The 112359-nt window shown below is 58.7% G+C and carries 115 protein-coding genes, 3 tRNA genes, 1 other RNA gene and 1 pseudogene (1 of these 120 only partly in view); 60 read left to right on the forward strand and 60 right to left on the reverse strand.

Features of this window, described 5'->3' with window-relative positions:
• Window positions 1–363: 363 nt before the first annotated feature.
• From GV827_RS00005 to GV827_RS00090, 18 genes are all read right to left on the reverse strand, one after another.
• Window positions 364–1068: an IS6 family transposase gene (locus tag GV827_RS00005; RefSeq protein WP_164351653.1), complete on the reverse strand. Its 705-nt coding sequence runs from the start codon at window positions 1066–1068 to the stop codon at window positions 364–366.
• A 411-nt stretch (window positions 1069–1479) separates the two neighbouring features.
• Window positions 1480–1569: transfer RNA gene (locus GV827_RS00010), tRNA-Ser, on the reverse strand.
• 114 nt (window positions 1570–1683) lie between these two features.
• Entirely contained in the window at window positions 1684–2403 is a 720-nt protein-coding gene (locus GV827_RS00015) for an alanyl-tRNA editing protein (RefSeq protein WP_164351654.1), read from the reverse strand.
• Window positions 2400–4766: a DUF3772 domain-containing protein gene (locus GV827_RS00020; RefSeq protein WP_204325654.1), complete on the reverse strand. Its 2367-nt coding sequence runs from the start codon at window positions 4764–4766 to the stop codon at window positions 2400–2402. Before GV827_RS00020 ends, GV827_RS00015 begins: the two co-directional genes overlap by 4 nt.
• Window positions 4766–5800 (reverse strand): cysteine synthase A, encoded by a 1035-nt coding sequence (locus GV827_RS00025; RefSeq protein ID WP_164351655.1) that lies wholly within the window; start codon window positions 5798–5800, stop codon window positions 4766–4768. Before GV827_RS00025 ends, GV827_RS00020 begins: the two co-directional genes overlap by 1 nt.
• Before the next feature lie 25 nt (window positions 5801–5825).
• Window positions 5826–6959: an NUDIX domain-containing protein gene (locus GV827_RS00030; RefSeq protein ID WP_164351656.1), complete on the reverse strand. Its 1134-nt coding sequence runs from the start codon at window positions 6957–6959 to the stop codon at window positions 5826–5828.
• 4 nt (window positions 6960–6963) lie between these two features.
• Window positions 6964–7404, reverse strand: coding sequence for a TrgA family protein (locus tag GV827_RS00035; protein ID WP_164351657.1), 441 nt, complete (start codon window positions 7402–7404; stop codon window positions 6964–6966).
• Between the two features lie 25 nt (window positions 7405–7429).
• The gene (locus GV827_RS00040) at window positions 7430–8641 is read right to left on the reverse strand and encodes an SAM-dependent methyltransferase (protein WP_164351658.1); all 1212 of its coding nucleotides are present in this window, start codon (window positions 8639–8641) and stop codon (window positions 7430–7432) included.
• Between the two features lie 57 nt (window positions 8642–8698).
• On the reverse strand, window positions 8699–10120 hold the full coding sequence (locus GV827_RS00045) for a cryptochrome/photolyase family protein (protein WP_164351659.1): 1422 nt from the start codon (window positions 10118–10120) through the stop codon (window positions 8699–8701).
• A 66-nt stretch (window positions 10121–10186) separates the two neighbouring features.
• Window positions 10187–11410, reverse strand: a complete 1224-nt coding sequence (locus GV827_RS00050; protein WP_164351660.1) for an aminotransferase class V-fold PLP-dependent enzyme — start codon at window positions 11408–11410, stop codon at window positions 10187–10189.
• Window positions 11411–11505: 95 nt separating this feature from the next.
• Window positions 11506–13182: a BCCT family transporter gene (locus GV827_RS00055; RefSeq protein ID WP_164351661.1), complete on the reverse strand. Its 1677-nt coding sequence runs from the start codon at window positions 13180–13182 to the stop codon at window positions 11506–11508.
• 194 nt (window positions 13183–13376) lie between these two features.
• A complete protein-coding gene (locus GV827_RS00060; RefSeq protein ID WP_164351662.1) occupies window positions 13377–13793 on the reverse strand; it encodes an HIT family protein in 417 nt (138 codons plus the stop codon).
• A 60-nt stretch (window positions 13794–13853) separates the two neighbouring features.
• A complete protein-coding gene (locus tag GV827_RS00065) occupies window positions 13854–14345 on the reverse strand; it encodes a hypothetical protein (protein ID WP_204325655.1) in 492 nt (163 codons plus the stop codon).
• Entirely contained in the window at window positions 14342–15325 is a 984-nt protein-coding gene (acuI, locus tag GV827_RS00070) for an acryloyl-CoA reductase (protein WP_164351663.1), read from the reverse strand. Before acuI ends, GV827_RS00065 begins: the two co-directional genes overlap by 4 nt.
• A 95-nt stretch (window positions 15326–15420) precedes the next feature.
• Window positions 15421–16524, reverse strand: a complete 1104-nt coding sequence (locus GV827_RS00075) for a dimethylsulfoniopropionate demethylase (RefSeq protein WP_164351664.1) — start codon at window positions 16522–16524, stop codon at window positions 15421–15423.
• On the reverse strand, window positions 16524–17033 hold the full coding sequence (locus tag GV827_RS00080; RefSeq protein WP_164351665.1) for a DinB family protein: 510 nt from the start codon (window positions 17031–17033) through the stop codon (window positions 16524–16526). The genes GV827_RS00075 and GV827_RS00080 overlap by 1 nt, the downstream gene beginning before the upstream one ends.
• Entirely contained in the window at window positions 17030–17737 is a 708-nt protein-coding gene (locus GV827_RS00085) for a DUF1326 domain-containing protein (protein WP_164351666.1), read from the reverse strand. Before GV827_RS00085 ends, GV827_RS00080 begins: the two co-directional genes overlap by 4 nt.
• Before the next feature lies 1 nt (window position 17738).
• On the reverse strand, window positions 17739–18527 hold the full coding sequence (locus GV827_RS00090; protein ID WP_164351667.1) for a DUF2182 domain-containing protein: 789 nt from the start codon (window positions 18525–18527) through the stop codon (window positions 17739–17741).
• Window positions 18528–18608: 81 nt separating this feature from the next.
• Here GV827_RS00090 and GV827_RS00095 point away from each other — a divergent pair, with 81 nt between their 5' ends.
• The 10 genes from GV827_RS00095 (at window position 18609) to GV827_RS00140 (ending at window position 27136) form a co-directional block, all read left to right on the forward strand.
• Window positions 18609–19355, forward strand: coding sequence for a FadR/GntR family transcriptional regulator (locus GV827_RS00095; RefSeq protein WP_164351668.1), 747 nt, complete (start codon window positions 18609–18611; stop codon window positions 19353–19355).
• A gap of 149 nt (window positions 19356–19504) precedes the next feature.
• Complete coding sequence (locus tag GV827_RS00100) at window positions 19505–19771, forward strand: DUF4345 family protein (RefSeq protein ID WP_235929989.1); 267 nt, start codon at window positions 19505–19507, stop codon at window positions 19769–19771.
• 7 nt (window positions 19772–19778) lie between these two features.
• Window positions 19779–20129, forward strand: a transfer-messenger RNA (tmRNA) gene (gene ssrA, locus GV827_RS00105).
• A 272-nt stretch (window positions 20130–20401) separates the two neighbouring features.
• Window positions 20402–22522, forward strand: coding sequence for a sensor histidine kinase (locus GV827_RS00110; protein ID WP_164351669.1), 2121 nt, complete (start codon window positions 20402–20404; stop codon window positions 22520–22522).
• A 128-nt stretch (window positions 22523–22650) separates the two neighbouring features.
• A complete protein-coding gene (locus GV827_RS00115; RefSeq protein WP_164351670.1) occupies window positions 22651–23463 on the forward strand; it encodes a chromate resistance protein ChrB domain-containing protein in 813 nt (270 codons plus the stop codon).
• Window positions 23460–24707 (forward strand): chromate efflux transporter, encoded by a 1248-nt coding sequence (gene chrA / locus GV827_RS00120; RefSeq protein WP_164351671.1) that lies wholly within the window; start codon window positions 23460–23462, stop codon window positions 24705–24707. The genes GV827_RS00115 and chrA overlap by 4 nt, the downstream gene beginning before the upstream one ends.
• 72 nt (window positions 24708–24779) lie before the next feature.
• Window positions 24780–25262 carry an SspB family protein gene (locus GV827_RS00125; RefSeq protein ID WP_164351672.1) on the forward strand — a complete coding sequence of 161 codons (483 nt, stop codon included), beginning with the start codon at window positions 24780–24782 and terminating at the stop codon, window positions 25260–25262.
• Window positions 25263–25350: 88 nt separating this feature from the next.
• Window positions 25351–26742, forward strand: a complete 1392-nt coding sequence (fumC, locus tag GV827_RS00130; protein WP_164351673.1) for a class II fumarate hydratase — start codon at window positions 25351–25353, stop codon at window positions 26740–26742.
• Window positions 26739–26915, forward strand: coding sequence for a DUF4169 family protein (locus GV827_RS00135; RefSeq protein WP_164351674.1), 177 nt, complete (start codon window positions 26739–26741; stop codon window positions 26913–26915). The genes fumC and GV827_RS00135 overlap by 4 nt, the downstream gene beginning before the upstream one ends.
• Window positions 26912–27136 carry a ribbon-helix-helix domain-containing protein gene (locus GV827_RS00140; protein ID WP_164351675.1) on the forward strand — a complete coding sequence of 75 codons (225 nt, stop codon included), beginning with the start codon at window positions 26912–26914 and terminating at the stop codon, window positions 27134–27136. The genes GV827_RS00135 and GV827_RS00140 overlap by 4 nt, the downstream gene beginning before the upstream one ends.
• 217 nt (window positions 27137–27353) lie before the next feature.
• Here GV827_RS00140 and GV827_RS00145 read toward each other — a convergent pair whose 3' ends face one another.
• From GV827_RS00145 to GV827_RS00160, 4 genes are all read right to left on the reverse strand, one after another.
• Window positions 27354–28241 (reverse strand): fructose bisphosphate aldolase, encoded by an 888-nt coding sequence (locus GV827_RS00145; RefSeq protein WP_164351676.1) that lies wholly within the window; start codon window positions 28239–28241, stop codon window positions 27354–27356.
• Between the two features lie 68 nt (window positions 28242–28309).
• Window positions 28310–29662 (reverse strand): cytochrome P450, encoded by a 1353-nt coding sequence (locus GV827_RS00150; protein WP_164351677.1) that lies wholly within the window; start codon window positions 29660–29662, stop codon window positions 28310–28312.
• Window positions 29659–30924, reverse strand: a complete 1266-nt coding sequence (locus tag GV827_RS00155; protein ID WP_164351678.1) for a hypothetical protein — start codon at window positions 30922–30924, stop codon at window positions 29659–29661. The genes GV827_RS00150 and GV827_RS00155 overlap by 4 nt, the downstream gene beginning before the upstream one ends.
• A 62-nt stretch (window positions 30925–30986) precedes the next feature.
• Window positions 30987–31739, reverse strand: a complete 753-nt coding sequence (locus tag GV827_RS00160; RefSeq protein WP_164351679.1) for a cytochrome c biogenesis CcdA family protein — start codon at window positions 31737–31739, stop codon at window positions 30987–30989.
• A 65-nt stretch (window positions 31740–31804) separates the two neighbouring features.
• Here GV827_RS00160 and GV827_RS00165 point away from each other — a divergent pair, with 65 nt between their 5' ends.
• Window positions 31805–32059, forward strand: a complete 255-nt coding sequence (locus tag GV827_RS00165) for a sulfurtransferase TusA family protein (protein WP_235929990.1) — start codon at window positions 31805–31807, stop codon at window positions 32057–32059.
• Between the two features lie 54 nt (window positions 32060–32113).
• On the opposite strand, the gene GV827_RS00170 is transcribed toward GV827_RS00165, so the two are convergent.
• Window positions 32114–34924: an Rne/Rng family ribonuclease gene (locus GV827_RS00170; RefSeq protein WP_164351680.1), complete on the reverse strand. Its 2811-nt coding sequence runs from the start codon at window positions 34922–34924 to the stop codon at window positions 32114–32116.
• 542 nt (window positions 34925–35466) lie between these two features.
• On the opposite strand from GV827_RS00170, the gene GV827_RS00175 reads away from it, so the two are divergent.
• A complete protein-coding gene (locus GV827_RS00175; RefSeq protein WP_164351681.1) occupies window positions 35467–35757 on the forward strand; it encodes a hypothetical protein in 291 nt (96 codons plus the stop codon).
• Window positions 35758–35808: 51 nt separating this feature from the next.
• Here GV827_RS00175 and GV827_RS00180 read toward each other — a convergent pair whose 3' ends face one another.
• Genes GV827_RS00180 through purC form a run of 5 tightly spaced genes read right to left on the reverse strand, consistent with a single transcriptional unit; the run spans window position 35809 to window position 40654 of the window.
• Window positions 35809–37143 carry a sigma-54-dependent transcriptional regulator gene (locus GV827_RS00180; RefSeq protein ID WP_164351682.1) on the reverse strand — a complete coding sequence of 445 codons (1335 nt, stop codon included), beginning with the start codon at window positions 37141–37143 and terminating at the stop codon, window positions 35809–35811.
• Window positions 37144–37147: 4 nt separating this feature from the next.
• A complete protein-coding gene (locus GV827_RS00185) occupies window positions 37148–38905 on the reverse strand; it encodes a sensor histidine kinase (RefSeq protein ID WP_164351683.1) in 1758 nt (585 codons plus the stop codon).
• Window positions 38906–38941: 36 nt separating this feature from the next.
• Window positions 38942–39610, reverse strand: coding sequence for a phosphoribosylformylglycinamidine synthase subunit PurQ (purQ, locus tag GV827_RS00190; RefSeq protein WP_164351684.1), 669 nt, complete (start codon window positions 39608–39610; stop codon window positions 38942–38944).
• A complete protein-coding gene (gene purS / locus GV827_RS00195) occupies window positions 39610–39840 on the reverse strand; it encodes a phosphoribosylformylglycinamidine synthase subunit PurS (RefSeq protein ID WP_164351685.1) in 231 nt (76 codons plus the stop codon). The genes purQ and purS overlap by 1 nt, the downstream gene beginning before the upstream one ends.
• Before the next feature lie 52 nt (window positions 39841–39892).
• Window positions 39893–40654, reverse strand: a complete 762-nt coding sequence (purC, locus tag GV827_RS00200) for a phosphoribosylaminoimidazolesuccinocarboxamide synthase (RefSeq protein ID WP_164351686.1) — start codon at window positions 40652–40654, stop codon at window positions 39893–39895.
• Between the two features lie 158 nt (window positions 40655–40812).
• Here purC and GV827_RS00205 point away from each other — a divergent pair, with 158 nt between their 5' ends.
• The 4 genes from GV827_RS00205 (at window position 40813) to bmt (ending at window position 44172) form a co-directional block, all read left to right on the forward strand.
• Window positions 40813–41130, forward strand: a complete 318-nt coding sequence (locus GV827_RS00205; RefSeq protein ID WP_164351687.1) for a DUF1476 domain-containing protein — start codon at window positions 40813–40815, stop codon at window positions 41128–41130.
• A 145-nt stretch (window positions 41131–41275) separates the two neighbouring features.
• The gene (locus GV827_RS00210) at window positions 41276–41473 is read left to right on the forward strand and encodes a hypothetical protein (protein WP_164351688.1); all 198 of its coding nucleotides are present in this window, start codon (window positions 41276–41278) and stop codon (window positions 41471–41473) included.
• A 48-nt stretch (window positions 41474–41521) separates the two neighbouring features.
• Entirely contained in the window at window positions 41522–42946 is a 1425-nt protein-coding gene (locus tag GV827_RS23950) for a phosphatidylglycerol lysyltransferase domain-containing protein (RefSeq protein ID WP_164351689.1), read from the forward strand.
• Between the two features lie 212 nt (window positions 42947–43158).
• Window positions 43159–44172, forward strand: coding sequence for a betaine--homocysteine S-methyltransferase (gene bmt / locus GV827_RS00220; protein ID WP_164351690.1), 1014 nt, complete (start codon window positions 43159–43161; stop codon window positions 44170–44172).
• A 19-nt stretch (window positions 44173–44191) separates the two neighbouring features.
• Here bmt and GV827_RS00225 read toward each other — a convergent pair whose 3' ends face one another.
• Complete coding sequence (locus tag GV827_RS00225; RefSeq protein WP_164351691.1) at window positions 44192–45541, reverse strand: aminotransferase class III-fold pyridoxal phosphate-dependent enzyme; 1350 nt, start codon at window positions 45539–45541, stop codon at window positions 44192–44194.
• The gene (locus GV827_RS00230; RefSeq protein ID WP_164351692.1) at window positions 45538–46347 is read right to left on the reverse strand and encodes an IclR family transcriptional regulator; all 810 of its coding nucleotides are present in this window, start codon (window positions 46345–46347) and stop codon (window positions 45538–45540) included. The genes GV827_RS00225 and GV827_RS00230 overlap by 4 nt, the downstream gene beginning before the upstream one ends.
• 113 nt (window positions 46348–46460) lie before the next feature.
• On the opposite strand from GV827_RS00230, the gene GV827_RS00235 reads away from it, so the two are divergent.
• From GV827_RS00235 to GV827_RS00255, 5 genes are all read left to right on the forward strand, one after another.
• A complete protein-coding gene (locus GV827_RS00235; protein ID WP_164351693.1) occupies window positions 46461–47405 on the forward strand; it encodes a tripartite tricarboxylate transporter substrate-binding protein in 945 nt (314 codons plus the stop codon).
• 63 nt (window positions 47406–47468) lie between these two features.
• The gene (locus GV827_RS00240; protein WP_164351694.1) at window positions 47469–48008 is read left to right on the forward strand and encodes a tripartite tricarboxylate transporter TctB family protein; all 540 of its coding nucleotides are present in this window, start codon (window positions 47469–47471) and stop codon (window positions 48006–48008) included.
• A 12-nt stretch (window positions 48009–48020) separates the two neighbouring features.
• On the forward strand, window positions 48021–49538 hold the full coding sequence (locus tag GV827_RS00245; RefSeq protein ID WP_164351695.1) for a tripartite tricarboxylate transporter permease: 1518 nt from the start codon (window positions 48021–48023) through the stop codon (window positions 49536–49538).
• A gap of 5 nt (window positions 49539–49543) precedes the next feature.
• Window positions 49544–51028 carry an aldehyde dehydrogenase family protein gene (locus tag GV827_RS00250; RefSeq protein WP_164351696.1) on the forward strand — a complete coding sequence of 495 codons (1485 nt, stop codon included), beginning with the start codon at window positions 49544–49546 and terminating at the stop codon, window positions 51026–51028.
• A gap of 16 nt (window positions 51029–51044) precedes the next feature.
• A complete protein-coding gene (locus GV827_RS00255) occupies window positions 51045–52277 on the forward strand; it encodes a Tm-1-like ATP-binding domain-containing protein (RefSeq protein ID WP_164351697.1) in 1233 nt (410 codons plus the stop codon).
• A gap of 12 nt (window positions 52278–52289) precedes the next feature.
• Here the strand turns inward: GV827_RS00255 and GV827_RS00260 are convergent.
• Window positions 52290–53366: pseudogene (locus GV827_RS00260) on the reverse strand (PA0069 family radical SAM protein).
• Between the two features lie 218 nt (window positions 53367–53584).
• On the opposite strand from GV827_RS00260, the gene GV827_RS00265 reads away from it, so the two are divergent.
• From GV827_RS00265 to GV827_RS23520, 3 genes are all read left to right on the forward strand, one after another.
• A complete protein-coding gene (locus GV827_RS00265) occupies window positions 53585–54286 on the forward strand; it encodes a corrinoid protein (protein WP_164351698.1) in 702 nt (233 codons plus the stop codon).
• A 95-nt stretch (window positions 54287–54381) separates the two neighbouring features.
• The gene (locus tag GV827_RS23515; protein WP_235929991.1) at window positions 54382–54534 is read left to right on the forward strand and encodes a hypothetical protein; all 153 of its coding nucleotides are present in this window, start codon (window positions 54382–54384) and stop codon (window positions 54532–54534) included.
• On the forward strand, window positions 54531–55169 hold the full coding sequence (locus GV827_RS23520; protein ID WP_328823087.1) for a DUF1638 domain-containing protein: 639 nt from the start codon (window positions 54531–54533) through the stop codon (window positions 55167–55169). Before GV827_RS23515 ends, GV827_RS23520 begins: the two co-directional genes overlap by 4 nt.
• Before the next feature lie 142 nt (window positions 55170–55311).
• Here the strand turns inward: GV827_RS23520 and GV827_RS23525 are convergent, their stop codons facing one another.
• The gene (locus GV827_RS23525) at window positions 55312–55428 is read right to left on the reverse strand and encodes a hypothetical protein (protein WP_328823101.1); all 117 of its coding nucleotides are present in this window, start codon (window positions 55426–55428) and stop codon (window positions 55312–55314) included.
• Window positions 55380–56315: a GlxA family transcriptional regulator gene (locus GV827_RS23955; protein ID WP_328823088.1), complete on the reverse strand. Its 936-nt coding sequence runs from the start codon at window positions 56313–56315 to the stop codon at window positions 55380–55382. The genes GV827_RS23525 and GV827_RS23955 overlap by 49 nt, the downstream gene beginning before the upstream one ends.
• A gap of 63 nt (window positions 56316–56378) precedes the next feature.
• Between GV827_RS23955 and GV827_RS00280 the strand changes: the two genes are divergently transcribed.
• The 3 genes from GV827_RS00280 to GV827_RS23540 are packed head-to-tail and all read left to right on the forward strand — an operon-like array spanning window position 56379 to window position 57260.
• Window positions 56379–56633 carry a DUF1272 domain-containing protein gene (locus GV827_RS00280; RefSeq protein ID WP_164351700.1) on the forward strand — a complete coding sequence of 85 codons (255 nt, stop codon included), beginning with the start codon at window positions 56379–56381 and terminating at the stop codon, window positions 56631–56633.
• Window positions 56634–56651: 18 nt separating this feature from the next.
• The gene (locus GV827_RS23535; RefSeq protein ID WP_235929993.1) at window positions 56652–56960 is read left to right on the forward strand and encodes a DJ-1/PfpI family protein; all 309 of its coding nucleotides are present in this window, start codon (window positions 56652–56654) and stop codon (window positions 56958–56960) included.
• A 15-nt stretch (window positions 56961–56975) separates the two neighbouring features.
• Entirely contained in the window at window positions 56976–57260 is a 285-nt protein-coding gene (locus GV827_RS23540) for a type 1 glutamine amidotransferase family protein (RefSeq protein WP_235929994.1), read from the forward strand.
• Window positions 57261–57340: 80 nt separating this feature from the next.
• On the opposite strand, the gene GV827_RS00290 is transcribed toward GV827_RS23540, so the two are convergent.
• Window positions 57341–57748 carry a SufE family protein gene (locus tag GV827_RS00290; protein ID WP_164351701.1) on the reverse strand — a complete coding sequence of 136 codons (408 nt, stop codon included), beginning with the start codon at window positions 57746–57748 and terminating at the stop codon, window positions 57341–57343.
• Between the two features lie 131 nt (window positions 57749–57879).
• Here GV827_RS00290 and GV827_RS00295 point away from each other — a divergent pair, with 131 nt between their 5' ends.
• A complete protein-coding gene (locus GV827_RS00295) occupies window positions 57880–58398 on the forward strand; it encodes a hypothetical protein (RefSeq protein ID WP_164351702.1) in 519 nt (172 codons plus the stop codon).
• Between the two features lie 156 nt (window positions 58399–58554).
• Here the strand turns inward: GV827_RS00295 and GV827_RS00300 are convergent, their stop codons facing one another.
• The 4 genes from GV827_RS00300 to purM form a co-directional block, all read right to left on the reverse strand.
• Window positions 58555–58902 (reverse strand): RidA family protein, encoded by a 348-nt coding sequence (locus GV827_RS00300; protein ID WP_164351703.1) that lies wholly within the window; start codon window positions 58900–58902, stop codon window positions 58555–58557.
• A gap of 33 nt (window positions 58903–58935) precedes the next feature.
• A complete protein-coding gene (gene rnd, locus GV827_RS00305; protein WP_164351704.1) occupies window positions 58936–60093 on the reverse strand; it encodes a ribonuclease D in 1158 nt (385 codons plus the stop codon).
• A gap of 73 nt (window positions 60094–60166) precedes the next feature.
• On the reverse strand, window positions 60167–60763 hold the full coding sequence (gene purN, locus GV827_RS00310) for a phosphoribosylglycinamide formyltransferase (protein ID WP_164351705.1): 597 nt from the start codon (window positions 60761–60763) through the stop codon (window positions 60167–60169).
• A complete protein-coding gene (purM, locus tag GV827_RS00315; protein ID WP_164351706.1) occupies window positions 60760–61806 on the reverse strand; it encodes a phosphoribosylformylglycinamidine cyclo-ligase in 1047 nt (348 codons plus the stop codon). The genes purN and purM overlap by 4 nt, the downstream gene beginning before the upstream one ends.
• 115 nt (window positions 61807–61921) lie before the next feature.
• Between purM and GV827_RS00320 the strand changes: the two genes are divergently transcribed.
• Window positions 61922–61997: transfer RNA gene (locus tag GV827_RS00320), tRNA-Ile, on the forward strand.
• An 8-nt stretch (window positions 61998–62005) separates the two neighbouring features.
• Here the strand turns inward: GV827_RS00320 and GV827_RS00325 are convergent.
• Both GV827_RS00325 and GV827_RS00330 read right to left on the reverse strand, forming a co-directional pair.
• A complete protein-coding gene (locus tag GV827_RS00325) occupies window positions 62006–62455 on the reverse strand; it encodes a DUF4442 domain-containing protein (protein ID WP_164351707.1) in 450 nt (149 codons plus the stop codon).
• Between the two features lie 90 nt (window positions 62456–62545).
• Window positions 62546–63871, reverse strand: coding sequence for an ATP-binding protein (locus GV827_RS00330; protein WP_164351708.1), 1326 nt, complete (start codon window positions 63869–63871; stop codon window positions 62546–62548).
• Between the two features lie 45 nt (window positions 63872–63916).
• Between GV827_RS00330 and GV827_RS00335 the strand changes: the two genes are divergently transcribed.
• Together GV827_RS00335 and GV827_RS00340 are read left to right on the forward strand one after the other, a co-directional pair.
• Window positions 63917–64834, forward strand: a complete 918-nt coding sequence (locus GV827_RS00335; RefSeq protein WP_164351709.1) for an MBL fold metallo-hydrolase — start codon at window positions 63917–63919, stop codon at window positions 64832–64834.
• 75 nt (window positions 64835–64909) lie between these two features.
• Window positions 64910–64984, forward strand: a tRNA-Asn gene (locus tag GV827_RS00340).
• 90 nt (window positions 64985–65074) lie between these two features.
• On the opposite strand, the gene GV827_RS00345 is transcribed toward GV827_RS00340, so the two are convergent.
• Together GV827_RS00345 and GV827_RS00350 are read right to left on the reverse strand one after the other, a co-directional pair.
• The gene (locus GV827_RS00345) at window positions 65075–67930 is read right to left on the reverse strand and encodes a putative bifunctional diguanylate cyclase/phosphodiesterase (RefSeq protein ID WP_164351710.1); all 2856 of its coding nucleotides are present in this window, start codon (window positions 67928–67930) and stop codon (window positions 65075–65077) included.
• A gap of 14 nt (window positions 67931–67944) precedes the next feature.
• The gene (locus tag GV827_RS00350) at window positions 67945–68385 is read right to left on the reverse strand and encodes a hypothetical protein (protein WP_164351711.1); all 441 of its coding nucleotides are present in this window, start codon (window positions 68383–68385) and stop codon (window positions 67945–67947) included.
• A gap of 363 nt (window positions 68386–68748) precedes the next feature.
• Here GV827_RS00350 and GV827_RS00355 point away from each other — a divergent pair, with 363 nt between their 5' ends.
• The 3 genes from GV827_RS00355 (at window position 68749) to GV827_RS00365 (ending at window position 70753) form a co-directional block, all read left to right on the forward strand.
• Window positions 68749–69714 carry an aldose epimerase family protein gene (locus GV827_RS00355; protein WP_164351712.1) on the forward strand — a complete coding sequence of 322 codons (966 nt, stop codon included), beginning with the start codon at window positions 68749–68751 and terminating at the stop codon, window positions 69712–69714.
• A 271-nt stretch (window positions 69715–69985) separates the two neighbouring features.
• Window positions 69986–70312, forward strand: a complete 327-nt coding sequence (locus GV827_RS00360; RefSeq protein WP_164351713.1) for a TfoX/Sxy family DNA transformation protein — start codon at window positions 69986–69988, stop codon at window positions 70310–70312.
• 63 nt (window positions 70313–70375) lie between these two features.
• Complete coding sequence (locus tag GV827_RS00365; protein WP_164351714.1) at window positions 70376–70753, forward strand: DUF4112 domain-containing protein; 378 nt, start codon at window positions 70376–70378, stop codon at window positions 70751–70753.
• A 51-nt stretch (window positions 70754–70804) separates the two neighbouring features.
• Here the strand turns inward: GV827_RS00365 and ndk are convergent, their stop codons facing one another.
• Window positions 70805–71227, reverse strand: coding sequence for a nucleoside-diphosphate kinase (ndk, locus tag GV827_RS00370; RefSeq protein ID WP_164351715.1), 423 nt, complete (start codon window positions 71225–71227; stop codon window positions 70805–70807).
• 106 nt (window positions 71228–71333) lie between these two features.
• On the opposite strand from ndk, the gene GV827_RS00375 reads away from it, so the two are divergent.
• From GV827_RS00375 to GV827_RS00385, 3 genes are all read left to right on the forward strand, one after another.
• Window positions 71334–73193 (forward strand): ABC-F family ATP-binding cassette domain-containing protein, encoded by a 1860-nt coding sequence (locus tag GV827_RS00375; RefSeq protein ID WP_164351716.1) that lies wholly within the window; start codon window positions 71334–71336, stop codon window positions 73191–73193.
• A gap of 110 nt (window positions 73194–73303) precedes the next feature.
• On the forward strand, window positions 73304–73936 hold the full coding sequence (locus tag GV827_RS00380; RefSeq protein ID WP_164351717.1) for a MarC family protein: 633 nt from the start codon (window positions 73304–73306) through the stop codon (window positions 73934–73936).
• 51 nt (window positions 73937–73987) lie between these two features.
• Complete coding sequence (locus GV827_RS00385; protein WP_164351718.1) at window positions 73988–74569, forward strand: retropepsin-like aspartic protease family protein; 582 nt, start codon at window positions 73988–73990, stop codon at window positions 74567–74569.
• A 76-nt stretch (window positions 74570–74645) separates the two neighbouring features.
• Here GV827_RS00385 and GV827_RS00390 read toward each other — a convergent pair whose 3' ends face one another.
• Both GV827_RS00390 and GV827_RS00395 read right to left on the reverse strand, forming a co-directional pair.
• On the reverse strand, window positions 74646–75104 hold the full coding sequence (locus tag GV827_RS00390; protein WP_164351719.1) for a DNA polymerase III subunit chi: 459 nt from the start codon (window positions 75102–75104) through the stop codon (window positions 74646–74648).
• Between the two features lie 6 nt (window positions 75105–75110).
• A complete protein-coding gene (locus GV827_RS00395; protein ID WP_164351720.1) occupies window positions 75111–76583 on the reverse strand; it encodes a leucyl aminopeptidase in 1473 nt (490 codons plus the stop codon).
• 138 nt (window positions 76584–76721) lie between these two features.
• Between GV827_RS00395 and lptF the strand changes: the two genes are divergently transcribed.
• Genes lptF through GV827_RS00430 form a run of 7 tightly spaced genes read left to right on the forward strand, consistent with a single transcriptional unit; the run spans window position 76722 to window position 84709 of the window.
• The gene (lptF, locus tag GV827_RS00400; protein WP_164351721.1) at window positions 76722–77843 is read left to right on the forward strand and encodes an LPS export ABC transporter permease LptF; all 1122 of its coding nucleotides are present in this window, start codon (window positions 76722–76724) and stop codon (window positions 77841–77843) included.
• Window positions 77840–78937 carry an LPS export ABC transporter permease LptG gene (gene lptG / locus GV827_RS00405; RefSeq protein WP_164351722.1) on the forward strand — a complete coding sequence of 366 codons (1098 nt, stop codon included), beginning with the start codon at window positions 77840–77842 and terminating at the stop codon, window positions 78935–78937. The genes lptF and lptG overlap by 4 nt, the downstream gene beginning before the upstream one ends.
• Window position 78938: 1 nt before the next feature.
• Window positions 78939–81089: an LPS-assembly protein LptD gene (locus GV827_RS00410; protein WP_328823089.1), complete on the forward strand. Its 2151-nt coding sequence runs from the start codon at window positions 78939–78941 to the stop codon at window positions 81087–81089.
• 5 nt (window positions 81090–81094) lie between these two features.
• Complete coding sequence (locus GV827_RS00415; RefSeq protein ID WP_164351724.1) at window positions 81095–82318, forward strand: peptidylprolyl isomerase; 1224 nt, start codon at window positions 81095–81097, stop codon at window positions 82316–82318.
• Window positions 82315–83289: a 4-hydroxythreonine-4-phosphate dehydrogenase PdxA gene (gene pdxA, locus GV827_RS00420; RefSeq protein WP_164351725.1), complete on the forward strand. Its 975-nt coding sequence runs from the start codon at window positions 82315–82317 to the stop codon at window positions 83287–83289. The genes GV827_RS00415 and pdxA overlap by 4 nt, the downstream gene beginning before the upstream one ends.
• Window positions 83286–84128 (forward strand): 16S rRNA (adenine(1518)-N(6)/adenine(1519)-N(6))-dimethyltransferase RsmA, encoded by an 843-nt coding sequence (gene rsmA / locus GV827_RS00425; RefSeq protein ID WP_164351726.1) that lies wholly within the window; start codon window positions 83286–83288, stop codon window positions 84126–84128. The genes pdxA and rsmA overlap by 4 nt, the downstream gene beginning before the upstream one ends.
• Window positions 84125–84709, forward strand: a complete 585-nt coding sequence (locus GV827_RS00430) for a hypothetical protein (protein WP_328823090.1) — start codon at window positions 84125–84127, stop codon at window positions 84707–84709. Before rsmA ends, GV827_RS00430 begins: the two co-directional genes overlap by 4 nt.
• Window positions 84710–84715: 6 nt before the next feature.
• Here GV827_RS00430 and GV827_RS00435 read toward each other — a convergent pair whose 3' ends face one another.
• The 4 genes from GV827_RS00435 to prfA form a co-directional block, all read right to left on the reverse strand.
• On the reverse strand, window positions 84716–85114 hold the full coding sequence (locus tag GV827_RS00435; RefSeq protein ID WP_164352167.1) for a GFA family protein: 399 nt from the start codon (window positions 85112–85114) through the stop codon (window positions 84716–84718).
• A 48-nt stretch (window positions 85115–85162) separates the two neighbouring features.
• Entirely contained in the window at window positions 85163–85717 is a 555-nt protein-coding gene (locus GV827_RS00440) for a DUF4167 domain-containing protein (protein WP_164351727.1), read from the reverse strand.
• Window positions 85718–85930: 213 nt separating this feature from the next.
• A complete protein-coding gene (prmC, locus tag GV827_RS00445; protein ID WP_164352168.1) occupies window positions 85931–86746 on the reverse strand; it encodes a peptide chain release factor N(5)-glutamine methyltransferase in 816 nt (271 codons plus the stop codon).
• A 17-nt stretch (window positions 86747–86763) separates the two neighbouring features.
• Window positions 86764–87819, reverse strand: coding sequence for a peptide chain release factor 1 (gene prfA, locus GV827_RS00450; protein ID WP_164351728.1), 1056 nt, complete (start codon window positions 87817–87819; stop codon window positions 86764–86766).
• A gap of 63 nt (window positions 87820–87882) precedes the next feature.
• Here prfA and GV827_RS00455 point away from each other — a divergent pair, with 63 nt between their 5' ends.
• Entirely contained in the window at window positions 87883–88170 is a 288-nt protein-coding gene (locus GV827_RS00455) for a hypothetical protein (RefSeq protein ID WP_164351729.1), read from the forward strand.
• Here the strand turns inward: GV827_RS00455 and GV827_RS00460 are convergent.
• From GV827_RS00460 to GV827_RS00475, 4 genes are read right to left on the reverse strand one after another with little or no spacing between them, the layout of a single operon-like run.
• On the reverse strand, window positions 88111–88539 hold the full coding sequence (locus GV827_RS00460; protein ID WP_328823091.1) for a DUF1499 domain-containing protein: 429 nt from the start codon (window positions 88537–88539) through the stop codon (window positions 88111–88113). The genes GV827_RS00455 and GV827_RS00460 overlap by 60 nt on opposite strands.
• 41 nt (window positions 88540–88580) lie before the next feature.
• The gene (gene speB / locus GV827_RS00465; protein WP_164351731.1) at window positions 88581–89528 is read right to left on the reverse strand and encodes an agmatinase; all 948 of its coding nucleotides are present in this window, start codon (window positions 89526–89528) and stop codon (window positions 88581–88583) included.
• Window positions 89525–90490 (reverse strand): agmatinase, encoded by a 966-nt coding sequence (speB, locus tag GV827_RS00470; protein WP_164351732.1) that lies wholly within the window; start codon window positions 90488–90490, stop codon window positions 89525–89527. The genes speB (GV827_RS00465) and speB (GV827_RS00470) overlap by 4 nt, the downstream gene beginning before the upstream one ends.
• 3 nt (window positions 90491–90493) lie before the next feature.
• A complete protein-coding gene (locus tag GV827_RS00475; RefSeq protein WP_164351733.1) occupies window positions 90494–91663 on the reverse strand; it encodes a M20 aminoacylase family protein in 1170 nt (389 codons plus the stop codon).
• 63 nt (window positions 91664–91726) lie between these two features.
• On the opposite strand from GV827_RS00475, the gene mazG reads away from it, so the two are divergent.
• From mazG to GV827_RS00495, 4 genes are read left to right on the forward strand one after another with little or no spacing between them, the layout of a single operon-like run.
• Window positions 91727–92554 carry a nucleoside triphosphate pyrophosphohydrolase gene (gene mazG / locus GV827_RS00480; RefSeq protein ID WP_164351734.1) on the forward strand — a complete coding sequence of 276 codons (828 nt, stop codon included), beginning with the start codon at window positions 91727–91729 and terminating at the stop codon, window positions 92552–92554.
• A 56-nt stretch (window positions 92555–92610) separates the two neighbouring features.
• A complete protein-coding gene (locus GV827_RS00485; RefSeq protein ID WP_164351735.1) occupies window positions 92611–93552 on the forward strand; it encodes a nucleoside hydrolase in 942 nt (313 codons plus the stop codon).
• Entirely contained in the window at window positions 93549–93998 is a 450-nt protein-coding gene (locus GV827_RS00490; RefSeq protein ID WP_164351736.1) for a GNAT family N-acetyltransferase, read from the forward strand. Before GV827_RS00485 ends, GV827_RS00490 begins: the two co-directional genes overlap by 4 nt.
• A 4-nt stretch (window positions 93999–94002) precedes the next feature.
• The gene (locus tag GV827_RS00495) at window positions 94003–95412 is read left to right on the forward strand and encodes a protein adenylyltransferase SelO (protein WP_164351737.1); all 1410 of its coding nucleotides are present in this window, start codon (window positions 94003–94005) and stop codon (window positions 95410–95412) included.
• A gap of 3 nt (window positions 95413–95415) precedes the next feature.
• On the opposite strand, the gene GV827_RS00500 is transcribed toward GV827_RS00495, so the two are convergent.
• Entirely contained in the window at window positions 95416–96306 is an 891-nt protein-coding gene (locus tag GV827_RS00500; protein ID WP_164351738.1) for a DMT family transporter, read from the reverse strand.
• Between the two features lie 138 nt (window positions 96307–96444).
• On the opposite strand from GV827_RS00500, the gene GV827_RS00505 reads away from it, so the two are divergent.
• Entirely contained in the window at window positions 96445–97284 is an 840-nt protein-coding gene (locus GV827_RS00505; protein ID WP_164351739.1) for a tellurite resistance TerB family protein, read from the forward strand.
• Between the two features lie 78 nt (window positions 97285–97362).
• Here the strand turns inward: GV827_RS00505 and GV827_RS00510 are convergent, their stop codons facing one another.
• Window positions 97363–98679 carry a DEAD/DEAH box helicase gene (locus GV827_RS00510; protein WP_164351740.1) on the reverse strand — a complete coding sequence of 439 codons (1317 nt, stop codon included), beginning with the start codon at window positions 98677–98679 and terminating at the stop codon, window positions 97363–97365.
• Window positions 98680–99023: 344 nt separating this feature from the next.
• Between GV827_RS00510 and GV827_RS00515 the strand changes: the two genes are divergently transcribed.
• The gene (locus GV827_RS00515) at window positions 99024–99437 is read left to right on the forward strand and encodes a Fur family transcriptional regulator (RefSeq protein ID WP_164351741.1); all 414 of its coding nucleotides are present in this window, start codon (window positions 99024–99026) and stop codon (window positions 99435–99437) included.
• A gap of 29 nt (window positions 99438–99466) precedes the next feature.
• Here the strand turns inward: GV827_RS00515 and GV827_RS00520 are convergent, their stop codons facing one another.
• On the reverse strand, window positions 99467–100510 hold the full coding sequence (locus GV827_RS00520) for an AbrB family transcriptional regulator (protein ID WP_164351742.1): 1044 nt from the start codon (window positions 100508–100510) through the stop codon (window positions 99467–99469).
• Between the two features lie 81 nt (window positions 100511–100591).
• Between GV827_RS00520 and GV827_RS00525 the strand changes: the two genes are divergently transcribed.
• From GV827_RS00525 to GV827_RS00540, 4 genes are all read left to right on the forward strand, one after another.
• A complete protein-coding gene (locus tag GV827_RS00525; RefSeq protein WP_164351743.1) occupies window positions 100592–101461 on the forward strand; it encodes a DMT family transporter in 870 nt (289 codons plus the stop codon).
• 86 nt (window positions 101462–101547) lie between these two features.
• Window positions 101548–102822, forward strand: coding sequence for a phosphopyruvate hydratase (gene eno / locus GV827_RS00530; protein ID WP_164351744.1), 1275 nt, complete (start codon window positions 101548–101550; stop codon window positions 102820–102822).
• 25 nt (window positions 102823–102847) lie between these two features.
• On the forward strand, window positions 102848–103363 hold the full coding sequence (locus tag GV827_RS00535; RefSeq protein WP_164351745.1) for a GNAT family N-acetyltransferase: 516 nt from the start codon (window positions 102848–102850) through the stop codon (window positions 103361–103363).
• The gene (locus GV827_RS00540; protein ID WP_164351746.1) at window positions 103360–103776 is read left to right on the forward strand and encodes a cupin domain-containing protein; all 417 of its coding nucleotides are present in this window, start codon (window positions 103360–103362) and stop codon (window positions 103774–103776) included. Before GV827_RS00535 ends, GV827_RS00540 begins: the two co-directional genes overlap by 4 nt.
• 245 nt (window positions 103777–104021) lie before the next feature.
• Here GV827_RS00540 and GV827_RS00545 read toward each other — a convergent pair whose 3' ends face one another.
• Window positions 104022–105140 (reverse strand): anhydro-N-acetylmuramic acid kinase, encoded by a 1119-nt coding sequence (locus tag GV827_RS00545; RefSeq protein WP_164351747.1) that lies wholly within the window; start codon window positions 105138–105140, stop codon window positions 104022–104024.
• Between the two features lie 86 nt (window positions 105141–105226).
• On the opposite strand from GV827_RS00545, the gene tyrS reads away from it, so the two are divergent.
• Both tyrS and GV827_RS00555 read left to right on the forward strand, forming a co-directional pair.
• Window positions 105227–106477 (forward strand): tyrosine--tRNA ligase, encoded by a 1251-nt coding sequence (gene tyrS, locus GV827_RS00550; RefSeq protein WP_164351748.1) that lies wholly within the window; start codon window positions 105227–105229, stop codon window positions 106475–106477.
• A 45-nt stretch (window positions 106478–106522) separates the two neighbouring features.
• Window positions 106523–107350, forward strand: a complete 828-nt coding sequence (locus GV827_RS00555) for a GNAT family N-acetyltransferase (RefSeq protein WP_204325657.1) — start codon at window positions 106523–106525, stop codon at window positions 107348–107350.
• On the opposite strand, the gene GV827_RS00560 is transcribed toward GV827_RS00555, so the two are convergent.
• Genes GV827_RS00560 through GV827_RS00570 form a run of 3 tightly spaced genes read right to left on the reverse strand, consistent with a single transcriptional unit; the run spans window position 107347 to window position 110457 of the window.
• A complete protein-coding gene (locus GV827_RS00560) occupies window positions 107347–109158 on the reverse strand; it encodes an ABC-F family ATP-binding cassette domain-containing protein (RefSeq protein WP_164351750.1) in 1812 nt (603 codons plus the stop codon). The genes GV827_RS00555 and GV827_RS00560 overlap by 4 nt on opposite strands.
• A 45-nt stretch (window positions 109159–109203) precedes the next feature.
• The gene (locus GV827_RS00565) at window positions 109204–109944 is read right to left on the reverse strand and encodes a GNAT family N-acetyltransferase (protein ID WP_164351751.1); all 741 of its coding nucleotides are present in this window, start codon (window positions 109942–109944) and stop codon (window positions 109204–109206) included.
• Between the two features lie 48 nt (window positions 109945–109992).
• Window positions 109993–110457: an outer membrane protein assembly factor BamE gene (locus GV827_RS00570; protein WP_164351752.1), complete on the reverse strand. Its 465-nt coding sequence runs from the start codon at window positions 110455–110457 to the stop codon at window positions 109993–109995.
• A gap of 91 nt (window positions 110458–110548) precedes the next feature.
• Between GV827_RS00570 and GV827_RS00575 the strand changes: the two genes are divergently transcribed.
• The 3 genes from GV827_RS00575 to plsX all read left to right on the forward strand — a co-directional run.
• Window positions 110549–111100 carry a YceD family protein gene (locus GV827_RS00575; RefSeq protein WP_204325658.1) on the forward strand — a complete coding sequence of 184 codons (552 nt, stop codon included), beginning with the start codon at window positions 110549–110551 and terminating at the stop codon, window positions 111098–111100.
• A gap of 195 nt (window positions 111101–111295) precedes the next feature.
• A complete protein-coding gene (gene rpmF / locus GV827_RS00580; protein WP_164351753.1) occupies window positions 111296–111502 on the forward strand; it encodes a 50S ribosomal protein L32 in 207 nt (68 codons plus the stop codon).
• A gap of 45 nt (window positions 111503–111547) precedes the next feature.
• Window positions 111548–112359 carry the 5' portion of a phosphate acyltransferase PlsX gene (gene plsX, locus GV827_RS00585; RefSeq protein WP_164351754.1) on the forward strand. Its footprint extends 280 nt past the window's final position, so 812 of the gene's 1092 nt are visible here — the first part of the coding sequence; it begins with the start codon at window positions 111548–111550; the stop codon falls past the right edge of the window.

Below are 112359 nucleotides of genomic sequence, written 5' to 3' on the forward strand. Positions count from 1 at the left end.
ACATCATGACAGCCAGCCGGATAATTTCAGGGCTACTGTGAAAGTACTTGAAAGGGTCGCGCTTTGTCATGAGCAAAGGCTACGAGACCGCCCTGCCCAGCTCAATCAGAATCCTTCTGACAAGACCGACCCACGCAGTGGCTGCCGGTGTCGTATTGCATGTCCTTACCCTCTGGAAAATGAGCCTTCGACCCGGCTGCGGCTCATTTTCCAGAGGGTAAGGACATCCGCTTCTCGATTCACACTGCGAAACCGACTGGAAGTCGGTGGGTTTGCTCCACGGCGTGGATACTAAATAATCTTGCCGCAAGGTGCTGTCAGACCGTTTCGAACCGGTCTCAGTTTCCCGCAGACAGCCTGAACTTACCCGGAACAAAGCTTCCGCCACTCGGCAAGAGCGGCGCTTCGGTTCAGCTTAAAGTTTTCTCGTGAGTATAGGTGGCGTTCCTGATTGAAATGGTTGTGCACTGAGGAATGAACTGAGGCGAATTTCTGCAAACTTCGCATGCGCCTGAAGCGGAGCATCGCACGCTCTCTTCGTCGGAACGGCAGGTGCGAATTCTCTGCCCTGTTGTTCAGCCAGCGACCGGTTTCCTGACGATCCGCCACCCCGATTTCCTTCAGCGCGACCCCATATGAACGCAACTTGTCCGTGACGAATACGTGTGGACGGCCATGCCGCTTCATTAATTTCCTGAGGAATTTCAATGCCGCTTTCTTGTCGCGCTTCTTGGTAACGAAGCTTTCGAGCACCTCGCCTTCGTGATCTACGGCCCGCCACAGGTAGTGGCGTTCGCCATTGATCTTCACGAACATTTCGTCGAGATGCCATCTCCATCGACTGGATCGCAGTCCCTCAATCCGGCGCTTGCGGATCTCCGAGGCAAACATCGGGCCGAAACGGCGCCACCAAAACCGAACCGTTTCATGGCTGATTTCGACGCCGCGTTCGTGCAACAGATCCTCAACATTGCGGAGAGACAGCGGGAACCGAATGTACAACATCACCGCCAGGCGAATGATTTCCGGGCTGCTTTGAAAGCCCTTGAAAGGGTTAGGTTTGGTCATCTTCAGACGCTACGAGGCCGCCCTGCCCGCCTCAACCGGAATCTTTCTGACAAGACCTATTGGATAGTTTAATCCCTGTTATCAGCGAGCGGCTTCCCTGTTACCTGCGACTTAATTCCCTGTTAAATCAGAACAGGGAAATCAAGCCTAACCTATTGCAAATAGGTATAAATACAGGGCCACATCGGCTCAAAACACTGCCAAAAATCACTATTTCCCTGTAAATTCCCTGTTTCCAGGGAAAACACGCAAAAACCGAACCCCGCGCATCACCCCTCATAGACACCTGGCAGAAATGGCGTTGATGCTGGCCACGGCACCCGTCTCTGGCCAGCGAACGCACCGCTAACCCGCGGAATCACGGCAGAAATTACAACTAAATGGGGGAAGCCTCACAGAGGCAGGGGTCGGTGGCGGAGCGACAGGGATTCGAACCCTGGAGACGGTCTCCCGCCTACACACTTTCCAGGCGTGCGCCTTCGACCACTCGGCCACCGCTCCGTTGTGGCGGGGTGTAGCGTGGGGTGTGTGCAAGTTGCAAGAGGGAAATCGTCTGTTTTCCAAGCAATCTACGCATGTGACAAGCGGGCTGCCGCAGGACGCCGAAACCCATCCCTAGTTGTCGAGGTGAACGTAGACGCGGCGGTTCAGCCGACCCTTTTTCTCGATCTTGCCAAGCCGCAACGCACCGATCTCACCAGTGCGCGCCACATGCGTGCCGCCGCAAGGCTGCAGGTCAATCCAGTCCCCTTCCTCACCGATCCGGACAAGACGAATATCACCCGCGCCCTTCGGGGGCTGTACCGCCATTGTCTTGACCAGATGAGGATTTGCCTCCAGTTCAGGCCCGGTGATCCAATCTTCGCTGACCCGCGCATCGCTGGTTACCAGCTCGTTGAGCGCTGCTTCGATCTCATCACGGTTCTGCGGTGCGTCTGGCATGTCGAAATCGAGCCGCCCGTGCGTGGCTGAAATCTGGCCGCCGGTCACACCAAAGGGGATCACCACGGACAACAGATGTAATGCCGTGTGCACGCGCATGTGCTTGTGCCTGCGATCCCAGTCCAGCTTTTGGGTCACTCTGGCCCCCACCGGCGGAAGACTGGCAGCTTCTGCCGGGACCAGCGCAATCGCGTCGCCCTGGGCTTTGACCGATGTCGCGATGGGCAAGTGATTGCCGTCCCAGATTATCCAGCCTGAGTCGCCCGGCTGACCGCCGCCAGTTGGATAGAACAGACTGTGATCCAGAATGATGCCGCCCTCTGGCGTCAGGCCATCCACGACCGCGGGGGCCTCGCGCCGATAAGCGTCATCCCGAAAAAGCAAACCGGTCATGTCTTTGGCTCCTCAGCCGTCTCTGTCTCGGACTCACCCGATGGTGACGTCGCTTGCAGTGTTTCTGGATTGCGCAGCCAGATGTCACGCTGCGCGAAGGGAATTTCGATCCCCTCTTCCGCAAAGCGCGCCGCGATCGCATGGTTGATGTCACTCTTGACGGCCATCATCCAGTTCACATCGCGCAGGAAACACCGGATTTCAAACTCAAGCGCATCGGCACCGAAATTGACGAACAACACGTTGGGTGGGGGTGAGGCCAACACCATTGGTTGCGCTTCGGCGATTTCCCGCAAGATAGAGTCGATCCGTTTGGTATCGGTCCCGTAGGCCACCCCGACAGGAACAATCACACGGCCGATGGTATTGCCGCGGGTATAGTTCGTGACTGTACCGCTCACCAGATCGGCGTTCGGGACGATGACATCTGTCCGGTCGAACGTCTCAATCCGGGTCGAACGGACAGAGATGTCGCGCACATATCCCATCTGGCCACCGACCTCGATCCAGTCGCCTTCCGAAATCGGACGTTCAATCAAAAGGATGATGCCAGAAACAAAGTTGCTGACGATGTTTTGCAAGCCAAAGCCAATACCGACGGACAGCGCACCCGCAACGATCGCAAGTGAGCTGAGGTCGATGCCGGCGCCCGTGATGGCGGCAAGTCCTGCCAAAAAGATACCGATGTATCCAAGGCCAGACACAATCGCGTTCTGCCCGCCCACATCTATCCGGGTCTTGGGCAGGACGTTGGTCCGCAACGCCGATTGAAGCAACCGTGTCAGAGCGTAGCCAATAGAGAAAATGACTGCGAAAGCGATGAAATCTGAAGGCGAAATCCGGGTATCTCCGATGGAAAACCCGCGTCCGACCGCAGCCCACAATTCTGTCAGATCCGTCAGCCGGGCGCCCCAGATCAGTGCCAGCGCAGGCGCAACCATGAGCAACAGGCTCATACCAATCAAGACCGGCATCAGGGCTTCACGCGCCTCAACTCCCTTGCCCGTGATGGCGCCATAGATATCCGCGCTGAACCTTTGGAGGGCCATTACCAAGCCAAGGATAACAAGGGTCATAAAAAAGGGCGGCAACAGGGCCTCGGCCGCGTTGAAATATCCCGCCGCGAGCAGCAATGGCGATATCGTGGAGACCAAGATACCGGCTGTTCCAAAACTGCGAATGACCCGTCTGAATGTCGTTGCGCGCACTTCACCCAATGACGCATCCTCAAGTGATGTATCGTCAAAACTACGCAGGATCATGCTGATCCGGACAAGAGCGATGCTAGAGACAAGGAAGAACGGGAAGACAAGCACTGGCTTGGACGCATCCTCAGGATATCCGCCCTCAAGGACCAGGCTCATCAACTCCGCCATAACGATCATGATGGTGATCAGGCTGACGTAGAACCGCACCTCGGACCTTTTGGACGGCGGCAAAAGGACCAGAGCCTCATCATCATCACGGGAGAAGACACGCTCTGACACCCAGCGCACACCCAGCATGATCCCACCCAAAATGGCGAGGGTCAGGATCGCTTCACTGCCTTTCGGACCGAAAAGATTGGTGTTGATTGCCGCAAGCGCCAGCAGGACAAGACCTGCAAAGGGCAGAATGATCCGCAAGAGAGAGACCAGAAAACGCCAAATGCCGAAGCCACGTGCGCCCATTGTCTGCAATCGCTGCACGATCCGTCGGGACCACCGTCGCCCCCGCAGGATCAGAACCAGACCAAGGGCTGCCAGCACAGAAACAAGCGGGATCGTTTGACGCAGCTCAGGCCAGCTATGGGCGTCTGCGTTCTCTGGCCTCTCCGACCACACCAGCTCGGCACCGGTCACCAGATCGTCAATGGCAGCTGGCCAGTTTGCCGGGTTCAGAGGCGTTGGCGACACGCTCACAAGTTCGTTCGCCTGCCTTTCGCGCAGGATCTGGTCGATCTGCCGGATAAGCGCATCAGCGCGGACGAATTCTGCCTCTGCCCTTTGGACCGGGACCAGCAAAGCATTTAGCTGCTGCGTAAGTTCTTCGCGCTTGCTGGTAACTTCCGGATCCTCTGGCGCGACACCATCGCCTTCGGGTGCGGTTCCAAGTGCGGCAATCTGTTCGCGCAGCGTGTTGATGCGTGCGCTGTTGAGGTCACGCGCGGCGTCAAAGTCGGCACGGTAGTCAGCGATAGAAGCACGCAGCGATTCAAAAACCTGATCACTGCCCTGCTCAAGATCGACTGCAGTCTCAGCACGGTTCGCGAGCGTACCCCAGCGCTCAAGCTCTTCGGCAAGTTCGCCCTGCGCGGACGCGGCCGATACGGCCAGCCACATAAACGCGATAAATGCCGTCGCTATCTGCGCCAAGCGGATCATCAGACGTCTTCAAAGACGCTCGGCAGCTGAGCAGGCGCCTTGTCGAGCCATCCAGGCACAGGCAGGCCCTTTTCACGCAGAAACTCGGGATTGAACAATTTGGACTGATACCGGGTGCCGAAATCGCACAGGATCGTCACGATGGTGTGCCCCGGCCCAAGTTCACGTGCGAGACGCATCGCACCTGCCACGTTCACGCCAGAGGATGCACCAAGGCAAAGGCCCTCGTGTCCAAGCAGATCGAACACAATGGGCAGCGCTTCGGAATCGTGAATGTTGTAGCTGAAATCGGGCTTCAGCCCTTCAAGGTTCTTGGTGATGCGCACCTGCCCAATGCCTTCGGCAATCGACCCGCCTTCAGAGGCCAGCTCTCCAGTGGTGTAGTAGCTGTGCAATGCAGCCCCGTCTGGATCCGCGAGCGCGATTTTGACACCCCTGGGCTGCAAGACCTGCGCGATGCCGGCCAAAGTACCGCCAGAGCCTACGGCGCAGCAAAACCCGTCCACTTTGCCGCCTGTCTGTTCCCAGATCTCGGGGCCAGTGGTTTCAACATGCGCTTGCCGGTTTGCAACGTTGTCAAACTGGTTGGCCCAGATCACACCTTCATTCGTGCTGCGCGCAAGTTCATTTGCCAGACGCTCGGAGTACCGGACGAAGTTATTGGGATTGCGATAGGGCGCGGCAGGCACCTGAACCAGCTCTGCCCCGGCCAGCCGCAACATGTCCTTCTTTTCCTGGCTTTGTGTCTCAGGGATGACGATCACGGTTTTGAAGCCCATGGACGCCCCTACCAGCGCCAGACCGATACCGGTGTTGCCTGCCGTCCCTTCAACAATCGTACCGCCGGGTTTCAACGTGCCTTTGGCAATCGCATCCTTGATGATGAAAAGCGCCGCACGGTCCTTGACCGATTGGCCGGGGTTCATGAACTCGGCCTTGCCAAAGATGTCACAGCCGGTTGCCTCGGAAGGGCCGCGCAGCTTGATAAGTGGAGTATTGCCAATGGCTTCGGCCAGATCAGTTGCGACGTGCATATGCGCCCCCCGGGACTGTGAAATGTTATTCTGTCCTTGGTGTATCTTTCACCCATTCGGACCTCAAGCGGTCCCTGTGCCGTGCGAGATAATATGCCGCCAGCGCCAAGGGGGCATTGGCGACGTCAAAACGATCGACCCGGTCCATCAATTCATCAAAAGACAACAAGTTTGACCGGATATTCTCATGCTCAGTCTCAAGGCCGCTGGTTCCCGTAATATCGTCAGGAAGGTCCGCAAGCCCAAGATATGTATAGTAAAACTCTGTTGATGTGCCGGGTGACGGATAAATCTCAGCGATCTTTTCCAGCGCGCCAATTTCAAGATCTGCTTCCTCAAGCGCTTCGCGCCTGGCGGTCTCTTCCGGTGTCTCTCCGGGGTCGACCCGCCCGGCGATCGGCTCTAACTGCCAGAACGTCCTGTCGCCCCGGCCTATCGGACCAAGTCTGATCTGTTCAACCAAGAGCACCCGGTCCCGTCCCGGATCATACGGCAGCACCAATGCAGCGTCTGCGGCGACAAAGACCGCGCGGTCCAACACTTCCGACATGCTGCCGTCATACTTCTCGTGCTGCAACTTATAGTCATCGACCGCAAAGAAGTAGGAATAGGGTCGATGACGCGCGCGCACGTCGATCTTGCCATCAAACGTATCAGCGCCATGCAAAGACGACCTCGCGCGAATGCGCGAAGACGCACGCGCCCGGATCACCGGGAACATTTCTGCGACCTCATCGCGGCTGCGCTGGCCAAAGTATCCCATGACCTCTTCAGCCGCGATGACGCTCATTTCACCCCAGTCACTTTCCCATTTGGCCAGAGACCAGGGGCCATCCGCGGTCCAAAGACCGGCCTGCGGGACATATACCTCTGCAAGCTGTCCGTCATCCAGCGTCACGGGGCGCAAATCATAGGCAAAGCTGCCCTCGTAGAAATCAAGACGCGCCATGTCCACGTCCGACAGCCCGCCTACCAGAACACCCTCGGCCAAAGCGCCCGCCTGCTCTGAGATCATTGGAAAGGGTCCTTCCGCGACGGCAGAGACGGCATAGCCCGAAAGCTGCGCAGTTTTGATCTGCAGCTCGTCAGCCGGGCGCCCCATAACTACCTCAAGCAAGGGGATATGGCGCAAGGTCCCGTAGAAAAACAGGTTTTTCATGAGGCTAACGCCACCGCTTGCTTGCAAACTCCGTCAGCAATCCGCTGATCACCGCCGAGATCAGCAAGGCAATGCCGATTTCAACCGTTGCGATGATCACCGCGAACTCTGCCCCGATCTTGAAAATCGCGACAATCGCCTCGAACGGGCCATCGTAGCGATTGCGCATCGCCAGTCGCATCATTTCGTTGATGGCCTGAACCCCGATGCCCCACAGCATGAGGACAAAAACCCCCGTCAGCCCGTTGTTGATGGCAGCAGTGGTGCCACGCCCTGCCCGCCGACCCATGACGATCCACCCGACAAGCAATCCCAGAACGATGTTAAGCGGCACGAAATAGCCGAAATCCGTGCTTTCCGGCATCAGCGGCATGACCATGAACGAAATAATACAAGCGACGATTGCCAGACAAATCGCAGCCATCAATCGTGCAGCGGTGGGCATAGCTCTGCTCCCTCAGATCACCCGGTCAGCCGGGTCGCCTGATGGTAATCTGCGTCACGTCGCAATTTCCACTGTCAAATGTCGCAGCGCAGGAAGTGAGGTAAAAATTCCACATCCGCCGAAAGCGTTCGTCAAAACCAAGTGCGGTGATCTGATCCCACTTGTCATTGAACGTCTCGTGCCAACGCCGCAGCGTTATGTCATAACTTTTGCCAAACTCGATAGACTTGTCTACGACCAGTCCAGCGCGCTCCACCTGTTCACGCAAAACTTTAGGAGACGGGAGCATCCCCCCGGGGAATATATACTTTTGAATGAAATCAACACCGCGTTTATAGACATCCCAGCGTGCGTGATCCACCGTGATGATCTGCAAGGTTGCCGCACGACCGGGCTTCAGCCGATCACGGACAGTGTCGAAATATACGGGCCAGTATTTCTCGCCCACAGCCTCGAACATCTCGATACTGGCGATCCCGTCATAGTGACCCCGCTCATCGCGGTAGTCTTGAAGTTTAAAATCAACTTGGCCTGAAAGTCCTGCTTTTTCAATGCGCTCTTTGGCATACTTAAACTGCTCTTCAGAAATGGTCAGACCGGTAACCTTCAGCCCTCGTTCCTTGGCGGCGTATTCGGCAAAGCCGCCCCAACCGCATCCTATCTCAAGCACATGATCCCCGGGTTCCACGCCCATTTGATCCACCATGCTCTTGTACTTGGCGGTCTGCGCAGCCTCCAACGACTGCTGCGCGCCCTTTTCGAACAAGGCCGAGGAATAGGTCATCGTATCGTCCAGCCACAGGCCGTAGAAATCATTCCCCAAATCATAGTGATAGCTGATATTCTTTCGCGCCTGGCTTTTGGAATTCCGCTGCAGCCAGAAACGTAACTGTTCAAATCGGCGCACCAGTCCCATACCGGGAAAGCCGTCATAGACGGTCTCGTTCTTGTCGTGCACAAGATCCATGAACGCCTGCAAATCCGGCGTGGACCAATCGCCGTCCAGATAGGCGTCACAGAACCCCAGATCGCCCTCTCGGATCAAACGGGCGAACAGGTCGTTGCTGTGAATATCGAGTTCAGCCACGTGCCCCGGCTTTGCGGCCTCCGCCCGAAAAACGCGGCCGTCGGGCAGCTTGAAATCGATGCGCCCGTGCTGCATCTGCTTTGCCGTATCGAACACGCGGGCAAAATACCGAGGCAGGTTTTTCTGCCCCTCGGTGCTGGTCAAGATCATGTCCCACTCCCCGTGGATTTTTGGACAGTTTAGACTGTCTGCCCCGATGTACAATTCTTAAAAGTCTCGGTTTTCATAGGCTTCCAAGGCGCGGCTGCGTCCTTCGGAGGGTGATACAATCGGTGACGGATAAGGATCATCCGGTTTCATCCCCCAGTGGCGCGGGATCGCTTCAAAGAATTTCAGCGCGTCCTCATGCGGGCTGGATTTTCGTTCAGCAATCCAGCGGCCTACATAGTCGCGATTCTTATCGAATTTATCCAGTTGGGTTTCCGGATTAAAAACCCGGAAATACGGTGTGGCATCGGGACCAGAGCCAGCAGACCATTGCCAGCCCATCGCGTTGCTGGCCGGATCCCAGTCAATCAGGCAATCCTCGAACCATTCCATCCCGATCCGCCAATGGGTCAGCAGGTGCTTGGTCAGATAACTGGCTACAATCATGCGACCGCGGTTGTGCATGCGGCCCGTGACGTACATTTCGCGCATTGCGGCATCGACGAACGGTATACCAGTGCGCCCCTTCTTCCACGCCCAGACTTCGGACTTCCGGGCGTCCTCGTTCCACGGAAAAGCTTCCCATTCCTCGCGCCAGTTCCGATCCAGAATGCGTGGCGTGTGGTGCATCAGGTGATAGGCAAACTCGCGCCAGACCAGTTCTTTCAAGAACGTCTCAGCCCCTGCCTTGCCCTCATCCAAGGCCCGCTGGCTTGCGTGCCAGCATTGGTGTGGACTGATCTCACCCAAGCTAAGGTTTTCGGACAGGTTCGACGTCCCGTCCATACCGGGGATGTCCCGGTTGTCCTTATAGCCCGCGACACCATGCGCCATGAAGCTGCCCAGACGGGCCTGTGCCGATTGCTCACCCAGTTGCACGAACGGCCGCACAACATCGGCACCACGGTCCATCGCCGCCCCCATCTGCCAGCTGTCCAGGTCGTCGCTGTGAGGCCAGCTTTCTGGCGCAGGAATGCTTGATGGTGTCGCGCGCGGCGCATCCACGCCGACGTTCTTCACCGCATTCCAGAACGGCGTATAGACCTTGTAGTAGCCACCGGTCTTTGTCTCGACCGTCCAGGGCTCGAACATTAGATGCCCGCCAAAGGACCGTGCGTCGATATCTGCATCTTTGAGGGTCTCTTTGATCTTGCCGTCACGATCAACACTATCCGGGTCGTAAAGCCGGGACCAAAAGACCGCCGCCGCCCCTGTTTCCGCGATAAGATCCTGCAAGACCTCCAATGCATCGCCCCGCCGCAGAACCAAACGACTGCCTTTGTCCTCAAGGCTCTCAGCCAGCGCGCCAATTCCCAGACCCAGACGCCATTTTGGCGCGGCTCCCAACCTCTCAACCAGTGGATCGTTAATAAAGACCGGGATCACCGGCTGCCCGGCCTCGCAAGCCGCTGTCAGTGCCGCATGGTCCGACAGCCTCAGATCGCGGCGGAACCACATCAGAACGGGTGCAGTATCACTCATCTTATTGCCTTTTGTCTTTGTTCCCCTTGGACTTAGGGCAACGGCGCGGCAATCAAGTGATCCCGGCTACAAAACTGCATCCAAGGCATTTAGTAACTGGTCAATCTCGGCCTTCGAAGTGTAATGCGTGAAACTGAGCCGCAGAACACCCTTGTCCATGTCGACATCCATCGCTTTGAGCGCCCGGCCAGCATAGAAATCGCCGCCGCCTGCCATGATCCCATGCTTTGCAAGGTCTGCGGCAACCGCTTCGCCCTCACGGTTCAACGCCAGCGCCACAGTGGGTGCCCTGCCCGCAGCCTCGGCAGGACCAATGAGACGGACAGAGTTTCGGGATTTCACGGCATCCAGCAGCGGTTGCAGCAACGCTGTTTCATGTGCACGCATCAGATCATGCACTGACGCTCCTCGCTCTGCCGGGTCTGCGTCACCGCCAACATGGTGCGCATAGAACGCGTCAACGTAGTCAGCCATCCCGGCACAGGCCGCCACCTGCGCATGATCGGGTCCGGCAGGTGTGAACCGTTTGTAAAGAGTGCCTGCGTTGAACACATGCCCCTGATTTGGCAGCAGTTCACCCAAGGCGCGCCGAATGACCATGAGCCCCTGATGCGGCCCAAAGGTCTTGTAGGACGAAAACAGGTAGATGTCCGGGCCAAGCGCGCCCACATCCGCAAAGCCATGAGGCGCGTAGGACACGCCATCGACACAGACGAAAGCACCCGCCGCATGGGCCAGCGCCGTGATTTCGACCACCGGGTTGATCTGCCCCACCACGTTTGAACAATGCGGAAAGCAGACCAGCCGTACCTTTTCATCCAGCAGGTTTTCCAGGTCGTCCGGGTTCAGGTGCCCTGTAACAGGATCAATGCACCATTCGCGTACCTCAATCTCAAGGTCCGCCAGCCGACGCCAAGGTCCAGTATTGGCCTCATGGTCCTGATTGGTGACCACGATCGCTTCACCCGGTTCCAGCATCTGACCAAAGGCTTGGGCCAGCACATATGTGTTCTGGGTCGTAGACGGACCAAAACTCAATTCATCGGGTGCGACGCCGAGGATTGCTGCCATGCGGTTGCGGGCCTCGTCCATTTCCTGCCCGCCAAGCATACTGGCCTCGTAGGGCGCATAGGGCTGTACCTTGCGCTGGGTATAGAAGCGGAAGAGCCGGTCAATCACCGGCTTGCACGTGTAGGAGCCACCGGCGTTCTCAAAGAACGCCTGTCCTTGCAACGATGGTTCGGAGAACGCGGGGAATTGGGCACGGACCCAGTCAATATCTAGTGTCATGGCGGCAAGGTCACTTGATCCACCCGCCCCGTCAAGATGCAAAAGGCCCCTGCTGATCTCTCGGCAGGGGCCAGTCTCACGCGTGAACGTACTTCCTATTCAGCAGGCTCCGCTGCCATATCTGCCTTGGTGGCCGGCACCCCGGCTTTGTGGCGCTTGCTGTCGCGCCAGATGGCCTTGAGGACGGACACCCCCATGAGCGCCATTACAAGGCTGAAGGGCAACGCCCCGATCACCATGGCCGTCTGGATGGCCCCCAGGCCACCCGCCACGATCAGGCCGCCAACGACGCACGCCAGTGCTGCCCCCCAGAACAGGATGTGCGGACGCGCCTTTGGCCCCTCGTCGCCTGCAGCATTGATCGTGTTGATGATCAGCACAGCTGAGTCTGCAGAGGTCACAAGATAGGTCAGCAGCAGAACCACAACAATCACGGACATGATCCACGCCATTGTCGGCTCAAGGATAACAGCCAGCATCGCGAAAAGCTGGTCAGATTGTCCTGCCCCGGCGATTGCACCATCGGCATTGCCGTTCAGCTCCAGATCAATGGCCGTGCCACCCACGATCGCGAACCAGACAAAGCACATGAATGCCGGGATCACGATTGCGCCCAGCACATATTCACGCACCGTGCGCCCTTTGGAGATACGTGCGAGGAAGACACCAACGAAAGGTGCAAAAGCAATCCACCAGGCCCAGTAAAAGATGGTCCAGCCGCCCTGCCATCCAGCAAGTGCCGCTGCCTGTTCGGTTCCGTCATCGACCCAGACCGTCATGATGTTGCCGGGGATCGAGATCAGATAGTCCCAGATGCCAAGGAAAAGCGCCTGCAGACCAAAGAAGGTTGACCCGAAGATCAGGAAGAACGCCAGCAGGAAAAAGCTCAGGCCCATGTTGATGTTCGAGAGCCACTTGATGCCCTTGCCCACCCCGGACAAAGCGGAAAGCGTCGATGCCCCCATGATGACGAGCAGCGCAAATACGATTGCGGCGGTCGAAACCTTTTGCCCGCCATCCGCCGTCACGGTATAAAGCCAGTCACCAAAGCCAATCCGGCTGAGACCCGAGACAAACTGCTCAACCCCAAAACCAAGTGTCTGGCTGACACCCAAGACGGTTGCCACAACGGCCACCACATCGACTAAGTGGCCCAGAAAACCGGACAGCGAATGGCCGAAAAGCGGCACCAGGGCAGACCTGATGGTCAGCGGCAAGTCACGCCGGTAGGAGAAATACGCAAGGCTCAATCCAACGATGGCATAGGCCGCCCAGGCCGCCAGCCCCCAATGCGTGAACGACCAGACATAGGCTGCCCGGACGTTATCGGCGGTGCTGCCTGTTGTCAGTTCCTGAATCGTACTGGGGTTCTTTGCCCAATGGTACATAGGCTCGGCAGTGGCAAAGGTCAGCATCCCGATCCCGATCCCGGCCCCGAACATCATCGAGAACCAGGAAAAGTTCGAAAATTCAGGCATATCGTCATGATGCCCCAGTTTCAACCGGCCTGACGCAGGCAGGATCGCGAGAAACAGACAGACAGCCACAAAGAAGGCCATCACGTAGACATACCAGTAATTGAACGTCGCGAGGATAATACCGTTGATGCTGGACAGAACCGCGCCCGCCTGATCCGGAAACGCGACAGCCCAGACGATCAGGGCGCCCACCAGAAGCTTACCCGTAATCGTCACATTCTTTGCAAATCCCTTGTAGAACCCAGAATCCGCCGTCTCGATCGGCAGATGCATAATAGGTGGTTTGATTGACATTGAACTGTTCCCTGTTTTTCGCCGGCTTCTTTTGGCCGACGATGTCTCAATAGCACGTTTCGCTTGCAGAGCATACGGCAGCATCGGCATCCGATGTCCATCAGCGACCATCAGGTGCCGCAAATTGGCGATCTGAAACCTCGCGACCGGATGTCACCAAGCCAGCAAAAGCGCAGGGATTTGCCCTGAAAGTCCTACAAATGAGCGCGTATGGCTTCCGCGTTTCTCTTTATTTGATCCATGTCGCCCTGCTGACCGGGCGGGCGGATGCCCTCACCCTCGTGACGCGGGTGTATGTGGAAATGGAGGTGAAACACCTCCTGCCCGCCTGCCGCCTCATTGAACTGAAACAGCGTGATGCCATCCGCGTCAAAAGCCTTTTTCGCAGCATTTGCGACCTTGTTCACAGTTGTCATACACGCAGCCAATTGCTCTGGAGTGGCATCAAGCATGTTACGGCAGGGTGTCTTGGGAATAACCAGACAATGGCCATCTGTGCGTGGAAAGATGTCCATGAAACACAATGTGTCATCGTCTTCGTAGACTGTGACATTGGGGATCTCGCCGCGCAGGATCTTCGCAAAGATATTATCGGTATCGTAGGCAGACATATTCATTTCCTCTTCGTCTCTTGCCGCCTTTCTACGCAGGCCCGAACCCAAGGTCGAGGGTCATCCCCAGCGCATCTTGCGTTCAGCCAGCCGCAGCAGTGCCTTGGAATAAAACCGGTGCAGCGGCAGGATGGCCCGCACCACGGCACCTAATTCAGCCCCCTCGCGCGGCACGACCGCAGACCCGAAAAGCAGTCGCGTGACTCCGCCCTCTTTGGGTGCCACGGCCAGATAGGACCGGGTCCGCCCTGACAGATCACACAGCAACAGTTGCGCCTCTGCGCGGCTCTCTACCTCCCATGCGGCGAAACGCTCGGCAGTACCGTTTGCAAGCGCCATAACATCGCTGTCGCTGATCCGGCGGCGCAGCCCAAGGGTCAGGACGGCACGTTCAAGCCGGAACAGCCACGTCGTGTAGAAAGCTGCAATAAATTCATCAAGATTTGCCTGACCGGGCAGCATGACCTCAAAAAAATCGGTATAGACGCCCGCGCGGTCCACGTATGCGCTTAACAAAGCATCACGCGGGACCGCGCAGGCCCTTGCGATCATGCGTTCACATCGACGACAACCCGGCCCTTGACCTGACCTTTCAGGATGTCCGCCCCCAGCTTGGGCAGATCAGCCAGCATTGCGGGCTGAACCATCGCCTCAAGCTTGTCCATGGGAAGGTCCTTGGCGATCCGCTTCCATGCGCGCAGGCGGTTGTCATAGGGCTGCATCACGCTGTCGATGCCCAGCAGGTTCACACCGCGCAGCAGGAATGGAATGACCGTCGCAGGCAACGCCGCGCCACCGGCCAGACCAACGGCAGCAACACTTGCCCCGTATTCCATCTGGCCAAGCACACGCGCCAGCATCGCACCACCTACCGCATCAACGCAGCCGCCCCATGTCTCACCTTCCAGTGGACGCTTGGTGGTTTCATTGATTTCCTCGCGTGCCACAATTTGCGACGCACCCAGGTCCTTCAGGTAGTCCGCCGTCTCGGGTCGGCCGGTCACGCCTGCAACCTTGTAGCCAAGGTTGGCCAGAATGGCGGTCGCAACGGAACCGACACCGCCCGCAGCACCGGTCACGAGGACCGGCCCTTGTTTGATCCCATGATCTTCAAGCGCCATCACGGCCAGCATGGCCGTGAAGCCGGCAGTTCCCACCGCCATAGCCTGCCGCGTGTCCAGCCCGTCTGGCAAAGGCACCAGCCAATCTGCCATGACCCGCGCTTTCTGAGAATACCCGCCCCAATGCGCCTCGCCCACGCGCCAGCCGGTCAGCACAACCTTGTCACCAGGCTTGTATCGATCATCATCCGAAGTTTCGACGGTGCCTGCAAAATCAATGCCCGGGATATGCGGATAGTTGCGCACCAGGCCACCGCCCGGTCCGATGCACAGACCGTCCTTGTAGTTCACGGTGGAGTATTCAACAGCGACCGTCACCTCCGCCTGTGGCAGTTGATCTTCCGATATCTGTGTGACCGCTGCATGGGTCTTGCCCTCATCATCCTTGTTCACAACCAGTGCATTAAACATCTTGCTCTCCATTCCCGAGACGACACGTCCCTTTTTTTCTACATACTACTGATGTCCAAAGGCAGCGCCTACGGACGTCTCGCGGTTAAACGGGCTCACGCCCAGAAAGTCTCCCAGACAGAAGCGGCACGGACTTCGTCGGGCAAAACAACGTCAAGGTCGGTGCCTTCGTCCCAATGTGTCATGCGCACCATCCCGATCGCAACATTGGTTCCGAAATCCGGCGACCAGGCCGCGCTTGTCACACGCCCCACCTGCACGTCCCCCGCCATCAAAGGCCACGGTCTGTCGCAGGTGGGAACTTTGTCCCCGAAGATCTCTATTCCGCGGATCTGCCGCACCGGTCCTTCCTGGGCCACGCGCAACAACGCGTCACGTCCCACGCAACCAATCGCGGTCTGTGTGTTACAGAACTTGCCCAAGCCGCATTCATGCGGGGTGTTGTTGTCGGTCATGTCGTTGCCATAGCTCAACAGGCCACCCTCGACCCTCTCGATCCCGTTAGGACAGCCGGCGCGCACGTCCAGATCACGACCCGCTTCCATCAAAGCGTTCCACAGCGGCATGCCCAGATCGCCACCTTCGACATAAATCTCGAACCCGCCCTGCCGGGAATAGCCCGAACGCGCCACAGCCAGAGACCGGCCCTGGAAATCCAGCATCTTGAACCTGAAGAACCGGATGTCGCGCACCGCGTCCCCAAAAACCCGTGCCATCAGATCATCTGCTTTTGGTCCCTGCACCGCCAACGGGGACACGTCGGGTTCGTCGACCAAAACATCAAGGCGGAACCCATAGGCCAACCCCTTGACCCAATACAGCAGATCGCTGTCGGCAATCGAAATCCACCAGCGGTCCTCGGCCAACTTCACGGCTACGGGATCGTTCAGCATGCCGCCGGTCTCATCGACGATCGGCACGTAGTAGCATTGTCCCGGCAGCATGGAGCGCAAATCGCGAGGCGTCAGCATTTGCATCAGCCTGCTGGCATCGGGGCCGCGCAGCTCCACCTGCCGCTCGCAAGCGACATCCCAGACCTGAACGGCATTCTTCAGATGGTGGTAATCTTCCTCAACGGATCGAAATACCGTTGGCAGCAGCATATGGTTGTACACGGTATAGGCCGTAACGCCTGCCGCCTCGACCCCATCTGAGAAAGGCGTGCGCCGCAATCGGCGGGAAGGAGAGATCAGCGCCATCAGTTTTCCTCCGGCATGAAGACGATATCTGTTGTGGGGGCAGTGCGGCCCTGAGCTGTCAACATCGCATGCACCTGACCCCGGTGGTGGGTTTGGTGGTTGAACATATGGGCGATGCACATGCCCATCGGCTGGCGCATTTCCTGTCCGGTCGCAGTGTATGTCCAGACAAGTTCACCGGTCAGATCAAGGTTGGACAGGGTTTCAGCCCAGATACGGATGCGTCCATCCATGGCAAAGCGCTGTGCCTCCCAGTTGCCAAGCGTCCCGGTGTAGTCCGCCCAATCCTCAAAATTCCTCTGCGGTGCCACGATATCGGAGCACCACCGGCTCATCCAAAGAGTGTCGCCCCACAGGATGTGATTCAGGGTCGCAAGGATCGAGCCGAAAAATGCCCCCTGATCCCCGCGTAAATCCGCTTCATCCATAACCTTAACAATGTCTATGATCTGTCTGTTTTGCCACGCATTATAGCGCGCCATAGTCAGAACATAGCCCTTGTCGATCATGCATTCGGCCCTTTCCAGTCGATCGGACAAATCTCAGCCGACATCCCGCCGAAATCCCAGACACGGCCATAATCACGCACTCGGCTTTTAAGGCCTTTGGCCGCGATGATGTCCGGACCCATCCAGTATTTGGAGTTGGAGACCATCACCGGATGCTCAGGCGATTTGCCTGCCAGCATCTCGATCTCACCTTGAATCTTGCGCCCGATCTGGATTGACCGCTTGTTGCCGTCGCGAATGATCTCAACAGGCGCGCGTTCGGCGCCAATAATCTCGGAAACCAGCATGGTGAACAGGCCTGTTGTCCCGCCTGCAGCACCAGAGAATATCTGCAGAATACCATTATAGGCCTTGCCACTTGCGCGTTCATCCACGTAAGCCGCGACCTTCCAGTTGCCCTCGCCCATGCGGCCCGGGATATCGACCAGCAGGCCAACGTTCAGCCCACCAAGATCTTCGCCCTCGTAATGGCCCTCGTCGATCGCGATGGCCATCCACGCATGGCAATGCCCTTCGGTCGGCGGGTGCGCGCCAAGGCTGACCACGCACGGACAGAAAACCGTGCAGGAGCAGTTGAGGAACAGCTCACCCTTGATCGCCCATTCGGTTGGTGTGCTCTGCCTGCGACCGGGGTTCGGCATGCGCTGATCAATGCGCTGCGAAATCGGCAGTCGGTCTGCGTCGGGTCTCTTCTTGGGTGGCATCTTATCCTCCTGTCAGCAGGGGCCAGCCCGCCACGACGCAAGCGCCGAGGATCAAGGCAAAACCCATTGGTTTTGTTATACGATGTCCGATTTGGGGAAGTTTTTCCAGCACCATGAAAAGCGTGGCCAGCCCCATCCAGGCCAAGTTCATCACACCGCCCGCGAACCCCAGCGCCATAAAGCCCCAACAACAGCCGACGCAAAAGGCCCCCAGACCAAGCCCCATCCGCAGGCCACCGGCAAAGCCTGCACGCCAATGGCCAAGGAAATACATCATCGGCGAATGGCACACACCGTGGCACAGCTCTTTGGTACGGGTGAACTGGAACAGGCCCACGGCCAGCAGTAGTCCGGCGGCAAACCAGCGCGACTTGGCAATGCCCAGCATGTCAATCACACCGCCAAAAAGCAGCGCCAGTTGCACGGAGGCAATCACAGCTGCAAAGATCAGCCAAACGATGAAATAGCCCAGGATCACGCCCAGCCACCCTGCCCGCGTACCATTTGCGCTGACCATAAGGTCTTCGTAGCTGCGCAGCGTCGGCACCATCGTGGGCAGCATCATCGCCGCCATCATGGCGCCCCACATGACGAAAAGTGGGCCGAAGGTCGCCATCGGCATGTACATATCCATGCGCGGGTCCATCCAGCGCATGCGCTCGCCGATCTGCCCGGGACGGCCCAGCAGATCGACGTCCATATTCATCGCCATGAAATACATCATCGCCCATGCCGCCAACACCAGACCAAAAAAGCCAAGCCATAGCGATGTGCGCACGACAGCATGCATGATCAGAGTCCTCCCCGACTCATTTCTTGCGTTTTTAATGTCAGACATTTAAAAACGTCGCAAACATTAAATGTCAGACATATGAAAATTGATCCACAAAGCCCCGCCGATCTCTCGGCCCAGATTGCCAGCGCCATCCGCGATGCCATTATCGCCGGAGAGTTGATTGTCGACCAAAGGCTTCCGTCCGAAGCGGAAATGGCAGAGCACTTCGATGTGTCCCGGCCAACGGTTCGAGAGGCGCTGAAACGTCTGGCGGCGCAGTCCCTGATCCGCACCCAGCGCGGCGCGACGGGCGGTGCCTTTGTCAACCGGATCAGATTTGAAGAAGCCTATTCGCAGCAAATCACCACCTCGACCCTGCTGCTCAGCATGAACACGGTCAGCTTTGAGACCGCCTGCGAAGCCCGGTATGCGCTTGAGCGTGCGTGCGCCGCCCTCAGCGCCAAGCGCCGTACGGCTGATCACCTTGCAACCATGCGCGCCGAAATCCATCGCCAGTCCCAGCCGGGTCTAACCGACGAAGCCTTCTGCGCCTCTGACGTGGCCTTTCACCGCGCATTGGTCGATGGCGCAGGCAACCCTGTGATGTCCTACCAGCTTGCTGGTGCGGTCGAGGCGATGCAGCCGCTGATGAACATGATTACCTTTACAGCACGTGACCGTGCCCGGATCGTGCAGATGCACGGTGATATCGCGGATGCCGTTGAACGGCGGGATGCCGCAGGCGTCGAAGCTGGTCTGACCGCCCTGGAACATGAGACCCAACAGCTTGCCCTGAACGCAATTGCCGCACGGGATGCGGCCAAGGAACAGGCCGCGCGGTAGTCATTCGCAACCTTTCGCCCGCCCACGCGTTGTCCTTCAACTGAAATAAACGGGACGACCACATGACATTCGCAGATATCATCAACATTGCACTTGCCTTGCTCAGCATCGGGTTTGGCGCGCTTGGCTAGCTCGCACCCGGATACACCATGAAGAAAGTTGATCTGAGCGATGGCGGGTCAACCATGGGAACTTCTGAGATCCGCGCCGCCTCTGGCGCGCTGTTCGTGATGGTGGGGATCGGTGCACTGATCCTGTCTACTCCGGCCGCCTTTGCGATGATCGGCTTTGTCTGGGGCGGCGGTGCACTTGGCCGGATAACGTCATTGATACTGGACGGTCGGACCCGGCTGAAGTGGATCTTTTTCGCCAGTGAAGTCGCAGTTGCCGCTGTCGCGCTTGGCATCAATCTGTAACGCGTCGCCCCTTGAAAAGGCGCAACACTATCGCTACGTATGAAGTGTCCTTCGGGACTATGGACATAAACGCGCTCGTAATAAGCGGATCGGACCCGGGGGCGGTACCCGGCGGCTCCACCAAAAATCCTTCATTTGGGGATCATGGGGCCGAAATAGGATCGACGAACGTCTAAAGGGGTTATGCTTTGTCTCGGCTGTCTGCCACCGTTATCGGCGAAAACTGTACAATTGCAAATGACAATCGTGCTCCAGTAGCAATGGCCGCGTAAGCGACCGGAGATACTGAAATCTTAAGTCCTAGAGCTTTGCAGCCCTAGGCGGGGTTCGCAGGTACCTGGCAACAGAAACCTGCACTTTCCCCCCTCAAACAAAGACGCGCGCCTTGCACGGCAAGGACCGATCTTTTCTTATTCTCCGCCCATTTTTGCCCAATTTTTCGGTAATATTGAAAAATACGGGTCCAGATTCCACTGCGTCGCTGGACATTGAGCGGATCCTGCCAATTGCCATCAACGGCCTCGGAATATCGCGCAGGATAGAGCAAAAGCCCCGCTGATGCCCTAATTTGCCCCGATTTCTTTGTCAGAAAGGGTTCAACAAACTCTGATAAAGAAAAGGGTGACAGGTATGAGCAAACCACAGGCGAAACGCCGTTACAAAACGCAGTTATCTTTTGTCGCACAGCCCAAGCTGCGCCGTTTGCTGGCACGTGGCCTGCTCGTAGGATTTGTAGCCGCAATCATGATCGGCATTGCTTACAAGATTGAAGATCTTTCGTTCCAAAGCTACTTGCGCGATCAAAAGCTTGAGACAACGGTCAAGGTGATTGAAATTCGGGAAAAGATCGAAGCAGACGTCTTTCACCGCATTCTCGACCTCAATGAACTTGCGACAGTGCTTGGTCAAAACCCCGACATGTCCCCAACGGAATTCAACCTGAAGGCGGTCGACTTTCTGATGGCGTATCCTGAGGTCAAGAATATCGCCGCGGCGCCAGATCTGTTTGTGGAGATGGTTTTCCCACTGCGCGGCAATGAGGCGATCATTGGCCTGGACTACCGACAGAACGAAGAACAATTCGCCGGGGTCGAAGAAGCAATACGTACTGGCGAAGGGATCATCACCGGGCCGGTGGACCTTGTTCAGGGTGGCCGGGGTTTGATCATGCGCAAACCGGTATTTACGCGCACTCCGACAGGCATCAAGAAACCTTGGGGCATCCTTTCAGTCGTATTGGACTACGACAAGTTCATGGAGCGCATTGGCATCCCTGAATTTGAGAAAGAATTTGATATCCTGATCCGCAACGTCGGCACCCACAATAGTATGCCTGCTGAGGTTCTTCTTGGAAGTCCGGCTATCCTGAACCAAAATCCGATTGAGCTTGCCTTCAATTTCCCATTTGGCAACTGGCAGTTTGCAGCGACCCCCAATGGTGGCTGGCCTGTTCACCGGCCTGGTCATGTCGCCGGGTGGTTTCAACGCGGCCTGCTTATCACGTTTTGCCTGATCACGCTTTGGTATGTGATGAGCTTGCTGGACCGCCGCCGCCTGGCAGAAAAACTGCTTTCGACCGGTATCGAGGCGATTGATCATGGTTTTGTCATGTTCGATTCAAACCGTCGTCTTGTGGCTTTCAACAAGAAGTACAAGCAACTCGCGGGTGGCTCTGGCATGGTAAGGATCGGTGCGCTTTACGAGGACATCGTCAAAGCCAACCTTGATGCCGGGCTGATCCCTGATGCCGTGGGCCGGGAGGAGGAATGGTACGCAGAGTGGTCTCAGCGCCTTGATATCAAGGAAGCGGACAAAGAGCAGATCCTTGCCGACGGGCGTACCATTCGCGCTTATGACCGCCCTATGGAAGACGGCAGCGTTGTAGGGCTGCGCATCGACATAAGCGACCTCAAGAAGGCGCAGATTGCAGCCGAGGCTGCCAACAAGGCCAAGACTGATTTCATGGGGGTACTCAGCCATGAGCTACGCACGCCTTTGACGGTGATCTTAGGCCATGCACAGCTGGCCAAGAACTTCCGCAGCATGCCTGCCTATAAAAAGTTGCTTGCGGAGATTGAGACGCACCCGGAGCTGACGCAAGAGGTGGAGCCAAAGCTGGATGCAATGAGCGACCAGATTGGCAAGATGATGGAGGCGATTGAACGTTCGGGCAATCACCTGTTCACCCTGATCAGTGAAATTCTGGACTTTGCCAAGATCGATTCAGGCACACTGTCGATGGACATGGAACCTGCAACCGCGTGCGACATCGTCGAACCTGTCGTCGAACAGATGCGACCCATGGTCGTACACAAGGGTCTGCGTCTGGACGCCCAGTGTGCGCCACTTGACCTCGTTGGTGACAGCAAACGCCTGCAACAAGTCCTGATCAACCTGATTGGTAACGCGTCCAAGTTTACCGATAACGGGACAATTTCGGTCGAAGTGGCACAGGAAGGGGACGACATTCTGTTCAAGGTGCAAGACACCGGCATCGGCATCCCAAAAGAGCATCTGTCACGCGTCTTTGAAGCCTTCCATCAGGTCGATTCCACGTCGGGTCGCAAATATGGCGGGACCGGTCTGGGCCTTGCAATCTCACGCGACATTGCGCGTGCGCATGGCGGCGATATGTCAGCCAGCAGCATTGAGGGCCAAGGCAGCACCTTTACATTGCGCATCCCCCGCGCCGAAGCGGTTGCAAAACCGCAAGAGGCTGAGGAGCACGAGATCGAAGCCCTGGTCGCCTGATCCCTCCCCATCTCCGGCGCTTGACACCAAGTGCCGGGGATGGTGTCCTTGCGTCATGGGGAGTACCGCGAACGCCCCGTGAGGCCCCGGCCGGAGGTTCGCATGTTTCCAAGCAAAGGATGCATGCCATGGCTGCCCCGAATGAAATTACGGTCTCCCAATTGTTGCGCCTGATCGGAACACCCGTTTGCCCCGCGATTGTCGACATTTCCATTGATCCGGATTTCGCCGAGGATCCTTTCTTCATTCCCGGAGCCTTTAGGCATCCCCATACAGATTTTCCCGGTCTGGTAGAGCGTTTGGATGGTGAGGCTTGCGTGGTGGTCTGCCAGAAAGGCATCAAGCTCAGTCAGGGAATGGCGGCCTTGTTGCGGTCCAAAGGCATTCAGGCCGAATTTCTGCAGGGTGGAAACTACGGCTGGCGCGCCCATGAAGGGAGCCCGCGCGTCCCGGCCAAGATTATTCCGAACGACGTTGACGGCCGCACCCTGTGGGTCACGCGTCATCGCCCCAAGATCGACCGCATCGCCTGCCCATGGTTGATCCGACGCTTTGTAGACCGCCAGGCCAATTTTCTTTTCGTCTCTCCCGCCGAGGTGACGGGCGTTGCGGAGCGATATGGTGCGGTACCATTCGATGTTGAAAACACCTTTTGGTCGCACCGCGGTGACACCTGCACCTTTGACACAATGCTTGAAGAATTCGGTTTGCGCACGCCCGCACTTGACCGTCTGGCGCAGGTGGTCAGGGCGGCGGATACCAATCGGCATGGCGATGCACCGGAAGCCGCAGGTTTGCTCGCCCTCTCCGTTGGTCTGTCACGGCAGTACAAAAACGATTTGGACCAACTTGAGGCTGGAATGGCGATGTACGATGCGCTGTACCGTTGGGCGCGGGACGGTCAAGGCGAAGGCCATGACTGGCCCGGAGGCAAGGGATGAGCGCCCCGGCATGGGGGATGCTGACCCGTATCTTTGGCCGTATCGGTCTTTTGTCTTTCGGTGGCCCTGCTGCCCAAATCGCACTGATGCACCGCGAACTGGTTGAAGAGCGGCCGTGGCTGAGCGAAGCTGCCTATCTTCGCGCGCTGTCGCTGTGCATGCTTTTGCCGGGGCCGGAGGCCATGCAATTGGCCACCTACGCCGGCTGGCGTCTGCGGGGTATCGCCGGGGGGCTGCTTGCTGGTCTGCTTTTCGTGGTTCCCGGAGCCATCGTGATTGCCGCTCTCGCCCTTGGCTACGCGTTCTATGGCCAGCTTCCGCTGGTACAGGCGGCATTTCTTGGCATCAAAGCCGCCGTGATCATCGTTGTTTTTCAGGCACTGCGCAAAGTTGCGGGCAAGGCGCTTCATGAGCTTCAGGGCTGGCTACTTGCCCTGCTTTCATTTCTGGCGCTTTTCCTGTTTGGCCTGCCTTTTCCGCTGATCATTCTGACCGCAGGGCTTTGGGGCATGCTCATCAATGCCGGGTCAACCGTGCCCGAAAACATCGTGACACCGCCAAAGGCGCATAGCCTTGCAACGCTGTTGATCTGGTCAGCCTTTTGGGCCGCCCCGCTTGCGTTCCTCTGGGTGACGGACCAGTCTTTCTTGCTACAACTTGGTCTGTTTTTCTCAAAGCTTGCCGTCGTCACCTTCGGCGGCGCCTATGCGGTGCTGGCCTATATGACCCAAACCGTCGTGCAGGACTATGGCTGGATCACCACCGATCAGATGATCGACGCATTGGGTCTGGCCGAAACCACGCCGGGGCCGCTTATTCTGGTGACGGAGTTTGTCGCTTTGCTGGCTGGATTCGCGCAATCGGGCATCAGCGGGGCGATTGCGGCAGGGCTGCTGGCGCTATGGGTCACCTTCACACCGTGTTTTTTGTGGATATTCCTTGCCGGTCCGTATCTTGAGCGCATTTCTGCGCAGCCCCGGCTTGCCGGTGCGCTTCAAGCGATTACAGCGGCAGTGGTGGGTGTGATCGCCAACCTCTCACTTTGGTTCGCCCTCCATGTGCTTTTCGCTGACGTCACGCCAAATGCGATCGGGGCAATGCCGCTTCCAATTTGGTCGAGCTTCATTCCTGCGGCCGCGGGATTGACCCTGTTGGGCGCTGTTCTGATGCTGGGCCTGAAACGCGGCTTTGTCAGCACGATGGCGCTTCTTGCGCTCACAGCTCTTGGCCTGTCGATGGTTTGAGCCCGCACCCCCTTTCGCTCCTCTACAAAAGAGGTATGGTGGACATGTGCAAGCGACGATCCGGGGGAGCCCATGAGCCGCGAGATTGACTATGGCAACCTGATGCATGACGCAATGCGGGGTCTGATCCGCAAGGTGCTTCTTGACGTGGCCGACCGTGGATTGCCGGGCAACCACCATTTCTTCATCACCTTTGATACGTCTCATCCTGATGCGGAGCTGGCCGACTGGCTGTCAGACCGATATCCCGGCGAGATGACAGTCGTGATGCAGCATTGGTACGACAATCTTAAGGTGACCGACGAAGGCTTCTCGGTGACGCTGAATTTCGGTGATGCACCTGAACCGTTGTACATCCCCTATGACGCGATCCGTACGTTCGTGGACCCATCCGTTGAATTCGGGCTGCGCTTTGAGCAGCAAGAAGGCGAGGACGCCGACGAAGATGATACCGCGACAGTGGATGCGGCCGAGGACAACCCTCCGAAAACACCGGTGACCGAGGACAAGGCAAAAGACGCCGAAATCGTATCGCTCGATTCCTTCCGCAAATAAGCACACCGTTAGCGCCACCGCCTGATTGCGTCACGGTCACGGCGGGGCTACACCCGTGCCAACGCAAGAAGAAATCAGGAGCCGGATCATGGCCGACACACGCACCGAAACCGACAGCTTTGGCCCATTGGAAGTCCCTGCGGACAAGTATTGGGGTGCGCAGACGCAGCGGTCGATCATGAACTTTCCCATCGGCTGGGAAAAGCAACCTGTAGCGATCGTCCGCGCCTTGGGCGTGATCAAGAAGGCCTGCGCGACCGTGAACCTTGGGTTTGACGATCTGGATGCAGCCCTTGCCCCCGCGATCCAGCAAGCCGCGCAGGAAGTGATCGACGGCAAGTTTGACGACAACTTTCCTCTGGTGGTTTGGCAGACCGGGTCGGGCACACAGTCGAACATGAACTCCAACGAGGTGATCTCGAACCGAGCGATCGAGATCTTGGGCGGCGAGATGGGGTCCAAAACCCCGGTACACCCCAATGACCATTGCAACATGGGTCAGTCATCAAACGATACCTTCCCCACGGCGATGCATGTGGCCATTGGCATGGTGGCACGCGACACGCTGCTGCCGGGCCTGCGCAAGCTGCAAGAGGCGCTGGCGGCCAAATCCGAAGAGTTCAAGGACATCATCAAGATCGGCCGCACCCATACGCAGGACGCAACCCCGCTGACTTTGGGCCAGGAATTCGGCGGCTATGCGCACCAGATGAAAAAAGCGATTGAGCGGGTCGAAGCCTGCCTGCCTGATATCTACGAATTGGCGCAGGGCGGCACGGCAGTTGGCACCGGCCTGAACACCCGCAAGGGATTTGCCGAAAAGGTCGCGGCGGAAATCGCCAACATTACCGGCCTGCCCTTTGTCACCGCCCCCAACAAGTTCGAGGCGCTTGCCGCCCATGATGCGATGGTCATGTTCTCAGGTGCGCTCAAGACTGTTGCCGCGTCCATGTTCAAAATTGCCAATGACATGCGTCTGCTGGGCTCCGGCCCCCGCTCCGGTCTGGGCGAACTGATCCTGCCTGAGAATGAGCCGGGATCGTCGATCATGCCGGGCAAGGTGAACCCCACGCAGGCCGAAGCGCTGACCATGGTCTGTGCCCATGTCATGGGCAACGATGCGGCGGTCGGCTTTGCCGGATCGCAGGGTCACTTCGAGTTGAACGTCTATAACCCGATGATGAGCTATAACGTGATCCAATCCATGCAGCTTTTGGGCGACGCCGCCAGCAGCTTTACCGACAACATGGTTGTGGGGACCAAGGCCAATGAAGAGCGTATCGAGAAGCTGATGAAAGAAAGCCTGATGCTGGTCACAGCGCTGGCGCCTACCATCGGCTATGACAACGCCACCAAGGTGGCCAAGACAGCCCACAAGAACGGTACGACGCTGAAAGAAGAGGCGATTGCACTTGGCTTTGTCGATGCAGAAACATTTGACCGCGTGGTGCGGCCAGAACAAATGATTGGACCCAAATGAGCGCCCCCATCAACCTCAACAAAGTTAAAAAAGAGCGCAACCGCGCCTCGCGCAAAGCCCGCGCCGATGAGAATGCCGTGGCTTTCGGGCAAACCAAATCCCAGAAAGAGGCGCTGAAAGCACGCGCCCAGCAGATCGCACGCAATCTGGAAGCCCACAAACGCGAGACATGAGCGGGCGTCCGGTCAAGCATTCAGTGACCTTGAAGGGGCACCGGACGTCGGTGTCCCTTGAGGATGAGTTTTGGCAGGAGTTCCGCGCCTTGGCGGCGGAAAAAAGAATGCCGATCAATGCCTTGGTGGCCGAAATTGACGCAGAGCGCGGCTTGGAAATGGGGCTGGCGTCAGCCATCCGGCTCTATGTGCTGCGGGCGCTGAAGGACCGTTTGCGGTGATCTCTTTGTGGCAGGCGCATGAAAATGCGTCCTTCCCGACTTCTTTTCAAATTTGAGAACGCGATGTCGAAAGGTGTACTGCCGGACCAGCATGGACAATGCCCTTCAACGAAGGGGATTTCAGGCAACCCAAGACGCCGAATGGATCATTGTCTTTTCCAGCAATGAACCGATCCGACGTTTCAATTATCTTTTCATGTCTGGGAAAACGATCCCCTCAAGCGACTGACGCTTCATAGATCTTGTCGATGTTCTTGCCCAACGCTGTCTCAAACTCCGCATCCGACATCTTCACATTCAGCCCTTCGGTCAACGCCCGCGAGAAACTTGCGATCATTTTGGCGTTCTGCGCCAACCGGGCGCTCGCCTCGTCCGTCGAATACCCCCCGGACAGCGCAACCACGCGCAGGACATTCGGATGATCGGCCAAGGCGTCATACAGCCCCGGCTGCTCAGGGATCGTCAGCTTGAGCATCACCAGCTCGTCCGCATCCAGCCCGTTGATGTGCTGCATCAGCGCCGCCGCCAGCATCTCTTCGGCTTGCGCCTTCGTCTTGGAATGAATGTTCACTTCAGGCTCAACAATCGGTACCAGCCCGGCGGCACAAACGGCCTTGGCCACTTCGATCTGCTGCGTCACGACCGCGTCGATCCCGGCCTCGTTCGCCTCGTGAATGACCGAGCGTTCCTTGGTCCCGAAGATACCCTTGTCCACCGCGCGCGCCAGCAGCGCGTTCAGATCAGGCATCGGCTTGAGCAATTGGACGCCCTGCGCCTCGTCCTCGAGACCCTTGTCGATCTTCAGGAAAGGCACCACGCCATTGTCCTCCCACAGAACGGCGGGCACCGGCTTGCCATCAATCTCTCCGTCCATCGTGCGCTCAAACAGGATCGCGCCGATCACCTTGTCCGAGGAAAAGCAGTCCGCCTTGATGATCCGCGCGCGCATCTCGTGCATGGCGGCAAACATTTCTTCATCACCGCTGTAATCCGATGGCTCAACACCATAAAGGCTCAGCGCCTTGGGGGTCGATCCGCCCGACTGGTCCAGCGCCGCGATAAACCCTTTGCCGGTTTCCATCTGCGCCTTTTGTGCTGCGTTCATTGATCCATCCCCGTTTTGCGATTCCGTTGGACCGCTTGATAAGTCATCCGGCGGCAGGATGGTAGAACCTACCTGCGCTCCAGTCGCAGCCAAATGCCTTTCTCCGATCGCACGGTCAGATGTGCCACGGGCACCGGTACCCGTGCAGGGTCGGCCACGACGCGGAAATCGCGCAGGATCCGGGACAGGATCAATGGCCCTTCGACCATCGCGAACCCCGCACCCGTACAGACACGCGCGCCCGCTGAGAACGGAATAAACGCCTCGCGCTGGCACTTCGCGCCGTTGTCGGTGTGCCAGCGTGTGGGATCAAACCCATCCGGGTTGTCCCAAAGTCGCTCGTGCCGATGCAGGTGCCAAGGGCTGATCACCACCTGCGCACCGGGTTGGATCTCCCGGTCCCGGAACCGTTCGGGGCAGGTTGTCTGGCGCACCATCATCGGCACCGGCGGATAAAGCCGCAGCGCCTCGCGGAACACATCGCGGCTCAGCTTCAGTTTCGACATCACTGCGAAGTCTGGACCGTCCAAAGCCTGCGCCTCTTGGGCAAGCCTTTCCTGCCAATCGGGATGCGTCGCCATCAGGTACAGCGTCCACGCCAGTGCCGACGCGCTGGTCTCATGCCCTGCCAGAAAGAAGATCGCGACCTGATCGACCATCTCGGCCTCGTCAAAGCGATCTCCGGTCACCGGGTCCGCCGTGGTCATGATCTTGGTCGCCAGGTCGTCCGGCGCGGTTCCCGTCCCAATCGCTTTCATCCGCTCATGGGTCAGCTCTGCAATCAAGCGCCTGATCTTCTGTGCGCTTGCCTTGGTGCCACGCCGAAAGAACCGTGGCATCCAGCGCGGCAATGGCACAAAGGCTGCAAGGTTCAACAGGGGCTGCGAGCGTTGATAGTGCCTGAATTCATCGAAAACCGCCCGCGCAAGGTGGTGTTCGATTGGTATCGAGAAAAGCGTGCGAAAGATCACATCCGCGGCCGCATGGCTGGTCTCGGCCTCGATCTCGATTGTTTCACCCGTGTGGGCATCCAGCCTTGCCGCCGCCGCCTCTGCCGCGTCCCACATGGCCGGAAAGGTCTCGCGCAGCCGCCCGCCCTCGAACGCCGGATCAATGATCCGCCGCTGCCGTTTCCAAGTCTCGCCGTTGGTCAGGAACACCGAGTTTCCAAGCAAGGGGCGCAGCCCTTCGCCGATCCGGTCGGATTTGGGGAAATCATCTGGCCGCTCCTTCAGCACCGTGCGGATCAGCTCGGGCTGGTTCATCAGGTAGCTGCGGAAAAACGGCGTGCGAAACTCTGCCATCCACGCCCGGTACAGCCGCGCCGGCTGAGCTGACAGAATATCCTGCCGAAACAGTCGGGCATACCGCCAGAGCGATACCTTGTCTGGCCTGCTGGGCGGCTTGGGCGGCGTGCTCATGCGGCGATAGAGGTGTATTTGCTGACTACCCGGTCGATGCGAGAGCGCGAGGGCGCGCGGCCTGAGTACCGGGCACCGAGGGTCAGAGGGCCAGCGGTGATCTGGAAGTAGTCATAGTCCTTAGGCCGGTCGAAGGCGCAGAGATATTGGAAATGCAGTCGGAAGAACCGCCAGCGCAGTTCCTTCCAGCGTGCGGGGCTTAGCGTCTGGGTAAAGGCAGCCGAAAAGACCAGCGGCCATTTCTTGTTCTCAGGAGCCACGCCGGAAACCGAAACCGGATCGCACAGCGCAAAGGCACAGCCATCCCCCGGCGCCGTCACATCCACCCATGTGATCTCATCCCGGGCCGAGAGATATTTCAGGTCGGCGCGCAATCGATGTGCGTCTGACAGAAAAGACACCATTGGCATCACCTGCCCCAATGACAGGAAAGACAGCGCAGGAGCGTCTTTCGGCACCCTGCCCTGACGGATCAGATCGGCCAGGATCGACACACTCAGATGCGCACCAGAGGAATGGCCGACGACCAGCACCTCGTCCACGTCAGTGTTCAGCGCTTGGCCAACAGCATCGGTGAAAATGGCAATTCGCGCCTCAAGCTCTGGCGGGTTCGCGCCCCGCGATGATGCTGAATAGGAATAATCATGCATCAGGTAATAGGCAAAGAACTTCCCGTCCTTCTTCTTGAACCACCGCAACAGGGAAACCCCGCTCAGCAATCCGGCTGAGGCTGCGACCGCAGCCGCGCCCAATGCGGCGTCCTCAGGTCCGGTCACCAGCCCGATGGCCCATGCGGTGGCCAAGCCAGCAAGGCGCGCGATCAGCCAGCCGAACAAAACAGCCAAACAAAGCTGCGCCAGCAGCATTCCAATGGGATAAAGCGCCGCAATCACTGGTCCCTTGCGCAGTTTCATCAGCCGCCACAGCGCACCCGAAGCGATGTAGACCCAGGCTGTGCGCACCAGTTGCAGGTATGTCGCCGGGATCGACGTGCTCATGCTGTCACGCACGATGTCGGACCAGACCAGAACCTCCACTTCCGCCTCGACCGTATCTCCGTCAATCTTGGAATGTACGGTCCAGCCGTAGTTCCCGCCGTCTGCCGCCTTGGGTTTCAACCCGATCTCATAGCCCGAAATCTCTGCCTGCGCGGTCCCTTCCTTGCGGTAAAGTTCGCGATAGCGGCGCGGATGAATTGGGTCATAGCCGGGAATATAGAAAACCCGGCGTCGTTTGACCTGATGTGTTGAAGCTCTGCCCATCGCGCCCTCTTTGGCGCATCATAGCCGCGTTTTCGGGCAAGGGTAAGACTTCAGGCCCTGTGCTAACCAAGCGCGCCAAGCGCCGGAAAAGTCTCAAGCAGCCAGAAGGCGAAAGTGGAAAATGCACCCGTCACCATTGCCAGTCCCACAATGATCAGCAGACCGCCCATCACCCGTTCAATCAGCTTCATGTGGCGCTTGATGCGATTCATCATGCCCATGGCACGCGTAATGAATATCGCGGCAAGCAGGAACGGAATGCCCAAACCGGCAGCATAGATACCCAAGAGCAAAGTCCCTTTGGATACGGATGCCTCAGAAGCAGCGAGCGATAGGATCGCGCCAAGTTGCGGCCCGATGCAGGGCGTCCACCCAAAAGCGAAGGCAAGACCCAGGACATAAGCCCCAAAGCTCGATCCCCCCTTGTCGCCCGCATCCAGCCGCGCTTCCTGATCCAGAAACGGAATACGGAACAGGCCAATGAAATGGAGGCCGAAGACAATGATCACGACACCGGAAATCTTCGCGAACAGAACCTGATTTTGCAGGAAGAATGCACCGAATGCTGAGGCCGTGAAGCCAAGGATCAGAAAAACCGTGCTTAAGCCCAGCACAAAGAACAGCGCCGCGATGACCGCCTTACGCCGTGCTTCTTTCTCACTCGACATATCCTGAAGCGACACGCCGCTCATATACGCCAGATAGGGTGGCACGATGGGCAGGACGCAGGGACTGAGAAAGCTGATCACACCCGCGATCAGCGCCACCAGCATGGCAGGCAGTAACCCTGCGTCTATGATTTCAATCCCGAACATGGCTCACACTTAATCGCGATTGCCCGCCCCGTCACCTGCACAATTGTCACAAGGCCGTTGATGCGATGAAACAACTGCCCTATCTGGCGGATATGGAGATACATGATCTTGATGCCACCGGGCTTCTATGCCCCCTGCCCGTGCTGAAACTGCGCAAGCGTCTGACAGCTTTGCGACCGGGCGACGTCATGCGCCTGCGCGCGGATGATCCGGCTGCGATTGTTGATGTTCCCCACTTCTGTGCCGAAGCTGGCCATACCCTGATCGAGACGACGGACGAGGGGTCAGCGCAAATCTATCACGTCAAAAAAGGCGGCTAGAAACGCAAAAGGCAGGTCGCGATGGACCTGCCTTTCTGATTAATTTCCCTGCGCTTAGCGGCCCAAAGACCACCAACCTTTGCGCTTGGACTTTTTCGACTCTTCCTTTTCAGGCTTTGCCTCGGCTGCCGGTGCCTCTGCCGCAACTGGCTCAGGCGCGGGGGCCGGTGCCTCTTCCTTGGCAGGTGCAGGGGCCTCCGTTGCTTCCTCCGACTTGGGTGCCGCCTTTGGCTTGGCCTTGGCCCGGCTCCGCGTGGCCTTCTTCGGCTTCTCCTCGGCCTTGGCGTCTTCTGCCGCTGGTTCGGCGGATGCATCGCCCTCTCCGGCCTTCTTTGCCCTGCTGGTACGAGAGCGTGTCGATTTTGCCTTGGCCTTTGGTTTTTCTTCTTCCTGCGGTGCCGCCTCTGCCGCTTCTACAGCATCAGAGGTCTTGGCATCGACGTCCGTCGCCGCCTCGGCTGCTTCCGCCTTGGCTTTGGGCTTGGCACTACTGGACCGCGTGCGGCTGCGCGTGGTCTTTTTCTTGGGCTTCTCCTCGGCGCTGTCAGCGGCAGCTGCATCAGCCTGATCAGACGGTTCATCCTTGGGCTGAACGGCTTCTGACGCTTCTTCGTCCGCAGGCTTTTCTGTTGCTTCGGCCTGCTTGCCATTCGCGTCCTCGTCTGAGGACTGATCGCCTTGGTTTTCATCGGACTGCTGATCACCGTTGCCGTTCCGACCCCGGCCACCCCGGCTGCGCCGACGACGGCGGCGGCGCTTGGGCTTGCCCTCACCATCCCCGTTATCGGCATTGTCACGGGTATCGCGATTGTCACGGGCTTCCGGGGCTTCCGGGGCATCATCTTCTTCTGCTGCTGCTACCGCCTCGGCCTCATCCTCGTCAATCTGGTCCATCAACGACGTATCAACCGACACCACATGATCACCGGCTTGCGAGATGTTTCGCGTTGCCGTCTTGAACTTCTCCATCGAGAAATCGGGGCTGACCAGAGATGGGTCGCCTTCAATGCGCACGGCCATGCCATAACGGGCCTCGATCTGGGCCACGTGTTCGCGTTTTTGGTTCATCAGGAAGTTGGCGATGCCAACCGGCGCCTTGATCAGCACCTCACGGGTGCGGCGGCGGGTGCCTTCTTCTTCCATCTGGCGGATGATCGACAACGCGAGGCTATCGTCAGATCTGATCAGGCCAGTGCCGTGACAGGCCTGACAAGGCTGGGTCGTCGCCTCGATCATACCGGGGCGCAGACGCTGGCGCGACATTTCCATCAAGCCAAACCCGGAGATCCGGCCAACCTGAATGCGTGCACGGTCCGTCTTGAGCTTGTCCTTCATCCGCTTTTCAACGGCTGAATTATTCTTGCGCTCATCCATATCGATGAAGTCGATGACGATCAGGCCTGCAAGATCGCGCAGACGCAACTGTCGGGCCACTTCATCAGCGGCCTCAAGGTTGGTCTTGAGCGCGGTTTGCTCGATCGAGCCCTCCTTTGTCGCCCTACCAGAGTTCACGTCGATGGCAACCAACGCCTCTGTGACGCCGATCACGATGTAGCCACCCGACGGCAGTTGAACCGTGGGGTTGAACATACCTGCCAGATAGCCTTCGACCTGATAGCGGGCGAACAGCGGCAGGTTTTCCTCGTAGCGTTTCACGTTCTTGGCGTGGGACGGCATGATCATCTTCATGAAGTCCTTGGCGATGCGGTAACCCCGCTCTCCTTCGACCAGGATTTCGTCGATCTCACGGTTATAAAGGTCCCTGATCGACCGTTTGATCAGATCGCCTTCTTCATAGATTTTTGCGGGCGCAATGGACTTCAGCGTCAGCTCGCGGATCTGCTCCCACAACCGTTGAAGGTACTCGTAATCGCGCTTGATCTCTGCCCGCGTCCGCTTGGCCCCGGCTGTGCGCACGATGAGGCCCGCGCCCTGAGGCACCTTGATCTCATTCGCGATATCCTTGAGCTTTTTGCGGTCGGCGGCGTTTGTAATCTTGCGGCTGATGCCACCGCCACGCGCGGTGTTTGGCATCAGGACGCAATACCGGCCGGCCAGCGACAGATACGTGGTCAGTGCAGCGCCCTTGTTGCCACGCTCTTCCTTGACGACCTGCACCAGCAGGATCTGGCGCACCTTGATGACTTCCTGAATCTTGTAGCGGCGGGGACGCGGCTTGCGGACAGGGCGGATGTCCTCGCTATCGTCCTCTTCAGCAACAGATTCGATGGATTCGTCTTTCGATGTGGCATCGGCGCCTTGGGCGTCGTCCTCATCGTCATCGCCCTCATCCGAAGTTTGATCATCACTGTCGTCAGTGCTGTTGTCCTCTTCGCTGGCCTCTGGCGTATCGACAGGTGATTCCGCCACCCGCTCCATGGGTGAGGACGCCTCGTTCTCATCGACTTCGACTTCGTCGTCATCGGTCAGATCAACGGTCTCCATGCCCTCGATCTCGGTCGAGGTCGTGGCGTCATCCGTCTTGGCATCCTCGGCCTTGGATTTGGACCTGCCGCGCGAGCGTGAGCGGCGCTTGGGCTTGGGTTCTTCATCGTCCTTGGCGGCCTGCGCTTCGGCATAGGCCCGCTCTTCCTCGATCAGCGCCTGACGGTCGGCTACGGGAATCTGGTAATAATCCGGGTGGATCTCGGAAAACGCGAGGAAACCGTGGCGGTTTCCACCGTAGTCAACGAATGCCGCCTGAAGCGACGGTTCGACCCGTGTTACCTTGGCGAGGTAGATGTTGCCAGCAAGCTGGCGTTTGTTTTCGGATTCAAAGTCAAATTCCTCAACCTTGTTTCCGTCAACCACCACAACGCGGGTTTCTTCCGCGTGGGTGGCATCGATAAGCATTTTCTTAGGCATGTTCTCACTATGCACACGGCATGAACCAGCCTGCCCCCGGGGGGCGCCAGTGGTTTTGCAGTGTGACTTGTCTGGGCGATAGCTGACGGCGCGAGGGCGGGGCCTGAAAAGACCTGTCCGTTCCTGCTCAAAGCTTCTGCGCGCGTCATCGCGGTTCTTCTCCGATACGGGTCAGGGCCTCGGCCCCGCCGTATCCATTTATAAACTGAGTTCTTTTCGGGGTTTGCCCCGTCAGACCATCAGCGGTTCTCTGGCCGTTTCCGGCCCAATCGGTCTGCGTGTACGGCCCTCGCTCGGACCTGCACCAGCAGCGAAACTGTTATCAGGACAACCCTGACGCGTAGGCGTCAACCAATCCCGTAACCCTAGATAAGGGCTTTGCCGCGCAAAACACAATGGGCAATTGGACGTTGCAACGGCAATTCGCCAGTTTGCCCCACTTTGCTTGACAAGAAAGGTCGGTTCTGGCTCACCTGAGCGCGCATTTATTCGTATTATCGCACACGCCATCTGTGGCTGCCTCAAGACCCGAAGGACCATCCATGCACATTCTCTTGCGCTCCACCCTCGCCCTTTCTGTTCTTGGAATGGCGGCCTGTGACGAAATCGCGGTCGCCAATGATCCCGAAGCATTGGCCGAACTGCGAGGACAGAAAACCTGCGTTGCGGCCGTGGCCAAGGAAACCGGCGCATCGGGTGTCGCGCTCAACACCACCATCCCGATTGTCGAGCTCAACCGCTTCATCGTCGATGTTCCCAACGCCGCATCCTGGACCTGCGTGACAGATCAGAACGGCAAAGCGATTGAGATCGTCGAGCGCCGCACAGGGTGAACCGGCAGCGCGCCACGATCTAAGCGATCCGAAAAGACACCAGCCTAAGGTCTAAAGATAGTCCGAGCGTTGCAGACCATACTTCGCCATCTTCTCATTCAATGTCCTGCGTGGCAGGCATAGCTCGTCCATAACGCTGGCAATTGATCCCTTGTGACGCCGCATCGTGTTGTCGATCAGCATCCGCTCGAAGGCTTCCACATATTCCTTCAAAGGCTTGCCCTCTGTCGTCATCACCGGCTGCATCTCTTCGTGATCCGACATCAGCAGCGACGCGATGGTGCCGGAACCGCGCCGGGATTGCAGGACAGCCCGTTCCGCCACATTGATCAGTTGCCGCACGTTGCCGGGCCAAGGGGCTTGCAACAGCTGTGCCGCCTCTTGCGCGCTGACCTGCGGCGCCTCGCACCCATATTCCTCTGCGAATTGATCGGATAGGCGCGTGAACAGCGTCAGGATGTCCTCGCCGCGCTGGCGCAAAGGCGGCACCGTGATCCTGAGGGCTGCCAAACGGTAGAATAGATCGCTCCGCAACGCATCCTCGGAGGTGCGCCCCGCTTCCTGCAAGTTTGAAATCGCCACGATCCGCGTCTCAGCCGGCGTGCCCTGTTCGTTGATGACACTCAGCAACCGCGCTTGCAGCGTCTCGGACAGGGCTTCGATATCTTCCAGAACCAATGTCCCACCGCGTGCCTCTTCAATCGCGGGCAATTGCGCATCTTCAGGCTGCATCGGACCGAACAGGCGTTTGGAAAGGGCCTCTTCTTCAAAGGCACCGCAGGACACCAGAACGAATTTCTTGCCGGCCCGGGAACCCACGGCGTGAAGCGCATGAGCCACGAGCGTTTTCCCGGTGCCTGTTTCGCCATCAATCAGGACATGGCCATCCGCCTGTCCCAGATCGAGGATGTCCTCGCGCAAACGCTCCATCACCGGGCTTTGCCCGATCAGCTTTTTCATCAGCTGCCCGCCGTCTGACAACTCGCGCCGCAGCGCCCGGTTGTCCATGACGAGACGACGTGCGTTGGTGGCCTTCTTGGCCAACTCGCTCATCCGGTCCGGGTTGAAAGGCTTTTCAAGAAAATCAAATGCGCCCACGCGCATGGCTTCGACTGCCATTGGCACATCACCATGGCCGGTGATCATGATCACCGGCAAGGCGCTGTCATTGCCCATCAGCTTTTTCAGGAACTGCATGCCGTCCATGCCGGGCATTTTGATATCGGAAATCACGATGCCCGGATATTCAGGCCCCAGCGTTTTCAGCGCATCTTCTGCTGATCCGAACGTCTCGGTATCGTAGCCGGAAAGCGCCAGCCATTGGCTGATCGATTGGCGCATATCCTGTTCGTCATCGACAATCGCAATCTTCATCGCCTGAGCCATCGTATCACTCCGCAGCTTCTACTGTGTTCTTTTCGCCCATGATGGGCAGTTGCATTTCAAAGACCGCGCCACCGTTCTGTCCGTTGCGCGCCGTCAGTCGTCCCCCTAGGTCGTTCACGATCCCCGACGAGATAGCAAGCCCCAACCCCACGCCGTCGCCCGCCTGTTTCGTCGTATAAAACGGCTCAAACAGCGCATCGAGGTCTTCAATCCCCGGTCCGTTATCGCGCACGGTAAGCGTCGCCGTCTCTCCGGCGGACAGGATGATCTCAACCTGCGGGTCTCTTACTGATTTGGTGGCATCAAGAGCATTGCGCAAGAGGTTGACGATAACCTGTTCAATCCGCATCCGGTCCCCGATCACCATCACCGGCTCGTCCGGCAGAATGCGCGCGATCTGCACCTTTCTCTGGCGCAGTTGCGGCTCCATCATTGACAGGGATGAAGCCAGCGCAGCCCCTATATCTACAGGCGAAAACGCTTCCTGACCTTTGCGCGCATAGGATTTGAGCTGCCGAGTGATCGCGCCCATCCTTTCGATCAGATCGTCGATACGTCCGAAGGACGACAGCGCCTCATCCGGGCGGTTGCGCCGCAACAGCAACCGCGCACCCGCCAGATAGGTTTTCATCGCGGCCAATGGCTGGTTCAACTCGTGGCTCACAGCCGCGGACATTTCTCCTAAGGCCGCCAATTTGCTGGATTGTTCCAGCGTTTGTTCGGCCACGGCGAGCGTCTCTTGCACGCGTTTCCTTTCAGCGATTTCCCGCTGTAAGGCGGCGTTCAATGCGCGAAGTTTGGCCGACTCTCGCTGAAAAATCGCCAGCCTGCCCGCTGTGCGGCGGCTCAGGAAATAGAATGTCAGTGCCAGAAGAATCGCAAATCCCATGACTTCGAGCGCCAGCACGCCGTTTACGCGCTCGCGCACGCTTTCGTAGGTCGTGTAGCTGATCATGCGCCAGCCCCGGAACGGAATGCGGTTTTCCAACCGCATGACCGCTTCGCCCTGCAGATATGCATCTGGCGGTAAGGCCGTCCAATCGGCGGTGGCCTGAATGGCCCGCTCAATCGCGGTTTGCGGGGTGTGATTTGCCAGCGCCTCTGGCTCCGTCAGGCCGCGCCAACGGGGGGATGTCGCTAAAATGATCTGACCGGTGCTGTCCATCACAATGACAGCATCCGAAATGCCCGCCCACGCCCGCTCGAATTTTTGCAGATCCACCTCTACGGCGATCACACCCAAGGTGCTGCCACCCTCCTGGATGCGACGGGAATACATGAACTGGTACCCGCCCCCCTCACGTTGGATGGTGGTGAAGATCGTTGCATTCGACCTGATCGCATCGACGAAATACGGCTCTGACCGATGTTGCGAGCCGAGACGGTTGCGGTCCGTCGCCGCCACCGTCCGCCCATCAATGTCATACAACATCAAAGAGGCAGCACCGATTTCCTCAACGAAAGAGATCAGTCGCTGTGTCGACAGGGAATAATCAGCATCCTTAAGCGCGTTGATCAACGAAGGATCGCGGGCCAGAAGCTGTGGCACAATAGCGTTCTGGCGCAGTTCGGCCATCAGGTTGCCGCTGTAAAGCGCAATCCGCAGTTCAGCGCGATTGCGCGTCGTGTCGGTAAATCTGTCGGTCAGCAGCTTGTTCGTGACCGAAATAACGATCACCGCGATGATCATCAAAACACCAATCGCAAGGCGCACGCGCCACGATACGGCCAGGGCAGACTTGGTATCCGATGTATCGCTCATTGCCGCACAGTACGCGCGTGCAGCACAACGCTCAAGTCACGCTGCTGTCAGCGCACCGGCCAATGCGCGAAAGAGCGCCACCCCGTCGGTGCCGCCGTGACCAGCATCCGCCGCCCGCTCAGGATGCGGCATCATGCCCAAGACCCGACGGTTTTCCGACAAGATGCCCGCGATATCGGCCTGCGCCCCGTTAGGATTATCCGTATAGGTAAAGGCCACCCGGTCCTCGCCCTGAAGACGCGCGATGGTGTCCGGGTCAGCAAAGTAATTGCCGTCGTGATGGGCAATCGGAATGTTGATAATATCGCCCGCGTTATAACCCATCGTGAAATCGCTGTTAGACGTCTCGACCTTCAGGCCGACGGTCTTGCAAATGTATTTGAGCCCCGCATTGCGCAACAATGCGCCGGGCAGCAACCCTGTTTCGGTCAGAACCTGAAAGCCGTTGCAGATGCCCATGACATAGCCGCCGCGCTCCGCGTGGGCCTTGACGGATTTAACAATCGGAGATTGCGCCGCAATCGCGCCGCACCGCAGATAGTCACCGTATGAAAATCCCCCCGGTATTCCGACGATATCAATGCCGCCGGGAAGTTCCGTGTCCTTGTGCCAGACCATCTCGACCTGCGCACCCGCGTTTTCAAAGGCGACAGCAAGATCGCGGTCGCAGTTGGATCCGGGAAATACGACGACCGCCGCGCGCATTAGTAAAGCTCCACCGTGTAGGATTCGATCACCGTGTTGGCGAGCAGCTTTTCACACATCGCGTTGACGTCGGCCTCTGTCGTGCCGTCGGCCAGATCAAGCTCTATCACCTTGCCCTGCCGCACGCCGTTCACACCCTCAAAACCCATGGCATCCAGCGCGTGATGCACCGCCTCGCCCTGTGGATCAAGCACCCCGTTTTTCAACATCACATGCACCCGTGCCTTCATCGCTCCGCCCCTCGCTTCATCTTTCCACTACAATTCCGCTCCGACGCCTGTCTCAGTTGATCAAGGTCGGTTTGGTGATCGGCGTCGATGTCTTGGGCATCACGCCCAACCGCCGCGCAACCTCGGTATAGGCGTCTGTCAATGACCCCAGATCACGCCGGAACACATCCTTGTCCAGCTTCTGACCTGTCTCAATATCCCACAGACGGCAAGAATCAGGGCTGATTTCATCGGCGATGATCAGGCGCTGGAAATCACCGTCATAAACGCGGCCAATCTCGATCTTGAAGTCGACCAGCCTGATGCCGACGGCCATCATCACACCGGACAGGAAATCATTCACACGCAGCGCAAGGCTGAGGATGTCTTCCATATCCTGCTGGCTGGCCCAGCCAAATGCCGCAATGTGTTCTTCCGTCACCAGCGGATCGCCCAGGCTGTCGTCCTTGTAGCAATATTCGACAATCGGGCGTGGCAACTGCGTGCCTTCATCAATGCCGAGCCGCTTGGACATTGTTCCTGCTGCATAATTCCGAACGATCACCTCTAGCGGAATGATCTCGCACTGGCGAACAAGCTGCTCGCGCATGTTTAGTCGCTTGATGAAATGCGTCGGCACGCCGATCTGGTTCAGTCCGGTCATGAAAAATTCTGACAGACGGTTGTTCAGAACACCCTTACCTTCGATCACGTCCTTTTTCTGGGCGTTAAAGGCGGTGGCATCATCTTTGAAATACTGAACAATCGTACCGGGCTCAGGGCCTTCGTACAGGATTTTCGCTTTGCCTTCGTAAATCTTCTTGCGCCGGGCCATGGGCGTCCTTTCGGGATAGCAGGCAGGGGGGCTCCCCAACCCTGTTGTGGCCCTCTTAGTCTATGGTCCCATGTCCTGCAAGCGCAGGTGGCATCTTGTCTTCTCGACCGCATATGTCCATTTTGGTAGGATACAGGTGTCACCAAGGAGTAGCCCACATGACCACGATGAAAGATCGCGAAAACGCCTTCGAAAACAAATTTGCCCATGACGCTGAAATGCAGTTCAAGGCAGAGGCACGCCGCAACAAGTTGTTGGGTCTTTGGGCAGCCGAGCTCTTGGGAAAATCCGGTGAGGCGGCAAACGAATACGCCAAAGAGGTGATCAAGTCCGATTTCGAAGAAGCCGGTGACGAGGACGTATATCGCAAAGTGTCCGGCGATCTGGGCGACAAGGCAGATGAAACGACGATCCGTGCCAAGATGGTCAGCCTGATGGCCGAAGCCAAGGCGCAGATCATGGAAGAACACGACTGAGCCGCTTCTTTTAGCGAACTGAACAATTCAACGCGTCTTTCCAGCAAATGAAAGGCGCGTTTTTCGTGTCCACACCAAAACATTAACGATCGCTTAAGTGCGACGGCCTATCTACCCGTCGGGGGTTCGGAGAGGGGCTTTTTGCATGAAATCACTTATCAGGTCCGTCCGCTGGACGGGCGTCAGAAGGTTTGCCGTTCCATTCGGGATTATGGGGGCCTGTATTTGGCTGCTGGCAACGCGTATTGATGCGTCCACCTTCACCCAGCTTCCATCAGCGATCCGGGCCGTGCCATTAGCGCTCTGGGGGATGGCAGCAGGCTTTGCCGCCCTTAGTTTATGAGCCGTGGCGCGATATGACGGGGTTGCTCACAGACATTTTCAAACCGGCGTGCGCGCGCGCCAGGCACGGATCAGCGGGTTTGCTGCCATCGCTATTGCACAGACAGTGGGTTTCGGCATTCTTACAGGTGCTGCTGTGCGTTGGCGTATGCTGCCGCAACTCGGCCTCAGCACGGCGCTGCATCTTTCCACCTTCGTGTCCATTACGTTTATGCTCGCTTTGGCGTTCCTCACCGCCCTGGCGTGCCTGGTCCTGCCAGCCCCGGCATGGTTGACCTTGCCTGCGATTGGCGTTGCACTGCTGATCCCCGCAGCCATCCTCACCATCAGTTTTGCCCCCCTCGGCGCCCCCTTGCGGCACAGGCTACGCTTGCCCAGCTTGCGCGCCAGCGGTGCCATCCTTGGCTGGGCGGCCTTGGATATCACAGCGGCTGCGGCGGCGCTCTACTTGCTGATTCCCGCGACTGACCTGAGTTTCACATTCTTCCTGCCCGCCTTTCTCCTTGCCCTCGGAGCCGCGATGCTATCTGGCGCACCCGGCGGCGTGGGGCCCTTTGAACTGATGCTCTTTTCCTTGCTCCCCACAGTCCCGACGCCTGACCTCATTGCGGGAATCGTTGGGTTCCGCGCGCTTTACTATGCGGTACCAGCCCTGATCGGCGTTGCGATGGTGTTTTCGCCTTCCAAGTCAAATCTGACTTCGGCGGTGCAAACCCGCTCCGCACCAATCCCTGCATCAAAAGCCGAAATCGGTGTTCTCGCGCAGAACGGCGAACGGCTGCTTCACCATGACCAAGGCACCTGTGCGCTTTGGAAAACGACGCAAACCGCAACCATGCTCTTTGATCCACTGGCTGGCTCAGCAGCCCCTGCTTTGGACCGGCTGAAAACTGTTGCCCGGACCAGCAATCTGGTGCCATGTATCTACAAATGCAGTGAAAAGACAGCGCTTACCACCCGCAAATTGGGATGGCGCGTCGTCCGGGTCGCCGATGACTTCCATCTCGATCTGGATACATATGACCCTGACACCCCTGCCCGCCGTGGTCTACGGCGAAAGCTGCGCAAGGCAGAACGCGCTGGCGTTCGCATACAACGCGCCACGACCCTGCCGCTTGACGCAATGGCTGAGGTTGACGCCAATTGGCAAAGCGCACATGGCCGCGCGCGCGGCGGCAGCATGGGTCGTTTCTGTCCAGCATACCTGATCCGGCAGGAGGTCTTTCTGGCCTATCTAGGCGGTGATCTGGTCGCTTTTGCCAGCTTTCATACATCGGGGAACGGGCTTTGCCTTGACCTCATGCGCCACCTTGAGGACCTGCCAGACGGCACAATGCACTTGCTGCTTCACCATGCCATGGCACGAAGGTTACGAGGATATCAACCTCGCCGCCGTACCCAGCCTGCCAGACTGGATGCACCGGATCGCTCCTTTGCAGCGGCGATTGGACAAACCCGGCTTACGTCAGTTTAAATCCAGCTTTGCGCCCACACGACACGCCCGGTATGCAGCGGCGCCGGACTTGGCGGCCCTTGCCATCGCGCTTTGCGATATCGCGACAGAGGTGCATCAGCCCCGCCCACTCCCACAGATCAACCCACCTCATGATCAAGATGAAGATTATGAAGTTGCTTTGAATGAGCAGTTGTGGAAGGGGACATAAAACCCCAATACAGGCATCCCCCATGACCACCACCTTCACCGATCTTCTGGCCGAAAAAGGCACCCTTCTGGCAGATGGTGCCACCGGCACCAATCTGTTTAACATGGGCCTTATGTCCGGCGACGCGCCTGAGCTTTGGAACACGGATGAGCCAAAGAAGATCATCGCGCTTTATCAAAGTGCCGTGGATGCAGGCAGCGATCTGTTCCTGACCAACAGTTTTGGGGCCAATGCCTCGCGCCTGAAACTACACGATGCGGCAAAGCGTGCGCATGAACTGAGCCGTGTCGCAGCCGAACTGGCCCGCGACGTCGCAGACAAAGCCGGGCGCCCAGTGATCGTGGCAGGTTCTGTCGGACCTACAGGCGAGATCATGGAGCCGGTGGGCACCCTCAGCCACGCCCTTGCGGTCGAGATGTTTCATGAGACCGCTGATGGGTTAAAGGCGGGCGGTGCCGACGTCGGCTGGCTTGAGACGATCAGTGCCCCCGAAGAATATACCGCTGCCTCCGAAGGATTTGCATTGGCTGGCCTGCCATGGTGCGGCACCATGAGCTTTGACACGGCAGGCCGTACGATGATGGGCCTCACATCCGAAGGCTTGGTTGATCTGGTTGAAAAGCTTGAGAACCCGCCGCTGGCCTATGGGGCGAATTGCGGCACCGGTGCATCCGACCTGCTGCGCACCATCCTTGGTTTCGCGGGCAAAGGCAGCACGCGACCCATCATCGCCAAGGGCAACGCGGGTATCCCGAAATACGTTGATGGCCATATCCACTATGATGGGACACCCGAATTGATGGGGCAATACGCGGTCATGGCCCGCAATTGCGGCGCGTCGATCATTGGCGGATGTTGCGGCACCATGCCGGAACATCTGCGCGTCATGCGCGAGGCGCTGGACACCACGCCAAAAGGCAGCGCGCCTGAACTGGCAGAGATTGTAGCCGCACTGGGAGACTTCTCATCCGCGAGCGACGGCACCGACGATGCTGGTCCCAAACGTGCGCCACGACGCGGACGCCGGCGCGGATAATCAGACGCGGCTGCCTTCTTCAGGCTGCCGCCGCCAGACCCGCATCCAATGCAGACAGGATCACATCAGCCTCATCCTCCGAGATGATCAGCGATGGGGAGAGGATCAAATTCGGCCCGGACACCCGGACCATCGCCCCATGCTGATAGGCTGTTTCCTGAACCACACCAGCCCTGCCTCCGTCAATCGGGGTCTTCTTTGCCCGGTCGCTGACCATCTCAATTGCCGTCATCAAACCATGCCCGCCGCGTACGTCGCCGATGATGTCATATTTCTCCATCAAGGCTTTGCACCCATCAAAGAGCTGGTTTCCCCGCGCGGATGCGTTTTCGATCACATTGAGACGCTTGGTCTCTGCCAGACAGGCCAAAGCAGCCGCCGCACCGACCGGATGGCCCGAATAGGTATAGCCGTGCGAGATACGCGCATCCGGATTGTTCTCGAACGCATCGACCATCCTGTCGCCCAGCATCACAGCGCCAAAGGGAAAGAACCCGTTGGTGATGGCTTTGGCTGTGCACATCATGTCAGGCTGGATGCCCCAGAGACGCGCCCCTGACCATGCACCCGTGCGGCCATAGGCGGTAATCACCTCGTCCGTGATCAGCAATATGCCGTGACGTGCGCAAATCTCGGCCACCATGGGCGCGAAGCTTTCATGCGGGGGGATTACACCGCCTGCCCCCAGAATCGGCTCCATGATCATGGCCGCGATGGTATTTGCCCCCTGAAACGCGATCTCGTCCTCAAGTGCTGCCGCACAGAGTTGCGCCAGCCTGGCAGGGTCACTCTCGTTGAAAGGATTGCGGTAGGTATAGGGCGCGGGGATGTGAAAGCAGCCGGGCATCAACGGCTCGTAAGCGTTGCGGAAGTTGGCATTTCCGTTGACGCTGGCAGCCCCCATGTGGGTGCCATGATAGCCCTTCTTGAGGCTCAGAAACTTAGTCCGTCCCGATGCGCCGCGGAGCTTGTGGTACTGACGCGCAAGACGCAAAGCTGTTTCAACGGAGTCGGATCCACCAGACGTAAAGAACGCCCGTTTCATCCCATCAGGAGCAAAGAATTCGGCCAGTTCGTAGGACAATTCAATCACAGCATCGTTGGTCGTTCCGCGAAACGTCGAATAATAGGGCAGCTTGGCCAGCTGATCCGCAATCGCGTCTTTGACCGGTTGGCAGGAATAGCCAAGGTTCACATTCCACAGACCGCCTACCGCGTCGACCACATCATGTCCGTCAATATCCGTGATCCGCACACCATGCGAGCCTGTGATGATCTTGGGCGGTTGGTGATGACTGTCGTCGGGCGAGGTCATCGGATGCCAGAAATGGCGCGCGTTGTTTTCTTTCAGGAAATTTGAATCTTTCATGGCGCAAGGTCTTTCTGTTTGAACGTGGCAAGAGTGTCGGCCCAGAGGGCCTCTATGGCTGCAGGCACGCTGCCGCCCCAACTATGGGTGATTTCGCGGCTGGCGATGATCAACTCTTGATAAATCAGGCGCGTTAGGTCTTCCGTCACCCGGCTGGCCACGCTGGCAACGGCAACAGCACCGGCCAACTGACCGGTCTGATCAAAAAGCGGGGCTGCGAAACCGTAGATGTCATCCTCAAGCCCCCGTTCTGATCTGCCAAAGCCGCTGCCCTGAGCTGTGCCAACGACCTCCGCCAGTGCAGCGGGATCAGTAGCGGTATGCGCTGTGAACCGCGCCATATCCGCCTTTGCCGCCTCCAATAAATCGGCAGGACCAAACGCCAGCGTACAGATCCCCGAAGCAGTCGCGTGAAGTGGCAGTTTTTGCAGATCGATCACCGCGCGAATGCTGTGCGCCTGCGCCTCGCATGAGACCAGCGTGTGCAGCGTCGGCCCTGACAGAATCGAGGCATGCGCCGTCTCTCCGGTTGCGTCCGCCAAGCGCTGCAAGGGCGCAAGCGCACCATCACGGCGCGGTACGGTCTTTTCGCGCACTTCAGCCAGATGCAGCACGGCCGGGCCAATGCGGTAGGCCTTTGTTTCGGGGTTCTGCTCGATAAACCCAAGCTCTTGCAGCGCGACGAGGTGGCGATAAGTCGTTGCTTTGTCGCGCTTTGCCAGCCGCGTCAGCCGTGACAGGCCTAGCTCCGGTGTTTGGATGGAAAAATGCTCAAGCAGCGCAAGTGCCTTGGCGACGACTGACATTTCCCCTCCTGCTCAAGCTGTGTGACGCGAAAATATTTGACAGGTTATATTTAACAAGGCAATCTATTTTTTGCAACATCGGTTCATATAGTGAACCAATAAGGGAGAAACGCATGCTGAACGTAATTAAAACACTGACTGCCACAGCGATTGCCGCCACCGCTTTTGCAGGTGCCACGATGGCCGACTATCCGGAGAAGCCTGTTGAATTCGTGGTTCCTTGGCCTCCGGGTGATCTCGAAGACGTTCTGACCCGGATGATCGCGGAAGACTTTCAGGCGACCTATGACGTTCCCGCAGCCGTGGTGAACAAGCCCGGCGGCGGCGGTGGCCCCTTTCCCGGTGCCATCGACGTCGCCAACGCGCCTGCCGATGGCTATACCATCGGATCATTCATCATCGCTATCCCCGTTGTGGGGCCCCAGATCGGCATCCCAGATCTGAACCCAAACCCCTTTGAACCGTTGGGAAATTTCCTGACGTATCCTTTCGTCATCGCAGCGGGCGGCACTGCGCCTTATGATGACATGGCGGGCCTTGCAGCACATGCGCAGGCCAATGATGTGGTGCTGGGCCATTTCGGCGCACCGCTGGTACCAACACGTGTGACGATGGCGCTGGCCAAGGAGATGGGTTTTTCCTACGCATCTGATGCCGCCTTTGACGCGCTGGATTGCAATACGCTGGCCTCAGGCGATGTGGACGTAATCAACACCACGCTCCAGCTGATCCTGCCTTGTCTGGACGATGTAAAGGTGCTGGCCTCTATCGGTGCAGAGCGGATCGCGCTGACCCCTGACACGCCAACGGTGGCAGAGCTTGCGCCGGATCTGAACGTCGCGCTTTGGAACGGGCTGTTTGTCCACAAGGACACGCCACAGGATGTGCGCGACAAGATCATCGCCGTGGCAAAGGAAACAGTGATGTCAGAGCGCGCACAGACCCTTGCGGCCGAAACAGGCGCCTTGGTTTACTGGCAGGACGCCGCGGCGGTCGATGCCCAGATCGAGGCCGACATCGCAACGCTGGGCCGCATCGGTGAGATGCTGGCCGAATAAGCCACGAAAGGCCGGAGCGCTTTGCGGTCCGGCCTCAACCAAGGGCCACGGGGGAGACATGGCATGTCGCGTGTCAAAACGCTTCAGGCGCTTTTCAAACGCTATCGCAGGCCCGGTGATGTGGTCTTTGCATGGGTCTTCCTGCTCATCTCGCTGGCGCTGCTGTCGCAAATCATTGACCAGACAGCCTATCGCGCGGGCGGCAAGCTGTTTGCCCAGCCCCGGTTCTGGCCAGCAGTTTCACTGGGCGGGATGAGTTTCTTTGCAGCCCTGCATTTGCTCAGCTCCCTGATGTCCGAACGTATCCAAGGCCGCTGGCGCGAGGCTGCCCTTTGGGTCGCATCCATCGAATACGCGCTTTGGTTCATACTCTATGCCTTTGTGGTGCCCTACCTGGGCTATCTGCCAGCGACGATCTCTTTCGCGATCCTGCTGATCCTGCGCGCGGGCTACCGTAGCCGTGCGATCATCATCGGCACGCTTGTGTCGGCCATCTGCATCGTCCTGCTGTTCAAAACATTTCTGCAGGTCAAGCTGCCCGGCGGACAGCTTTATGAAGCTCTGCCCGGCGAGTTGCGCCAATTTATGCTCACCTATTTCTGATCGAGGCGCGACATGGAAAACTTCATTGCCGGAGCCGAGATGCTGGCCCGCTGGGACGTGGTTCTGGCCCTGCTGGTGGGTGCCATCGGCGGCGTAATCATCGGGGCAATTCCGGGCGTGGGACCGGCCGTGGCCATCGCGATCCTGCTGCCCGCGACCTTCTCGCTTGATCCGATTGTCGGCCTGACAATGCTATTGGGCATCTATGGTTCGTCCATGTACGGCGGCGCGATACCCGCGATCCTGATCAACACACCGGGTACAGCAGTCAACGCGCTGACATCCTATGACGGCTACCCAATGACACAGGAAGGTCAAGCGCACAGGGCGCTGTCACTGGCCTACAGCGCTTCGTTCTGGGGCGGTATTTTCGGCATAATCTGCCTGATCCTGCTGTCCCCGGTACTGGCACTTATCGCGCCAATGTTCGGCAGTCGGGAGATTTTTCTCGCGGCACTCTTGGGCATCATTCTGGTGGTACTGGCGCACCGGGGACAGGTCTTTGCTGCCGGAATGCTGGCGATGTTCGGTATCTTTCTGAACACCGTGGGCCTTGATGCGGTGACCTATACGCAACGCTACACCTTTGGCATGTCGTTCCTGAGTTCCGGTATCAATCTGATCGTGGTGGTCTTGGGACTCTTCGCCCTCAGCCAGGCTTTCTTTCTGCTCACCAACCCTGACGACAGCCCTAATGCGAAGCCGGTCACGGGCCGCCTGACCGCCGGATTCCGAGAGCTTTTGCGCCACAAACGTGTGGCCACCGTTGCCTCCGGATTTGGCGTGATCATGGGGATGATCCCGGGCGTGGGTGAATTCACTGCCCAGTTCATGAGCTACACCTACGCACAGAAAACCTCTCAAGCGCCTGATACCTTTGGAAAAGGTGCGCCTGAAGGTCTGATCGCTTCCGAAGCCGCCAACAACGCGGTGCCTGCCGCTGCCATGATCCCCCTCCTGGCACTCGGCATTCCCGGCGAGGCGCTGACCGCAATGATGTTATCGGTCTTCTACGTCCACAACGTCATCCCCGGTCCGCAATTGTTCCAGAACAACATCGATCTGGTCTACGGTCTTTACCTTGCCCTGATCCTGCTGAACGTAATCGTGATCGCCTTCCTGATGGTCTCCACCAACCTGCTGACGCGGATCATCCGGGTGCCCACGCGCTTTCTGGGCGTGATGATCCTGATCCTGTCTTTTGTCGGCGTCTATTCGCTGCGCAACTCACTGACAGATTGCATGATCGCTGCCGGGTTCGGCGTGCTGGGCCTGATCCTCAAGCGGCTGAACCTGCCCATTGTCCCGATCATCCTTGGCATGGTTCTGGGCAACATCATGGAGGTCAAGTTGCGCTCTGCCATGCCACGGCTGAAAACGCCGCTGGACATGATCGACCGACCTATCTCCTTTATCCTCTTTGTCTTTATCCTGCTGGTCCTTGCCCTGCACTTGCGCACGCTGGCGCGGGAATTCCGCGCCCATCAGCGTGATGAAGACCACGACCTTCACGATACACAACTGCGGTGAGCCTGATGGACCAACAGAAGATAGACCGCCTGCGTGCGGAAAAGATCGCCCCCCAAACGCATCTGATCAACGGAAGGCATGTACCGGCTTCGGATGGTGGTACGATGGACGTAACCTCGCCGATTGACGGCGCGCGGTTGACGACCATGGCACGTGGCACCGCTGAAGACATGCAGGCCGCCACTGCAGCGGCCCGCGCAGCCTTTGAGGACGGTCGCTGGGCTGATCAGCCTCCCTCTGCACGTAAAAACGTCATGCTGAAATGGGCCGACCTCATCGAAGCCAACGCGCTGGAGCTTGCCGTTCTGGGCGTGCGGGACAACGGCACTGAAATCGGCATGGCGTTGAAAGCAGAGCCGGGATCAGCGGCGGGCTCAATCCGGTATTATGCCGAAGCACTCGACAAGGTTTACGGCGAAATCGCCCCTACCGGGCATGATGTCATGGGCCTGATCCACAAGGAACCGGTGGGCGTTGTGGGCGCTATCATCCCCTGGAACTTCCCGCTGATGATCGGCGCGTGGAAATTGGGGCCAGCATTGGCCATGGGCAATTCAGTCGTACTGAAACCGGCCGAGACCGCGTCACTGACCCTGCTCCGGCTGGTCGAACTGGCGCATGAGGCCGGCCTGCCCGATGGCGTACTGAACGTGGTCACCGGCGAAGGTGCTGTCGTGGGTGAAGCGATGGGACTGTCCATGGATATAGACGTGCTGGCCTTTACCGGGTCGGGCGCAACGGGGCGGCGCCTTCTGGAATACGCTGCACGCTCAAACCTCAAGCGGGTCTATCTCGAACTTGGCGGCAAATCCCCCAACATCGTGTTTGCAGATGCGCCCAATCTTGATGAGGCTGCCAAAGTCACCGCAATGGGTATCTTTCGCAACTCAGGGCAGGTCTGCGTCGCAGGCTCGCGGCTGCTGGTGGACGCGTCGATCCAGGATGATTTTACCGCCGCCGTCGTCAAAGCCGCCGAAGCCTTGCGCGTCGGTGATCCACTTGTTCTCGACAATCACATCGGTGCGGTACACTCGGAAAGGCAACTGGCCCAGAACCTCCAGTTCATTGAGACAGGCGTCGCCGAAGGCGGCAGCTTGCTGACCGGCGGCACCCGGCTGTTGGAAGACACCGGCGGCACCTACATGGCCCCGACGGTCATCTCCGATGTGCAGCCACAAGCGACGCTGGCCCAAAGGGAAGTGTTCGGCCCGGTCCTTGCGGTCAGCTCCTTCTCTGATGAGGCAGAGGCCATCGCAATCGCCAATGCGACCGATTACGGGCTTGCCGGGGCTGTCTGGACCGCGAACCTGTCGCGCGCGCAGAGGATGGTGCGGGCGGTACGGACAGGTGTGATGCATGTCAATACGTATGGCGGCGCGGATGGCACCGTCCCTCTTGGTGGTGTCGGCCAGTCCGGAAACGGGCATGACAAGTCGCTGCACGCTCTGGACAAATACATCAACCTCAAGACAGCCTGGATCAAACTCTAGCACCAAGGAACCTGACATGTCCGACAAGACAATCCTCGTGATCGGCACTTACGACACCAAGGACGATGAGCTGACCTATATGTCGGACGTGATCCGCCAACAGGGTGGCAAGGTGGTCACGATGGACGTTTCGGTGCTGGGCGATCCATCAAAACCGACGGATTACTCCAAACACGAAGTGGCCGAGGAATGCGGCAGCACAATCCGCGCCGCTATTGACGCAGGCGACGAAAACCACGCGATGCAGATCATGGCCAAGGGTGCTGCCCTGCTGACAGCGCGGCTCTATTCCGAAAGCGTCTTTGACGGCATGGTCGTGCTGGGCGGCACCATGGGCACTGATCTGGCGCTTGATGTTTGTGCAGCGCTGCCGTTGGGGGTGCCAAAGTACATCGTCTCGACAGTCTCATTCTCGCCCCTGATCCCGGCGGAGCGGCTGGCTGCGGACACGCAAATGATCCTCTGGGCGGGTGGCCTCTATGGCCTGAACTCCGTCTGCAAAGCCTCACTAAGCCAAGCAGCAGGTGCCGTTCTTGGGGCAGCGCGCGCCGTGCAGGTACCTGACCGCGACAAGCCGCTCATCGGTATGACTTCGCTTGGCAAAACCGCGTTGAGATACATGGTCTCGCTCAAACCCGCCCTAGAAGAGCGCGGCTTTGAAGTCGCGGTCTTTCACGCCACTGGCATGGGAGGCCGCGCCTTTGAGAGCCTTGCCGCGCAAGGGGCATTTGCCTGTGTCTTTGATTTCTGCACTCAAGAGTTGGGCAATCACATCCACGGCTCAAACATTTCTGCCGGGGCGGACAGGCTGACAAATGCGGGCAAGGCGGGCATACCGCAGCTTGTCGCGCCGGGGTGCTATGATCTTGTCGACATTGTGGGCTGGAAGGAAATTCCGGAGAAATGGTCCGGTCACCTCAGCCACGCTCACAACCGTTTGTTGACGTCCGTCGTGCTGAACAATGACGAACGTAGGCAGGTTGCTCGCGCCCATGCTGCGCAACTGGCGCAGGCCACCGGGCCGACGGCCCTCTTGTTGCCGCAGCACGGGTTGGGTGAATGGGACCGGGAAGGCGCGGACCTGCACGACAGCGCAGGCTTGAACGCCTTCTACGACGAAATGCAGACCGTCTGCCCCGACAACGTCGAACAGGTCCGCATCGACGGGCATATCAATGATCCCGTCTTTGCCGAGACCGCATTGGATATCTTTGACCGCTGGTGCGCCGAAGGCATCGTGAAACGCTGACAGCCCATAGGCTTACAAAAGCGACAGCTGTGCGCTCGGTAAGACCGGCGGGCAGAACAGATCGCAGCGCATCGGCGGTGCAACACGCGCCAGCCCAAGCCGCTAGATCGCCACATTAAATCGTTGGGCGACCATTTCCGCATAAGGCCCCTCCCCGGACATTCGCTTGTGCCAGGTCGAATCGTATTCCTTGCCACCGTGCATCTCCCGCAGACGGCTCATGATCCGTTCTTTGCGGTTGGGAAAATGCGCAGCAAGCCATTCTTTCACCAACGGCGATACCTCTCTTGGCAAGCGCAGCATGATCCAGCTTGCATAACGCGCACCCGCATCGTGACCTGCTGCAAGGATCGCCTCCATCTCTGGATCGGTCAGCGCCGGGATCATAGGTGAGGCCATGATGCGGACGCGTATCCCAGCATCGGACAATCGCCTGATCATCGCTAACCGTCGCTGTGGCGCTGGTGCGCGCGGCTCCATCAGGCGGCTCAGGTGCGCATCAAGCGTCGTCACGGATATCCCGACACGGATCAGATCGCGCTTGGCCATACCCTCCAGTATGTCGATGTCGCGTTCAATCAGGCTGCCCTTGGTCACGATCGCGGTCGGATGGCCGGTCTCACTCAGAACTTCGAGACATTTCCGCATGATACGATGATCGCGCTCAATCGGTTGGTAGGGATCGGTATTCGTCCCGATGGCAATCGGTGCCACACGGTAGCGTTTGTTGGCCAATTCACGGCGCAGAACCTCAGGCGCATCGGGACGCGCAATCAGTTGCGTTTCGAAATCCAGACCGGGAGACAGCCCCAGATACGCATGACTTGGACGCGCAAAACAATAGACACAGCCGTGCTCGCACCCGCGATACGGGTTGATTGACCGGTCAAAGGGCAGATCGGGCGACCGGTTGTAGGAAATCATCTTGCGAGGGACCTCGACCCGCGTTCGGGTCCGCAATACAGGCAGATCTTCGTCCCGCGCCCAGCCATCATCAAAGGCCTCGCAGGTGTGCCGTTCAAAACGGCCCGCATGATTGCTTTTGGCGGCGCGACCCTTGACCTTGTAGTTCTGTCTTTCGCTGTCCATGCCGCTCAAATAGAACAAAATAGGAACAATGGCAATCGAACTGCGCTATGCCCCTACCGCATATGTATAAATTTCATAATCATCTGAAGAAAAATGCGTCGCACAAAACGCGGGCTATGTCGTAAATTGCGTATGAATTGGCCGCGTTTCATGACAGAAGGCTTGTGACAATTGACCGCAAGGTCCAGCCCCTGCAAGCAAGGCAGAAGGAACCACAGATGTCCGACGAAGACGAAATCATCCTGTCAGAACTCGACGACGAAGACCTTGTCCAACAGATGTTCGACGACCTCTATGACGGTCTGAAAGAAGAGATCGAAGAGGGTGTGAACATTCTGCTTGAGCGCAAGTGGGAACCCTACGATATCCTGACCAAGGCCCTTGTGGGTGGCATGACGATCGTCGGCGCGGATTTCCGTGACGGCATTCTCTTTGTGCCTGAAGTCCTTCTGGCCGCTAACGCGATGAAGGGTGGCATGGCCATCCTGAAACCCTTGCTCGTCGAAACCGGTGCTCCACGCGTCGGAAAAATGGTGATCGGCACCGTCAAGGGCGACATCCATGACATCGGCAAGAACCTTGTCGGCATGATGATGGAAGGTGCGGGCTTTGAAGTTGTCGATCTGGGCATCAACAACCCGGTCGAAAGCTATCTTGAAGCAATGGAAAAAGAAGGCCCTGATATCCTTGGCATGTCCGCGCTTCTGACCACAACCATGCCCTATATGAAAGTCGTGATCGACACGATGATCGAACAGGGCATCCGCGATGATTATATCGTGCTGGTAGGCGGCGCCCCGTTGAACGAAGAATTCGGCAAAGCCATCGGTGCCGATGCCTATTGCCGCGACGCCGCTGTTGCGGTGGAGACCGCCAAGGAATGGATGGCCCGCAAGCACAACAGCGCCAAATCCGCCTGAAAATGACTTTCGGGATACACATCGGCCCTGCCTGTCGGCGGGGCCTTTTTTATGCGCGCAAGGATACCTATCTGCCAATCAGAAAGGTTTCTTCGATGCCGAAAATCCATCTTGCAGTTCTCTTGCTCTGCGTGCTGATCGCTGCGGCGGGAACCGTCTGGCTGCACTCGCTGGGCGGCTCCGGTCTGCTGGCCGCTGCCCTGCCCGCTTTCCTTTTTGCGGCACTGGCGATCCGGTATCTGACGTGAGCATTCCCGCTGACAGCACGCTGACCGAAGACGGTCTGCCGCTTGATGGCACCTCTGGTCGTGTGTTGTTGATCGCCTGTGGCGCACTGGCGCGGGAGATCTTGGACCTCAAGGCCCGGAATCGATGGGATCATCTGGACCTGACCTGTCTCCCGGCCAAATATCACCTCTTTCCGGACCGCATCACCGCCGAGGTCCGAACAGCGGTCGAAAAACACCGCGCCACCTATGACAAGATCTTTGTCGTCTATGCAGACTGCGGTACCGGCGGTCTGCTGGAGGCGGCCTGTAATGAACTAGGCGTCGAGATGATCGCAGGTCCGCACTGTTACAGTTTTTTTGAAGGCAATGATGCCTTTGCGGAGAAGGCAGAGGACGAATTTACCGCATTCTACCTCACAGACTTTCTTGTCCGGCAGTTCGACGCCTTCGTCTGGAAGCCCATGGGACTCGACCGCCACCCTCAACTGCGCAACATGTATTTCGGCAATTACGAAAAGCTGATCTATCAGGCCCAGACCGATGACGCGGCATTGACCGCCAAAGCCAGGGCATGCGCCGAACGGCTCGGTCTTAATTTCGAACGACGCTATACGGGGTATGGCGATTTGGAGAAATCATTGAAAGCACTGTGATCCATTGCTTAGCTGGGTTGAAAGTCTGTTTTCCGGCTAGGATTCAATGGGTTGCCAATAGCCTGTGAATACCAGATTCCGAAATTCTGAAGACCGAAGCACTTTGAGACATCGTCGCTGCTAATGAACTTTTTTCTCGGCATCACTGCGATTTGAATTGGGCCCGGTATTGAGAAGGTGTTGTTTTTATCTGCCGTAAGAATGCGCGTCTCATGCGTTCATCGTCTTGAAATCCGCAGTTGACCGCAATCGCTTTGATGCTCTTGTTGGTTGCCTCCAAAAGATCGCGCGCCGCATTACCCGAATGGTCTTAACGGCCTTGGCGGGGGACGTCCCCATCGTCGCCATATACTGACGTGAGAAGTTTCGTGAACTCATGCCACAGAGGTCAGCCATATCGTCGACAGAAATGTTCCTCTGAAGGTGACTGTTCACCCAATCATGAAGCAGCTTGAACCGCCCCTCCGTATCGCGCGCCTGCTTGTCCAATTCCGGACTGAATTGCGATTGCCCGCCTGAACGGACCATCGGCGTCACTAATGAGCGCGCCATTTCAATCGCTGCAGGTGTGCCCAGGTCTTCTTCAATGATCGCCAAAGCCATGTCGATACCGGCCGTGATGCCCGCAGAGGTCCAGACTGTTCCATCTTTGATGTAGATCGGGTCAACTTCGACATTCACGGCTGGATATTGTGCCGCAAGGGCATCGCAGTCCTCCCAGTGTGTGACGGCGCGGCGACCATCAAGCAGGCCAGCCGCCGCCAAAACGAATGCGCCGGAACATACCGAACACACCCGCTGGGATCGATCCGCCAGCCGCCTGACCTGATCGACAAGTGTGGGATTGAAGGTCGCGACAGGTGCGCCATCACCACCAACGACCACCAACGTATGGATTTTCGTATCTTGCCGTTCCTCAAGCCAATCGGCCAGCGGATCACTGTCGATATGCAGAATTGTATTCGTCTCAATGGGGTCGCCTTCAAAGGAGACAACATGCGTTTGATACGCTGGCCCTGCGTCCGCAGTCTTGCGTGCATGGGTGAACACCTGAAGCAGACCAACAAGGTCCAGAAGCACGATGTCCGGGTACACAATGAATACAACGTTCATCCGGTCAGAGGGTTTGGCACAAAACGAGGTCATGTTGTCATTTATGCCAAGCCTGCAACTGGTAGTCTACCGACAGAACATAGAAAGGATCAGCCCATGTTGTTATTGAAACCCAACTGCGAATGCTGCGACGTGGATTTGCCAGTAGACAGCCAGGACGCACGCAGCTGTTCGTTCGAATGCACGTTTTGCAAGAGCTGTGCCGAAACTGTCTTTGATGGCACTTGCCCCAATTGCGGCGGAGAACTTTTGCGCCGCCCTATCCGCCCCGCAGAGCTATTAGCCAGGTTCCCCGCATCCACGGAAAGGTTTGTCAAAGACCATCCCGAATGCGCACATCTCAAAACGTAAAGACAGGACACCATCACCATGAAAACACTCGCAGCACTCGTCTTCCCCGGCTTTGAAACACTCGACTACTTTGGTCCCATGGAAATGCTGGGCGGTCTTGGGCAAGAAACCCAGATCATAACGGTCGCCAAGGGGCGAGACCCGGTGCCAAGCGTTCATGGTCAGCGGATCGTTGTAGACAAAACCATTGCGGAGAAGAACGACTACGATCTGCTGTTCATTCCAGGTGGCGATTCTGCGTTGGACGCGGCGAAAGACGACGAATTGATGCAGTGGATCAGGGAAGCCTCCGCAAACGCAGACCGCGTCATGGCCGTCTGCACGTGAACTGTGTTGCTTGGAATGACGGGGGTTCTGGACGGTCGCAAGGCGACAACCAACAAGCTCGATTTCACCAAAACAGTCCCCCTCGCGCCGAACGTCGATTGGGTAAAAGAGGCGCGATGGGTCGAAGATGGCAAGTTCTTCACATCCTCTGGCGTGTCTGCCGGAATGGATATGGCCCTTGCCGTGATGGCCGATCTGTTTGGAATGGAAATGGCGGACAGAATTGCTTTGGGCTGTGAATACGAATGGCACAAAGACGCCAACCGAGATCCTTTTGCAAAATCAGCAGGCCTGATCTGAGGTCAAGCAGACATTCGCCGCACAGCAGAAAAGTGGCAAGTGGGCTCTAACCTGCCATTCGACAAACCTAAAAGGCCGCTTCACGCGGCCGCCGCCGTCTCCCTGATCCGCTCGATCATCGCGCGCAGACCATTTGAACGCTGTGCGGAAAGGTGATCGTTCAGCCCCAGCCGCCCCATCTCGGCGCGCGCATCAACGTCAAGCACTTCTGCCGGTGTGAGCCCGTTGTAAAGCGTCCGCAAAATCGCAATCAGCCCCGACACGATCATGGCATCGCTCGCCCCATCGAAATGCAACTTGCCACTGTCAAAATTGGCGTGCAGCCAGACCTGTGACGCACAGCCATCCACCTTGGTCGCAGGCACGCGCAGCGCCTCCGCCAAGGGCTCCATTGCCTTGCCCTGATCAATCACATGGCGATAGCGGTCTTCCCAATCGTCCAGAAACTCAAAATCCTCGACAAGCTCTTCAAACGCGGCGTTTGCCATGCGGTTCTCAATCCTTTGCGATACCTATCCGCCCCTGAGGTAGGAGGCATCCCGCCAAAGGTCCAGCCCCTTCCCAAGCTTGATCCAATAGGGTACTCAAATTTCAAGCAGAACTTCCCGAGGCGACCGCTATGCGCAAGACAATTCCCCTTCTTCTCGCCGCGAGCCTTGCGCTGGGGGCCTGCGCCACCGTTCGCGACAGCCGCATCAACCCGTTCAACTGGTTCGGCCAGTCCCGGTCAGAACAGCTTGAGCAGCCACAAAGCACGAACCCATTGATCCCTAAGCGCGGCGGTTTCTTCGCCTCGCGGCGTGCAGAACAAGAGATTTATGTTGGCCGACCGTTTGAGCAGGTGACTGACCTGACGATCGAGCGCGTTCCCGGCGGTGCCATCATCCGCGCAACCGGTCTGGCGGCAAGACAGGGCATCTACGCGGTTCAGCTTACGCCAGCGAATGAGCAAGAAGAGGCCGTTGACGGCGTATTGACCTATCGCCTGGAAGGCATCCGGCCAACACGCCCTACGCCAGTTGGCACGAAACCCACACGCGAGGTTATCGCCGGTCGCCGGGTGACGGATCAGCAGTTGCAGGGCGTGCGTCAAATCCGTGTTGAAGGCCAGCTGAACGCTCAGGTCGCGCGCCGCTAGGTACGCGGGCTAGCCAGCGATTGCCGCACAGGCCCTTCCGCCGACATACTTTGTCAGCATGGTAAGTGCATCGTTGCCGCAGCGTGGCGCCAAACGAGCCGGCGTTCTGGCACCGGCCCGCAAACCATCCATTAACCAGTAAACCGCTGGAAAAGTCTAAGCGGCGGCTGTCACAATGATTTCTACCGTGAAATCGGGGCGTGCCAATTTGGCTTCGCCGCAAGCCCGCGCTGGCGCATGGCCCTCGGCAACCCACGCGTCCCAGACGCCGTTCATCTCGTCAAAGTCGGCCATATCCGCCAGCCAGATCACCGCCTGCAGGATACGCGTCTTGTCAGACCCGGCCTCAGCCAGCAGCGCGTCCACCTTGTCGAGGCAATCCTGCGTCTGCTGCGCCACGCTGGCCCCTGCGGTGCCAACCTGCCCGGCCAGATAGACCGTGCCGTTGTGCTTCACGATCTGGCTCATCCGCTGGTTCGTGTGGTGCCGTTCAATATCTGCCATCGCTTATCGCTCCCCTTGTTTGGCGCACAGGTCTCAGACCTCGACCACTTCTACATCATTGCCACGCGCCGTAAGCGCGATCTCACCCTCGCACAGCCGAAGGGCGTCGTTACCGAACACCTCTCGCCGCCAGCCTTTCAATGCAGGCACATCGCGCAGGCCCGCCGCGATCCCGTCAAGGTCAGCCGCAGGGGCAATCAGCTTTGCGGCGACGCCTGCCTGCTCTGTCTTGGCCTTCAGCAGCACGCGCAAGAGGTCCGCCAGTGCAGGGTTTACCTGCAACTTGTCGCGGCTCCGGTCTGGAGTGGGCAGATCGTCAAGCTTACACGCCTGTCCCGCCGCAATCGCCTTGAGAATACCGTCGGCAATCTCGCCCTTGCGCGCTTCGCGCAATAGCAGCCGCGCGCGGCTCAGTTCTTCATGATTTGACGGCTTCAGACTTGCCAGTTCGACCAGCGCGTCGTCCTTGTAGACCCGGTTACGGGGGATGTTCCGCTTTTGCGCATGCGCTTCGCGAAAGGCCGCAAGTTCCCGCACGATACCAAGAAACTTTGGCGAGTTCGTACGCGTTTTGACGCGTTTCCAAGCGTCTCTAGGCGCGGTGATATAGGTGTCGGGCGAGGTCAGCGTCGTCAGCTCTTCTGCGACCCAGCGTTCGCGTCGGTTTTCCTCAAGCTTGTCGGCGAGGAACTCGTAGATCTGGCGCAGGTGGGTCACATCCGCCAGCGCGTATTTCTTTTGCGCGTCCGAAAGCGGACGGCGTGACCAATCGGTGAACCGAGATGTCTTATCTACACCGGTGTGACAAATCTTGCGCACCAGCGTCTCATAACCAACCTGCTCGCCAAAGCCGCAGACCATCGCGGCAACCTGTGTATCAAACAGAGGTTCGGGGAAAACCTTCGCATCAATGAAAAAGATTTCAAGGTCTTGCCGGGCCGCGTGAAAGACCTTGACCACCTCAGTGTTGCGAAACAGGTCATAAAGCGGCTCCAGCTCGATACCATCGGCCAGTGGGTCCACCAAAACAGCATTGTCGTCGTCCGTTCCGGGCATCGCAAGCTGCACCAGACACAGCTTGGAATAATAGGTGCGTTCCCGCAAAAATTCAGTATCGACAGTAACAAACGGATGAGAAGCAGCTTGCGCGCAAAATTCAGCAAGGTCGGCAGTCGTGGTTATTGTTCTCATGGGCTCACTTCACGCAGGAAACGGCAATACCGTAGTTACAGAACAGCTAGCGCACGCCACGCGGAATGACCAGTCAGGCCTTGATGCAAAGCGGCTCGCGGTTGCCTTCGGCAAACCGGCGCAAACATGCGGGATAAAGCTGATGCTCCAGCTTCAAGACACGTGCAGCAAGCGTTTCAGGTGTATCATCTTGATGCACCTCAAGGCTGGCCTGTCCCAATATTGGACCATCATCCAGTTCTGCCGTCACTTCGTGCACGGTACACCCATGCCGGGTATCCCCGGCTTCAAGCGTGCGCGCATGTGTGTGCAGCCCGCGATACTTGGGCAAGAGTGACGGATGAATATTGATCATCCGACCTGCCCATTGATCCGTGAACGCCCCGGTCAGCTTGCGCATGAAACCGGCCAGACAGATGATGTCGGGTTTATAGGGTGTGATTTTTTCGGTGATAGCGGCCTCGAAAGCAGCCCTGTCGCCCTTATACGGGCGGTGATCGACAACCTCTGTCGGGATACCGCGCTCTTTGGCCCAAGCAATGCCGCCGGCATCTGCCTGGTTCGAAAAGACCAGACAGGGCCGCGCCGGATGATCGCCGGTCATGTCCTCAACCAACGCCCGCATGTTCGAGCCACCGCCCGATAGGAAAATAGCGACGCGCTTGGTCAAAGAAGGCTGCCTTTGTAGCTGACACCAGCCCCAGCAACGATGCGACCAATCTCTAAGGCGGCGTGACCATCTGTTGCAAAGGCTTCGCGGGCTTTCTCCACCTGATCCTGCGGCACGGCGGCGATCATGCCGATGCCTGTGTTAAAGGTTTTGAGCAATTCAGCCTCAGCCATACCGCCCTGTGCAGCCAACCATTTGAAAACCGCCGGCAAGTCCCATGCCCCCAGATCGATCTCGGCGCCCAGCCCTTCGGGCAGGACCCGCGGCAGGTTCTCGGTCAGGCCTCCGCCAGTGATATGGGCCAGCGCATTGACGCAATCGCTGCGCAGCGCGGCGACAGCGCCTTTTACATAAAGCTTTGTCGGTGTCAGCAGTGCCGCACCCAGCGTACCCTCGCCCCATGGGCAGGCGTCGTCCCAGCCAAGGCCGCTGACCTCAACAATCTTGCGGACTAACGAATAGCCGTTCGAATGCACCCCGTCACTGGGCAGCCCCAGCAGCACGTCGCCTTCCGCAACACCGCGCGGAAGCTCTGTTCCGCGTTCCATGGCGCCTACGGCAAAGCCCGCCAGATCGAAATCGCCCGCGTCATACATGCCCGGCATCTCGGCTGTTTCGCCACCGATCAGCGCGCAACCAGACAGCGCACAGCCTTCGGCAATGCCTTCGATGATGCGGGCCGCCTGATCCAACTCAAGCTTGCCAGTCGCGAAATAATCAAGGAAGAACAAGGGCTCAGCCCCCTGACAGACCAGATCGTTCACGCACATCGCCACCAGATCAATCCCGATGCCATCGACATTTCCGGTATCGATCGCAATGCGCAACTTGGTACCCACACCATCGGTTGCCGCCACCAGCACCGGATCGACGAACCCGGCAGCCTTGAGATCAAAGAGCGCGCCGAAGCCACCCAGACCGGACATCGTGCCGGGCCGCGCGGTCCGCTTGGCTGCAGGTTTGATCCGTTCCACCAGCGCGTTGCCCGCGTCGATATCGACACCTGCATCCGCGTAGGTGATCCCGTTTTTCTGGCTTGTCATAGAATGGTCCCCCAAGGCCCGGCCCGCGTTGCGCATCGGGTTAGTGCATCGCAGCATCCAGCGCAACGGTAAGCCTTGACGAAACCGCACCTGCCGCATACCCAAAGGGCATGGCGGGCCTGTAGCTCAATGGTTAGAGCAGAGCGCTCATAACGCTTTGGTTGCAGGTTCGAGTCCTGCCGGGCCTACCATACCTGCCTTACCTCTGTTTGCTGACGTACCAGTTCACCGTCATCTCAACCACGGTGTCCTCCTCGGCGTCGCGCACATCGACGTTGACGTCAAAGGCGACCTTGCCGTGATCCTCAATGGCCTGCATCAATGCCGCGCCACTTTCCGACGCCTGAGCATGGGCGGTCAGCTTGCCTGTTGCAACTTTCTTGAAGGCGATACCAGCAGTCGCCGCTACAGGCCGCATCTGCAGGATCGCCGGACCAAACGCACCGGCAAGCGCGGCACCTGAGGCAGCCTCGCCCAATGTGAACATCGCCCCCGCATGCATGGATTGGATGTGGTTAGATACCTCCTCGCGCTGGTCCAGCTCTGCGCTTGCCGTTCCATCACCGATTTCAAGCAGTTTGACACCAACGTGTCTGGCAAACGGAACCGCCGCATCAAGGTGGGCTTTGATCATGTCGTAAGGGTTCATGGGATACTCCGGGCTTCATTTGGAGCACGTTGGCAAAGCAGCACTGGAATAACAATCGTGCCGCTGGGTCACGACGGGAAAGGCGCGGTTCTACCGCGCGATCACAATATCTGCACGCAATCCGCCCAATCGCGATGATTCCCCCAACCGCAGCACGCCACCGTGGGCGCGGGCAATGTCCGTCGCAATCGCCAGTCCGAGGCCCACACCACCGCCCTGATCCTGATTGCGCGCAGGATCAAGCCGGGTAAAGGGCTTGGCCGCTTCCTGCCTGCGGTCGACGGGAATGCCGGGACCGTCATCCTCGACACGGATGCGCAGGGTCTTGTCGGTCAGCATCACCGAAACCTCTGCCTTGGCCCCGTAGCGCACTGCGTTCGAAATCAGATTGTCCACCGCCCGCCGCATCGCATTGCGCCTTAACATCACCGTGCCCTGTCCTTCACCCTCGTGCGGCAACAAGGTCACATCCCGCCCCGCACGCTGCGCATCTTCCACGGCCTGGGCCATCAGTTCATGCGGATCAATCGCTTCTGGCGTCCCTTCGGTCGCACCTTTGGCAAAGCTCAAGAATTCATCGAGCATCCCTTGCATGTCATCGACATCCTGCAAAAGCGGAGCGGCGTCTTCGTCATCCAGCATCGACAAACCCAACCGCATCCGGGTGAGCGGCGTCCGCAAGTCATGGCTCACCCCCGACAGCATCAGCGTACGTTGCTCGATCTGCCGTTCTATCCGGTTGCGCATATCGACGAACGCATTGCCCGCTGCGCGCACTTCGACAGCACCGGCAGGGGAATAGGGCAAATGCCGCCCCCGGCCAAAAGCTTCGGCAACGCGTGCCAAACGTTTGATGGGCCGAAGCTGATTGCGCAGGTAGATGGACGCAATAAATGTCATCAGAACACCAAAAAATATCGTATAAACAAAAAGTTGGTGTGGATTGCTGGCCGAGATACGACGCCTGTCAAATTGGATCTCCAGCGGTCCCTTGCTGCTGTCCAGATACAGTCGAACCAGACGCCCTTCCGTCAGATCCACAGCCCTGAAGCCATCAAGCAGCGCACTGAACCGGCGCACGATCACGCGACCGGAATAATCGTACCACAACATCTGACTTTCTGTTGGGATCTTGGCTTCCGCAACCGGCAGAACGGCAATATCAAGCGGACCTGCCTGCGCCGCCACCGCAGCGGATACAGAGGACGAACTGGGCGCGTCCTTGACCACATCCATCACCAGTGCCAGTTCACGCAGAACTGTGTCGCTCATCTGATGCGTTACCCCCTCAAAGTGCCGCTGCGCGAAGACAACGGTCACGACGAGCTGAATGAACACAACCGGCAGCAGCAAGATCAGCGCCGCCCGCCCGTAAATGCCACGCGGCATATAATGTTTGAGCCAGGTAAAGGACATGGCGTAAACCTTAGCCAGCGTCCCGCCCCTGTGAAAGGTCAAACCATGCTGCCACCCGATGACTTCGACCCGCCCGTGGGCCTTGCCGAGACGTTAAGCCCCGGTTTGCGCCGGATCGTAGCGCCCAATCCGTCCCCCATGACCTACCGCGGCACCAATACATACATTGTTGGTACGAAAGGTCTGGGCGTGATTGACCCCGGCCCGCAGAGTACCGCACATCTGCAGGCGATTCTGGACGCCGTCGGACCAGATCAGGAAATCACACACGTCATCGTAACCCACACGCATCTGGATCATTCCCCGTTGGCCCGGCCCTTGGCGGACAGGGTTGGTGCGCCGGTACTGGCCTTTGGCGATGCCAGCGCAGGTCGTTCGGAGGTCATGCAGCGGCTGGCAGCCACAGGTCTGATGGGCGGCGGCGAAGGCATTGATGACAGCTTTGTACCGGATCAGGCCTTGGCGGATGGCGATTTGATCACCGGGGATGATTGGCAGCTGGAGGTCTTGCACACGCCCGGACACATCGGCAATCACCTGTCATTGGGTTGGGGCAACATCTGTTTCACTGCGGATCACGTGATGGGCTGGGCGTCATCGCTGGTGTCACCGCCCGATGGGGACCTGACCGATTTCATGGCTTCCTGCGCCAAACTTGCCGCCCGCGACTGGGATGTATTTTATCCCGGACACGGGGCCCCTGTCAGAACACCCGCCGCTCGGCTTGAGTGGTTGATCAAACACCGCCTGGGCCGTGAAGCGGCCATTCTGGCAGAACTGCGCCAGGGCCCAGCCACCGCCCGTGAGATTGCTACAACGGTTTATGCCGACACACCGCCCGCGCTTCTTGGTGCAGCGACGCGCAATGTATTGGCGCACCTTGTTGATTTAACGGGGAAATCTGTGGTTTCTCCAGTCGAGGACTTGCACGCAGAAGCGAAATTTCAACTCGATGATGACTAGTCCCGAAAAATTCCGCAAAACGGGGCAAAACCCTCTGGACGTGCCAAAAACACACTGCTATATCGCCCAGACCGTTCCGACGTAGCTCAGCGGTAGAGCAGTTGACTGTTAATCAATTGGTCGTAGGTTCGATCCCTACCGTCGGAGCCATTTTTCCTAGCCTTCCGAAAAGCTTCAATTTCGGCTGAATGCCAGGCCGTCCGCGGATGGTCCCATATTCCGTAAAACCATCCGGTTGATTTAACTTGCTTTTGCCTTGTTGGACACTGCGGTTTTGCCAGCCATTTCAGCCAAAAACGTATGAAGCGCGTCAAGTGGCAGAGGGTGAGATAGCGCATACCCTTGAAGAGCCGTACATCCCATATCTGCAAGCTGCTCGGCGTGCTTTTCGGTCTCCACCCCCTCAGCAACAACGTCGATGCCCAAGGTATCTCCGATGCCGATGATCGCACGGACCAATTCGCGCTGGGTCGGCTTTTCCAGAATCGGCATCACGATTGTCCGGTCAATCTTCATTGCGTCGGGGGACACTGCGGTCAGTGCGGCAATCGAGGCACGATGGCTGCCAAAATCGTCTATTTCAATAAGCACGCCGGCTTCCTGAAGACTGTCGAGCGCCCATCTGAGATTTTCACTGGGTTCGTCCAGAGACATTGATTCAAGAAGCTCGACGGCAACACCGAACCCCTTGCCCGTAATGGCCGATAGCTCTTCGATCAGGCTGTGTTGCATCAACCTGTCTTGTGTGACGTTGAACCCAACCTTGGGAATTCTTTGGCCTGCCGCTTGCAGCAGATCAACATCATTTGCGACAATTTGGAAAATCGATCGGTCGATCTCTCCAATAGTGTTGCGTTCTTCCGCAACCGGCAGAAATTCGGAGGGCGGCAAAAGACCGCGCTCGGGATGCTGCCAGCGACACAACACTTCAACGCCGTAGAGTGACCTGTCGCCTGCACGGAACTGGGGTTGGTAGAACGGGACAAACTCACCCTCCTCCAATCCCCGCAGGATGTCGTCCGCAGTACTGCGCAGTCGCAGGATTTCGACCCGCATCGCGTCTGTAAAGCACCGCACTCCGTTGCGTCCGGCGCGTTTCATTTCATAAAGGGCCACATCCGCATGCATCAGTGCCGCATGGGGATCATTTGCGCTGTCCGATCCACGCGCGACGCCAATACTGGCCCCGTAGCGGCACACACGACCTTGAAAATCAACCGGGCAACCAAGTTCCGTTACGATCGATTGGCCCAGGGCAACAAGGTCAATAGACGACGCGCCTGACTGTACAAATAGTAGAAATTCATCGCCGCCAATCCGGTGCACCGTCGTGCTGTCAGGCTTTTGTTCATCAAGAATTTTTGCGACATGCCTCAGAATGAAGTCCCCGGCGTCGTGACCCAGAGTGTCATTGATTTCCTTGAACCGGTCGAGGTCGATGTGCAGAAAAGCAAAGTCCTTTTCATCGCCCTCATTTGACGTCAGGGCCTCCATATCAGTTTCAAGCGCCCGTCGGTTTGGCAAGCCTGTCAGTGCGTCATGCAGCGCTTGATACTGAATTGAATCATGCGCGGCTTCCAGCGCTTCCTTCTGCGCCGATGTCTCGGACAAAAGGGCGTCACGTTCCACAAAGACTTCCCGCAAAGATATCAAAGCGTCCCTGAGCGCCTTCAGGCCGAGCGCTCCGCCGAAATAGGCCAACTCCGCGCGTTCGCCCCGCGCCAGGCTTAGGATAGCCTGCGTGAGTGAACGGACCGGCATTACCACATACCGACGCAAAATCTGTGCCGCAAAACCTACCGCCGTAAAAAGCGCCAAGGTCACCGCCACGCCAGCGCTCGTAATGGTTGAGATGGCTGTCACTGCCTGATCGCGTGCAACTTCGACGGCCGCCTCCGTGCGGTCCTTAATGGCAACAATCTCTCGTTCTATTTCCAGCCGAGCCACAAGTGCATCCCCGATGCTTTTCCACCTTCTGTCCAGAAGATCACTCAAAAAGATCAGCGAAGCCGCACCCTTGCCATTGTCCGGCAGCAGGGGCCGGATCGCCCGTGCAGGCGCCATAAAACGCGTCAGCGTAACCCGTGCGCGTGTTGTCACCATATCCAAATCCGACAACGAGGCTGCCTCGACCTCTATCGCACTTCTGCGCAAGGTGTTGCTGAGCGTCACAAAACGGGAAAGGCGTTCCACCTCGTTCTGGATCTGGACCAACGCTATTCTTTGGGCGGTTATTGCCCGCTGTGTCGTAGCGGCTTCAAGGTGGAGTACCTCGCGGTCGTTTGCAAGAGCACGTTGGTAAGCGGTCGCGGCAGTGTACGCCATTCTCAATATGGCAGCCACATCCTCGCTGTGCGCAACTTGCTGCAAAGCAGCCTTGAGCCGGGCAGGAGACGCCCCGCACTGCGGTTTTGCGGGTTCGGGGATGCAATCAGGCAAATCAGCCAAGGCCCGCGCAGCGGAACTTCGCAGCATCTCATCGCTGTTTCCCAGCGCCCCCATTCGAAGACCTGCCGAGATTTGCCGCTCTGCCCGCTGCGCCCTCAGTACACTGTCATAGAGCCTTTCCTTGGCAGCACTTTGCTCTGCTTCCTGTTGGATCAAGCGCGCTTCCTGCGCACTCAGGTCGTCCATATCTGCACGTTTTTTGCTGAGAGCGAACGACGCAGCACTGATTATGCCTGACAGATTCTCTTCAAACGCATCCACCGCGGCGGCGGACCTCTTTTGCGCATCATCCAGGGAGACAAGATGCATCCGCACAGCCTCTGAGCGTTTGGCAAGGTCTACTGACAAGGACCGTGTCTCGACCCACCGTGAAAGCTCAGTAATACCGATATCCAGTCCGGCGATTTCTGCATCAGCCTGAGTGCCCGCCTGCAGCACCGTGGCCTCGGCTTCCAAGGCATCGGCGGCGGAATGAACATAGTCAAGATTGTTCCAGACCTGTATCGACCGATCAATCGCGGACAACGCATACCAACCCCAACCGATCGCCACCATAAACGCAACGCCAAGACCTGCCAGAACCAGCAAGAAGACCGCCGTGAAGGGGTCCTTGTCTTTAAGGAAGGGAGCGATCTTTTCGGTGGCCAAGAGCCTGCCCCCGTCTAGCGGCAGACCATGACGGAGGCGTCAACAGATTTGGCGGCCCGGGCATGGCACTGATATTCATAGACTTCTTGGGTATCGTAATGATACCACAGCAACGTCGCCACCCCATTGTCACGTGCTGCGGCGACAATGCGCGGCCATGCAGGTGCGCCAGTCAGATCTGCTGTTTGTCCATAGTCACTTGCCACCATTTCAGGCTCTCTGTTGTCTGAGATAACAAAAGATCCCCGAAACAGATTCACGCCCATACGGGAGGTGCGAAACGGCTGCGACGGGTCATGCATCGCCTCAACCGCAGCATCAAGCCCTTCATTGTCGATGATGCCAATCATCCGGTCAGCCAGGGCATCGGCCTCTTGCGGTGCGCCAAAGTCAATGCCCGCGAAGCCGGGCTGCGCAAAGGCAAGAGAGAAGATAAGGACCAGAATATGTTTCATGTTGAGTGCTCTTATTGCTGTGGATGAGGTGGCGTCCCGTTTCTTTCAAACAGACTTTAACTGGCTACAAACAACTTGTGAGAAACCCGCCGTTCCCGCGTTTCTTTCCCTAAAAATTAAGTTGTGTCGGCCACTATCCTGCCTCAGCCCTGCAAGGCATTTGACCTTGAAAAAGTGGGACGCGCGTTGAGAAGCGCTGAATTCCCGTGCGCTGATCACAAGCGCCCAAAATCAGTCAAGACTGCAGAACCAGACAGCCCTGTCCTCCCTTGAATGAGGGCAGCTATTATTCGCTGAGTGATCAGATTTCATACGCGACATCAAACCCTTGACCCTTCGTCTAAACCTGCTCAGTCTAAACCGGTGACCACGACCATACCCATTCATTTGCGCTCTGACGCCCTGAACGCCAGCATCCTTCCGCGCGGGGCAACGCTGAGCGCAGTGCGGTTTACGCAGAGGTCTGAGAACCTTGTCTTGGGATTTGCCGACCCGGAGGATCACTTTCGCATTCCGGTCTACGCAGGCCATCTTGTAGGGCCTGTTGCAAATCGCATTAAGGCGGGACAAATCCCGCTGGACGGCAAAGTCTACCAGATGACCCGCAACGAGAATGGCGAAACGTCTCTGCATTCCGGGCCAGATGGGCTTCACACGCTGGATTGGGATATAGTCGCGCGCACAGACCAGAGCGTGACATTGCAGATTGACCTAAAGGACGGCGATCAGGGTCTTCCGGGCAATCGCAATATCAAGGCGACGTACAGCATCGCAGGCGCATGCCTCACGCTTGAGATCGCGGCGCGGACAGATCAGCCGACGCCGATGAACATCGCCGCCCACCCGTATTGGATGCTGGACGGTTTGTCGGATGTATCAAGCCATTTGCTTGAGGTCAGAGCCGATAGCTATGTCCCCACTGACAGTCGAAATCTACCGTTGGGTGACATAGCGCCCGTTGCCCATACGGAGTTCGATTTCCGCACGCTGCGCCCTGTGCCCCTGACCCCTGCCCTTGATGAAAATTTCTGTCTTGCCCCGGAAAGCCATACCAAGCCGCAAAGCTGCGCAAGGTTGGCCGGGTCAAACGGGACACAGCTTGAAATCGCCACCACCGCGCCGGGCCTGCAGGTTTATAACGGTGCTTTTCTGCCTGATCTGAAGGGTGTGTTGGAAAACGGCCACGACCTGAAACCTTATGGCGGCATCGCCCTTGAGCCCCAGTTCTGGCCCGATGCACCGCATCAGCCGGGTTTTCCCCAGATCACCTTGAACCCTCGCGACACCTGGAGACAGATCACGCATTACCGTCTGACACCGCCTGCATAAAACCTCTGCATTGCCCCTTTCTCGCCCCGACGCCGGCATTCTTCTGGCGCAGCCTTGCTTGCGTAGGTCGGACAGACCGCCTCTCTGGCCCTGAAAAAGGAGCAGTCAAATGGGACGTCTTGATACCCCAAAGCCTAAGCCCGTGCCACCAAAGCCGACGCAGCCGCATCAGCCCGCGTCCACAGCAAAGCCGGCGCCGAAACCAATTATCACGGACTATGCCAGCATCTAAGGCGTGACAGCGGATGGACACCTGACCTAGTTTACAAACATGGGCACACCTGTCTCAACCATCCGTAACCTGGGCCCCGCGGTCGAAGCCGCATGCCTCAAGGCGGGCATAGCGAGCGCAGAAGCGCTGCGCGATCTTGGCCCTGACGCAGCCTATGCCAAACTGCTTGCCAGCGGCATGCAACCTCATTTCATAGGCTATTATGCGCTTGTGATGGGCCTTCAAGGCCGTCCATGGAACGATTGTGTCGGTGATGAGAAGGCTGCACTTCGCAAACGGTTCGACGCCCTGAAATCGGCCAATACCAGCGACCGCGTCACAGATATCGATCAACTTCTCGACGACATTGGTGTGCGCGCGCCCTGAACGGGCTGGAACCTTGCTGCATAATGGACGTTCATCCCAGTATCAGCAGCACGAAAAAGCAGCATGTCACACCCAACGCACCCCTACGCCCACGATCTGAGACGCCTGCGCAAGCTGGCCACGACCATGGACAACGCCTACCGCCTGCCTGTCATCGGGACACGCATCGGCTGGGACGCGATTCTGGGGCTTGTGCCGGGTATCGGCGACGCGCTGGCAATTGCGCCGTCTCTCTACATCATGAAAGAAGCAAGACGGATGGGGGTGTCTACCGGCACACTCGCGCGCATGGGCGCCAACATGGGCATCGATCTTGCCATCGGCGCAATACCGCTGGTCGGAGACATTTTCGACATCGGCTGGCGATCAAAGTCACGCAACGTCGATCTGTTGGAGCAGCATCTTGTGCAACAAGGCGCCCAACCAGTCTCCCAAACGTGAAAAAGGCCGCATCGCTGCGGCCTTCCTGTTCCTATCGGCTAGAAAGCAGGCTTAGCCCACCAGCTCCAGACCGGAGAAGAAATAAGCAATTTCAATCGCTGCCGTCTCAGGCGCATCAGAGCCGTGGACAGAGTTCTCGCCGACGCTCTCGGCAAACTCGGCACGGATGGTGCCTGGTGCGGCATCCGCAGGGTTGGTGGCGCCCATGACTTCACGGTTCTTTGCAATGGCACCTTCACCTTCGAGAACCTGTGCAACGATTGGCGCGGAGGCCATGAATTCGCAAAGCTCGTCATAGAAAGGACGCTCGGCGTGGACTTTGTAGAATTCGCCCGCCTGCGCTTTGGTCAGGTGGATGCGCTTTTGCGCAACAATGCGCAGACCCGCATCTTCGAATTTCTTGTTGATCGCACCGGTCAGGTTGCGGCGGGTTGCATCGGGCTTGATGATCGAGAATGTACGCTCAAGGGCCATGTGGCTTGCTCCTTTGGGGGTGTTAATTTGGGCGCTCCCTAGCATGGGCCTTGGTCGGTGAAAACCCGCGATTGACGTGGGCATGGCATTGGTTCACACCGCGCCCATGTTGCGTATTTCAGAAATCAACTACTCAGTCGAAGGCCGCCCCTTGTTCGAGGAAGCCTCCGCCGTCATTCCCGAAGGCCACAAAGTCGGCCTTGTCGGTCGCAACGGTGCGGGCAAGACAACGCTCTTTCGCATTATCCGGGGCGAGTTGGGCCTTGATGGCGGCGAAATCACCCTGCCCTCGCGGGCCAAGATCGGCGGCGTGGCACAGGAAGTGCCCTCGTCCGAAACCTCACTGATCGATACGGTGCTTGAAGCGGATACCGAACGCGCAGCCCTGATGGCCGAGGCTGAAACCGCTACAGATCCGGGCCGCATCGCGGATATCCAGTCGCGCCTCGCGGATATCGACGCGTGGTCCGCCGAAGGCCGCGCCGCGTCCATCCTCAAGGGGCTCGGCTTTGAAGACGAAGAACAGCATATGCCCTGTTCCGCCTTCTCCGGCGGCTGGCGCATGCGCGTGGCACTTGCAGGAGTGCTTTTTGCCCAGCCTGACCTGCTGCTCTTGGACGAACCTACGAACTATCTCGACCTTGAAGGCGCGCTCTGGCTCGAAAGCTATCTGGCCAAGTATCCTCACACGGTCATCATCATCAGCCACGACCGCGAGCTCTTAAACCGTGCGGTGGGCGGCATTCTGCATCTCGATGAATGCAAACTGACCTATTATCAGGGCCCCTACGACCAATTCGCCCGCCAACGGGCGGAACAACGTGCCGTGCAGGCCGCCATGGCCAAGAAACAGCAGGCACGCCGCGACCACATGCAGGCCTTCGTGGACCGTTTCAAAGCCAAGGCTTCCAAGGCGAAACAGGCCCAGTCGCGGATCAAGATGATCGAAAAGATGGATATGATCGCGACGCCCGAACAGGCGGCCAAGCGCGTCTTCACATTCCCCGAGCCCGAAGAACTCTCACCGCCGATCATCTCAATCGAGGGCGGCGCCGTGGGCTACACTGAAGGATCGCCCGTCCTGTCGCGCCTGAATCTGCGGATCGATCAGGACGACCGTATCGCGCTGCTGGGCAAAAACGGTCAGGGTAAATCAACCCTGGCCAAACTGCTTTCGGATCGTCTGCCGCTTATGCAGGGCAAAGAGGTCAAGGCGAACAAGCTGCGCGTCGGCTTCTTTGCCCAGCATCAGGTGGACGAACTTCACGTCAACGAAACCCCACTGCAACACATGATCAGCGCGCGACCTGCCACGCAGCACTCCAAGCTGCGCGCGCAACTGGCTGGCTTCGGCCTTGGTCCTGAACAGGCCGAAACCGAAGTGGGCCGCCTGTCTGGTGGGCAAAAGGCCCGCCTCTCGCTTCTGCTTGCCACGCTTGACGCGCCACATCTGCTGATCCTGGATGAGCCCACGAACCACCTTGATATCGAATCCCGCGAGGCGCTTGTCGAAGCGCTCACGCGGTATTCAGGGGCAGTGATCCTCGTCAGTCACGACATGCATCTGCTGTCCATGGTGGCCGATCGCCTCTGGCTGGTGTCGAACGGCACCGTCAAACCCTACGAGGAAGACCTCGAAGCGTATCGCAAGATGTTGCTGGCGCCGACGAAACCCGTCAGCAAGAACGCCAGGCCGAAAGAAGCACCCAAACCGAAACGCGCAAGCCGCGATGAGGTCCTCGCCCTACGCTCGGAAGTCCGCAAAGCTGAGGCGCGTGTCGACAAACTGAACGAGATGCGCGACAAACTGGCCAGCAAGCTTGCTGACCCCGCCCTTTACGAGGACGGCAAGGTGGGCGAACTGGAAGTCTGGAACAAGAAATACGCCGAAGTCATGGACGCTCTTGACCGCGCCGAAGGCTTGTGGATGAGCGCCGAAGAGAAACTGGAAAAGGCGACTGCCTGACCGTCGTCCCTTTGGGCCAAAGTCCACTTGGCAAACCGAGCTTTGATCACAACGAGGCAAAGCCCCTCAGAAACGTATTGGGCAGTGCCCACAATTTGGTAACGGCCGATATGGAACTCGACACCGCCTATATGATCACCGTCTTCGTCACCATGTTCGTGGTGATCGACCCAATCGGCATTGCGCCTCTGTTCCTCGCGCTTACCCGCGGCATGACAACAGCGCATCGCCGCCGTGTCGCAATACGCGCCACGCTGACCGCTGCCTTTATTCTCGCCCTTTTCGCCTTTTTCGGCGAGGCACTTCTGGGTTTCGTCGGCATTTCAATGCCTGCCTTCCGCATTGCCGGTGGCATCCTTCTGTTCCTGACAGCCCTCGACATGCTGTTCGAACGCCGCAGCAAACGCCGCGAGGACAAGACCGAAGAAGAACATCCTGACGACCCTTCGATTTTCCCTCTGGCGATTCCATTAATGGCAGGCCCGGGGGCGATTGCCTCGGTCATTCTGCTGATCGGTGAACGCCCCGGCGGTGAGGGCATGATCACCGTGCTGTCGATCACGGCGCTTGTGCTCATGGCGATGGCAGTGATCCTGATGCTGTCGAGCTACCTTGACCGCGTGGTCGGAAAGACCGGCATTGACGTGATTACTCGTATCCTCGGCATGCTGCTGGCCGCCCTGTCCGTTCAGTTTGTCCTCGATGGGCTTGCGGCGTTTGGTTTTGGACCCGGCCCTACCTGACAGAAACGTCACGCGTTCCTATATAACACCCAGGAACATAAGAAGGTGACCATGGCCGATATTGAAACCGGACAATTGATTTATCTCGTCGTGCTGCTTGCCATGGTGGGCGGCTGGTTCTTCATGCAGTCACGTGCAGGGCTGAACCGGACACTGCAATATGCAGCTGTCTGGGGCATGATCTTTATCGGCGGGGCTGCTGCCGTGGGTTTGTGGCAAGACATCAGCCGCGACGCCCGTACACCGCAGATCAGCGTTACAGGCGCGGGTCAGATCATCGTGCCGCGGGCGCGCGACGGGCATTACTATCTCAGCCTTGAGGTGAACGATGCTCCGATCCGCTTTGTCGTGGATACCGGCGCGACTGATATGGTTTTGACCCAACGGGACGCCGCCCGCGCTGGCATTAACCCACAAGACCTATCCTATCTTGGCCGTGCCAATACTGCGAATGGCGAAGTGCGCACAGCCTTTGTCCGTCTTGAAGAGGTGCGGCTGGGTGAAGTCACCGACCGCGATGTGCCAGCCGTCGTGAACGAAGGCGTGATGGAGCAATCACTGCTTGGCATGGGTTACCTGCAACGCTGGGGCCGCATTGAAATCTCAGGCGGAGAACTGATCCTCACGCGCTAGGAGGTCCGCCTGAGCATTATCGCCCAACATCGCGCAGCACTGCCGCGGAACACATGACCCTCTCCACTTTGGGCAGCTAGGTTTCTGCTTTCTTTTCCCACCGGCCTGATTCCTCGGACCAGTATTGCGCTGCGGCACCTGCGTCTTTCAGCGCTTTCCATTGCCCGCGTGCACGGCTCAGTGCCGCCTCGTCATCCCCGTCAAACAGCACACAAACGCGCTCAAGTGCCGCCACTTCCTCCGCCGTCACCTCGGCCCCACCCACTGACATCACGCATTGGGGCGTATTGGCCGCGACCATTGCGGTGGTCAGCAAAACCGGCTGATCCGCATCCCTTGGACCACCTGCAATGCCATGTGGCAGAAAGCTGTCTTCAGGCCCAAGCCATAGAGCCTTATCCAGCGCTTCCAGCCCGGCATCGTCCGCGCCGCGCACTGCAACGCGCCAGCCGTTATCAAGCGACTTTCCAACCAGCATCCGCAGCGTCTCCACCAACGGACGCCGCGTGAGGTGATAGAAATAGGCGGCCCCCATCTTGGTTTAGGCTTTTTCGAACATGTCAGACACCAGACGGTTGAGTGCCGCCACACCCCAACCGGTCGCACCCTTGGGCGAGAGCATCGTGTCCGACTTGACCGAGGCAACGCCCGCGATATCCAGATGGACCCAGGGAGTGCCGTCCTTCACGAACCGCAAAAGGAATTGTGCGGCGGTGATTGATCCCGCAGGCCTGCCGCCGATGTTTTTCATGTCCGCGATCTGGCTTTTCAACTGATCATCATAACCCTGCCCCAATGGCATCCGCCATGCGCCTTCACCTTCAGCGCTCGCTGCCTTCAGAAATGCGTTGCACAGCGTGTCGTCGTTGGAAAACACGCCCGCGTTCTCGTGTCCCAGTCCGATAATAATCGCCCCGGTGAGGGTGGCCAGATCAATCATGCCGGAAGGTTTGAACCGCTCCTGCGCGTACCACATCACGTCACAGAGCACCAAACGCCCCTCCGCGTCGGTGTTGATCACCTCGATTGTGTCGCCCTTCATGGACTTGATGACGTCGCCGGGCCGGATGGCAGTGCCTGAAGGCATGTTCTCGACCAGACCCACCAGTCCTACCACGTTGGCCTTGGCCTTGCGCCGGGCCAATGCGCGCATGGTGCCAGCGACAACCCCAGCGCCACCCATATCCATGGTCATATCTTCCATGCCGCCCGCCGGTTTCAGGCTGATGCCACCGGTGTCAAAAACAACGCCCTTACCGATCAACGCCAGCGGCGCATCGCCCTTGGCGCCGCCATTCCATTCCATCACCACGACTTTCGACGGGCTATCAGATCCTTGTCCCACTGACAAAAGTGTTCGCATTTCTAGCTTTGCAAGCTCTTTCTCATCCAAAACCTGAACTTTGAGGCCAAGCTCTTCCATCTCGACCAACTGATCAGCGAAGGCTGTCGTGGTCAGCACATTTGCGGGTGCACTGACTAAATCACGGGTCATGAAGGCACCCTCGGCCACAGCCAGCAACGGCGCTGACGCTGCCCGCGCCTCTTCGGGCTTGCTGCACATAAACACGGCTTCACCCTTGCGCTCTTTAGGCGCGCTCTTGAGATCGTCGAAACGGTAATCGCGCATCGCCAGACCGTAGGCCACCTGACCGACGCGGTTCATACCTGCGGCCAAAGCCAGAAGATCAGCCTCACCGCGGATCTTGCCAAGCGACGCACCTGCCTTGCGTGCATCATCAACACTGGCCTTGCGCGGCAGATGAACGACATCCACCGCATCCGCCGCCATTCCCGTTGGATACGCCAAAGTCTGCGCATCACCGGGTTTGGATTTGGCAAAGCCCTGCCCCTCAACCAATCGTGCCAATGCTCCTTTGGTCAGCTTGTTCACCCGCCGCGCCCCAGCATCAAGACGCCCTTCGGGATCAATGAAAACGGCCACACGGCCGGTGTGTGCGGCAATTTTCTCAATATCGGTCTCGGCAAAGCTGATCGGGGTAAGTGCGGTCATGTCATGGGCCCTTGTTCTGATTTGCCACAAGACCTAGCGCGTCGGACGAACCATGACCAGTTAGCAGTTTTCCCCGACCATATTTTGCTTTAGACAATTGAAAAAACAGCCCTTGGCGAGCATCTTTGGGGGAGCGCAGTGGCCAGACTAGACCGCTATATGCTGTCACAGCTTTTGCTGCTGTTTGGCTTTTTCGCATTGGTTCTGGTCGCGCTGTTCTGGATCAACCGCGCTGTCGTCCTGTTTGACAGGCTCATCGGGGATGGTCAGTCCGCCCTTGTATTCCTTGAATTTACTGCACTTGGCCTGCCCAAGCTAATTACCACGGTGTTGCCCATCGCCGCATTTGCCGGCGCAGTCTATGTCACCAACCGGATGAGCAGCGAGTCAGAGATGACAGTGCTCCAATCCACGGGTTCTAGCCCATGGCGATTGGCCCGGCCTGTATTTGTCTTTGGACTATGCGTGGCGGCAATGATGAGCGTGCTGAGCCATTTCCTTGTCCCGATGGCCCAAGCACAGCTCAACCAGCGCGAAACAGAAATTTCGCAAAACGTCACCGCCAGCCTGCTGCGCGAAGGCCAGTTTCTGCACCCGACAGAAAACGTGACCTTTTATACCCGGCTGATCGACGCGGATGGCGTGCTGCGCGACGTGTTTCTGTCAGACCGGCGCGATGCTCTGGAAGGTGTGATTTACACCGCCGCGCAAGCATATCTGGTCCGAAACGGCCCCGGCACGACACTGATCATGGTCGATGGGTTGGCCCAAAGATTGAACAAAGCCGAAAAGCGCCTTGCCACCGCAACGTTCCGGGATTTCTCATTCGATATCTCGGCGCTCGTCAATGAAACGGAAGGCGGTGTCCTGTCCGTGCCCAATCTCATAACACCACAATTAATGAGCAATTGGGACCGCATCGCGGCACGGACCGGTGACAGCACCGGCATCATCGCCGAAGAACTGCACTCGCGTTTTGCGCAGTCGCTTTTTTGTATCGTGGCGGCAATGGTTGGGTTCGCGACACTGCTGATGGGCGGATTTTCACGCTTCGGCGTCTGGAGAGAGGTCGCTATCGCCTTTGCCGCGCTGATCGCAGTTGATGGCATCCGGGGTACACTGGTGAATACCGTGCGCAGCGACGCGTCGCTGTGGGTGTTGATGTATGTGCCATCGGCCATTGGCGCTCTATTGGTTCTCGGAATGCTTTGGCACCTGTCGCACCCTGCTTGGTTCCGCCGCAGGAGGGTCGCCGCATGATCCTGCATGTGTACTTCGCCCGCCGATTTGCCATGGCATTTTTGCTGATTACCGGCGTTCTGTTTGCACTGGTGATGCTGGTTGACGCCGTGGAGCAGGCCCGCAAATTCGGCAGCTACGACATTGGCTGGCAAAAGATATTGGGCCTGACACTTCTCAATGCACCACAAACGATCAATCTGATCTTGCCGCTGATCATGATTTTGGCGACGGTGACGCTCTTTATCTCACTCGCGCGGTCATCCGAGCTGATCGTGACCCGCGCGGCAGGGCGGTCCGCCATGCGTGCGCTGATTGCGCCGGTTTTCGTTGCGCTGCTGATCGGATTGATGGCCGTTGGGATGCTGAACCCGATCGTCGCAGCCACGGGCAACCGGTATCTGCAGTTGTCAGAAAGCTACCGCGCAGGCGGCGCTTCGGCCCTTTCGATCAGCGATGAAGGTCTCTGGCTGCGTCAAGGCAGCGCAGAAGGGCAAACCGTGATCCGCGCATGGCGATCGAATGCGGACGCCTCAGTTCTCTATGACGTGACTTTTTTGACTTACGACTTTGAGGATGGCCCGATACGGCGGATTGAAGCAGGCAGTGCAGCCTTGCAGGGCGGGGCCTGGTCTTTACGCAATGCCAAGTCTTGGCCACTGCGTGCAGGGATGAACGCGGAGGCTAATGCGCAATTTTTTGAAACACTGCAAATCCCGTCTTCCCTCACGCTTGAGCGGATCCGGGAAAGCATCGGTAAACCTGCTGCGGTTTCAATCTACAACCTGCCGACATTTATTCGACAGCTTGAACAAGCAGGCTTCAGCACACAACGCCACAAGGTCTGGCTGCAGGCAGAATTTGCGCGGCCCTTGTTCCTTATGGCAATGGTGCTTGTGGCCAGTGCATTTACCATGCGGCACACGCGCTTTGGCGGTACAGGGGTTGCAGTGCTGACGGCAGTGCTCTTGGGCTTCGCGCTTTACTTTGTTCGCAGCTTTGCCCAAATTTTGGGTGAAAACGGGCAAATTCCGGTTCTGCTTGCCGCTTGGGCGCCCCCCATCGCAGCAACCCTGCTGGCCATCGGCCTGCTGCTGCATGCGGAGGACGGTTAACGTGCTGCGTCATCTGATCCTGATCATGACGTGTTTGGTCCTGCCCCTGCAGACAACAGCACAAGAGACAGACCAGACCCCCGCAATTTTGATTGCAGATGAGGTTTTCATCACGTCGGATCGGACCCTTGTGGCGCAGGGAAATGTGGAAGCGTTTCAGAACGGCACGCGGATCAAGGCGGCCTCAATCCAGTACAATCAGGATACCGGCGCGCTCAGCATCAAAGGGCCGATCACCCTGACGGAAGGAACCGAAACCATCATTCTGGCCGATGCGGCGGAACTGGATGCAGATCTGCAAAATGGCCTGCTGGTGGGCGCACGGCTGATATTGGCGCAGCAGTTGCAAGTCGCTGCGCTTCAGATCGACCGCGTGAATGGACGCTACAACCAGATTTCAAAGGCGTCGGTGACATCATGCCGGGTATGTGAAGACGGGCGCGCACCGCTTTGGCAGATCAGGGCCAAGAGGGTGATACACGACCAGTTGGAACAACAGCTTTATTTTGACGAGGCTCAGTTTCGCATTCTGAACGTACCGGTCTTCTACCTGCCGCGCCTGCGCCTGCCGGGTCCACGGCTGGAACGTGCAACGGGTTTTCTTGTCCCCTCAATCCGAAGCACATCGCAGTTGGGGACCGGGCTAAAAATCCCGTATTTCATCAAGCTGGGAGACCACCGCGACTTAACAGTAACCCCCTATTTCTCCAGCGTGACCCGCACCTTGGAATTGCGGTACAGACAAGCATTCCGCAGTGGTCGTATCGAATTCGAAGGCGCAATCACACGCGATGATCAGCGCCCCGACAAAACACGCGGATATCTTTTTGGGCAGGGCGATTTTGACCTCAAAAGAGATTACAAGCTACATTTCGACATCGAGACAACGACCGATCGGGCATATCTGAACGAATACGGGTATTTCCTTCAGGACCGGCTGGAAAGTCAGGTCACGGTCAGCCGGGCGCGACGGGACCAATTTGTGCGTGGCAGTTTCTACAATTTCGAAAGCCTGCGCGCCGGAGACATCAACGATAACCTCGCCACGGTGGTGCTGGACGGCGAATATGAGCGGCGTTTCTTCCCGGCTGCCGTGGGCGGCGAGCTGAGGTTCACGATCGAAGCGCATACGCACCGGCGCAATTCGGACCGTGACACCGACGGACCGGACCCGGATCTGGAGGTCGATGGCCGCGACGTGGCGCGCATTCACGGGCGTGCAGACTGGCTACGCCGGATGACATGGGGCAGCGGGATCGTCGCGGATGTGCAGACTGGTGTGAGTTTCAATCTTTTCGACATCACACAGGATGCCACCTTTGCACAGAACCAGTCCGACATCGTCCCCCGCGCGGCTGTGGCACTGCGGTACCCGATGCTGCGGCGGCGTGCAGGAGGCATCACTGAAGTGCTTGAGCCCATCGCGCAGATCGGCTGGACACGGGGTGAGCGGCTTTTGGTGCCGAACGATGAAAGCACCCGTGTGGAATTCGATGAAGGCAACCTGTTGTCGCTGTCCCGCTTTCCGCGTCCGGACCGCCGCGAACGCGGCACGGTCGCCGCAGTCGGTCTGAATTGGTCGCGACTGAACCCAAACGGATGGGATGCCAACATCAGCTTGGGACAGGTATTTCGCCGCGACGCTGACGAGGCGTTTTCCTCCTCATCCGGCCTTGACGGAACGACCTCAAATTTCCTGCTGGCCGCACAGGTCAAGACCAACAACGGGGTGTCGCTGACCGGGCGCAGCCTGTTTGACAAGGAATTCCGCTTTGCCAAGGCAGAGCTGCGAGGCAACTGGGGCTTTTCGCGCGGATCCTTGGGCGGCTCTTACGTTTGGCTCGACGAAGACCTGGCCGAGGACCGCGCCGACGCGGTATCAGAAATCCTGCTCGATGGCCGCTACGAAATAAACCGGCACTGGGCGGTCAAAGCAGACTGGCGCTTTAACGTCGCGGACGACCGCGCAGCGACGGCAGGCATCGGTCTCAGCTACAACAACGAATGCGTGGCCGTGGATATGACCGTCGCACGCAGCTATTCTTCCTCGACCAGTGTTGAGCCTACCACCAATTTCGGGTTTAACGTTGGCCTACGGGGCTTTGCTGCCTCATCGGGCAATCAACGATACATTCGCTCATGTCAAAGGTGATCCAGATGAAACTTTCCGCCACGATCCGGGGGCTTGCGGTTGCAGGCGTAATGGCCCTCACCGGGCAGGCCGCATTGGCGCAGAACCTCTTTGCCCCGGTTGCGCGCGTCAATGACGCTGTGGTGACCGAGTTCGAGGTGCAACAACGCCAGCGTTTCATGCAGGTTCTGAATGCCCCCGGCACCGACCGCGATAGCATCATCGAGACCCTGATCGATGATCGCCTGCGGTCGATGGCCGTCGCCGATGCGGGGATTGAGCTGTTACCGGAAGGGCTGCAGGAAGGGCTTGAAGAATTCGCGGCCCGTGCGAACCTGACGACCGACGAATTCGTCAAGGCGCTCGAACAGGCGGGCATCTCTCGCGAGACATTTCGCGATTTCGTCGCAAATTCCCTGGGCTGGCGGGAGCTGATCCGGGGTCGCTATCTCAGCCGCGTAAATGTCACCGAACAAGAAATCGACCGGGCGTTGGGCAACACCCGTTCGTCGGGTAAAGGCATTCGGCTGCTGTTGTCCGAGATCATCATTCCTGCTCCGCCTCAGAATGCCGCGCGGGTCAACGCACTGGCCGAACGTATCGCGCAGTCCAAGTCCGAGGCCGAATTCTCACGTTATGCCGCCCAATACTCCGCAACAGCATCGCGCGGACGCGGTGGGCGGATGCCTTGGACACCGCTGGAAAACCTGCCCCCGGCGCTTCACCCCATCCTGCTTGAACTGGGACCAGGCGACGTGACAGCCCCGCTGCCCATTCCCAATGCGGTGGCCTTGTTCCAGCTGCGCGGGATTGAAGAAACGGCCACCCCTGCGCGCGAATATTCTGAGATCGAATACGCTGCTTATTATATTCCCGGCGGCCGAAGCGAGGCAGGATTGGCCGCTGCTGCCAAGGTCCGCGCCAAAGTGGACGTTTGCGATGACCTTTACGGCATTGCCAAGGGCCAGCCCGAAGAGGTGCTGGAACGCGGCGCAAAGAAACCTTCGGAAATCCCTCAGGACATTGCCATTGAGCTGGCAAAGCTTGATCCCGGCGAAAGCTCTGTCGCGCTGACCCGTGCCAATGGCCAAACGCTTGTGTTCTTGGTGCTGTGCAAACGCACCGCCGCCGCCAATGCCGAGGCCACACGCGAAGACGTGGTCAATGCGCTGCGTCAACGCAAACTCCAAGGTTATGCAGACCTGTTGATGGACCAGCTGCGTGCGGATGCGCGCATCCTGATGCAATGACCCAAGCCCCTCTGCCGGTCGTGGTCTCCTGCGGCGAACCTGCAGGCATCGGGCCAGAGGTTGCCGCCCGCGCATGGGCCGCACTGGCGGGCGAAGTGCCCATGGTGTGGCTTGGCGACCCTCGCCATCTGCCGAAAGGCGTTGCTGCGCAGGTCATCGACCGGCCTCAGCAGGCAGCTGATCTCAGCAGCGATGTTCTGCCCGTCATCGCCCGTGACTTTGGCCCCGATGCTGTGCCTGGCACCCCCGACCCGGCGCATGCGCAGCACGTGATTGATATGATCGCCCTCGGCGTCTCGCTGGTCCGTGATGGTGCGGCCTCGGCGCTCTGCACGGCCCCCATCAACAAGAAAGCGCTAAAGGACGGTGCGGATTTTGCCTATCCGGGCCACACTGAATATCTGGCGGCCTTGGGCGGCGTGGATGACGTCGTGATGATGCTGGCCTCGGATCAGCTGCGCGTGGTGCCTGCGACCATTCACATCGCTCTGGATCAGGTGCCGATCCAACTGACGCCCGAGCGGTTGCGCCGGGTGATCGAGACCACGCACGCAGGCCTGCGTGACCGCTTTGGGATCAAGCACCCCCGTCTGGCCATTGCAGGCCTGAACCCCCACGCAGGCGAAGGCGGCACGATGGGACTGCAGGAAGAGCAATGGATCGCCCCCCTGGTGTCGATGATGAATGACGAAGGGTACACCCTGACCGGCCCGCTGCCCGCGGACACGATGTTTCACGCCGCCGCGCGAACCCGCTATGATGCGGCGATTGCGATGTACCACGATCAGGCGCTGATCCCGATCAAGACACTGGATTTCGATAAGGGCGTGAACGTCACGCTTGGCCTGCCCTTTATCCGTACCTCACCCGACCACGGCACGGCGTTTGACATCGCGGGCAAAGGGTTGGCCAACCCCACCAGCATGATCGAAGCCATTCGGCTGGCCCACAGGATAGCCGAGGCGCAATGAGCGCCATCGACACCCTGCCGCCACTGCGCGATGTGATTGCCACGCACGGTCTTTCGGCGCGCAAATCCCTTGGTCAGAACTTCTTGCTGGATCTGAACCTCACAGCCAAAATCGCTCGTCAGGCAGGAGACCTGACCGCCTGCGATGTGCTTGAGATCGGCCCCGGCCCGGGCGGCCTGACCCGTGGCCTTCTGTCTGAAGGCGCGCGTCACGTCCTGTGTATCGAGAAAGACAGCCGCTGCCTGCCTGCGCTGGCCGAGATCGCGGATGCCTACCCCGGCAGACTGACAGTGATCGAAGGCGATGCGCTTGAGATCGACCCGCTAGAGCACCTGACGCCGCCCATTCGCGTAGCGGCGAACCTGCCCTATAATGTGGGCACCGAACTTTTGGTGCGCTGGCTGACGCCGCCCGACTGGCCGCCTTTCTGGCAAAGCCTGACGCTGATGTTCCAGCGCGAAGTGGCCGAGCGGATCGTGGCCGAGCCCGGCTCCAAAACCTACGGGCGTCTGGCGATCCTCGCCCAATGGCGGGCAGATGCACGGATTGTGATGCAATTGCCGCCCGGTGCCTTTACGCCACCGCCAAAGGTGTCCTCAAGCGTGGTGCACCTGACGGCCCTGCCAGAGCCCAGGTTTCCGGCAGATCCCGCCGTTCTGTCCCGCGTGGTTGCGGCAGCTTTCAACCAGCGTCGCAAGATGCTCCGCGCATCCCTGAAGGGCGTGGCACCGGATATCGAAGACCGCCTGATTGCAGCGGGGATCAAACCGACAGACCGGGCCGAACAGGTTCCGCTTGAGGGCTTTTGTGCATTGGCCAGAGAGCTTGCTGCCACGTGAAGGTCTGGGTGACGCTGGCGGTGGTCATGATCGTGACCGCCTGTGGCACCAAAGGTCCGGTGCGCGGCACCGAGGCCGAGATCGCGGCTCTTGCTGCCAGTATCCAGCGCCTTTCACCTGACGTGGACCCCGCAGAGGCAACGCGCGCCGCGCGCTTGTCCTACACCGCCACACACCAGCTGGCGCTTGCCTATGAGATTTCGGACACCGCCCTGATCCATAATGCGAAAGTGAACGCAGGCCAGCGGCCGCGCGGACTATGCTATCACTGGGCCGAAGATATTCAGGCGCGGTTGGACAGTGCAGGGTTCCAGACGCTGGAGACCGCCCGCGCCATCGCCAATGCCGACAACCCGATCCTGATTGACCATAGCACCACGATAATCGTCCCCAAGGGCGCGCCCATGCAGGCAGGTGTGGTGATTGACCCCTGGCGCTACGGCGGGCGGCTGTTCTGGGCTCCGGTGCCACAGGACACGCGCTATGACTGGCGGCCGCGCGAAGTTGTGCTGCGCGAGAAAGGACGCATCAAATACGTGCAGCGCACGGAAGGATCCCTGGCACCGCCACCGGTTGACTGATCCCGACTAGCCGTGCGGCGGTGGGTCCGCCAGATGCAGCCACGAAAGCTGTTCGTCAGGGCGGTAATGCATTGTCGGGGTGATTGCTTCGGGGTCTTCCAACAAGGCCGCGTAGAAATGCATCTCGTTGGGGTAGCGATCTGAACGGTAGAACATGGGCGTGCCGCAGGTGCCGCAAAATCCGCGCGTGTTCCCGGCACTGCTCTCAAAGTCTTTCGGACCCTCGCCAAGAAACTTCCATGATCCGTTTTCCTGCCCGATGAATGTCGTCAGCGGAGAAGCCGTCGCCCGGCGGCAGCTTTCGCAATGGCAGTGGCCAACCCAATTTGCCTCCCGCCGCAGTTCGAACCCGCAGGCGCCACAAAGGCAATGACCACGCAGAATAATGTCGGACCGGTCCGTCAGCTGAAGGTCTTTCTCAAAAGAACAAACCCCGCCAAAGCGGGGTCTCTTCTATTCTGCAGCTTCGGGCTGATCCCCGCCGCCGTCCTCGCCATCGACCTTAGGCTTTGGCTTACGCCGCGGTGCGCGTTTGGGTTTTGGCTTGCTCTCTGGCGTTTCCACCAGACCGCTATCGCCTTCGTCCTCTTTGCCGCTGGCCTGAATCTCAGGCTGTGGCACGCTACTGGGATCGTTCTCACGCTGATCGCCTCCGCCCTGACTGCTCTCGCGTTCCTGGCGTTCGGCCCGTTCGCGGTCACGCTCGGCCTGACGTTCGCGGTTCTGGCGCTCCTGTTCTTCGCGGCGCTGGTCCTGCTCGCGCTGTGCCTCTGACAACAGGCGCAGATAATGCTCTGCGTGCTGTTGAAAGTTCTCAGCCGCAACGCGGTCATTGGACAGTTGCGCATCGCGGGCAAGCTGATTGTATTTCTCAATCACCTGCTGCGGTGTGCCACGCACCTTACCCTCGGGACCCGAGCTGTCAAAAACGCGATTGACGACATTGCCGCCCTGCTGGTTGCGGTTGCGGCTACTTTTTGACCGGGACCGTGATCTGGTAGATTTCATGAAACAGTATCAGCCTTCAGTGCTGTTTAGCTTTACTGAACCGATGTGCGCGACGCGCTTGGTGGTCATCGATTACCTGGATTGTTGGGCATAACGCCGCGCGGGACCGCCAAAAGCATCCACCGCTGCAACATCCCTGAATATGCACGGCTGCGCAGGCACGGCAAGGGCAAATGCGCAAATTCGACCGTAAAAATCATGCAACCTGCAGATTTATGCCGGTTGACCTGCGCAAACCACGCGAGAGCGGCCATCAAGATCGCGCGCCAGTTCAACACTGGCCCATCCAGAGCGGCGGAAAATCTCGCAGACTGCGTCGCCCTGCTGCCAGCCAATCTCGACCAGCACGCGGCCCGCCGTTGTAAGGTACCCCTGCGCTTGGGTGGCGATCACCCGGTAAGCTGACAGCCCGTCCAACCCGTCGGTAAGTGCCATTTCGGGTTCATGGTAGCGCAATTCCGGCGCAACTTCTGTCATCTCGGAAGCCGCGAGATAGGGCGGATTGGCCACGATCAGATCATAGCGCCCCTCGACCCGCTCGAACCAGTCAGACTGGTAAACCTCGACACGCCCATCGACGCCAAGGTTCACGGCGTTGGCGCTGGCCTGCAAGCAGGCATCCTCTGAGAGATCGACACCGACACCGCGCGCATCAGGGCGCTCGGCCAGCAATGTGACAAGGATACAACCCGATCCGGTCCCGAGGTCGAGCACCGTCTCGAAATTCTCGCTCAGGGCGAGCTCGATGAGTGTCTCGGTTTCTGGCCTGGGATCAAGCACATGCCGGCTGATCTTGAAGTCACGCCCATAGAACGCCCGGCTGCCCACCAGGTGCGACACTGGCACTCGCACAGCACGAAGCGCGATTAGATGTTCAAACCGTTCAGCAATCTCCGGCGCGATTTCTTCGGGGGCGATCAAGGTGATACGGGCCGCATCGACCGAGGCCGCATGCGCCAGCAAAAGCCGCGCGTCCCGGGCCGGGTCAGGCACGCCAGCAGCCCGCAAGCGCGATGCGGCGGCAGCCATGGCTTCGGCAGCGGTACTCACAGGTTCATCTCTGCCATCTGGCGGGCTTGCGCATCAGCAGTCAACGCATCGACAATCTCATCCAGATCGCCCTGCATCACGGCATCCAGCCGATAAAGCGTCAGGTTGATCCGATGATCGGTCAGACGCCCCTGTGGAAAGTTGTAGGTGCGGATACGTTCGGACCGATCCCCCGACCCGACCTGTGCCGCACGGTCAGCGGACCTTTCACTGTCGACCCGGCTACGCTCCAGATCGTAAAGCCGCGCCTTGAGCACCTGCATGGCTTTCTCGCGGTTGCGGTGCTGGGATTTTTCCGACGAAGTTACGACGATACCGGTCGGCATATGCGTGATCCGCACGGCAGAATCGGTGGTGTTCACATGCTGCCCCCCCGCGCCCGAAGACCGCATGGTATCGATCCGCAAATCATTTGCGTTGATCTCGATGTCCACATCCTCGGCCTCTGGCAGCACGGCGACCGTCGCCGCGGAGGTATGGATGCGACCGCCGCTTTCGGTGCTGGGCACGCGCTGCACGCGATGCACACCGCTTTCGAACTTGAGCCGTGCAAAAACGTTTTGTCCGGTGATATGCGCGACGACTTCCTTGACCCCGCCAAGTTCCGTCATCTGCTCTTCGATCAGTTCAAACCCCCAGCCCTTTGCCTCGGCATAGCGCTGATACATCCGCAGCAGATCAGCGGCAAAAAGAGCCGCCTCATCCCCGCCTGTTCCGGGCCGTATCTCCAACATCGCAGGTTTCGCGTCTGCCGCGTCCTTCGGCAACAGTGCCACCTGCAATGCCGCTTCGGCCTTGGGCAAGGCCTCCTTCAACGCAGGCAATTCCTCGCGTGCCAGTTCGGCCATCTCAGCATCGGCCAGCATGGCCTCGGCCTCGGTAATGTCACGGGTCAACTGCTTGTAGACACTGATCTGCTCTATCACGGGCTTCAGATCGGCATATTCCTTGGCCAGCGCGGCAAAATCAGCCCCGTCCGACCCAGCCGACATAGACGCTTCCAGAAACTGGAAACGCTGTGATATCTGTTCAAGACGGTCCAAGGGTATCATTGTGACCCCATGTCGCTGATGGAAAGGCTTTGGTCAAGGGCCGCATCGTGGTATCATTAAAGGATGTACAGAACACTTTTTCTACTTGCCTTGATGGCCTTGCCCGCCGCCGCTGACGTTACCTCACCCAGTGGCAAAACAGTCGACTGTTATTGCACAGACCGCAACCACAACCGGGTTGAACTGGGCGAAACCATCTGTCTACAGGTTGATGGCCGCATGTTCATGGCGCAATGCCAGATGTCCCTGAACGTCCCGATGTGGCGCGAGATCGAAGAGGGGTGCATGTCTTCAGAGCTGCGCGGCAGCGACCCATCCTTTAATCCGATTGGCGTTTACCCCAAGATCTGAGCGGCCGAACCGCAAACGGCCATAGATCTCAAGTATACGCTGACCGTCCTGCCCATTGATCAGGCTGACTGTCGTGTAGTCTGGAAACCCGCAGACCTTTGAGCGGGTGATGTAGGTCATCTGCCCCTCCTCCACGGAACCCGCCAGACGCTCGGTACGGTCCGTCGCAAGCGCGTATTTATCCAGCGCCGCAAGCTCGGCCTTGCCATCACCTTCGATGGCCTTGCGCCAGATATAACCGCCTTTCAGCTGCTTTGTCTCGGCTCCGGAAATTGCTGCCTGCCTGTGCCAACGCGCCGGGTCAGATGGAGCAAGCCGAACATACGCCAGCAGAAGAACAACAATACCGATGATAATCCAGGTCAGCATCTTCCACATCTCCCCTTTTCCTCTTGTATGCGCCCGCTCTCTTAGCGGTAGGTCACTCCCGGCAGGACGCACAACAGTTCATATAGAATGTTGGCCCCGGTCAGCGCCGTATTCCCTGTCGTATCATATGGTGGCGAAACCTCCACCAGATCGCCCCCCACGATGTTGAGGCCCTTGAACGCACGGATCAGCTCCATCGCCTGCGGCGTGGTCAAACCGCCAATTTCGGGCGTACCAGTGCCGGGCGCATAGGCGGGGTCAAGGCTGTCGATATCATAGGTGACATAAACCGGCGCATCCCCGATATCGCGCCGGATTTCCGCGCCCAGTGGCGCAAGACTGCGCCCCCATAGTTCTTGGGCAAGAAACTGCTGGAAACCCCACCCGGCTGCCTCTTTGAAATCTTCCGCCGAATACCCGGTCCCGCGCAGACCGATCTGATAGGTCTTGGCCGGATTGATCAGCCCTTCCTCATAGGCGCGCCGAAAGACGGTCCCATGGGCTTCTTTCTCGCCGAACATCTCGTCGTTCACATCCGCATGGGCATCGACGTGGATCAGGGCAACAGAACCGTGCCGTTTCGCCATCGCTCGCAGGATCGGCAGAGTGATTGAATGATCACCGCCAATAGCCAGTGGCATCGCGTCATACTTGAGGATCGCGTCGTAACTCTCTGCAATAATGCGCAAACTGTCTGACAGCGAGAACGTATTTATCGCCAGATCGCCAATATCGGCAACCTGCAGACTATCAAAGGGTGCCGCCCCTGTTCCAAGGTTGTAGGGCCGCAGCATCGCGCTTTCCGCGCGGACCTGTTTCGGCCCAAACCGTGTGCCAGACCGCCACGACGTGCCAACGTCCAGCGGAATACCCAGAACAGCAACGTCCAACCCTTTGAGGTCATTGACGGCTGGCAGACGCATGAATGTGTTCGGTCCTGAAAACCGGGCAAGGTCATTGCCACTGATAGGTTGGTTCTTGCCGCTCATGTCCGGCGCATCCGGTAGCCCAGCAGACAAAGGATTTCCGTCGCCACATGTGCACCCGCAATCGCAGTTGCCCCTGTGGTGTCAAACGGCGGCGAAACCTCGACCACATCACCGCCCACGATATTGATCCCCGCCAGTTCCCGCAGCATGATCGCGGCCTGCGCCGACGTCAGCCCGCCCCAGACAGGCGTCCCGGTGCCCGGTGCAAAGGCGGGATCAAGCGCGTCAATATCCCACGTCAGGTAGCAGGGATTATCGCCCAAAACCTCCTTGATCCGCATTACCGCCGCTTGGGGTCCGCGCTCATGGACTTCGCGGGCATCAATCGTCGTGACACCCAGCGTATCGGGATTGGTCGTCCTGATCCCGACCTGCACAGATGTTTCGGGATCGACGATGCCTGACTTTACCGCCTTGTAGAACATCGTGCCGTGATCAATCCGGTCCATGTCATCATCCGGCCATGTGTCCGAATGCGCATCGAACTGCAGCAGGCTGATCGGGCCGTATTTTTCAGCGTATGCCTTCAGAATGGGAAAGCTGATATAGTGATCCCCCCCCAGCACCACGCTTGCAGCGCCCGCGTCAAGAATGCCCTTGATGTGCGCAGTCAGTGCGGTGGGGAACTTTGACGTATGCCCATAGTCAAAGGCCAGATCGCCATAGTCCGCGATGGCGAATTCGCTCAGCACATCGAAATCCCAGCCATAAGGCGGATCGTAGGGTTGCAAGGCACTGGCCTCACGGATCGCGCGCGGGCCCAGACGGGTGCCGGTGCGGTTGGTCACGGCCTGATCAAACGGCACCCCCGTCACCGCGATGTCGACACCGCTCAGGTCCTTTGTATACCTGCGGCGCAGGAACGAGGTGGCCCCGCCAAAAGCGTTCTCGAAACTCGGTCCCTTCAGGTCTTCCCGGGTAAAGGCCTGATCGACCTGCTTGGCCGCATCTTCCAAAGCCATTGATCAGGCTCCTGCAATCGGCTGTGCGCGTTCAACCAGCCGTGCAAAGAAAGACGCGCCAATGGGGGCAATCTCATCGTTGAAATTGTAAAGCGCGTGATGCACACCCGCACCCTCTCCCTGCCCCAGCATCAGGTACGCGCCGGGACGCGCTTCAAGCATGTAAGAAAAATCCTCGGCGCCCATGACCGGCGGAAAGGCAGTTTCAACGCCGGCCTCTCCAGCGATCTCGGCGGCGACATCCGCCGCGAAATCGGTCTTGGCCGCGTCATTCACGGTCGGCGGATAGCCAAATTCGAAATCCAGTTCCGCCTTGAGATCGAAGCTCGCCGCATGTCCGTCCACGATGGCCTGCATCCGTCGCACCGCCATCGCCTGCACCTCCTTGTCGAAGGTGCGCACGGTGCCATTGATATAGACCTCTTCCGGGATCACGTTGTCTGTGGTGCCCGTGTGGATCTGCGTGGTCGAGATCACCAGCTTTTGCTTGGGATCGAGGTTGCGGCTGACGATTGTTTGCAAGGATTGAACGATGGCACAGGCCGCCACGACCGGATCGATACACTCATGCGGCCGCGCCCCGTGGCCCCCTTTTCCCGTCAGATTGATCGTAAAGGTATCTGCCGCTGCCATGATTGGCCCCGGAGTTGTGTGAAAGCGCCCGAACTCAAGGTTCGGCGCGTTGTGCAGCGCATAGACCTGAGCGATGTCAAAGCGATCCATGACCCCTTCCTGTACCATGATCTCGCCACCGCCGATGACTTCTTCGGCAGGCTGGAACAACAGCGCCACGCGGCCCGCGAAATTGCGTGTTTCGGCAAGGTATTTCGCCGCGCCCAGCAGCATCGCCGTATGCCCGTCGTGCCCGCAGGCATGCATCTTGCCCTCATGCGTACTGGCGTAAGGCACCCCGGTTTCTTCGGTGATCGGCAGCGCGTCCATATCTGCGCGCAGCCCAATCGTCGGGCCCTCACCCTGCCCCTCAATGATCGCAACGATCCCCGTTTGCGCCACCCCTTCGTGCAGTTCATCCACCCCGAATTCGCGCAGGCGTTCCGCCACGAAAGCTGAGGTCTTGTAACAATCCAGCCCCAATTCGGGAATGGTGTGCAAATGCTGCCGCCATGCGGCCATGTCCGCGCTGAAATCGGCGATACGGTTGACGACGGGCATGGGGTGGACTCCTAGGATCAGAAAACTCAGGGTGCATCTGACACCAGACGAGGCAAAGCTGCAATGGCAGACGACGTGATCCACAACGAAGAGGCAGGCATCGAGCGGTTGCTTGAGATCATGCGCCGCCTGCGGGACCCAGAAACAGGTTGTCCGTGGGATATTGAGCAGGATTTCGACAGCATTGCCCCCTATACCATTGAAGAGGCATATGAAGTCGCCGATGCCATCCAGCGCCGCGACTGGAGAGAGCTGGAGGGCGAGCTGGGCGATCTGCTGCTGCAATCTGTCTATCACACCGCAATGGGCGAAGAAGCCGGCCTGTTTTCGTTCCAGTCCGTGGTGCGCAATATCTCTAACAAGATGGTCGCGCGCCATCCTCACGTCTTCGGGGATGAAAGCCGCGACAAATCCGCTGAACAACAGACCGCTGACTGGGAAGCGATCAAGGCCAAGGAACGTGCCGGCAAAGCACAAAAGGGCACGCTGGATGGCGTAGCCGTTGGTCTTCCTGCGCTGCTACGGGCCTACAAGCTGCAAAAACGTGCGGCACGGGTGGGGTTTGACTGGCCCACAACCGATGAGGTCATCGCAAAGATCACTGAAGAAGCTGCTGAGCTGGTAGAAGCCCGCGAAACGCTCTCTCAAGCAGAGGTTGAAGAGGAATTCGGAGATCTGATGTTCGTTATGGCGAACCTTGGCCGGCATCTGGGGGTCGACCCCGAAGCAGCCCTTCGCGCAGCCAATGCAAAGTTCACCCGCCGGTTCGAAGGGATCGAGGCACGGCTGGCCGCGTCGGGCAAGACGCCAGCCGACAGTGATCTGGCTGAGATGGACGCGCTGTGGAACGTAGTAAAGCAAGATGAGCGCACAAGCGCCAAACAAGACTGACGCCCCCTTTCGCTTGAGCCTCCGATCACCTATCTCTGCCGCAAAGAGGACAACCAATGCCGCCCAGAAAAATCATCATAGACACCGACCCCGGACAGGACGACGCAGTGGCCATCCTGCTGGCGCTGGCCAGTCCAGAAGACATTGACGTTCTGGGCATTACCTGTGTTGCGGGCAATGTCCCGCTGGACCTAACATCGAAAAATGCGCGCATTGTCTGTGAGTTGGCGGGCAAAACTGATGTGTCAGTTTATGCTGGCTGCGACCGGCCGCTGGGTCGCGATCTGGTCACCGCTGAACATGTACACGGCAAGACTGGGCTGGACGGCCCCGACCTGCCTGATCCAGTGATGCCTCTCGTCGATGGCCATGCGGTCGATTTCATCATTGAGACGCTGCGGAGCCACGATGCCGGCAGCGTGACGCTATGTCCCTTGGGTCCGCTCACAAACATCGCGACCGCGTTCCAGAAAGCACCCGACATTCAGGAACGTGTAGCAGAGATTGTCCTGATGGGCGGCGGGTATTTCGAGGGTGGCAACATAACGCCCGTGGCGGAATTTAACATTTATGTTGACCCGCAAGCTGCAGATATCGTGTTCAAATCCGGCGTTCCAATCGTCGTAATGCCGCTTGATGTCACCCACAAGGCACTGGTCACCAAAGCTCGCAATGACGCGTTCCGCGCACTTGGCACGCCCGTGGGCATCGCTGTGGCCGAAATGACAGACTTCTTTGAACGTTTCGACAAAGAAAAATACGGCTCTGCCGGTGCGCCGCTGCATGACCCTTGCGTGACCGCGTATCTGATCAAACCTGAGCTTTTCACCGGTCGGCACATCAACGTAGAGATCGAAACCCAGTCAGAACTGACCATGGGTATGACCGTCGCCGATTGGTGGCGCGTGACTGACCGCGCCCCCAACGCCCTGTTCATGGGCGATATCGACGCGGACGGGTTCTTTGATCTGCTCACAAACCGACTGGCCCGCTTATGAGCGCGGCCCTCACCCTTGCCAAGCCAGAGCATCTGGACAAACTGACCGCCCTCTGCGCCGCGTTTCATGCCGATGAGGGGATCGAGTTGTCAGATGAGGCCCGGCGCGCTGGCCTCGCCCCCTTGCTTGAGGGATTGCCTTACGGCGTGGCATATCTGATCGGACCACCGCGTGCGCCCATCGGATATATCGTTGTCTGTTTCGGCTGGTCGGTTGAGTTCGGTGGCCTCGACGCCATCATCGACGAACTTTACATTCGTCCCGGCGTACGCGGCCGCGGTATCGCGACCGAAGCGCTGATCGCCTTGCCCCGGGCCCTCGCCGAAGGCGGGCTGCGGGCCATCCACCTTGAGGTGGACCGGGAAAACGAAAAGGCGATCAAGCTTTACAAGCGTGCGGGATTTGCCCCGCGCGAGAAGTACATGTTCATGTCACGGCAGCTTTGATCCCATGCATATTCCCTTTGATAACAGCTATGCAACACTGCCTGATGGCTTCTATTCGCGTTTAGACCCCACTTCAGTTGCGGCGCCCAAGCTATTGGCATTCAACAAAGACCTCGCAAGTCTTCTGAGGATTGAGGTTGGTGATTTAACAGAAGTTGCCGACGTCTTTGGCGGTAACGATGTACCCCAAAACGCCGCGCCACTGGCACAGCTCTACGCGGGCCATCAGTTCGGCTCGTTCAATCCACAGCTGGGTGACGGACGTGCTATTCTTCTTGGCGAGGTGATCGGTACGGACGGCCTCCGCCGGGACATTCAATTGAAGGGATCAGGGCCGACGCCCTATTCGCGCATGGGTGACGGTCGCGCATGGTTGGGTCCGGTTCTGCGCGAGTACGTGGTGTCAGAGGCGATGCACGCGCTTGGCATCCCGACCACCCGCGCGCTTGCGGCGGTGTCCACGGGTGAACAGATCTGGCGTGAGCAAGGCGCGCTGCCCGGCGCGGTGCTGACACGCGTCGCACGCAGTCACCTGCGCGTAGGCACGTTTCAGGTCTTCGCCCACCGCGGAGAAGTTGAGAACCTCAAGACACTCACGAATTATGCCATTCAGCGTCACTACCCAGAAGCCAAAGGCCCCATGGACCTGCTGCGCGCAGTCTGTGCCGCGCAGGCTGATCTGGTGACGCGCTGGATGTCTGTCGGTTTTATCCACGGCGTCATGAACACTGACAATTGCGCAATCTCAGGCGAGACGATCGATTACGGCCCCTGCGCCTTCATGGACGCCTTTCACCAGAACCGCGTGTTCAGCTCCATCGATCAGCAGGGCCGCTATGCCTTTGGCAATCAGCCGGGCATTGCTGTCTGGAATATGGCGCAGTTTGCCACTTCATTGATGCAGACGTTTGAAGACAGGAATGCCGCGGTCGAGGAAGCGACAGAGATCATTCACGCGATGCCCCAGATGTTGGAGGATGGCTGGCTGAAACGGTTCGCGGCCAAGATCGGGATCGCCGAGCCAGCAAAGGCAGACACGCCCCTGATCGAAGAGCTTCTGGGCCTGATGCAGACCGATGGTGCTGATTTCACAAACACCTTCCGGGCCCTGGGCGGCGCAAATGCACGCGATCAGTTCACCAACCGTGAAGCCTTTGATGCGTGGGCCGCTAAATGGCAGCAGCGCACTTCATCTGATACCGCGCGCGAGACGCTCATGCGGTCTGTGAATCCTGCGGTTATCCCCCGCAATCACCGGATTGAGCAGATGATCGAAGCTGCTGTCGCCGGAGATATGGCCCCCTTTGAAAGGCTGATGACAGCCCTCAAAACGCCGTTCAGTGAAACGGACGCGGATCTTGCCCGCCCGCCAACCGAGACAGAGATCGTTCCGGCCACCTTCTGCGGGACGTAAGCGTCAGGCAGGCACGCGCGGCTTGCGGTTGATCAGGTAGATGCCGCTTGCCACCAGAACCAGCGCCCCCCAAACCGACGGGGCCACATTCTCTGACAGCAGGATCCAGCCCAGCAGCACCGAGAAGACAGGTGAAAGGAAGCTGAAAGAGGCTACCGAAGAGGATGGGTAGATCGACATCAGCCAGAACCATGCGAGAAATCCAAGGCTGGCCACGGCGATGATCTGGAACAGCAGACCTGCAACGTGAATCGGTGCGACATCCCGGATCAAGGGGCCGAACAGCGGCGCCAAAATCAGCAAGATCGGCGCGGATATCAGAACCTGGAACATCAGTTGCTGTGCAGGCGGCACCTTGGCCAACGGCGTCAGCCGGACGCAGACAACGATCCCCGCCCAGCAAAGCGACGAGGTAAGCGCAAGCAAATCACCAGTCCAGCTGACCTTGCCCCCACTGCGATCCGCAAGCGCGATGGCAACGCCTGCCATCGCAAGGATCAATCCAATCGTTTTGGGGCCGGTCAACCGTTCGCCGGGAAAAAACACATGCGCGATCAGCGCAAGCCAAACCGGCATGGTGTAGAATATGACAGAAGCGCGGCTGACAGTTGTCAGATCAAGAGCGCTGAACAAACACATGAATTCCAATGAAAAAAGGAGACCTGAAATGATCCCGCCCAACCACGCCGCACGCGGCACATGAAAGCCGACCCCGCGCAGCCGCATCCAGATCAGCAGCACAAGAACCGCGCCGGCAGATCGCACACCCGCCTGAAACACCGGGGAAAAGCCCCCGTTGGTGACTGAGATAACGACCTGATTGAACGCCAGATTAAGCGCGAAAGCGATCAACGCGACAGCGCCGAAGAGGTCCATTTGGTCTTTGCGTTCCACCACAGCAAAAACGCCGAGCGCAACGCCCAAGTCAATGCGTAAATCATCGCCGATGATGGCGTCTTTCTGAATTTCCCCTCGTTGGCCGCACAAAACATGCCACAGTGGAGGGCGACTCAACCAATAGGGGATCACAAAATGAGCTTAATGAAGACACTGGCGAAAGTGGCCGTCGGCGTGGCTGTGGCCAAGGGCGCGCAATCCATGATGAAACGCAGTGCACAGGGCGGCGGATCAGGTGGCGGGCTTGGCGGGCTGCTGGGCGGTCTAGCCGGTGGGGCTGCGGGCGGGTCCCGTCCACATGGCGGCGCACACAGCCCCGGTGGCGGATTGGAAGACATGCTTGGTGGCCTGCTGGGTGGCGGCGCAAGCAGTAAGGCCGGTGGCGGAATGCCCGGCGGACTGGGCGGTCTGCTTGAACAGTTGGGTGGCAGTGGCGGTGCAGGCGGCGGTCTCGGCGGTCTCTTGGGCGGTCTGGCTGGTGCTGCGGGCGCTGGCGGTCTGCTTGGTGGTGCAAGCCGCACGGTACAGAAACGCCCTGAACGCAACGACCGTGATTTCGGCGCCGTGTTAAACTCTCAGTTTGATGCCAATCCAGAACCCGAGATCGAACCCTCGCAGGATCAGGAAGCTGCCGCCGGTCTGATGCTGGCTGCGATGATACAGGCCGCCAAATCAGACGGCACCTTTGACGAAGCTGAAAAAGACAAACTGTTGGGCCAGCTAGGTGACGTCGATGCCGAAGAAGCCGCGTTCGTTCAGGCACAATTGCAGGCCCCTGTTGATGTGGACGGTCTGGTACGCCAGACGCCGCAAGGCATGGGTCCGCAGATTTATGCGATGTCCGTTCTGGGCATCGACCTCGATAGCCAGCAAGAGGCGCAGTATCTGCATAAACTTGCACAGGGCTTTGGCATGAAACCGGCCGAGGTGAACGACATTCACGCCCAAATGGGTGTGCCGTCGCTCTACACCTAACCCTTTCGACGCATAAAAAAGCGCCCCGGATCGGCTCCGGGGCGCTTTCCTGTGTCTGTGCAAGGCGCTGTTTTCGGCTCAGGCAGCTTTTTGATTGCCGGGCTTGCCACCGCTGCCACCGCGACGCCGCTTGCGTACGCCGCCGGGTTTGCCAGCGCCTTGGGCGGCGCCGGCGCCGCCGCGTGGCCGGTTGCCACCACCGCCTGGGCGCTCGCCCCTGCCACGCCCACGGCCCTGCTTGGGTTTCTCTTCAATCTCGGCACCTTCCCACGGACGACCAGAGGCCACGGGGATGCGGATTTTCATGACTTTCTGAATGGCGATCAGGTCAACCATCTCGTCAGGGGCGCAGAAGGCAACGGCAGACCCGTCCTTGCCCGCACGCGCAGTCCGGCCAATGCGGTGTACATATTGGTCAGGGACGTTTGGCAGGTCATAGTTATAGACGTGCTTGACGTCCGGGATGTCGAGGCCCCGAGCGGCGACATCTGTCGCCACCAGCACGGTAATCGCACCGGATTTGAACCCGGCAATCGCGCGGTCACGCTGACCTTGGGATTTGTTGCCATGGATGGATGCCGCGTCAAAACCCGCCTTCACAAGCGTCTTCATCAGCTTTTCGGAACCGTGCTTGGTGCGGCCAAAGACCAGCGCCCGCTCGCCCTTGTGCTTGGACAGCAGTTCGATCAGCAGCGATGTCTTTTCCGCCTTGGCGATGAAGTGCACCTCTTGCGTGACCTTGTCCGCTGCCTTGCCCGGAGGCGAGACCTCGATACGGATCGGGCTGTTGAGATAGCTGTTCGCAATCTCGCTCATCAGCTTGGGCATCGTCGCGGAAAAGAGCATTGTCTGACGCTCTTTCGGGATCACGGCGGAGATTTTACGCAGATCATGGATAAAGCCCATGTCCAGCATCTGGTCGGCCTCGTCGAGGACAAGGAAGGTGGTCTCATCCAGACGCACCGCCCGGCGGTCCATAAGGTCCAGCAGGCGACCGGGTGTGGCGACAAGCATATCAACACCGCGCTCCAACCGTTTGATCTGCGGATTGATACTTTGCCCCCCGACGACCATCTGCGCCTTGAGGGGTGTGTTTTCGCAGAAGCCCTTGAGGTTCTGCATGATCTGCTGGGCCAGCTCTCGCGTGGGGGCCAGGACCAGGGCGCGCACCGAACGCGGACTTGGTTTTTTCGGGTTTTCGAGCATCTGGGCCACCAATGGCACGCCAAAGGCCGCCGTCTTGCCGGTGCCTGTCTGGGCCAGACCCATCACATCGCGCCCGTTCAGCGCATGGGGGATGGCCTGTTTCTGGATCGGTGTCGGGTCTTTGATACCCATCTCATTCAGACGTGCTACCAGTTTAGGTGGCAGGTCCATCATATCGAAATCGCTCATAAATCTTCTTTCTGCGCACGGAAGCTCCCGCACGCCATCATTCTAAGACGCACAGGTGCGCCTGTCGGGGTCACGCGAAAATCAGATCGCAGCCGCAGGCCATATGCCACACAGCTGTCTGTCGCGCTTGGCCCCACGCGTGATTTTGGGAACATCGGCGGGCCTTGCTGCTGGGTCTTAGCGGGGATGTTCCCCGGCCCGGCACTGCTCACGCGGCAGAAGGCTTCGCTTGGGTCTGACATGGGGCATGGCCGGGCATAAGTCAACCGTACGACCCAAAAGCCGGTGGCACCGCGTCAAAAAGGACGCTACATCGGGGCACCATTCGATCCGGGGAGCAGCCCATGACCAAATCCATCATCAAACGCTGCGAGGACATGGGCCTGCGCATGACCGGTCAGCGCCGCACGATTGCACAGGTGATCGAGGACAGCGAGGATCACCCGGACGTGGAGGAACTGTTCAAGCGTGCTTCGGGCCGCGACGCGGGCATCTCCATCGCAACGGTCTACCGCACGGTCAAGTTGTTCGAAGAGGCCGGCATCCTCGATAAGCTGGAGTTTGGCGACGGCCGGGCACGCTATGAGGATGCGGAACGCGACCACCACGACCATCTGATTGATCTGAATTCGGGCGAGGTCATCGAATTCGTCGATGAAGAAATCGAAGCGCTGCAGGAGAAGATCGCTCAAAAGCTGGGTTACGACCTGCGCGGGCACCGGCTGGAGCTCTACGGGGTCCCATTAAAGAAGCGGTGATGACCGGTCTGACAGATGCTCTAAACCTCTTAAGAGCCAGGCGTCCGCGCCAGCAACATGGGCAGCAGAAACGTCAACACGAACAATCGCGCAATATGGCAGGCAGCGACAAAGCCCGGCACCACGCCCAGCACCGCCCCCATGGCGATCATCGTCTCTAACCCACCCGGCGCGAAAGCAACAAGCACATGCGCCACGGGCATACCCAAGGCCCATGCCACGGGGACCGCAGCAAGCCCGGCGAAGGTCACCGCAATTCCGGTAACAGCCAGCCCGGCGGCCAGCCCCCTGCGCAGATCAGCAAAAGTGATCCCTGAAAACCGCGTCCCGATCAGCGCACCCAGCACCAAATAAGCAGGCAAGATCATCCATTCCGGCAACACACCCGGCGCCCAATTGGTGAGATGCCCAAGGGCCGAGACCACCATCGCCCCCATCAGCAAAGGCGCAGGCACGCCAAGCCGGATAAAAAGCAGGCCAGCCCCGATACTTACCACAAACAACCCAATCAACCGTGAATACGGCATCGCCATTCCCTGCGGCGCGATGTTCGACGACACCTCGATGCCCATTGCCAGCGCGATAAAGGGCACCAGAATCGTCAGCGACAACAGCCGCACGGACTGCGTGATCGAGATACGCGCAAGATCAGAGCCAAGGTCGGCTGCCATTGCAACAACAAAACTAAGATGGCCCGGTGCGGCAGCCAGCAATGCCGCGCGCGGCTCAAACCCGAAAACCCGCACCAGCACGCCACGGCAGGTGACCAGAATGGCCCACATCACAAGCGCCATGAAGCCAAAAGCCAAAGGCCAGCGGATCATCGCGGCAAGAGCATCGGCGTTGAACCCGGCCCCAACCGCAAGGCCCAAGATTACAAAGCAGGTGTCACGCAGCCTTGGATCAATCGCGACCTTGATTCCACCCAACCCGGCAAGAGAGACCGCAACAGCAGGTCCCAGCAACATGAACACAGGCGCCGAAAGCATCCAGCCAACAAGCGCCCCCACAGCGCCAACGGCCACAGTCAGCGCTGTCTGTTTACCACTTGTAGACAGTTGGTTAGCTTGCATAGCTGCTCTGCTATCACCCCCTCTTGCCCTTGTCTTTCAAAACCGTCATGCCCGGCCCACAGGCGCAATCGGGATCAGGATATGGACAATTTTCGCGGCGCAGCGCTGATGGTGCTGGCCATGCTGGGCTTTGCGCTTGAGGACATGTTCATCAAGCTGCTGGCCGATGCTGTTTCCGTGGGACAGATCCTGACGATGCTCGGCGTCGGCGGCTCAACCGTCTTCGGGGCAATTGTGCTTTTGCAGGGCAGTCCCCTGTTCTCGCGCGCTATGATCTCAGCCCCCATAGCCCTGCGCGCTGTCGGCGAAATGGTGGGCACCATCGCCTTTGTCTCTGCTATCGTGCTGACGCCCATCTCCAGCGCCTCGGCGATCTTGCAGGCGACGCCACTGGTCGTCACGCTGGGTGCAGCGCTCTTTCTGGGCGAACCTGTCGGATGGCGGCGGTGGAGTGCGATCATCGTCGGGCTGTTCGGCGTGATCCTCATCGTCCGCCCCGGCATGGACAGCTTTGAGGTGCTCTCTCTGCTCGCCGTCCTTGCCGTATTCTGCCTTGCCATGCGTGATCTTGCCACGCGCAAGACACCACCCACTTTCTCCACCATGCAACTCAGCTTTCTGGGATTCTTCGCGATCATTCCCGCAGGGCTACTGCTGACGGCCGCCACAGGTGGCGCGTTCGTTGCCCTGTCTGGAACCGAATGGACCTATTTCATCTGCGCCCTGACCATTGGCCTCTTCGCCTATTACGGCATCGTCGCGGCGATGCGCGTAGGCGAGGTCAGCTTTGTCACCCCATTCCGCTACGCGCGCCTGCTCTTTGCGCTGGCAATCGGCGTGACTGTTTTTAGCGAATCCCCTGACGCGCTGACCCTGATCGGCGCGGCGATCATCGTCGCGTCCGGCATTTATACGGTCTGGCGACAGCGTCGCACCGGAGTGATAGCGTAAACGGTCTGTTTTCCGAGCCTGCAAACCTTTCCCCCCGGCGCGCGGACTTGTAAGACAGCGACAAAACACACCAAAGGACGCATTCCATGAGCACCATCATCGATATCCACGCCCGCGAAATCCTTGACAGCCGGGGCAACCCCACGGTCGAAGTGGATGTGATCCTTGAGGACGGCACAATGGGCCGCGCGGCAGTTCCGTCAGGAGCATCCACCGGGGCTTACGAAGCGGTTGAGCGCCGGGACGGTGACAAAGCCCGCTACATGGGCAAGGGCGTGCTTGAGGCCTGCGCTGCTGTGAACGGTGAAATCGCCGAGGCGCTGGTCGGCATCGATGCCACCGAACAGGTCGAGATTGACGAGACTATGATTGAGCTGGACGGGACGGACAACAAATCCCGCCTCGGCGCAAATGCCATCCTCGGCGTTTCCCTTGCCGCCGCAAAGGCCGCTGCCGATTTCTGCACCCAGCCGCTCTACCGCTATGTCGGCGGCACTTCCGCCCGCATCCTGCCTGTCCCGATGATGAACATCATCAACGGCGGCGAACATGCCGATAATCCCATCGACATTCAGGAATTCATGATCATGCCCGTCGCGGCAGAGAGCATTCGCGATGCCGTGCGCATGGGCGCGGAGGTGTTCCACACACTCAAGAAAGAGCTTTCCGCTGCAGGCCTCTCCACTGGCATCGGTGACGAGGGCGGCTTCGCACCCAACATCAGCTCCACCCGTGATGCACTTGATTTCATTTTGAAATCCGTTGAAAAAGCAGGCTACAAGCCGGGCGAGGATATTTATCTGGCGCTCGATTGCGCAGCAACAGAGTACTTTAAGGACGGCAAGTATGAGCTTGCAGGAGAAGGAAAATCCCTGACCAGCGCAGAAAACGTTGCCTACCTGTCTTCGCTGGTATCCGATTACCCCATCATCTCCATCGAAGACGGCATGTCAGAGGACGACTGGGACGGCTGGAAGGCCCTGACCGACGCCCTTGGCGGCAAGGTCCAGCTTGTCGGCGACGACCTGTTCGTCACCAACCCCGCACGCCTGTCCCAGGGCATCCAGCGCGGCAGCGCCAATTCAATGCTGGTCAAGGTAAACCAGATCGGCAGCCTCACCGAAACCCTGCGCGCCGTCGACATGGCCCACCGCGCGGGCTTTACCAACGTGATGTCGCACCGCTCGGGCGAGACCGAAGACGCCACCATCGCAGACCTCGCTGTCGCCACCAACTGCGGTCAGATCAAGACCGGCTCGCTGGCCCGCTCGGACCGGCTGGCCAAATACAACCAGTTGATCCGGATCGAGGAAGCCTTGGGTGAAACGGCCGAGTACGCAGGCCGCAGCATCCTGAAGTGATCCGTGCCCGCGGGAAATCACCCGAATGAATGACATCATCATAAACGAGGCCAAAACGCCGGCAGAGATCGACGCGGTGCGCGATCTCTGCTGGGCGTACCGCGACTTCCTGCTCAACAACTCACCCGTAGATCAAGAGATCACCGAAACCTTTTATCCGACGGCGAAGTACGAAGACCTGATGCAGGACCTGCCCAATCTGCACGCCCGCCCCAAGGGCATCATGCTGCTGGCCAAGGACGCCTCAGGTACTCCTGTTGGCTGCGGCATGACCCACGCGCTTAACGACACTACCGCTGAAATCAAACGGGTCTATGTATCCGAAACCGTTCGCGGTCAGGGCGTTGCCAGACAAATCTGCACCCGACTGATTGATCAGGCCCGCGCGGATGGCATTGCCAACATCGTCCTCGACACCTCGAAAAGCCTTACGGCGGCGCAGGCTCTTTACGACCGGCTGGGGTTTGCGCGGCGCGGCCCCTATCAACCCATTCCCGAGGATGTCCTGCCAGAGCTTCTTTTTTTCGAGCTGACCCTATGACCGCCGATGACATCATCGCCCAACTCGATCTCGCTCCTCATCCCGAAGGCGGCCACTACCGCCAGACATGGATGGCCAAAAACACAGGACGTCCAACAGGCACCTGCATCTACTTTCTACTAAAAGAGGGCGAAAGCAGCCATTGGCACAAGGTCGACGCGACCGAAATCTGGCTCTATCACGCCGGTGCGCCACTGATCCTGAGCATGGCAGCGACACTCACAGGACCGGCCACCGATCATCTGCTGACCCCGGACCTGACCCTCGGCGCACCGCAGCTGATCGTGCCCGAAAACCACTGGCAAAGCGCATGCAGCACCGGTGATTTCACACTGGTCAGCTGCACGGTCTCGCCCGGCTTTCACTTCGACGGCTTCACGCTCGCCCCACCCGGCCTCGACATCCCAAGATAGCCAAACCGTCCATCCGCTCTGGTCTGGAGCCGCCCTTGCTTGAGCACAGGTCGGGCGGAGGGATGGCGGCTTGCCAAGAAAAATCGCGGAGGGACCCGCCCCGCGGGATACCGCTATTTTTCTTGGGAAGACGACAGCGCTCTGCCAGACAGGGGATCAATCAAGGGCGGCTCCAGACCTCTCTGGGATGGTGAGACCCGCAGCGCAGAATCAATAATGTCATGCGGCGCAGCCGCTCGATCAGGTCAACCCTCGCCCCTGGATGGCACGCTCACTGTTCCGCCGCCCACTGCCGCCCGCACGCCTGTTGTGCCGGGACAGGACGTCGGCAACCCCCGCGCCACACGCACTGCTAGATAGCCGAATGCCTGCGCCTCCAGCATGTCGCCATCCAGACCGGTGTCCTCGACCGGCCCCACGGAGCAATCAAGGCTCACCGCCAGCATCTGCATCAACACCGGATTGTTACGCCCGCCTCCTGTCACCAGCACCCGCGATGGCAGGCTGGGGCAATGCTGCATCGCCTCCGCCACGGCGGCGGCACACATGGCGGTGAGTGTCGCGGCGGCATCCGCGTCCGACAGCTCACCGACCAGCGCGACCATCTCGGCAAAATCGTTCCGGTCCAGCGATTTGGGCGGGATCCGCGCAAAATAGGGTTCGGCCAGAAACAGTTCCAGCGCGCCCTGCTCTACCTGTCCACTGGCGGCCAGCTTGCCACCTTCGTCGAAAGCCTGACCAAGGCGGGATTGCATCAGATCATTCAGGGGCGCGTTGGCAGGACCGGTGTCAAAGGCCAGCAAGGCACCTTCGTCCTGCGGCCTTGGCATCGCCGGATCAACCCAGGTCAGGTTGCCCACACCGCCAAGGTTCAAGAACGCCACCGGTCCGTCGATTCCTGCAAACCGGGCACAGGCGTGATGGAAGAACGGCGCAAGCGGCGCCCCCTCCCCGCCCAGTTCCACGTCTGCCGTGCGAAAGTCCCACACTACCGGCACGCCCAACCGGTCTGCCAAGGCAGCACCATCACCCACCTGCAATGTCCCACGGGTGCGCGGCGCATGGGCGAGTGTCTGGCCGTGAAACCCGATCAGATCAATGTCCGTCATATCCGTCAGCAAGGCTATATGTGCGGCCTCCACCACTTCGGCGGCGGCCTGGACCTCTGGGCCTTGCCACTTGCCGAACCCAGCAGCAATCACGCGGCGTTCCGCAGTCGTGTAGGCCCGGTAGGCCGTCTGACCGAAGCGCAGGATATCATGGCCATCGGTCACCAGAACCGCCGCATCGACACCGTCCAGCGATGTCCCCGACATCGCCCCCAGTGCACGCACCGGTCCGTCCTTGCTGATTGCCCTGCTCATTGACTGCCCACGTTGCCTCAAGGCCTTTCCCTTGGCCATCCTTGCGCCTATAGATGCCCCGCAAACACAAGCCGAGGCAAGAGACCATGACCTACCACCCCAAATCGGACTTCATGCGCGTCATGATGGAACGCGGCTTTCTGGCCGATTGCACCGATTATCAGGGGCTGGATGAGGCGCTGCTCAAGGGCGGTCAGCCTGGCTATATCGGCTTTGACGCCACGGCGAAATCCCTGCACGTGGGCAGCCTGATCCAGATCATGATGCTACGCTGGTTTCAGAAATGCGGTGGCAAGCCCATCACCCTGATGGGCGGCGGCACGACCAAGGTGGGCGATCCGTCCTTCCGCTCAGATGAACGCCCTCTGATGGGTCCTGAACAGATCGAAGAGAATATCGCCGGGATCAAGGAGGTCTTCAGCGCCTACCTGACCTATGGCGACGGGCCATCTGATGCGATGATGATCAACAACGCCGAATGGCTGGATGATCTCAACTACCTCGATTTCCTGCGCGACATCGGGCGGCATTTCTCGATCAACCGCATGCTCAGTTTCGAGAGCGTAAAATCGCGGCTCGACCGCGAGCAGTCGCTGTCGTTTCTCGAGTTCAACTACATGATTCTGCAGGCATACGACTTCCTAGAGCTGCACCGCCGGTATGGCTGCATCCTGCAGATGGGCGGATCGGATCAATGGGGCAACATCGTCAACGGCATCGACCTCACGCGCCGCGTGATTGACGGTGAGGTCTACGGCCTGACCTCGCCGCTGCTGACCACCTCGGACGGCAAGAAGATGGGCAAGTCGCAATCGGGTGCGATCTGGCTCAATGCCGATATGCTCAGCGCCTATGAGTTCTGGCAGTTCTGGCGCAACACCACCGATGCTGATGTCGGCCGTTTCCTGAAGCTCTACACGGAATTGCCGGTTGAGGAATGCGACCGACTGGGTGCGCTGGAAGGGTCCGAGATCAACGAGGCGAAAATTCGTCTGGCCAATGAGGTCACCACCTTGCTGCATGGTGCCGAGGCTGCGTCCGCTGCCGAGGCAACGGCGCGCGAAGTCTTTGAAAAGGGTGGCATCGGGGATGATCTGCCCACCCTCACGCTGTCGGCTGAGGATGTGGGTGACGGTATCTCCATCGTGCAGCTGATCGTGAAATCGGGCCTTGCAGGCTCTGGCAAGGAAGCCAAGCGGTTGATCGCGGAAAATGGCGCCAAGCTGGATGACGCGCCGCTCACCGATGCGGGGTTGATGTTGGACAAGGGTGCTTTGGCAAAGCCAATCAAGCTGAGTGCGGGCAAGAAGCGGCATGCGCTTGTGCAATTGGGCTGATGTGGGCTTAACCGCGACTTAACCCTGAACGGGCTTTATCGGACAATGTTCGATGAAGCCCTTGCGCCCCGCTCACATCCGTTGATGCAGGATCCGGCCTTTGCCGCCGCACTCAGGCTGTGCGGTCAGGCGCCGGTGCAATTGTCCGGCGGCCTGACTGTACTGCAAAGGCGTGTTGCGGGGGTGCCATTGGCAATGCTCCCGCGCGCCATCCCGCCGCCAGACCTCGCACGCCAATTAAAAGAGGTGGGACTGCATCGCAGGCCGCTCATCCTGTCGCCGGAACGGCCCTGCCCGCTACCTTTTGCCTTGCGCCTTTCCGGTTCCCGCGTGCGCGCGGTGCTGACCCTTGACGAAGATGCCGCAGCTTTGCGGGCGCGACTTCATCCTAAATGGCGCAATCAACTGGGTGCAGCGGAAGGGCGATCTGTCAGGGTCATCCGCACCCGCTTGCCAGCCGATCCGGACAGCCCTGTTCTGGCAACGGAGACGGCGCAGTCCCGCGCGCGAGGCTATGCAAACTGGCCTGTCGCGCTGACCGCCGCTTTTGCTGCCGTGGCGCCCCGGCAAACGCATCTGTTTCAGGCTATCGCCAACGGGGACGTGGTGGCCCATATGCTGTTTCTGACCCATGGGTCGGGGGCTACCTATCACATCGGTCACATCACGCCGCGCGGCAAAGCGGTTTGCGCGCACAATCTGATCCTGTGGGAAGCTGCGCGGCACCTGGCGCGTCTGGGCTGTTGCCACCTTGATCTGGGCATACTGGACGACAGTACACCGGACCTCAATCGCTTCAAACTGCGTACAGGTGCCAGACAGCAGAAAACGGGCGGGACGCATTTGATCTGGCGGCTTTTGGCTGCGCTCTAGCTATCGGCTTTTTCTTCCAGCAAGAGCCATTCTTCTTCAGCCGCTGCCAGTTTTTCCTGACGTTCCACAAGGGCTTGCGTAGCTTTATTAAACTTCACCGGCTCCCGCGTGAAAAGCTCTGGATCGGCCAGCAATCCTTCCAGCTTGCCAATCTCGGCCTCCAACCGTTCCAGCTCTGCCGGAAGCGCCTCGAGGCGGTGTTTCTCGGTAAAGCTGAGGCCCTTCTTTTCAGCCGCTTTTGGCACAGGCTTGGCAACTGCCGCCTTCTTGGTCTCGGCAACGCTTTCAGCAAAATCATCCTGCGCGCGCTGAGAGAGGTAGTCAGACCAGCCCCCGGCATAGACCGTCGCCTTGCCATCGCCTTCCATCGCGATTGTGGTTGCCGCCACCCGGTCCAGAAAATCCCGATCGTGGCTGACAAGGATCACGGTACCATCGTACTGGCCCAAGAGTTCCTGCAACAGGTCAAGCGTTTCGACATCCAGATCATTGGTCGGTTCGTCCAGCACCAGCAGATTGCTTTCCCGCGCCATGATCTTGGCCAGCAGCAACCGCGCCTTTTCACCACCTGAAAGCGACCGAACGGGCGCGCGCGCCTGCCCCTCGTCAAACAGAAACTCCTTGAGGTATCCGACGACGTGTTTTGGCATCCCGCGCACCAGCACCTGATCTGCCTTGCCTGATACCCGCATGTCCGGATCACCGGTCAGCGAATCCCACAGTGACATATCGCCGTCCAACTGCGCGCGCGCCTGATCGAACAGCGCCAATTGCAGGTTCGTACCCAGTGTCACGCTGCCGGTATCAGGTTCTTCCTGCCCGATCAGCATATTCAGCAGGGTCGTTTTGCCCACACCATTTGGCCCGACAAGCGCGATGCGGTCACCACGCTGCACGGTCAATGAGAAATCCTTGAGGATCACCTTGTCGCCAAACCGCTTGGAGATGTTTTTCGCCTCGATCACCTTGCGACCGGACTTTGGCCCGGCTTCCAGCGCCATGGCCGCCGCCCCTTGGCGACTGATCTGCGCCGCCCGTTCCGCGCGCAGATCCTGCAGCGCGCGCACACGGCCCTGATTGCGCTTGCGGCGGGCGGATATCCCTTCGACCGCCCAACGCGCCTCGGCCTTGATCTTGCGGTTCAGCTTATGGCGTTGCGTGTCTTCCTCATCCCAGACCTGGTCACGCCACGCCTCAAAGGCGGCAAACCCTTTTTCCTGCCGGCGCACCATTCCCCTGTCGATCCAGAGGGTTGCGCGCGTCAGTTCACGCAGGAAAGCGCGGTCGTGGCTGATGATGACAAAGGCGGTGCGCGTGTTCTTTAATTCATCCTCCAGCCAGCGGATCGCCTCGATGTCCAGATGGTTCGTAGGCTCGTCCAGCAGCATCAGTTCCGGTTCTTCGGCCATCAGCCGTGCCAGTGCCGCGCGTCTGCGCTCCCCGCCGCTGGCAGTGGCCACAGGACGCGCAGGATCGAACTTCAGGCCTTCGCCCGCCCGCTCCACCTTGTAAAGCTCACCGGGATCCAGCGCGGCAGAGGCAAAATCGCCCAAGGTCTCATATCCTGACAAATCAGGGTCCTGCTCCATGTACCCGACAGAAACCCCCGGCCCCGCAACGACCTCGCCACGGTCCGGCTCAACCAGCCCGGCCATCACCTTCATCAGTGTGGATTTGCCCGACCCATTGCGCCCCACCAGCGCGACGCGGTCGCCCGGCTGAACCACCAAGGACAGGCCTTCAAAGACGGGATCCCCGCCGAAGGTCAGAGAGATATCGTTGAGTTGTAAAAGAGGTGCACGTGCCATGTCTGCCAGCTATGCCGAGCCTTTGCCCGCGTCAATGCCCGGCGGTCAAACCATCGCCCGCAGCAGGCGTTTTCGGCTGTCAGGAATGGCCCCGATCTCAAGCCCCGTGAAGACATGCAGCGTATTCATCTGGTGATCTACCACCGCATGATCGCTGACCCAGCCCCCCATCAGCAGGTAGGTGCGCAGCAAGGGCGGCATCCGCAGCATCGCCTTTTTGGCATCGGGCTTGCGCCGCAACCGGGCGGCAAACCGGAACACATCGGGCGCCTTCACCCGTGGCAACCACCGTTTTGGGGCCAGATGGCGCGCCCGCAACATCGCAAAGGCATCAAGGTAGTCCTCGGTTTTGACCCCGGCAAAAGACGAACAGCCAAACAGCAGTCGCACTCCCTCGCGGTCCACATAATCCGTCATCGCCGCCCAGGCGAGGCGTAGAATATCCGGGTCACGATGTTCAGGGCTCACGCAAAAACGCCCCAGCTCCAGCATCAGGCCATCATAGCTTTCGAGCGCGCTCAGCTCGTAATACTGCGCGGCATAGCAATTCTTGAGGCTGCCCCCATCAAGAATGAGCAGACGGTAACAGCAAACCAGAACACTGCTGGCAGTATCCTCAATCAGGATGTGCGTGCTTTGCGCGTCAAAGGCATCTGCGTCTAGGGAAGTGTTCAAGCTGAAGCATCTTGCGCGAAGCAGTTGGGCTGCGCGTAAATCTGATGGAGTCTTCGCTTCTCTGGCTCTGTACTTGCCTTTGGTCAGGTAAATCATTACCTTAGGTCCCATCCTTTAGCGACGCCATGATAGCGTCGAAAAGGTAACCGGGTCATGACATCAACTGCCAAATCCAGCCGGGTTAAAGCGGCCGATATTACCCAGCAATTGCCGCAGGAACGAATTGTTGCTGACCGGCGATGACGTCACGCGGCGGGAAAGGGGCACAACCTGTCCCCGTTCCAAACCAAAACGCTCGACGTTCTCAACCACACCACCCTCGGAAAAGCTGATGGCAACAACCTGTCGGTCAATCTCTTGCGGGGCCAACGGCCCGATGGCCCGGGTGCGCATCCGCACGTAATAATAGCCGCTGTCGTTCAAAACACCGGAAGAGACTGGCACGCCCACCTTTTGCGCCACGGTTTCGCGCGTATCGCTGCCGACCTCGATCAGATCAAGGTCTTCTTGCGGAGGGATATAGCCATGGTTGCTGAACTGCGGGGCACATCCTGCCACGCCAAGTCCGAGGACAAGGAGAGCGGCCTGAAAGGCCCGAAGGCCGGCTCGGCTTGTGGTGCGCATCGTATCTGCCCTCTTGCCCTTGGAACGTCTGGCTTTTATTCCGCATACACCATGCAGCACCTTGTATTCAAGAAACGAAAGTAGACCAGATATGGCCCGCACTGCCCCAAGTGATACTGCCCTGCGGGTCGCTGACCTGTCCCAGACGGCTGAAAACGGCTTTGCCTTGCGCCCCGGGCCGGACCGGCTGGCCGATATTGCCAAGGAACTTGAGCTTTCCGCGCTGCGCAAGTTGAGCTTTGAAGGTCGCGTCAAACCGCTGGGGACCAGCGACTGGGTGCTGGAGGCGCGGCTGGGGGCGACGGTGGTTCAGCCCTGCGTTGTCACGCTGGAACCTGTGACCACGCGGATCGACGTGGATGTGACACGGCAGTACCTGCGGGATTACAAAGAACCCGAAGAACCCGAGGCTGAAATGCCCGAGGACGATACGACCGAAGCCCTTGGCGTTTGGATTGATCCCGGCGTGGTGATGCTTGAGGCGCTTGCCCTGGCCGTGCCGGATTATCCGCGCAAGGATGATGCCTCCCTTGGACAGATGGTTTATACAAAACCGGGCGAGGCCCCGATGACAGATGAAGACGCCCGTCCTTTTGCGGGTTTGGCCGATCTGAAAAGCAAGCTGGAAAAAGACGACGACTGAAACCGGCACAAAGGCTGAAATTACTGCTTGCACGCGATGGTTTTCGCAGTATTTTGCCGCCCTCATCCCAATTAAGGTTGGACAATACACGCGGCTTTGCCTAAAGCGGCGTCACGCCCGAACCGGGGTAGATTGAAACATGGGGTTTTGCGGCCTGACTGGCCCGACGCCCCCCGAACCACAAAGGCACCAGACATGGCTGTCCAGCAGAATAAAGTTTCCAAGTCGCGCCGCAACAACCGCCGTGCCCACGATTCGCTGAGCGCTGCGAACCCGAACGAGTGTTCGAACTGTGGTGAGCTGAAGCGCCCACACCACATTTGCGCGTCCTGCGGTCACTATGACGACACCGAAGTCGTTGCTCTGACAGAAGAGATCGACCTGGAAGACGACGCGGCCTAAGGTAGGCCATCGCTTGCGCAAAGATCATAAGAGGCATTCGCACCCATGACGGCTCAGACCGATCATAATCCAGCGAACGCCAACGCCCAGAGCACAGGGCGCACCCTGATTTCCGTGGACGCCATGGGGGGTGATGAGGGCCCGGCAGCGGTGGTTGCCGGGTGTTCTTTGTCTGCCAAGATCAATCCTGACATAGCTTTCGTCCTGCACGGCGATGCCGCAGTGCTTGAGACCTTAGTCACCAAGACCCCCGCTTTGGCTGGTATCTGCGAGATACGCCACGCCTCAGACATCGTCACCATGGATGATAAGCCCAGTCAGGTCGTGCGCACCGGCAAGGACACTTCGATGTGGTCCGCGATCGAATCCGTGCGCACGAGGGAAGCGGCCGTTGCTGTGTCCTGCGGCAACACCGGCGCGCTGATGGCGCTCTCCATGATCCGTCTGCGCAAGCTCGAAGGCGTGAACCGTCCCGCAATCGCGGTGCTCTACCCGTCTGCCAACCCGCAGGGCTTCAATGTGATGCTGGATGTGGGCGCCGACATTCGCGCCGATGCGGATGACCTGATGCGCTTTGCCCTGATGGGGATCTCCTATGCCCGCAACGGCATGGACATCAAACGCCCCCGCGTCGGCTTGCTCAACGTTGGCACCGAGGAACACAAGGGCCGCACCGAATTGAAAGAAGCCTACGACCTGATTCGTGCGCAAGAGGCCGGCGCAGGCTTTGACTTCGTCGGCTTCGTCGAGGGCGGCGATATTTCCGGCGACGTCGCTGACGTAATCGTCACGGACGGTTTCACTGGTAATGTCGCGATCAAAACTGGCGAAGGGACAGCGAACCTTGTGGGCCGCCG

The sequence above is a fragment of the Sulfitobacter sediminilitoris genome (assembly GCF_010667575.1).
Lineage (GTDB): Bacteria > Pseudomonadota > Alphaproteobacteria > Rhodobacterales > Rhodobacteraceae > Sulfitobacter > Sulfitobacter sediminilitoris.

Excerpts from the sequence above, each read along its gene's own strand:
- speB (WP_164351732.1), bottom strand. The coding sequence starts at position 90,490 with ATGGCTTTGGAAGATGCGGCCAAGCAGGTCGATCAGGCCTTTACCCGG.
- GV827_RS00570 (WP_164351752.1), bottom strand. The coding sequence starts at position 110,457 with ATGCGCACCACAAGCCGAGCCGGCCTTCGGGCCTTTCAGGCCGCTCTC.
- tyrS (WP_164351748.1), top strand. The coding sequence starts at position 105,227 with ATGACCTACCACCCCAAATCGGACTTCATGCGCGTCATGATGGAACGC.
- GV827_RS00385 (WP_164351718.1), top strand. The coding sequence starts at position 73,988 with ATGGCCGATATTGAAACCGGACAATTGATTTATCTCGTCGTGCTGCTT.
- GV827_RS00225 (WP_164351691.1), bottom strand. The coding sequence starts at position 45,541 with ATGAAAGATTCAAATTTCCTGAAAGAAAACAACGCGCGCCATTTCTGG.
- GV827_RS00050 (WP_164351660.1), bottom strand. The coding sequence starts at position 11,410 with ATGACACTAGATATTGACTGGGTCCGTGCCCAATTCCCCGCGTTCTCC.
- GV827_RS23955 (WP_328823088.1), bottom strand. The coding sequence starts at position 56,315 with ATGACCTCGTTTTGTGCCAAACCCTCTGACCGGATGAACGTTGTATTC.
- lptG (WP_164351722.1), top strand. The coding sequence starts at position 77,840 with ATGATCCTGCATGTGTACTTCGCCCGCCGATTTGCCATGGCATTTTTG.
- prmC (WP_164352168.1), bottom strand. The coding sequence starts at position 86,746 with ATGGCTGCCGCCGCATCGCGCTTGCGGGCTGCTGGCGTGCCTGACCCG.
- GV827_RS23515 (WP_235929991.1), top strand. The coding sequence starts at position 54,382 with ATGCCGAAAATCCATCTTGCAGTTCTCTTGCTCTGCGTGCTGATCGCT.
- GV827_RS00380 (WP_164351717.1), top strand. The coding sequence starts at position 73,304 with ATGGAACTCGACACCGCCTATATGATCACCGTCTTCGTCACCATGTTC.
- GV827_RS00490 (WP_164351736.1), top strand. The coding sequence starts at position 93,549 with ATGAGCGCGGCCCTCACCCTTGCCAAGCCAGAGCATCTGGACAAACTG.
- GV827_RS00245 (WP_164351695.1), top strand. The coding sequence starts at position 48,021 with ATGGAAAACTTCATTGCCGGAGCCGAGATGCTGGCCCGCTGGGACGTG.
- GV827_RS00100 (WP_235929989.1), top strand. The coding sequence starts at position 19,505 with ATGAAGAAAGTTGATCTGAGCGATGGCGGGTCAACCATGGGAACTTCT.
- GV827_RS00560 (WP_164351750.1), bottom strand. The coding sequence starts at position 109,158 with ATGGCACGTGCACCTCTTTTACAACTCAACGATATCTCTCTGACCTTC.
- ndk (WP_164351715.1), bottom strand. The coding sequence starts at position 71,227 with ATGGCCCTTGAGCGTACATTCTCGATCATCAAGCCCGATGCAACCCGC.
- GV827_RS00160 (WP_164351679.1), bottom strand. The coding sequence starts at position 31,739 with ATGTTCGGGATTGAAATCATAGACGCAGGGTTACTGCCTGCCATGCTG.
- GV827_RS00475 (WP_164351733.1), bottom strand. The coding sequence starts at position 91,663 with ATGCCCGTCGTCAACCGTATCGCCGATTTCAGCGCGGACATGGCCGCA.
- GV827_RS00360 (WP_164351713.1), top strand. The coding sequence starts at position 69,986 with ATGGGCACACCTGTCTCAACCATCCGTAACCTGGGCCCCGCGGTCGAA.
- GV827_RS00520 (WP_164351742.1), bottom strand. The coding sequence starts at position 100,510 with ATGCAAGCTAACCAACTGTCTACAAGTGGTAAACAGACAGCGCTGACT.
- GV827_RS00265 (WP_164351698.1), top strand. The coding sequence starts at position 53,585 with ATGTCCGACGAAGACGAAATCATCCTGTCAGAACTCGACGACGAAGAC.
- GV827_RS00525 (WP_164351743.1), top strand. The coding sequence starts at position 100,592 with ATGGACAATTTTCGCGGCGCAGCGCTGATGGTGCTGGCCATGCTGGGC.
- GV827_RS00485 (WP_164351735.1), top strand. The coding sequence starts at position 92,611 with ATGCCGCCCAGAAAAATCATCATAGACACCGACCCCGGACAGGACGAC.
- GV827_RS00230 (WP_164351692.1), bottom strand. The coding sequence starts at position 46,347 with ATGTCAGTCGTCGCCAAGGCACTTGCGCTGCTTGAGCATTTTTCCATC.
- GV827_RS00365 (WP_164351714.1), top strand. The coding sequence starts at position 70,376 with ATGTCACACCCAACGCACCCCTACGCCCACGATCTGAGACGCCTGCGC.
- pdxA (WP_164351725.1), top strand. The coding sequence starts at position 82,315 with ATGACCCAAGCCCCTCTGCCGGTCGTGGTCTCCTGCGGCGAACCTGCA.
- GV827_RS00205 (WP_164351687.1), top strand. The coding sequence starts at position 40,813 with ATGACCACGATGAAAGATCGCGAAAACGCCTTCGAAAACAAATTTGCC.
- GV827_RS00250 (WP_164351696.1), top strand. The coding sequence starts at position 49,544 with ATGGACCAACAGAAGATAGACCGCCTGCGTGCGGAAAAGATCGCCCCC.
- GV827_RS00565 (WP_164351751.1), bottom strand. The coding sequence starts at position 109,944 with ATGGGACCTAAGGTAATGATTTACCTGACCAAAGGCAAGTACAGAGCC.
- acuI (WP_164351663.1), bottom strand. The coding sequence starts at position 15,325 with ATGTTTAATGCACTGGTTGTGAACAAGGATGATGAGGGCAAGACCCAT.
- GV827_RS00090 (WP_164351667.1), bottom strand. The coding sequence starts at position 18,527 with ATGCATGCTGTCGTGCGCACATCGCTATGGCTTGGCTTTTTTGGTCTG.
- GV827_RS00555 (WP_204325657.1), top strand. The coding sequence starts at position 106,523 with ATGTTCGATGAAGCCCTTGCGCCCCGCTCACATCCGTTGATGCAGGAT.
- GV827_RS00080 (WP_164351665.1), bottom strand. The coding sequence starts at position 17,033 with ATGATCGACAAGGGCTATGTTCTGACTATGGCGCGCTATAATGCGTGG.
- GV827_RS00025 (WP_164351655.1), bottom strand. The coding sequence starts at position 5,800 with ATGCACGTCGCAACTGATCTGGCCGAAGCCATTGGCAATACTCCACTT.
- GV827_RS00235 (WP_164351693.1), top strand. The coding sequence starts at position 46,461 with ATGCTGAACGTAATTAAAACACTGACTGCCACAGCGATTGCCGCCACC.
- GV827_RS00145 (WP_164351676.1), bottom strand. The coding sequence starts at position 28,241 with ATGAACGCAGCACAAAAGGCGCAGATGGAAACCGGCAAAGGGTTTATC.
- GV827_RS00325 (WP_164351707.1), bottom strand. The coding sequence starts at position 62,455 with ATGAACCCTTACGACATGATCAAAGCCCACCTTGATGCGGCGGTTCCG.
- GV827_RS00540 (WP_164351746.1), top strand. The coding sequence starts at position 103,360 with ATGACCGCCGATGACATCATCGCCCAACTCGATCTCGCTCCTCATCCC.
- GV827_RS00020 (WP_204325654.1), bottom strand. The coding sequence starts at position 4,766 with ATGATCCGCTTGGCGCAGATAGCGACGGCATTTATCGCGTTTATGTGG.
- GV827_RS00255 (WP_164351697.1), top strand. The coding sequence starts at position 51,045 with ATGTCCGACAAGACAATCCTCGTGATCGGCACTTACGACACCAAGGAC.
- GV827_RS00510 (WP_164351740.1), bottom strand. The coding sequence starts at position 98,679 with ATGAGCGATTTCGATATGATGGACCTGCCACCTAAACTGGTAGCACGT.
- GV827_RS00350 (WP_164351711.1), bottom strand. The coding sequence starts at position 68,385 with ATGAAACATATTCTGGTCCTTATCTTCTCTCTTGCCTTTGCGCAGCCC.
- GV827_RS00280 (WP_164351700.1), top strand. The coding sequence starts at position 56,379 with ATGTTGTTATTGAAACCCAACTGCGAATGCTGCGACGTGGATTTGCCA.
- purM (WP_164351706.1), bottom strand. The coding sequence starts at position 61,806 with ATGACAAGCCAGAAAAACGGGATCACCTACGCGGATGCAGGTGTCGAT.
- rsmA (WP_164351726.1), top strand. The coding sequence starts at position 83,286 with ATGAGCGCCATCGACACCCTGCCGCCACTGCGCGATGTGATTGCCACG.
- GV827_RS23540 (WP_235929994.1), top strand. The coding sequence starts at position 56,976 with ATGACGGGGGTTCTGGACGGTCGCAAGGCGACAACCAACAAGCTCGAT.
- GV827_RS00210 (WP_164351688.1), top strand. The coding sequence starts at position 41,276 with ATGAAATCACTTATCAGGTCCGTCCGCTGGACGGGCGTCAGAAGGTTT.
- purS (WP_164351685.1), bottom strand. The coding sequence starts at position 39,840 with ATGAAGGCACGGGTGCATGTGATGTTGAAAAACGGGGTGCTTGATCCA.
- GV827_RS00515 (WP_164351741.1), top strand. The coding sequence starts at position 99,024 with ATGACCAAATCCATCATCAAACGCTGCGAGGACATGGGCCTGCGCATG.
- GV827_RS00135 (WP_164351674.1), top strand. The coding sequence starts at position 26,739 with ATGAGCGCCCCCATCAACCTCAACAAAGTTAAAAAAGAGCGCAACCGC.
- GV827_RS00140 (WP_164351675.1), top strand. The coding sequence starts at position 26,912 with ATGAGCGGGCGTCCGGTCAAGCATTCAGTGACCTTGAAGGGGCACCGG.
- GV827_RS00545 (WP_164351747.1), bottom strand. The coding sequence starts at position 105,140 with ATGAGCAGGGCAATCAGCAAGGACGGACCGGTGCGTGCACTGGGGGCG.
- GV827_RS00185 (WP_164351683.1), bottom strand. The coding sequence starts at position 38,905 with ATGAGCGATACATCGGATACCAAGTCTGCCCTGGCCGTATCGTGGCGC.
- mazG (WP_164351734.1), top strand. The coding sequence starts at position 91,727 with ATGGCAGACGACGTGATCCACAACGAAGAGGCAGGCATCGAGCGGTTG.
- GV827_RS00415 (WP_164351724.1), top strand. The coding sequence starts at position 81,095 with ATGAAACTTTCCGCCACGATCCGGGGGCTTGCGGTTGCAGGCGTAATG.
- rpmF (WP_164351753.1), top strand. The coding sequence starts at position 111,296 with ATGGCTGTCCAGCAGAATAAAGTTTCCAAGTCGCGCCGCAACAACCGC.
- GV827_RS00005 (WP_164351653.1), bottom strand. The coding sequence starts at position 1,068 with ATGACCAAACCTAACCCTTTCAAGGGCTTTCAAAGCAGCCCGGAAATC.
- GV827_RS00030 (WP_164351656.1), bottom strand. The coding sequence starts at position 6,959 with ATGAAAAACCTGTTTTTCTACGGGACCTTGCGCCATATCCCCTTGCTT.
- GV827_RS00335 (WP_164351709.1), top strand. The coding sequence starts at position 63,917 with ATGCTGCCACCCGATGACTTCGACCCGCCCGTGGGCCTTGCCGAGACG.
- GV827_RS00040 (WP_164351658.1), bottom strand. The coding sequence starts at position 8,641 with ATGATCTTGACCAGCACCGAGGGGCAGAAAAACCTGCCTCGGTATTTT.
- bmt (WP_164351690.1), top strand. The coding sequence starts at position 43,159 with ATGACCACCACCTTCACCGATCTTCTGGCCGAAAAAGGCACCCTTCTG.
- purC (WP_164351686.1), bottom strand. The coding sequence starts at position 40,654 with ATGGCCCGGCGCAAGAAGATTTACGAAGGCAAAGCGAAAATCCTGTAC.
- prfA (WP_164351728.1), bottom strand. The coding sequence starts at position 87,819 with ATGATACCCTTGGACCGTCTTGAACAGATATCACAGCGTTTCCAGTTT.
- GV827_RS00240 (WP_164351694.1), top strand. The coding sequence starts at position 47,469 with ATGTCGCGTGTCAAAACGCTTCAGGCGCTTTTCAAACGCTATCGCAGG.
- GV827_RS00180 (WP_164351682.1), bottom strand. The coding sequence starts at position 37,143 with ATGGCTCAGGCGATGAAGATTGCGATTGTCGATGACGAACAGGATATG.
- GV827_RS00395 (WP_164351720.1), bottom strand. The coding sequence starts at position 76,583 with ATGACCGCACTTACCCCGATCAGCTTTGCCGAGACCGATATTGAGAAA.
- GV827_RS00390 (WP_164351719.1), bottom strand. The coding sequence starts at position 75,104 with ATGGGGGCCGCCTATTTCTATCACCTCACGCGGCGTCCGTTGGTGGAG.
- GV827_RS00060 (WP_164351662.1), bottom strand. The coding sequence starts at position 13,793 with ATGTCTGCCTACGATACCGATAATATCTTTGCGAAGATCCTGCGCGGC.
- GV827_RS00095 (WP_164351668.1), top strand. The coding sequence starts at position 18,609 with ATGAAAATTGATCCACAAAGCCCCGCCGATCTCTCGGCCCAGATTGCC.
- GV827_RS00045 (WP_164351659.1), bottom strand. The coding sequence starts at position 10,120 with ATGAGTGATACTGCACCCGTTCTGATGTGGTTCCGCCGCGATCTGAGG.
- GV827_RS00115 (WP_164351670.1), top strand. The coding sequence starts at position 22,651 with ATGGCTGCCCCGAATGAAATTACGGTCTCCCAATTGTTGCGCCTGATC.
- GV827_RS00440 (WP_164351727.1), bottom strand. The coding sequence starts at position 85,717 with ATGAAATCTACCAGATCACGGTCCCGGTCAAAAAGTAGCCGCAACCGC.
- chrA (WP_164351671.1), top strand. The coding sequence starts at position 23,460 with ATGAGCGCCCCGGCATGGGGGATGCTGACCCGTATCTTTGGCCGTATC.
- GV827_RS00150 (WP_164351677.1), bottom strand. The coding sequence starts at position 29,662 with ATGAGCACGCCGCCCAAGCCGCCCAGCAGGCCAGACAAGGTATCGCTC.
- GV827_RS00495 (WP_164351737.1), top strand. The coding sequence starts at position 94,003 with ATGCATATTCCCTTTGATAACAGCTATGCAACACTGCCTGATGGCTTC.
- GV827_RS00035 (WP_164351657.1), bottom strand. The coding sequence starts at position 7,404 with ATGCCCACCGCTGCACGATTGATGGCTGCGATTTGTCTGGCAATCGTC.
- GV827_RS00375 (WP_164351716.1), top strand. The coding sequence starts at position 71,334 with ATGTTGCGTATTTCAGAAATCAACTACTCAGTCGAAGGCCGCCCCTTG.
- GV827_RS00295 (WP_164351702.1), top strand. The coding sequence starts at position 57,880 with ATGCGCAAGACAATTCCCCTTCTTCTCGCCGCGAGCCTTGCGCTGGGG.
- GV827_RS00075 (WP_164351664.1), bottom strand. The coding sequence starts at position 16,524 with ATGGCGCTGATCTCTCCTTCCCGCCGATTGCGGCGCACGCCTTTCTCA.
- GV827_RS00170 (WP_164351680.1), bottom strand. The coding sequence starts at position 34,924 with ATGCCTAAGAAAATGCTTATCGATGCCACCCACGCGGAAGAAACCCGC.
- speB (WP_164351731.1), bottom strand. The coding sequence starts at position 89,528 with ATGAGCGGCAAGAACCAACCTATCAGTGGCAATGACCTTGCCCGGTTT.
- GV827_RS00055 (WP_164351661.1), bottom strand. The coding sequence starts at position 13,182 with ATGTCAATCAAACCACCTATTATGCATCTGCCGATCGAGACGGCGGAT.
- GV827_RS00085 (WP_164351666.1), bottom strand. The coding sequence starts at position 17,737 with ATGCCACCCAAGAAGAGACCCGACGCAGACCGACTGCCGATTTCGCAG.
- GV827_RS00290 (WP_164351701.1), bottom strand. The coding sequence starts at position 57,748 with ATGGCAAACGCCGCGTTTGAAGAGCTTGTCGAGGATTTTGAGTTTCTG.
- GV827_RS00110 (WP_164351669.1), top strand. The coding sequence starts at position 20,402 with ATGAGCAAACCACAGGCGAAACGCCGTTACAAAACGCAGTTATCTTTT.
- GV827_RS00165 (WP_235929990.1), top strand. The coding sequence starts at position 31,805 with ATGAAACAACTGCCCTATCTGGCGGATATGGAGATACATGATCTTGAT.
- GV827_RS00505 (WP_164351739.1), top strand. The coding sequence starts at position 96,445 with ATGAGCTTAATGAAGACACTGGCGAAAGTGGCCGTCGGCGTGGCTGTG.
- purQ (WP_164351684.1), bottom strand. The coding sequence starts at position 39,610 with ATGCGCGCGGCGGTCGTCGTATTTCCCGGATCCAACTGCGACCGCGAT.
- GV827_RS00175 (WP_164351681.1), top strand. The coding sequence starts at position 35,467 with ATGCACATTCTCTTGCGCTCCACCCTCGCCCTTTCTGTTCTTGGAATG.
- GV827_RS00330 (WP_164351708.1), bottom strand. The coding sequence starts at position 63,871 with ATGTCCTTTACCTGGCTCAAACATTATATGCCGCGTGGCATTTACGGG.
- GV827_RS00155 (WP_164351678.1), bottom strand. The coding sequence starts at position 30,924 with ATGGGCAGAGCTTCAACACATCAGGTCAAACGACGCCGGGTTTTCTAT.
- GV827_RS00460 (WP_328823091.1), bottom strand. The coding sequence starts at position 88,539 with ATGCTGACCTGGATTATCATCGGTATTGTTGTTCTTCTGCTGGCGTAT.
- GV827_RS00455 (WP_164351729.1), top strand. The coding sequence starts at position 87,883 with ATGTACAGAACACTTTTTCTACTTGCCTTGATGGCCTTGCCCGCCGCC.
- GV827_RS00015 (WP_164351654.1), bottom strand. The coding sequence starts at position 2,403 with ATGACCGGTTTGCTTTTTCGGGATGACGCTTATCGGCGCGAGGCCCCC.
- GV827_RS00535 (WP_164351745.1), top strand. The coding sequence starts at position 102,848 with ATGAATGACATCATCATAAACGAGGCCAAAACGCCGGCAGAGATCGAC.
- rnd (WP_164351704.1), bottom strand. The coding sequence starts at position 60,093 with ATGAGAACAATAACCACGACTGCCGACCTTGCTGAATTTTGCGCGCAA.
- GV827_RS00575 (WP_204325658.1), top strand. The coding sequence starts at position 110,549 with ATGGCCCGCACTGCCCCAAGTGATACTGCCCTGCGGGTCGCTGACCTG.
- GV827_RS00065 (WP_204325655.1), bottom strand. The coding sequence starts at position 14,345 with ATGATCGCAAGGGCCTGCGCGGTCCCGCGTGATGCTTTGTTAAGCGCA.
- GV827_RS00300 (WP_164351703.1), bottom strand. The coding sequence starts at position 58,902 with ATGGCAGATATTGAACGGCACCACACGAACCAGCGGATGAGCCAGATC.
- fumC (WP_164351673.1), top strand. The coding sequence starts at position 25,351 with ATGGCCGACACACGCACCGAAACCGACAGCTTTGGCCCATTGGAAGTC.
- GV827_RS23535 (WP_235929993.1), top strand. The coding sequence starts at position 56,652 with ATGAAAACACTCGCAGCACTCGTCTTCCCCGGCTTTGAAACACTCGAC.
- eno (WP_164351744.1), top strand. The coding sequence starts at position 101,548 with ATGAGCACCATCATCGATATCCACGCCCGCGAAATCCTTGACAGCCGG.
- GV827_RS00125 (WP_164351672.1), top strand. The coding sequence starts at position 24,780 with ATGAGCCGCGAGATTGACTATGGCAACCTGATGCATGACGCAATGCGG.